Annotated in this window: 122 protein-coding genes and 4 riboswitches (2 of these 126 only partly in view); of the genes, 87 read left to right on the top strand and 35 right to left on the bottom strand. The window is 45.5% G+C overall.

Annotation, left to right across the window (positions count from 1 at the left end; translation table 11 throughout):
* Positions 1 to 105, top strand: partial view of a hypothetical protein gene (locus CYJ37_RS03745; protein ID WP_101547918.1) — the 3' portion only. Its footprint begins 75 nt before the window's first position; 105 of the gene's 180 nt are visible here — the last part of the coding sequence; the start codon falls outside the window, past its left edge; the stop codon is at positions 103 to 105.
* A gap of 141 nt (positions 106 to 246) precedes the next feature.
* Here the strand turns inward: CYJ37_RS03745 and CYJ37_RS03740 are convergent, their stop codons facing one another.
* On the bottom strand, positions 247 to 1,026 hold the full coding sequence (locus CYJ37_RS03740; RefSeq protein WP_101547916.1) for a Cof-type HAD-IIB family hydrolase: 780 nt from the start codon (positions 1,024 to 1,026) through the stop codon (positions 247 to 249).
* A 225-nt stretch (positions 1,027 to 1,251) separates the two neighbouring features.
* Between CYJ37_RS03740 and CYJ37_RS03735 the strand changes: the two genes are divergently transcribed.
* On the top strand, positions 1,252 to 1,542 hold the full coding sequence (locus CYJ37_RS03735) for a DUF5316 family protein (RefSeq protein ID WP_101547914.1): 291 nt from the start codon (positions 1,252 to 1,254) through the stop codon (positions 1,540 to 1,542).
* 68 nt (positions 1,543 to 1,610) lie between these two features.
* Here CYJ37_RS03735 and CYJ37_RS03730 read toward each other — a convergent pair whose 3' ends face one another.
* Positions 1,611 to 2,993, bottom strand: a complete 1,383-nt coding sequence (locus tag CYJ37_RS03730) for a S41 family peptidase (RefSeq protein WP_101547912.1) — start codon at positions 2,991 to 2,993, stop codon at positions 1,611 to 1,613.
* Positions 2,994 to 3,107: 114 nt separating this feature from the next.
* Between CYJ37_RS03730 and CYJ37_RS03725 the strand changes: the two genes are divergently transcribed.
* The 5 genes from CYJ37_RS03725 (at position 3,108) to CYJ37_RS03705 (ending at position 9,085) form a co-directional block, all read left to right on the top strand.
* Complete coding sequence (locus tag CYJ37_RS03725; RefSeq protein WP_101547910.1) at positions 3,108 to 3,641, top strand: GNAT family N-acetyltransferase; 534 nt, start codon at positions 3,108 to 3,110, stop codon at positions 3,639 to 3,641.
* A gap of 194 nt (positions 3,642 to 3,835) precedes the next feature.
* A complete protein-coding gene (locus tag CYJ37_RS03720) occupies positions 3,836 to 4,273 on the top strand; it encodes a GNAT family N-acetyltransferase (protein WP_101547908.1) in 438 nt (145 codons plus the stop codon).
* 586 nt (positions 4,274 to 4,859) lie between these two features.
* Positions 4,860 to 6,260 carry a hypothetical protein gene (locus CYJ37_RS03715; RefSeq protein WP_101547906.1) on the top strand — a complete coding sequence of 467 codons (1,401 nt, stop codon included), beginning with the start codon at positions 4,860 to 4,862 and terminating at the stop codon, positions 6,258 to 6,260.
* A 24-nt stretch (positions 6,261 to 6,284) separates the two neighbouring features.
* Entirely contained in the window at positions 6,285 to 8,432 is a 2,148-nt protein-coding gene (locus CYJ37_RS03710) for a hypothetical protein (protein WP_101547904.1), read from the top strand.
* 53 nt (positions 8,433 to 8,485) lie between these two features.
* Positions 8,486 to 9,085 carry a class D sortase gene (locus CYJ37_RS03705; RefSeq protein ID WP_101547902.1) on the top strand — a complete coding sequence of 200 codons (600 nt, stop codon included), beginning with the start codon at positions 8,486 to 8,488 and terminating at the stop codon, positions 9,083 to 9,085.
* Positions 9,086 to 9,336: 251 nt separating this feature from the next.
* Here CYJ37_RS03705 and CYJ37_RS03700 read toward each other — a convergent pair whose 3' ends face one another.
* Together CYJ37_RS03700 and CYJ37_RS03695 are read right to left on the bottom strand one after the other, a co-directional pair.
* Positions 9,337 to 9,486 (bottom strand): anti-repressor SinI family protein, encoded by a 150-nt coding sequence (locus tag CYJ37_RS03700; protein ID WP_101547900.1) that lies wholly within the window; start codon positions 9,484 to 9,486, stop codon positions 9,337 to 9,339.
* Between the two features lie 19 nt (positions 9,487 to 9,505).
* On the bottom strand, positions 9,506 to 10,105 hold the full coding sequence (locus CYJ37_RS03695; RefSeq protein ID WP_101547899.1) for a TetR/AcrR family transcriptional regulator: 600 nt from the start codon (positions 10,103 to 10,105) through the stop codon (positions 9,506 to 9,508).
* Positions 10,106 to 10,247: 142 nt separating this feature from the next.
* Here CYJ37_RS03695 and CYJ37_RS27595 point away from each other — a divergent pair, with 142 nt between their 5' ends.
* Positions 10,248 to 10,376 carry a hypothetical protein gene (locus CYJ37_RS27595; protein WP_257964161.1) on the top strand — a complete coding sequence of 43 codons (129 nt, stop codon included), beginning with the start codon at positions 10,248 to 10,250 and terminating at the stop codon, positions 10,374 to 10,376.
* 611 nt (positions 10,377 to 10,987) lie between these two features.
* A complete protein-coding gene (locus CYJ37_RS03690) occupies positions 10,988 to 11,875 on the top strand; it encodes an SDR family oxidoreductase (RefSeq protein ID WP_101547898.1) in 888 nt (295 codons plus the stop codon).
* Positions 11,876 to 11,928: 53 nt separating this feature from the next.
* Here the strand turns inward: CYJ37_RS03690 and CYJ37_RS03685 are convergent, their stop codons facing one another.
* Positions 11,929 to 12,525 carry a VanZ family protein gene (locus tag CYJ37_RS03685; protein ID WP_180827235.1) on the bottom strand — a complete coding sequence of 199 codons (597 nt, stop codon included), beginning with the start codon at positions 12,523 to 12,525 and terminating at the stop codon, positions 11,929 to 11,931.
* A gap of 129 nt (positions 12,526 to 12,654) precedes the next feature.
* The gene (locus tag CYJ37_RS03680) at positions 12,655 to 14,118 is read right to left on the bottom strand and encodes a M20 family peptidase (protein ID WP_101547896.1); all 1,464 of its coding nucleotides are present in this window, start codon (positions 14,116 to 14,118) and stop codon (positions 12,655 to 12,657) included.
* Positions 14,119 to 14,351: 233 nt separating this feature from the next.
* On the opposite strand from CYJ37_RS03680, the gene CYJ37_RS03675 reads away from it, so the two are divergent.
* The 12 genes from CYJ37_RS03675 (at position 14,352) to CYJ37_RS03615 (ending at position 22,242) form a co-directional block, all read left to right on the top strand.
* Entirely contained in the window at positions 14,352 to 15,197 is an 846-nt protein-coding gene (locus CYJ37_RS03675) for a YwqG family protein (protein WP_101547895.1), read from the top strand.
* 18 nt (positions 15,198 to 15,215) lie between these two features.
* Positions 15,216 to 15,521, top strand: a complete 306-nt coding sequence (locus CYJ37_RS03670; RefSeq protein WP_101547894.1) for a hypothetical protein — start codon at positions 15,216 to 15,218, stop codon at positions 15,519 to 15,521.
* A gap of 115 nt (positions 15,522 to 15,636) precedes the next feature.
* Entirely contained in the window at positions 15,637 to 15,834 is a 198-nt protein-coding gene (locus CYJ37_RS03665) for a hypothetical protein (protein WP_101547893.1), read from the top strand.
* A gap of 1,198 nt (positions 15,835 to 17,032) precedes the next feature.
* Positions 17,033 to 17,377 (top strand): hypothetical protein, encoded by a 345-nt coding sequence (locus tag CYJ37_RS03655; RefSeq protein WP_101547891.1) that lies wholly within the window; start codon positions 17,033 to 17,035, stop codon positions 17,375 to 17,377.
* An 85-nt stretch (positions 17,378 to 17,462) separates the two neighbouring features.
* On the top strand, positions 17,463 to 18,332 hold the full coding sequence (locus CYJ37_RS03650) for a pirin family protein (RefSeq protein ID WP_101547890.1): 870 nt from the start codon (positions 17,463 to 17,465) through the stop codon (positions 18,330 to 18,332).
* Positions 18,333 to 18,344: 12 nt separating this feature from the next.
* Positions 18,345 to 19,283 (top strand): UDP-N-acetylmuramate dehydrogenase, encoded by a 939-nt coding sequence (gene murB / locus CYJ37_RS03645; protein WP_101547889.1) that lies wholly within the window; start codon positions 18,345 to 18,347, stop codon positions 19,281 to 19,283.
* A gap of 21 nt (positions 19,284 to 19,304) precedes the next feature.
* Entirely contained in the window at positions 19,305 to 19,553 is a 249-nt protein-coding gene (locus tag CYJ37_RS03640; protein ID WP_101547888.1) for a DUF1450 domain-containing protein, read from the top strand.
* Positions 19,554 to 19,582: 29 nt separating this feature from the next.
* Positions 19,583 to 20,119: an NADPH-dependent FMN reductase gene (locus CYJ37_RS03635; RefSeq protein ID WP_101547887.1), complete on the top strand. Its 537-nt coding sequence runs from the start codon at positions 19,583 to 19,585 to the stop codon at positions 20,117 to 20,119.
* A gap of 122 nt (positions 20,120 to 20,241) precedes the next feature.
* Positions 20,242 to 20,616: a fluoride efflux transporter CrcB gene (crcB, locus tag CYJ37_RS03630; RefSeq protein WP_101547886.1), complete on the top strand. Its 375-nt coding sequence runs from the start codon at positions 20,242 to 20,244 to the stop codon at positions 20,614 to 20,616.
* A complete protein-coding gene (locus CYJ37_RS03625; protein WP_101547885.1) occupies positions 20,613 to 20,975 on the top strand; it encodes a fluoride efflux transporter FluC in 363 nt (120 codons plus the stop codon). Before crcB ends, CYJ37_RS03625 begins: the two co-directional genes overlap by 4 nt.
* A gap of 136 nt (positions 20,976 to 21,111) precedes the next feature.
* A complete protein-coding gene (locus CYJ37_RS03620; RefSeq protein WP_101547884.1) occupies positions 21,112 to 21,870 on the top strand; it encodes a DUF2087 domain-containing protein in 759 nt (252 codons plus the stop codon).
* Positions 21,871 to 21,888: 18 nt separating this feature from the next.
* Positions 21,889 to 22,242 carry a GIY-YIG nuclease family protein gene (locus tag CYJ37_RS03615; protein WP_101547883.1) on the top strand — a complete coding sequence of 118 codons (354 nt, stop codon included), beginning with the start codon at positions 21,889 to 21,891 and terminating at the stop codon, positions 22,240 to 22,242.
* A 28-nt stretch (positions 22,243 to 22,270) separates the two neighbouring features.
* On the opposite strand, the gene CYJ37_RS03610 is transcribed toward CYJ37_RS03615, so the two are convergent.
* Complete coding sequence (locus CYJ37_RS03610) at positions 22,271 to 23,233, bottom strand: cation diffusion facilitator family transporter (protein ID WP_101547882.1); 963 nt, start codon at positions 23,231 to 23,233, stop codon at positions 22,271 to 22,273.
* A gap of 487 nt (positions 23,234 to 23,720) precedes the next feature.
* Here CYJ37_RS03610 and CYJ37_RS03605 point away from each other — a divergent pair, with 487 nt between their 5' ends.
* Complete coding sequence (locus CYJ37_RS03605) at positions 23,721 to 25,013, top strand: hemolysin family protein (RefSeq protein WP_101547881.1); 1,293 nt, start codon at positions 23,721 to 23,723, stop codon at positions 25,011 to 25,013.
* Between the two features lie 57 nt (positions 25,014 to 25,070).
* Here CYJ37_RS03605 and CYJ37_RS03600 read toward each other — a convergent pair whose 3' ends face one another.
* Positions 25,071 to 26,102, bottom strand: coding sequence for an AI-2E family transporter (locus CYJ37_RS03600; protein WP_101547880.1), 1,032 nt, complete (start codon positions 26,100 to 26,102; stop codon positions 25,071 to 25,073).
* A 360-nt stretch (positions 26,103 to 26,462) separates the two neighbouring features.
* Between CYJ37_RS03600 and CYJ37_RS03595 the strand changes: the two genes are divergently transcribed.
* The 5 genes from CYJ37_RS03595 (at position 26,463) to CYJ37_RS03575 (ending at position 28,903) form a co-directional block, all read left to right on the top strand.
* Positions 26,463 to 26,762 (top strand): hypothetical protein, encoded by a 300-nt coding sequence (locus tag CYJ37_RS03595; protein ID WP_101547879.1) that lies wholly within the window; start codon positions 26,463 to 26,465, stop codon positions 26,760 to 26,762.
* 186 nt (positions 26,763 to 26,948) lie between these two features.
* Positions 26,949 to 27,344 carry a VOC family protein gene (locus CYJ37_RS03590; protein WP_101547878.1) on the top strand — a complete coding sequence of 132 codons (396 nt, stop codon included), beginning with the start codon at positions 26,949 to 26,951 and terminating at the stop codon, positions 27,342 to 27,344.
* A gap of 122 nt (positions 27,345 to 27,466) precedes the next feature.
* Positions 27,467 to 27,874, top strand: a complete 408-nt coding sequence (locus CYJ37_RS03585; protein ID WP_101547877.1) for an NUDIX domain-containing protein — start codon at positions 27,467 to 27,469, stop codon at positions 27,872 to 27,874.
* Between the two features lie 15 nt (positions 27,875 to 27,889).
* Positions 27,890 to 28,405 carry a DNA topology modulation protein FlaR gene (locus CYJ37_RS03580; RefSeq protein ID WP_101547876.1) on the top strand — a complete coding sequence of 172 codons (516 nt, stop codon included), beginning with the start codon at positions 27,890 to 27,892 and terminating at the stop codon, positions 28,403 to 28,405.
* Positions 28,406 to 28,480: 75 nt separating this feature from the next.
* On the top strand, positions 28,481 to 28,903 hold the full coding sequence (locus CYJ37_RS03575; protein ID WP_101547875.1) for a hypothetical protein: 423 nt from the start codon (positions 28,481 to 28,483) through the stop codon (positions 28,901 to 28,903).
* A gap of 29 nt (positions 28,904 to 28,932) precedes the next feature.
* Here CYJ37_RS03575 and CYJ37_RS03570 read toward each other — a convergent pair whose 3' ends face one another.
* Positions 28,933 to 29,958, bottom strand: coding sequence for a DUF1646 family protein (locus CYJ37_RS03570; RefSeq protein ID WP_101548421.1), 1,026 nt, complete (start codon positions 29,956 to 29,958; stop codon positions 28,933 to 28,935).
* 125 nt (positions 29,959 to 30,083) lie between these two features.
* Complete coding sequence (locus CYJ37_RS03565) at positions 30,084 to 30,674, bottom strand: TetR/AcrR family transcriptional regulator (RefSeq protein WP_180827234.1); 591 nt, start codon at positions 30,672 to 30,674, stop codon at positions 30,084 to 30,086.
* A gap of 164 nt (positions 30,675 to 30,838) precedes the next feature.
* Here CYJ37_RS03565 and CYJ37_RS03560 point away from each other — a divergent pair, with 164 nt between their 5' ends.
* Both CYJ37_RS03560 and CYJ37_RS03555 read left to right on the top strand, forming a co-directional pair.
* Positions 30,839 to 31,738: an ABC transporter ATP-binding protein gene (locus CYJ37_RS03560; RefSeq protein WP_101547873.1), complete on the top strand. Its 900-nt coding sequence runs from the start codon at positions 30,839 to 30,841 to the stop codon at positions 31,736 to 31,738.
* On the top strand, positions 31,739 to 33,340 hold the full coding sequence (locus tag CYJ37_RS03555; protein WP_101547872.1) for an ABC transporter permease: 1,602 nt from the start codon (positions 31,739 to 31,741) through the stop codon (positions 33,338 to 33,340).
* Positions 33,341 to 33,565: 225 nt separating this feature from the next.
* Here the strand turns inward: CYJ37_RS03555 and CYJ37_RS03550 are convergent, their stop codons facing one another.
* The 6 genes from CYJ37_RS03550 to CYJ37_RS03525 form a co-directional block, all read right to left on the bottom strand.
* Positions 33,566 to 33,748 (bottom strand): hypothetical protein, encoded by a 183-nt coding sequence (locus CYJ37_RS03550; RefSeq protein WP_101547871.1) that lies wholly within the window; start codon positions 33,746 to 33,748, stop codon positions 33,566 to 33,568.
* A 92-nt stretch (positions 33,749 to 33,840) separates the two neighbouring features.
* Complete coding sequence (locus CYJ37_RS03545; protein WP_257964160.1) at positions 33,841 to 34,353, bottom strand: CBO0543 family protein; 513 nt, start codon at positions 34,351 to 34,353, stop codon at positions 33,841 to 33,843.
* Positions 34,354 to 34,565: 212 nt separating this feature from the next.
* On the bottom strand, positions 34,566 to 34,889 hold the full coding sequence (locus CYJ37_RS03540) for a hypothetical protein (protein WP_180827233.1): 324 nt from the start codon (positions 34,887 to 34,889) through the stop codon (positions 34,566 to 34,568).
* Positions 34,890 to 34,949: 60 nt separating this feature from the next.
* Positions 34,950 to 36,227, bottom strand: coding sequence for an ATP-binding protein (locus CYJ37_RS03535; protein WP_101547869.1), 1,278 nt, complete (start codon positions 36,225 to 36,227; stop codon positions 34,950 to 34,952).
* 587 nt (positions 36,228 to 36,814) lie between these two features.
* Entirely contained in the window at positions 36,815 to 36,940 is a 126-nt protein-coding gene (locus tag CYJ37_RS27510) for a DUF6254 family protein (protein ID WP_009793569.1), read from the bottom strand.
* Between the two features lie 201 nt (positions 36,941 to 37,141).
* Positions 37,142 to 38,155: a DUF3231 family protein gene (locus tag CYJ37_RS03525; protein WP_101547867.1), complete on the bottom strand. Its 1,014-nt coding sequence runs from the start codon at positions 38,153 to 38,155 to the stop codon at positions 37,142 to 37,144.
* Positions 38,156 to 38,346: 191 nt separating this feature from the next.
* A riboswitch (SAM riboswitch) is annotated at positions 38,347 to 38,450 on the top strand.
* 77 nt (positions 38,451 to 38,527) lie between these two features.
* A riboswitch (SAM riboswitch) is annotated at positions 38,528 to 38,626 on the top strand.
* 171 nt (positions 38,627 to 38,797) lie between these two features.
* Between CYJ37_RS03525 and CYJ37_RS03520 the strand changes: the two genes are divergently transcribed.
* On the top strand, positions 38,798 to 40,420 hold the full coding sequence (locus CYJ37_RS03520) for a peptide ABC transporter substrate-binding protein (protein WP_101547866.1): 1,623 nt from the start codon (positions 38,798 to 38,800) through the stop codon (positions 40,418 to 40,420).
* Between the two features lie 62 nt (positions 40,421 to 40,482).
* Here the strand turns inward: CYJ37_RS03520 and CYJ37_RS27020 are convergent, their stop codons facing one another.
* A complete protein-coding gene (locus CYJ37_RS27020) occupies positions 40,483 to 40,638 on the bottom strand; it encodes a hypothetical protein (protein ID WP_009793575.1) in 156 nt (51 codons plus the stop codon).
* A 168-nt stretch (positions 40,639 to 40,806) separates the two neighbouring features.
* On the bottom strand, positions 40,807 to 40,983 hold the full coding sequence (locus CYJ37_RS03510; protein ID WP_101547864.1) for a DUF2187 family protein: 177 nt from the start codon (positions 40,981 to 40,983) through the stop codon (positions 40,807 to 40,809).
* A gap of 201 nt (positions 40,984 to 41,184) precedes the next feature.
* On the opposite strand from CYJ37_RS03510, the gene CYJ37_RS03505 reads away from it, so the two are divergent.
* Positions 41,185 to 41,799: a TetR/AcrR family transcriptional regulator gene (locus tag CYJ37_RS03505; protein ID WP_101547863.1), complete on the top strand. Its 615-nt coding sequence runs from the start codon at positions 41,185 to 41,187 to the stop codon at positions 41,797 to 41,799.
* Between the two features lie 190 nt (positions 41,800 to 41,989).
* On the opposite strand, the gene CYJ37_RS03500 is transcribed toward CYJ37_RS03505, so the two are convergent.
* The gene (locus CYJ37_RS03500) at positions 41,990 to 42,190 is read right to left on the bottom strand and encodes a hypothetical protein (protein WP_180827232.1); all 201 of its coding nucleotides are present in this window, start codon (positions 42,188 to 42,190) and stop codon (positions 41,990 to 41,992) included.
* Between the two features lie 187 nt (positions 42,191 to 42,377).
* On the opposite strand from CYJ37_RS03500, the gene CYJ37_RS03495 reads away from it, so the two are divergent.
* The 14 genes from CYJ37_RS03495 to CYJ37_RS03430 all read left to right on the top strand — a co-directional run bounded on the left by CYJ37_RS03495 (position 42,378) and on the right by CYJ37_RS03430 (position 57,294).
* Positions 42,378 to 43,232, top strand: a complete 855-nt coding sequence (locus CYJ37_RS03495) for a GRP family sugar transporter (RefSeq protein WP_101547861.1) — start codon at positions 42,378 to 42,380, stop codon at positions 43,230 to 43,232.
* A 16-nt stretch (positions 43,233 to 43,248) separates the two neighbouring features.
* Positions 43,249 to 44,034, top strand: coding sequence for a glucose-1-dehydrogenase (locus tag CYJ37_RS03490; RefSeq protein WP_101547860.1), 786 nt, complete (start codon positions 43,249 to 43,251; stop codon positions 44,032 to 44,034).
* A 369-nt stretch (positions 44,035 to 44,403) separates the two neighbouring features.
* Positions 44,404 to 45,438: a fatty acid desaturase gene (locus CYJ37_RS03485; protein ID WP_101547859.1), complete on the top strand. Its 1,035-nt coding sequence runs from the start codon at positions 44,404 to 44,406 to the stop codon at positions 45,436 to 45,438.
* Positions 45,439 to 45,731: 293 nt separating this feature from the next.
* On the top strand, positions 45,732 to 46,868 hold the full coding sequence (locus tag CYJ37_RS03480) for a sensor histidine kinase (RefSeq protein ID WP_101547858.1): 1,137 nt from the start codon (positions 45,732 to 45,734) through the stop codon (positions 46,866 to 46,868).
* Entirely contained in the window at positions 46,865 to 47,461 is a 597-nt protein-coding gene (locus CYJ37_RS03475) for a response regulator transcription factor (RefSeq protein WP_101547857.1), read from the top strand. Before CYJ37_RS03480 ends, CYJ37_RS03475 begins: the two co-directional genes overlap by 4 nt.
* 357 nt (positions 47,462 to 47,818) lie before the next feature.
* Positions 47,819 to 48,373, top strand: coding sequence for a sigma-70 family RNA polymerase sigma factor (locus CYJ37_RS03470; RefSeq protein WP_101547856.1), 555 nt, complete (start codon positions 47,819 to 47,821; stop codon positions 48,371 to 48,373).
* Positions 48,357 to 49,460 (top strand): hypothetical protein, encoded by a 1,104-nt coding sequence (locus CYJ37_RS03465; protein WP_101547855.1) that lies wholly within the window; start codon positions 48,357 to 48,359, stop codon positions 49,458 to 49,460. Before CYJ37_RS03470 ends, CYJ37_RS03465 begins: the two co-directional genes overlap by 17 nt.
* 15 nt (positions 49,461 to 49,475) lie before the next feature.
* Positions 49,476 to 51,563 carry a peptidoglycan D,D-transpeptidase FtsI family protein gene (locus CYJ37_RS03460; protein WP_101547854.1) on the top strand — a complete coding sequence of 696 codons (2,088 nt, stop codon included), beginning with the start codon at positions 49,476 to 49,478 and terminating at the stop codon, positions 51,561 to 51,563.
* A 99-nt stretch (positions 51,564 to 51,662) separates the two neighbouring features.
* Positions 51,663 to 52,163, top strand: coding sequence for a GNAT family N-acetyltransferase (locus tag CYJ37_RS03455; protein WP_101547853.1), 501 nt, complete (start codon positions 51,663 to 51,665; stop codon positions 52,161 to 52,163).
* 165 nt (positions 52,164 to 52,328) lie between these two features.
* The gene (locus CYJ37_RS03450; protein WP_101547852.1) at positions 52,329 to 53,255 is read left to right on the top strand and encodes a hypothetical protein; all 927 of its coding nucleotides are present in this window, start codon (positions 52,329 to 52,331) and stop codon (positions 53,253 to 53,255) included.
* 36 nt (positions 53,256 to 53,291) lie between these two features.
* Positions 53,292 to 53,951 carry a DUF4129 domain-containing protein gene (locus CYJ37_RS03445; protein ID WP_101547851.1) on the top strand — a complete coding sequence of 220 codons (660 nt, stop codon included), beginning with the start codon at positions 53,292 to 53,294 and terminating at the stop codon, positions 53,949 to 53,951.
* Positions 53,932 to 55,059 (top strand): DUF4350 domain-containing protein, encoded by a 1,128-nt coding sequence (locus CYJ37_RS03440; RefSeq protein WP_101547850.1) that lies wholly within the window; start codon positions 53,932 to 53,934, stop codon positions 55,057 to 55,059. Before CYJ37_RS03445 ends, CYJ37_RS03440 begins: the two co-directional genes overlap by 20 nt.
* On the top strand, positions 55,056 to 55,985 hold the full coding sequence (locus CYJ37_RS03435) for an AAA family ATPase (protein WP_101547849.1): 930 nt from the start codon (positions 55,056 to 55,058) through the stop codon (positions 55,983 to 55,985). The genes CYJ37_RS03440 and CYJ37_RS03435 overlap by 4 nt, the downstream gene beginning before the upstream one ends.
* A 34-nt stretch (positions 55,986 to 56,019) precedes the next feature.
* Positions 56,020 to 57,294: a DUF58 domain-containing protein gene (locus CYJ37_RS03430; RefSeq protein WP_101548417.1), complete on the top strand. Its 1,275-nt coding sequence runs from the start codon at positions 56,020 to 56,022 to the stop codon at positions 57,292 to 57,294.
* 108 nt (positions 57,295 to 57,402) lie between these two features.
* Here CYJ37_RS03430 and CYJ37_RS03425 read toward each other — a convergent pair whose 3' ends face one another.
* Entirely contained in the window at positions 57,403 to 58,383 is a 981-nt protein-coding gene (locus tag CYJ37_RS03425) for a stage II sporulation protein M (protein WP_101547848.1), read from the bottom strand.
* Between the two features lie 96 nt (positions 58,384 to 58,479).
* On the opposite strand from CYJ37_RS03425, the gene CYJ37_RS03420 reads away from it, so the two are divergent.
* The 11 genes from CYJ37_RS03420 (at position 58,480) to CYJ37_RS03370 (ending at position 67,456) form a co-directional block, all read left to right on the top strand.
* On the top strand, positions 58,480 to 59,292 hold the full coding sequence (locus CYJ37_RS03420; RefSeq protein WP_257964159.1) for an RDD family protein: 813 nt from the start codon (positions 58,480 to 58,482) through the stop codon (positions 59,290 to 59,292).
* 120 nt (positions 59,293 to 59,412) lie between these two features.
* Positions 59,413 to 59,516, top strand: a riboswitch (SAM riboswitch).
* A 119-nt stretch (positions 59,517 to 59,635) separates the two neighbouring features.
* Positions 59,636 to 59,767: a YezD family protein gene (locus tag CYJ37_RS03415; RefSeq protein WP_009793599.1), complete on the top strand. Its 132-nt coding sequence runs from the start codon at positions 59,636 to 59,638 to the stop codon at positions 59,765 to 59,767.
* Between the two features lie 107 nt (positions 59,768 to 59,874).
* Positions 59,875 to 60,585, top strand: a complete 711-nt coding sequence (locus CYJ37_RS03410; RefSeq protein ID WP_101547846.1) for a phosphoadenylyl-sulfate reductase — start codon at positions 59,875 to 59,877, stop codon at positions 60,583 to 60,585.
* A 15-nt stretch (positions 60,586 to 60,600) separates the two neighbouring features.
* On the top strand, positions 60,601 to 61,680 hold the full coding sequence (locus tag CYJ37_RS03405) for an inorganic phosphate transporter (protein WP_101547845.1): 1,080 nt from the start codon (positions 60,601 to 60,603) through the stop codon (positions 61,678 to 61,680).
* A 5-nt stretch (positions 61,681 to 61,685) separates the two neighbouring features.
* Positions 61,686 to 62,831 carry a sulfate adenylyltransferase gene (gene sat / locus CYJ37_RS03400; RefSeq protein ID WP_101548415.1) on the top strand — a complete coding sequence of 382 codons (1,146 nt, stop codon included), beginning with the start codon at positions 61,686 to 61,688 and terminating at the stop codon, positions 62,829 to 62,831.
* Between the two features lie 13 nt (positions 62,832 to 62,844).
* Positions 62,845 to 63,447 (top strand): adenylyl-sulfate kinase, encoded by a 603-nt coding sequence (cysC, locus tag CYJ37_RS03395; protein ID WP_101547844.1) that lies wholly within the window; start codon positions 62,845 to 62,847, stop codon positions 63,445 to 63,447.
* Positions 63,448 to 63,459: 12 nt separating this feature from the next.
* Positions 63,460 to 65,091: a nitrite/sulfite reductase gene (locus tag CYJ37_RS03390; protein ID WP_101547843.1), complete on the top strand. Its 1,632-nt coding sequence runs from the start codon at positions 63,460 to 63,462 to the stop codon at positions 65,089 to 65,091.
* A complete protein-coding gene (locus tag CYJ37_RS03385; RefSeq protein ID WP_101547842.1) occupies positions 65,075 to 65,293 on the top strand; it encodes a DUF3906 family protein in 219 nt (72 codons plus the stop codon). The genes CYJ37_RS03390 and CYJ37_RS03385 overlap by 17 nt, the downstream gene beginning before the upstream one ends.
* Before the next feature lie 2 nt (positions 65,294 to 65,295).
* Complete coding sequence (gene cobA, locus CYJ37_RS03380; RefSeq protein WP_101547841.1) at positions 65,296 to 66,075, top strand: uroporphyrinogen-III C-methyltransferase; 780 nt, start codon at positions 65,296 to 65,298, stop codon at positions 66,073 to 66,075.
* Between the two features lie 12 nt (positions 66,076 to 66,087).
* On the top strand, positions 66,088 to 66,837 hold the full coding sequence (locus CYJ37_RS03375) for a sirohydrochlorin chelatase (RefSeq protein ID WP_101547840.1): 750 nt from the start codon (positions 66,088 to 66,090) through the stop codon (positions 66,835 to 66,837).
* Positions 66,818 to 67,456: a precorrin-2 dehydrogenase/sirohydrochlorin ferrochelatase family protein gene (locus tag CYJ37_RS03370; protein WP_101547839.1), complete on the top strand. Its 639-nt coding sequence runs from the start codon at positions 66,818 to 66,820 to the stop codon at positions 67,454 to 67,456. Before CYJ37_RS03375 ends, CYJ37_RS03370 begins: the two co-directional genes overlap by 20 nt.
* Positions 67,457 to 67,909: 453 nt before the next feature.
* Here the strand turns inward: CYJ37_RS03370 and hmpA are convergent, their stop codons facing one another.
* Positions 67,910 to 69,124, bottom strand: coding sequence for an NO-inducible flavohemoprotein (gene hmpA / locus CYJ37_RS03360; RefSeq protein WP_101547837.1), 1,215 nt, complete (start codon positions 69,122 to 69,124; stop codon positions 67,910 to 67,912).
* Positions 69,125 to 69,295: 171 nt separating this feature from the next.
* Between hmpA and CYJ37_RS03355 the strand changes: the two genes are divergently transcribed.
* Positions 69,296 to 69,772: an RrF2 family transcriptional regulator gene (locus tag CYJ37_RS03355; protein WP_101547836.1), complete on the top strand. Its 477-nt coding sequence runs from the start codon at positions 69,296 to 69,298 to the stop codon at positions 69,770 to 69,772.
* Between the two features lie 13 nt (positions 69,773 to 69,785).
* Here the strand turns inward: CYJ37_RS03355 and CYJ37_RS03350 are convergent, their stop codons facing one another.
* Genes CYJ37_RS03350 through CYJ37_RS03340 form a run of 3 tightly spaced genes read right to left on the bottom strand, consistent with a single transcriptional unit; the run spans position 69,786 to position 72,397 of the window.
* Positions 69,786 to 70,355 (bottom strand): hypothetical protein, encoded by a 570-nt coding sequence (locus CYJ37_RS03350; protein WP_101547835.1) that lies wholly within the window; start codon positions 70,353 to 70,355, stop codon positions 69,786 to 69,788.
* Between the two features lie 39 nt (positions 70,356 to 70,394).
* Positions 70,395 to 70,946 carry a hypothetical protein gene (locus CYJ37_RS03345; protein ID WP_257964158.1) on the bottom strand — a complete coding sequence of 184 codons (552 nt, stop codon included), beginning with the start codon at positions 70,944 to 70,946 and terminating at the stop codon, positions 70,395 to 70,397.
* A gap of 14 nt (positions 70,947 to 70,960) precedes the next feature.
* Positions 70,961 to 72,397, bottom strand: coding sequence for a PQQ-dependent sugar dehydrogenase (locus CYJ37_RS03340; protein WP_101547834.1), 1,437 nt, complete (start codon positions 72,395 to 72,397; stop codon positions 70,961 to 70,963).
* A gap of 157 nt (positions 72,398 to 72,554) precedes the next feature.
* Between CYJ37_RS03340 and CYJ37_RS03335 the strand changes: the two genes are divergently transcribed.
* The gene (locus tag CYJ37_RS03335) at positions 72,555 to 73,337 is read left to right on the top strand and encodes a YqcI/YcgG family protein (protein WP_101547833.1); all 783 of its coding nucleotides are present in this window, start codon (positions 72,555 to 72,557) and stop codon (positions 73,335 to 73,337) included.
* A 21-nt stretch (positions 73,338 to 73,358) separates the two neighbouring features.
* Here the strand turns inward: CYJ37_RS03335 and CYJ37_RS03330 are convergent, their stop codons facing one another.
* A complete protein-coding gene (locus tag CYJ37_RS03330; protein WP_101547832.1) occupies positions 73,359 to 74,330 on the bottom strand; it encodes a DMT family transporter in 972 nt (323 codons plus the stop codon).
* 196 nt (positions 74,331 to 74,526) lie between these two features.
* Between CYJ37_RS03330 and CYJ37_RS03325 the strand changes: the two genes are divergently transcribed.
* Entirely contained in the window at positions 74,527 to 75,168 is a 642-nt protein-coding gene (locus tag CYJ37_RS03325; protein ID WP_257964157.1) for a DUF6944 family repetitive protein, read from the top strand.
* Between the two features lie 51 nt (positions 75,169 to 75,219).
* Here the strand turns inward: CYJ37_RS03325 and trhA are convergent, their stop codons facing one another.
* A complete protein-coding gene (gene trhA, locus CYJ37_RS03320) occupies positions 75,220 to 75,867 on the bottom strand; it encodes a PAQR family membrane homeostasis protein TrhA (protein ID WP_101547831.1) in 648 nt (215 codons plus the stop codon).
* Positions 75,868 to 76,011: 144 nt separating this feature from the next.
* Here trhA and CYJ37_RS03315 point away from each other — a divergent pair, with 144 nt between their 5' ends.
* Genes CYJ37_RS03315 through CYJ37_RS03300 form a run of 4 tightly spaced genes read left to right on the top strand, consistent with a single transcriptional unit; the run spans position 76,012 to position 78,593 of the window.
* The gene (locus tag CYJ37_RS03315) at positions 76,012 to 76,602 is read left to right on the top strand and encodes a DUF1836 domain-containing protein (RefSeq protein WP_180827231.1); all 591 of its coding nucleotides are present in this window, start codon (positions 76,012 to 76,014) and stop codon (positions 76,600 to 76,602) included.
* Between the two features lie 46 nt (positions 76,603 to 76,648).
* Positions 76,649 to 77,617 (top strand): bile acid:sodium symporter family protein, encoded by a 969-nt coding sequence (locus CYJ37_RS03310; RefSeq protein ID WP_101547830.1) that lies wholly within the window; start codon positions 76,649 to 76,651, stop codon positions 77,615 to 77,617.
* A gap of 20 nt (positions 77,618 to 77,637) precedes the next feature.
* On the top strand, positions 77,638 to 77,832 hold the full coding sequence (locus tag CYJ37_RS03305) for a hypothetical protein (RefSeq protein WP_101547829.1): 195 nt from the start codon (positions 77,638 to 77,640) through the stop codon (positions 77,830 to 77,832).
* A gap of 17 nt (positions 77,833 to 77,849) precedes the next feature.
* On the top strand, positions 77,850 to 78,593 hold the full coding sequence (locus CYJ37_RS03300) for a DUF2161 domain-containing phosphodiesterase (RefSeq protein ID WP_101547828.1): 744 nt from the start codon (positions 77,850 to 77,852) through the stop codon (positions 78,591 to 78,593).
* An 836-nt stretch (positions 78,594 to 79,429) separates the two neighbouring features.
* Here CYJ37_RS03300 and CYJ37_RS27015 read toward each other — a convergent pair.
* A complete protein-coding gene (locus CYJ37_RS27015) occupies positions 79,430 to 79,579 on the bottom strand; it encodes a hypothetical protein (protein WP_022543907.1) in 150 nt (49 codons plus the stop codon).
* Positions 79,580 to 79,706: 127 nt separating this feature from the next.
* Here CYJ37_RS27015 and CYJ37_RS03290 point away from each other — a divergent pair, with 127 nt between their 5' ends.
* The 11 genes from CYJ37_RS03290 (at position 79,707) to CYJ37_RS03245 (ending at position 87,816) form a co-directional block, all read left to right on the top strand.
* A complete protein-coding gene (locus tag CYJ37_RS03290; RefSeq protein ID WP_009793625.1) occupies positions 79,707 to 81,086 on the top strand; it encodes an amino acid permease in 1,380 nt (459 codons plus the stop codon).
* A gap of 74 nt (positions 81,087 to 81,160) precedes the next feature.
* Entirely contained in the window at positions 81,161 to 81,598 is a 438-nt protein-coding gene (locus tag CYJ37_RS03285) for a GNAT family N-acetyltransferase (RefSeq protein WP_009793626.1), read from the top strand.
* 352 nt (positions 81,599 to 81,950) lie between these two features.
* Positions 81,951 to 82,766 carry a lipid II flippase Amj family protein gene (locus CYJ37_RS03280; RefSeq protein WP_009793629.1) on the top strand — a complete coding sequence of 272 codons (816 nt, stop codon included), beginning with the start codon at positions 81,951 to 81,953 and terminating at the stop codon, positions 82,764 to 82,766.
* A gap of 42 nt (positions 82,767 to 82,808) precedes the next feature.
* Complete coding sequence (locus CYJ37_RS03275; protein ID WP_101547826.1) at positions 82,809 to 83,282, top strand: NUDIX hydrolase; 474 nt, start codon at positions 82,809 to 82,811, stop codon at positions 83,280 to 83,282.
* 99 nt (positions 83,283 to 83,381) lie between these two features.
* On the top strand, positions 83,382 to 84,956 hold the full coding sequence (locus CYJ37_RS03270) for a DEAD/DEAH box helicase (protein WP_257964183.1): 1,575 nt from the start codon (positions 83,382 to 83,384) through the stop codon (positions 84,954 to 84,956).
* Positions 84,957 to 85,244: 288 nt separating this feature from the next.
* Positions 85,245 to 85,769, top strand: a complete 525-nt coding sequence (locus tag CYJ37_RS03265; protein WP_022543903.1) for a sigma-70 family RNA polymerase sigma factor — start codon at positions 85,245 to 85,247, stop codon at positions 85,767 to 85,769.
* Entirely contained in the window at positions 85,762 to 86,082 is a 321-nt protein-coding gene (locus tag CYJ37_RS03260; RefSeq protein WP_101547824.1) for a hypothetical protein, read from the top strand. Before CYJ37_RS03265 ends, CYJ37_RS03260 begins: the two co-directional genes overlap by 8 nt.
* 36 nt (positions 86,083 to 86,118) lie before the next feature.
* Positions 86,119 to 86,379: a hypothetical protein gene (locus tag CYJ37_RS03255; RefSeq protein ID WP_009793634.1), complete on the top strand. Its 261-nt coding sequence runs from the start codon at positions 86,119 to 86,121 to the stop codon at positions 86,377 to 86,379.
* Between the two features lie 39 nt (positions 86,380 to 86,418).
* Positions 86,419 to 86,586 carry a hypothetical protein gene (locus CYJ37_RS27010; protein ID WP_009793635.1) on the top strand — a complete coding sequence of 56 codons (168 nt, stop codon included), beginning with the start codon at positions 86,419 to 86,421 and terminating at the stop codon, positions 86,584 to 86,586.
* Between the two features lie 66 nt (positions 86,587 to 86,652).
* The gene (locus CYJ37_RS03250) at positions 86,653 to 87,213 is read left to right on the top strand and encodes a nucleotidyltransferase domain-containing protein (protein ID WP_101547823.1); all 561 of its coding nucleotides are present in this window, start codon (positions 86,653 to 86,655) and stop codon (positions 87,211 to 87,213) included.
* Positions 87,214 to 87,273: 60 nt separating this feature from the next.
* Positions 87,274 to 87,816 (top strand): isochorismatase family protein, encoded by a 543-nt coding sequence (locus CYJ37_RS03245; protein WP_094769522.1) that lies wholly within the window; start codon positions 87,274 to 87,276, stop codon positions 87,814 to 87,816.
* Positions 87,817 to 87,855: 39 nt separating this feature from the next.
* On the opposite strand, the gene CYJ37_RS03240 is transcribed toward CYJ37_RS03245, so the two are convergent.
* Together CYJ37_RS03240 and CYJ37_RS03235 are read right to left on the bottom strand one after the other, a co-directional pair.
* The gene (locus tag CYJ37_RS03240; protein WP_009793638.1) at positions 87,856 to 89,064 is read right to left on the bottom strand and encodes a cytochrome P450 family protein; all 1,209 of its coding nucleotides are present in this window, start codon (positions 89,062 to 89,064) and stop codon (positions 87,856 to 87,858) included.
* Between the two features lie 132 nt (positions 89,065 to 89,196).
* The gene (locus CYJ37_RS03235) at positions 89,197 to 90,120 is read right to left on the bottom strand and encodes a MerR family transcriptional regulator (protein WP_022543902.1); all 924 of its coding nucleotides are present in this window, start codon (positions 90,118 to 90,120) and stop codon (positions 89,197 to 89,199) included.
* A 361-nt stretch (positions 90,121 to 90,481) separates the two neighbouring features.
* Between CYJ37_RS03235 and CYJ37_RS03230 the strand changes: the two genes are divergently transcribed.
* Entirely contained in the window at positions 90,482 to 91,228 is a 747-nt protein-coding gene (locus CYJ37_RS03230) for a C39 family peptidase (RefSeq protein ID WP_022543901.1), read from the top strand.
* 714 nt (positions 91,229 to 91,942) lie between these two features.
* Here the strand turns inward: CYJ37_RS03230 and CYJ37_RS03225 are convergent.
* Positions 91,943 to 93,031: an AbrB family transcriptional regulator gene (locus CYJ37_RS03225; protein WP_009793641.1), complete on the bottom strand. Its 1,089-nt coding sequence runs from the start codon at positions 93,029 to 93,031 to the stop codon at positions 91,943 to 91,945.
* 470 nt (positions 93,032 to 93,501) lie between these two features.
* Here CYJ37_RS03225 and CYJ37_RS03220 point away from each other — a divergent pair, with 470 nt between their 5' ends.
* A complete protein-coding gene (locus CYJ37_RS03220; RefSeq protein ID WP_009793643.1) occupies positions 93,502 to 94,206 on the top strand; it encodes a response regulator transcription factor in 705 nt (234 codons plus the stop codon).
* Here CYJ37_RS03220 and CYJ37_RS03215 read toward each other — a convergent pair.
* Positions 94,193 to 94,336: an anti-repressor SinI family protein gene (locus CYJ37_RS03215; protein WP_094769519.1), complete on the bottom strand. Its 144-nt coding sequence runs from the start codon at positions 94,334 to 94,336 to the stop codon at positions 94,193 to 94,195. The genes CYJ37_RS03220 and CYJ37_RS03215 overlap by 14 nt on opposite strands.
* Positions 94,337 to 94,441: 105 nt before the next feature.
* On the opposite strand from CYJ37_RS03215, the gene CYJ37_RS03210 reads away from it, so the two are divergent.
* The 4 genes from CYJ37_RS03210 to thiE all read left to right on the top strand — a co-directional run bounded on the left by CYJ37_RS03210 (position 94,442) and on the right by thiE (position 102,152).
* Entirely contained in the window at positions 94,442 to 99,610 is a 5,169-nt protein-coding gene (locus tag CYJ37_RS03210) for an ATP-binding sensor histidine kinase (protein WP_101547822.1), read from the top strand.
* 61 nt (positions 99,611 to 99,671) lie between these two features.
* Positions 99,672 to 99,785, top strand: a riboswitch (TPP riboswitch).
* Between the two features lie 77 nt (positions 99,786 to 99,862).
* Positions 99,863 to 100,678: a hydroxyethylthiazole kinase gene (thiM, locus tag CYJ37_RS03205; protein WP_050767298.1), complete on the top strand. Its 816-nt coding sequence runs from the start codon at positions 99,863 to 99,865 to the stop codon at positions 100,676 to 100,678.
* Positions 100,679 to 101,512, top strand: coding sequence for a bifunctional hydroxymethylpyrimidine kinase/phosphomethylpyrimidine kinase (gene thiD / locus CYJ37_RS03200; protein WP_101547821.1), 834 nt, complete (start codon positions 100,679 to 100,681; stop codon positions 101,510 to 101,512).
* Entirely contained in the window at positions 101,499 to 102,152 is a 654-nt protein-coding gene (thiE, locus tag CYJ37_RS03195; protein ID WP_094769516.1) for a thiamine phosphate synthase, read from the top strand. The genes thiD and thiE overlap by 14 nt, the downstream gene beginning before the upstream one ends.
* 39 nt (positions 102,153 to 102,191) lie before the next feature.
* Here the strand turns inward: thiE and CYJ37_RS03190 are convergent, their stop codons facing one another.
* Complete coding sequence (locus tag CYJ37_RS03190; RefSeq protein WP_101547820.1) at positions 102,192 to 103,169, bottom strand: quinone oxidoreductase family protein; 978 nt, start codon at positions 103,167 to 103,169, stop codon at positions 102,192 to 102,194.
* Positions 103,170 to 103,701: 532 nt separating this feature from the next.
* Here CYJ37_RS03190 and CYJ37_RS03185 point away from each other — a divergent pair.
* The 5 genes from CYJ37_RS03185 (at position 103,702) to CYJ37_RS03165 (ending at position 106,998) form a co-directional block, all read left to right on the top strand.
* Positions 103,702 to 104,385 (top strand): M50 family metallopeptidase, encoded by a 684-nt coding sequence (locus tag CYJ37_RS03185; RefSeq protein ID WP_101547819.1) that lies wholly within the window; start codon positions 103,702 to 103,704, stop codon positions 104,383 to 104,385.
* Between the two features lie 110 nt (positions 104,386 to 104,495).
* Positions 104,496 to 104,771 carry a hypothetical protein gene (locus tag CYJ37_RS03180; RefSeq protein ID WP_009793652.1) on the top strand — a complete coding sequence of 92 codons (276 nt, stop codon included), beginning with the start codon at positions 104,496 to 104,498 and terminating at the stop codon, positions 104,769 to 104,771.
* A 25-nt stretch (positions 104,772 to 104,796) separates the two neighbouring features.
* Positions 104,797 to 105,129 carry an aminoacyl-tRNA hydrolase gene (locus tag CYJ37_RS03175; RefSeq protein ID WP_022543897.1) on the top strand — a complete coding sequence of 111 codons (333 nt, stop codon included), beginning with the start codon at positions 104,797 to 104,799 and terminating at the stop codon, positions 105,127 to 105,129.
* A gap of 22 nt (positions 105,130 to 105,151) precedes the next feature.
* A complete protein-coding gene (locus tag CYJ37_RS03170; protein ID WP_009793654.1) occupies positions 105,152 to 105,742 on the top strand; it encodes a hypothetical protein in 591 nt (196 codons plus the stop codon).
* A 248-nt stretch (positions 105,743 to 105,990) separates the two neighbouring features.
* The gene (locus tag CYJ37_RS03165) at positions 105,991 to 106,998 is read left to right on the top strand and encodes a DUF3231 family protein (protein WP_009793655.1); all 1,008 of its coding nucleotides are present in this window, start codon (positions 105,991 to 105,993) and stop codon (positions 106,996 to 106,998) included.
* Positions 106,999 to 107,817: 819 nt separating this feature from the next.
* On the opposite strand, the gene katA is transcribed toward CYJ37_RS03165, so the two are convergent.
* A complete protein-coding gene (gene katA / locus CYJ37_RS03160; protein WP_101547818.1) occupies positions 107,818 to 109,269 on the bottom strand; it encodes a catalase KatA in 1,452 nt (483 codons plus the stop codon).
* Positions 109,270 to 109,663: 394 nt separating this feature from the next.
* On the opposite strand from katA, the gene CYJ37_RS03155 reads away from it, so the two are divergent.
* A complete protein-coding gene (locus tag CYJ37_RS03155; protein ID WP_035402531.1) occupies positions 109,664 to 110,482 on the top strand; it encodes a squalene/phytoene synthase family protein in 819 nt (272 codons plus the stop codon).
* A gap of 83 nt (positions 110,483 to 110,565) precedes the next feature.
* Complete coding sequence (locus CYJ37_RS03150; RefSeq protein WP_101547817.1) at positions 110,566 to 111,417, top strand: SDR family oxidoreductase; 852 nt, start codon at positions 110,566 to 110,568, stop codon at positions 111,415 to 111,417.
* A gap of 50 nt (positions 111,418 to 111,467) precedes the next feature.
* Here the strand turns inward: CYJ37_RS03150 and CYJ37_RS03145 are convergent, their stop codons facing one another.
* Complete coding sequence (locus CYJ37_RS03145) at positions 111,468 to 111,884, bottom strand: VOC family protein (RefSeq protein ID WP_009793660.1); 417 nt, start codon at positions 111,882 to 111,884, stop codon at positions 111,468 to 111,470.
* Positions 111,885 to 111,968: 84 nt separating this feature from the next.
* Positions 111,969 to 112,686: the 3' portion of a VOC family protein gene (locus CYJ37_RS03140; RefSeq protein WP_101547816.1), read on the bottom strand. 134 nt of this gene lie beyond the right edge of the window; only the last 718 of its 852 coding nucleotides appear in the window; the start codon falls outside the window, past its right edge; its stop codon occupies positions 111,969 to 111,971.

Raw genomic sequence — 112,686 nt, 5'->3', positions numbered from 1 at the left:
ATCAATAATAATCCCCCGAATATCACACATCCTCATGCCAAGCCTGGCGATGATTCAAATTATATGATGGGAGATAACAGGGATCATGGCGGCTCTAACACTTAATATGCTGCATTGGAAAGGCTGTGCAATACAGGACAGCGGCGGCATTGAGGACAATGGCTATTATCCTATGATATAGGCCGCTGCCGCTGTTAAAAAAGGGCGCAGCTTTCAGTACCTGCTCAGCTTGGAATTGAACACATTCTAATTCTGGATTATTCCAAATTTCTTTAAGGCAAATTCTATGCCATCCTCACTGGATTTACGGGTGACAAAATCGGCTATTGCTTTCAGCTCATCAGTTCCATTCCCCATCGCAATCCCTAGTCCGGCCAGTTCAAGCATATCAATATCATTATTTCCATCCCCGAAAGCAATCATCTCTGATGGCTCAATTTCAAAGAATTCCAGCACTTTCATAATGGCCAAAGACTTGGATACTTCCTCTTGGAGCACATTTGCTATAAACGGATGCCATCTTTGAAAAGAAAGATGGGGAAAAGCATGGATATATTTTTCCATCATTTCCTCGTTTGCGTACAGGCACATCAAAAAAACTTCCTGTTCATGGATATCAGCATAAAATGGCGGGTAATCGGTGAAAGCCAGTGTTTCCTTCAATATCTGCAGAATTTCTTCACTCTGAACGCCATTAGTGCTGAATTCTTCAGTGAAAAAGGATAAACCGTGATTTTCAGCTTTAGAAAAAGCAGCAACATCACGGATAACCTGCGGATCAAGCGTGACCTTATGGATGACTTGATCACAATGCTTAGCATAACCGCCGTTTGCAGTCACAAAAGTATCAATGCCAAGCTCCTCAAGCTCCCTGCACAAGGACAAGGGCCTGCCGGTGGCAGCTGCAACCTTGATCCCTTGCTCTTTCAGCTTAATGATCATCTCCTTCGTCTGGTCTGAAATGCTGCCATCTTCATGATGGGTGATCGTCCCATCCACATCAAAAAATACAATTTTATAGCTCATAAGGCCTCCGGCGACAATTGTTTTCAGCTTATTAATTTTATATAGGAATGACCCGAGATATTATCGCGATCACTATTAAGATGTTTTTATAAAATATTATAACATCTTCAACAACTCTGCTCTCAAGGTAATCTGAAAAAAGGTTGATTTTTCAGAAATTTTTCTGAGCTTGAAACCAAATGGATACCTGCTTCGTAAAATAGATATGGGAAAGGGGGAAACTACGTGAAATATATTCTGATAGGAATTGCAATATCCATCCTTGGTATAGTAGCTTCTCTATTAACAGGGGTTCTAGAATATGCACATTTGGTTACCGGAGCCATTGGCCTCCTGTTCTGGGGAGTCTCCGTCCTTATTTCAGGCGTCATCATGGGACCCCATCGGTTTAAAGCTGATTTGCATGTGGAAGAACCGCCCGAGCAGAGAAAAAAGCGCAGAAGGACAGTTGTTGCCGCTATATTAATAGGACTCCCCAATATTGCGGCAGCCCTGCTTCTTTATATGGCCAGATGAAAAGGACCTTTGGTGAAGGTCCTTTTTACTTTCCTGGTAGTTTCATTTGTATTTACATGCAGTTCCTCTTATTGTTTCTGCCCATTTTTCTCAACATAATCCAAAATTCGTTCAAGCTGTCCATCCTGTCCAGAGATGATATCTTTCCTGGTTTTTTCTATCTTTACATCTGGTTCGACGTACGGGAGTTGCCTATTTTCAGGACTGGGCCTGAAATACTCCCTGTGAGAAATTCCTAAATCAAATTTGCTGTATGGAAGGCTCAATATAATAATATCGCCAAAGCCTTCGGGGTTTCCGCCTGAAGGCTCACCGATGACTTCAGCTAATTGATTATCCTGAAACATAGCTGCAAATTGAGCAGCTGAGCTGAATGTTCCGCTATCTGAGGCAATATAAACCTTTCCTGGGAAAATGGGAGCCTCCTGAAAGTTCTCAACTTTGCTTGTTGGTATGTTATGCATACCCTTTGTCCGTCTATAGCCATATCTATTTGCCGCATCGGTTGAGTACTTCGTTAGATAGCCTACACTTTGAATGGTTGATGCGGGAAGATGTTTGAGAAAACTATTTGTCACTGCAGTCTCTCCACCGTCATTACCCCTAAGGTCAATAACGATGTTATCAATACCTTTTTCAACTGTTTCCAGAAAAAAAGCATCTACTGCAGACTGATAGCTTATTGAATCTAAACATAAGTCTAGATTAAAATACGCTATATTTCTATCTTGCAGGATCTCCCAATTGAACCATTCTTTTGAGTGGCCAGATGTGCCCGGATTGTTATCTAATAATTTTACGGCTGCCTTAAGCTGTTTTCCATCTCGTTCAATAGTTGTTTTGATTGTATCGTCCTTTTCTGTGATTGATAATCCTTTAAGAAAAATATCATAATGAAACAATACTAAGCTGGTTTTTTTCTCCCAATATTCATGTTCCGCAGAAATCAGCTTGCTCAACTTTTCATTTAATTCTTCCGGAGAATGTCCGCCCATTTTTAGGATAAGATCCCCGGCCTTCAGGGATGAATCAAAACTTTTGGTGACAACCAGACCTTCTTGCACCCATTCCAAGGCTGCCGGGAAGGTTTTTGACTTCCCCAGCATTTCAGCAGAAGGAAACACGGTAGTGTGCGCGTCCTTCAGTTTGCTTGTAAACCTCATGAGTACATGGGCAAATTCTCCGGCAGTCAAAGGCCTCCCAAGCTGTTTCTCTATTTCCCTTACACCCTTGTCCCAGTTATCGATATTCCGTTTAGGATCGGGATGGATCTCAAGTATTTTTGTTTTGATGAACTCAAAATCCTTTTTCATTACGGCAGGAGAAAGCAGGTCTCCTTGATCCAGCATATGTATTTTCATGATCTCATCCTCTGTTAATACGGCTTGAGGCAGCAATTCACAACCCGTTAAAAGTACTAAGCAAATCAAAAACAACACAAGATTTTTCATCGTACACCTGCCTGCCTATTAGTCTGCTCTTTCATACTAACTTAAATAGTAAGTATTTAACAATTGGGAAAAAATCTGTAAAATTAGTATCGTACGTTCAGAAGGGGAGATTAGATGTTTAAGGAACTCGAGACAGAGAGGTTAACGCTCAGGGAGATTGTGGCGGAGGATGCTGCAAGTCTGTTTGCTATTTTTTCGAGAAGTGATGTTGTGCGCCATTACGGACAGGATGCATTCCAGCGGGTGGAACAGGCGGAAGAAATGATCCGTTTTTTCCAAAAGATCTTCAACGAAAAAAGAGGAGTCCGCTGGGGCATCGAATTAAAAGGAACGAATCAGCTGATTGGCACCATAGGATATAACGCGTGGATCCCAAAGCACCATCGAGCTGAAATAGGCTATGAGCTTCACCCTGGCTATTGGGGGAAAGGGTATGCTTCAGAGGCGGCCGAAAAGGTAATTGCTTATGGTTTTGAAAAAATGGATCTGTACAGGATTGGTGCGGTCGTTTTTTTGGAAAACGATGCTTCAAATAAGCTCCTTTCGAGGCTGGGCTTTGAAAAGGAAGGTATGCTGAGGGGGTATATGTATCAGGAAGGAAAGCCAAATGATACATATCTTTATTCTCTCTTACAAGAAAAGCGGTAATTCAATAAGAGAAATATATACGATGATAGAAAATTCTGCTATTATAATGATTCCAGTAAATATTTGGGTCATTTTGTTAAAGGAGGCGTTCATTATGCAAAAGAAGGCAATAAGACAGCATAACAGCACAGAGGGGATTGCGGCTTTTTAACAAATAGTCCAGCATATCCCCTTATGATGAAAGGGGATAATAAATGATTATATTAGAAGAAATCAATGAGAAAAATTGGTATGAATGCTGCCAGCTGAAACTAGCCAGTGATCAGGAAGCTTATATGGAGCCTAATGCCATATCGATCCTGCAGTCTCATTATGAACAGACCTTAAGAGCTTATGCAATCTTATATGAGGGAAAAATGGCAGGCTTATTGGTGTACAATACTGTTCCGGAAGAATTGGATTCTTTCTGGATTTACAGGATCATGATTGATTCCAGTATGCAAGGGCAAGGAATCGGGAAAGCAGCCACGCTCCTGATGATTGAGAAAATAGCGCAGCTGCCAGGTGCCAAAAAGGTAGCTGTGGGCTATCATCCTGACAATCTGGCTGCACATAACTTGTATGCAAGCCTTGGATTTATTGATAAGGGAGATAGATTCGGCAGGGAGATGGCTGTTGTAAAGGAACTTTAAGATTGGAGGCCTAAATAGGCTTCCTTTTTTTATAGGAAGGAAAGAAGAAGTGTGATTATTCATTTATTGCTTAATGAATTCCGGATACTTTTAATTATGCAAGAACTATTACGGTAGAAGAGGTGCTTGAATTTGGCCGCTTATCGGGTGATCGAGGGAGGCATCATATGATACCTGATAACAAGGGACCTGATGGTCAAAGGACTTTTGACAGCAATCCAAAAAAGAGTCAGGCTGATGATTGTGAGAGGAAGCAAATGTTTTTTGTATAAATTGCAGCATAGTTTTACGCTGGCATCTATTCATTGATGACCTGGTTATTTGTGGTTATTCTTTTCGCATGGCGTTTTCTCCAGCTTTTCATATACGGTTATATTGGTTGAAACATATTTCAAAAAGTGATTAGGAGCCTTTGCCAGCGCGAAGGCTTTTAATTTTTATTTAAATCAAAAGTACTAAACCGGGCAGTTTATTGGGCAACTTATTCCCTAATTATGCTGAATAATGTTTAAATTTGTAAATCTTTTGGTAAAAACCTAAAGTGTTATTGTAATATTTGTAATAGTTTTGAAAGGGGGTGAAAAGAGTGAGTTCAACTAAGGTATGGTCAGCTTTTCTTTTCTTGGCCATCTTTTTCGTCCCTGACATAGCTTTAGCAGAAGAAGATTCTCCAGCTGAAGAAATAGATAAAGTAACAGACGAGGATACTTCTATTATAAAAGTTGAGGTTCTCGGTATTTCGATTTCTGCTTCAGCAGATGGAGAACGGGAAACTGCCAAAGCTGAAAGAAAAGGTCTCCTGGAAAATATTGAAGTAAAGACGCCGATTTCAAGGGCTAAGGTTTCAGCAGCAGAAGGAATCGAAGCAGAAACGCCTGTTGTTAAAGCATCAATTTCTGAAAATAAGGGACTCAAGGTAAAAGCATCAGTGGCAGAAGTGGAGATTTCTGAAAATTCCGGCATGCAGGCAGACGTGCCTGCATCCGACACTTCAGTATCTTTGAAAAATGGATTGAACGTGAAAACTCCTGGTTTAAAAGCGGAAATATCGAAGGAAGCGGGGATTAAAGCAGAAAGCTCTGTATTACAAAGTTCTTTAACGGTCAAAGACAGTTTAAAGGCAGAAACACCTGTCGCTAATGCTGAGGTCTCCCTGGAAGATGGAGTAAAACTGGAGTCTGCAATAATCAGTACGTCCATTTCAAGTGAAGGCATCAATTTGAAGACACCTGCAGTTGGTGCTGAAATTTCGGTAGAAGACGAAGCAGAAGCACAGGTTCCTTCTCCTGTTCCATCTGATGTGGAAACAAAAACGGATTCTAAACAAGGGGAAGAAGAATGGATTCCTCAACCTAACCGGACAACTGCTCCAGCCAAATCCGAAGACAATAAAGGTTCTGAAACAGAAGGCTTTCCAGAGCAGGATAACGGGATCGCCGAAAATGATGAGAAGAATAGCTACGATCCTGTTACTCATGAAGCTTTAGAAGAAACCGGCAATGAAATTATAATACCCCGCGCGGGACAAGGCGAAACAGAAGCTAGAGAGTTTGCTGTTTTAGAAGAAAGTCAGCCAGCAAGAGCTAATTTTCTCAGAGATATGAAAGATTTACTCCCTGTAGAATCCGGTTTTAAAGCTGAACAGACAGTTATAAATCAGAAACAGCAAGATGACAATGTCTCAAGTTCCTTGGATAATGGCCATCAGAATAATCGAGAGGCAAGTTCAGCAAGCGCACTGCTGATTTTTGAATCTAAAGCTGCCCTTGCAGGAAACGGTTCAGGCACAGGGCAGGCATCTTCAAATTCATCAGGACACAGCCAGCCATTTCCGGCAGCTGTAATGCTAATGGCGGAAGCCACTGCACCAATTTTGTCTGATAAGGCTAGAAAACAGCCAGACTGGCTAAAAAGCCAATGGACCAATGCCCCTCCAACTCCGCCGCCGAATCAACCCTTCTTCTCTAAAAACAGAATGACAAAATAAAAAGAGAAGAAGGAGAGATACAAAATGAATAAAAAACACTTGATGAAAGCCCTGGCTTTGTCCGGGATATTTACCGCAGGTATACTATCTGAAACCCTTTTTGCTCATGCAGAAGAGGGGGAAGTGAAAATTACAGCTGATGTCTCAGTTGCTACTGAAGCTGGGGAAGAAGGTAATAGAGCAGAAAGCATCCCTGACAAAGAAAATAAACCGGCTGCTGAAAGTGTTGATGTGGAAATGAGTGGAGAATCAGAAGCAAGCAAGACAGATAGCGTTAAGGATCCTGCCAGCATTACTTCTGACAGTCCATCAAACAAGGTATCAGAGGAAGCGAATGAGGAAGAACAAATTTCAAACAGGGAAAAGTCGGCTGTTATAGACACTGACTTAAAAGATCTTCCCATCCTCGGAGATGTTGAAATAACTGTATTGGAAGGGAAAGAGCTGGAAGAGGGAGAGCAAAAGGCAGAGCACCAGGCACTCCTTAATGCAAACCTTAAGGATCTGCCGATTGCTGACGATGCAAGTGTTGACGTACTGGAAAAAACAGAAGCATCGACAAGTGAAGGAAGGTATGAACATACAGCGGTCCTAGATGCAGAAGTGGAAGATCTGCCAATTTTGAAAGAAGCGGATGTCGACGTACTGGAAAAAACGGAAGCTTCGGCGAGTGAAGGAAGGTATGAACATACAGCGGTCCTGGATGCAGAAGTGGAAGACCTGCCGATTTTGGAAGAAGCGGATGTTGACGTAGTGGAAAAAACGGAAGCATCGGCAAGTGAAGGAAGGTATGAACACACAGCGGTCCTGGATGCAGAAGTGGAAGACCTGCCGATTATAGAAGAAGCGGATGTCGAGGTACTTGAAAAAACAGGAGCATCGGCAAGTGAAGGAAGGTATGAACACACAGCGGTACTGGATGCGGAAGTGGAAGACCTGCCGATTTTGGAAGAAGCGGATGTCGAGGTACTTGAAAAAACAGAAGCATCGGCAAGTGAAGGAAGGTATGAACACACAGCGGTCCTGGATGCAGAAGTGGAAGACCTGCCGATTGCTGGAGAAGCAGATGTGGGTGTTTTGGAACAAACCAAATTCTCCAGCAGAAAATTTGAAGAAGAGCATGAAGCCACAGTTGATTTGGACTTAGATGCACATCCTCTTCTAGGAAATATCGAACTTGGTGTGTTAGAAGGATTAGAGATGAACAATGGAGAAAGCGAACTAGAACAATCTGCAGCAATTCATGCTGATTTTGGTGACCTGCCCATCCTGGGAGATATCAATCTTGGCGTTCTTGAAAAAGTGGAAGCATACAGAGGAGAAAGTCAGCTAGATGAATCTGCGTTAATTGATGCCGATTTTGCTGATCTTCCAATACTGGGAGATATCGATCTTAGTGTTCTTGAAGAAGTGGAATCATCCAATGGAGGGAAAGGGCTTGATCGATCCTCAGTACTTGATTTGATTTTAACTAATTTGCCTATCGTGGACGAGATCACTATTGAAATATTAGAGCGTGAAGAATTTTCGGAGGACTCTGAGAGTAATGATCATCCAAGCCAGCAGCCGGATGATCAAAAAAACGGATCCAGTGATGAAGAAGGCTCTCAGCAGCCGGGTCCAAATGAAGATAATCCAAGAGAACCCAATGATAATCAGCAAGATCAATCTAATAATGATAATAAGGATGGACAAGACGGGCAAACACCTGGCAATGGCAGCAATTCGCCGGAGGATGAAGGCAATAGTAATCAGGACAACACAGGAGATACTGATTACGGACAAAACGAGGAATCCGCTCCAAAAGATGAGGATATAGAGAATGTCAGCAATAACAGCCAGGGACAAACTGGCAATCAAGCCGACAGCCAGAGCGAGGAGAAGAATGCCAAAGAAAACAGTTCAGATTCTGGCAGCCTAACCCAGAGTGGTCAGGAAAGTTTTTGGGAAGAATTGCATTACGGTGAGAAATATTCTCCTGTATCCAAAGCTGGATTGGTAATGTTCAATAATGCCGGCAGCAGTTCATTAAGCGGCCAGGATGATATCCAGTTAACGGATGGAAAGCTCCCAAAGACAGGAGGGTGGCTTGATCAAAATATCCTGGTGGTTTTAGCTTTGCTGCTCATTGCGGGGGGTACTGCTATGAGTTTTTATAGAAAACCAAACTGACAAACCTTGGGGAAGATTTCTCTTCCCCTTTTTCCATTAAAGGGGTGAAAACTATGAAAAGAATAGGTGCACTTTTTATATTTTTGGGGTGCGTATTGCTAATATACCTGGGATACGGAAAAGTTGAACAGCAGTCACAAACGCAGGAGCTGATTAAAGAAATTGAACAGCTGGCTATAGATGATCCAGTAACGGATAAAGCAAAAGCTGCTAAAGCTTCCTCAAATAAAAACAATCGCTGGATATTAACCATATCTGATATCAACTTGGAATTGCCCGTTCTTGAAGGAACCACACCCGAAATCCTCAATAAGGCCGCTGGACGTCTCAAAAGCAGCGGAGAATTGGCCCGGTCAGGACATAATTTTGTCATTGCCGCCCACCGGTCCCATAAGTTTGGACGATTTTTTAACAGACTGAATGAGCTTGAGGCAGGCGATGAAATTAATATTTCAGATGGTGAAAAGAATTACAGCTATATAGTCAATGGAAAAAAAGTGATCTTACCTGATCAGGCCGAGTATTTAAAGCCGCAAAAAAATAAATCAATGCTTACTTTAGTCACATGCCATCCGCGCTACTCAGACAAAAAAAGGCTTCTGGTTTTCTCAGAGCTTGCAGAAGAAGTGGATAAGGGTGCAAGAAAGCCATAAAGTCCAAGATACACATACTATAAATCTTTATATTGCCTTATTAGTTTAATTTAAACGGTATGCCACCTGCCGGAATTTTTCAGTTTCAATAAAATACTTTTCTTTTTCTGCGAAGCAATCCTTGATTGCCCTTCATTATATCTTCTGGTGATAGAACAGGCCACCTAGTGGAGATAAAATTAAACTCCGGGTGGGATCATAATATAAAGTTCAAGAAGGATGAATTTCTTGATGATTGGCTCCTTCTTGCTTCACTTTTTTGCTTGCTGTATGTTCAAGGGGGCCGATGAACTGACCGAATCGTTAATAAAGCGGCGCACATCGTCCTTTGTCAGCCCTAAGTGTCTGGCTTTTAGAATCAACATTCTCCATTCAGGATCAATTTTTACTTTTTCCTCCATTCTATAGCCCCCTATAAATTTACTTCTTATTGTTGATTAGTCCGTAAAGGAAGATTTCCACTGTTTCCTCTGCCAGTATATCGGGTGTTTTCTTTCCCGTAAAAATCTGCGTGACTGCCAGCCTTTCAATGGCACCCACAAGGCTTGCCGCTGCCAGTTCCATGTTAGCCTCTTCCCGGAAGTAGCCTGCTCTTTGCTCGGAAAGAAGGTTATGGTGGATTTGGGCGGCCATTTGTGATTTTATGCCTTCTGCATCGGGATTAATATAAAAACCGATCTTGGCAAGCATCTGATTTTCATGGAAAAAACTAAAAATGGCATATAGTCCTGATTTAATCCTTATTGGAAGCTGTGGCAATTCTACACCTGGCTCTATTCGGCTCGCATCTGTTAAATATGAGAGCCTGTGCTGAAATGCCATGATCAACTCATGAAAGATCGCTTCTTTGCTTGGAAAATACAGATAAAATGAAGGCTGGGTCAATCCTGCCTTTTTTACAATGCTGCTGATCTTGGCATCGTGAAACCCCATCTCAGCAAACTCCTCAGCTGCAATATTCAAAAGCAGATTCCTGCTGTTTTCTCCGATGGAACCTTTCTTGCGTCCTCGATTTGGCATAGTTCTGTCTCCTGCAGATTATATTACTTTTAAGTATTATTTATAATATACCATAAATAGTCAATATTTTATGAAAATTTAACCATTTGTTAAAGAATAATTTAACTTTGCAGTGAAACAATAAGCAAAAGGGGTGACGACTATGAAATCAAAGGACAATTTTCTTGAAGGAGCCAAAGTCACAAATGACGGCCAGACATTTGGTTCGAAAAATAATAAAGGCATTCATGCAACAGGAGATTCACCGAATGACAATGTAAAGAAAAAGTAAACAGAAAAGCCGGGAACAGGAATCCCGGCTTTTTTTACAAGCTATTGAAGCATTTACCCAACAATGAGCTAGCCGCTGCAGTAAATATTACTATTGTGATTAAGCGGGAGTGCCTGCATAGATTACGCACAGGCTGGTGTATAACAATTTTTTAGGAGATGCCTGCTGATGCCAAAACAAGGCAAACCTTCTTGAAAAGCCTTTTAAATAAATGATTTTAGACTGTTTTTCTGTAATCTGCTCTATATAAAGAAGTGTAGCAAACCTTATATAGTAGATTGGCAGCTTTCAGCCTAAGTTTCTGTTTTCCGCCATTATAAAGGCGAGATTTTTTCGTAAAGATTAATAATTCTACATAAAATCATCAAAATTCTCCCTAAAAATTTATGTATTCTACTCAAAAAAACTAGAATTCTACATAAAAAACGAATGATTCTACATAAACTACATATATTTACAAAAATCACACTCATTCAATGTTCCCGCTGTTAGTTTATCGCTACCAGAAAAGGGAATGTATTAGTACGGATACATAGTGAAGAGCTGCACAATCTAAACGGCAGGCTTTATATGTATTGAGACTATTTTTTTTCAAAAAGGAGTGCTGAACAATGTCAAACCCTGAAAATCCGCTCAAACAATTCTTTAATGGAGACTTCCCTAAGCAGTATCAGGAGCCGCCTGGAGTCCAGAACGAGATGAAGGATCCTCAGCCTGACTGCGGTGAGAAGAGCTATAAAGGCACTGGGCGCCTGAAAGGAAGGAAAGCGCTGGTGACCGGCGGTGATTCCGGGATTGGACGTGCTGCAGCCATTGCATACGCCCGAGAAGGTGCCGATGTGGCAATCAATTATCTGCCAGAGGAGCAGAAAGATGCTGAAGAGGTAAAAGAGCTGATTGAAGCTGAAGGCCGCAAAGCTGTTCTTATCCCTGGTGATTTGAGCAATGAGTCATTTTGCAGGGACATGGTCGGACAGGCCCAATCAGAATTGGGAGGCCTTGATGTTCTTGCACTAGTTGCCGGCAAGCAGCAGGCAGTAGAAAATATTGAAGACCTTTCGAGCGAACAGCTCCGCAAAACGTTTGAGATTAATGTATTCTCCCTTTACTGGACCGTTCAGGCAGCACTTCCGCATCTGCCTGAAGGAGCTTCTATCATCACAACTTCTTCTGTGCAGGGATATAATCCGAGTCCGAATCTGCTGGATTATGCCGCAACAAAGTTTGCCATTAACGGTTTTACGCGCGGACTGGCTAAACAGGTAGCTTCAAAAGGAATCCGTGTTAATTCTGTAGCACCAGGGCCAATCTGGACGCCGCTGCAGATTTCCGGAGGACAGCCACAGGAAGTCATCCCGACTTTTGGCCAGGACACACCGCTTAAGCGTGCTGGACAGCCGGTCGAACTATCAAGCGTATACGTGTTCCTTGCTTCTGAAGAATCCAGCTATGTGACCGCCCAGGTATATGGTGTCACTGGAGGCATTGAGCTAGCTTAATTTAAAAACCCAACCAGCCACTCAGTCTGGTTGGGTTTTTGATTGCAAAATTTTCAAAGAGACTCCTTAATGACATAAACTCTCTGCAGCAGAGGCGAGAATGCGTATCCTAAAAATACTCCTAGCAGGTTAAGGATTAGATCATCAATATCAAGACTGCCGCGCCTGCTCAGGAATTGGGTTATTTCAATTGCTGATATAGACACAATCGGAATAACCAATAGAGTAAAAATAGACTTCTTTTTCATAAGGAGAATCAAGAATAGCCCATATGGAATGAACAATATAATATTCGCAGCTAAATTATAGAATGCAACCAGAAAGTCCACCCGTCCAGCTAAATAAAATTCAATCGTTCTGAAGGGGATTAAGTTATAGTTTGCATAAGCATTATCGCCCGGCCTGAAAAAAAGCAGGACGAGGAGGGAAGCGCTATATAAAGCAAAACCGAGCTGGACAAGATATTTTTTCAATGGCAGCTTTTCACCGCGGAACAGCAGACCTGCTGTAATTGTGAAACTGGTAATACAGGCCCATACGACAATTAAAGCGAGCGGATGCAGATATTTGATAAGATTGCCTATGAAGGGCAGAGACAGGAGAAAGAAAAGCTGTGCAGCGGCGGCACTGCGGACAATTGTAAAGAACATAAACAGATTCACCTTTTTTAATATTTTTTCAGATAAGAGAATCATACACTCTTAAAAAGAACAGAACAAATTAAAAATGCCCATGAACTGTGCCAGGCACGGGGAATGGGCATTAAAGGATATATACAACTATTCTGCTGCATCCGCCTCTCTCATGATTTCTGCATAAAAGGCGATCGCATTCAGATAGTTTTCAATTGAAATGTGCTCATCTGTTCCGTGCATCCGGTTCAGGTCTTCTGAGGTGATGTGGACAGGCAGGAACCGGTATGTGTTTTTGGAGACAGAGTCATAATGCTTTGCGTCAGAGCCGGCTAACATCAGATATGGAGCAATAATGGCATCTTTGTAGACATTCCTTGCCGCCTGCTGCACTGTCCTGAACTGCCAGCTGTCAATGCTGGAAACCTTTGAAGCTTCGCTGCCAGTGACGGTGACCTTAATAGCTTCATCCTCGATTGTGTCTTCTATGAAAGACTGGATGTAATCAAGTGTGTCTCCAGGCATGACCCTCAGGTTGATGATAGCTTCTGCCTTCTCAGGCAGGGCATTATATTGTTCCCCTGCCTGAAAAATGGTCGGCGCTATCGTGGTGCGGATAAGGGCGGCTGATGCAGGCTGCTGCAGGAGAATCCTCTCAATGACAGGTTCAAAGATCATTTTGTTGGCAAAAACGTATTTCATCGGAAAACTCATTTCCGGTGCGGTGAAATCAAATAGATCCTCTCCAGGGCCTCTCAGATCGCCCTTGAATTGTTTATCCTCAAGCTTTGCTATCGCGCTCGATATGCGCCCGATATTAGTATGATCCTTCGGCTGCGAGGAATGTCCTCCGCTGCCTTCAATCGATAGGACGGCTGTGGCCGAGCCTTTCTCGGAAATTCCTACGACTCCGACAGGCTGGCTGATGCCTGGTACCATCCCATCCACGATGGCACCGCCTTCGTCAAGGACAAATTCAAACTCAATACCCCGGTCTTTCATAGTTTCAGCAATGGCTAAGGCCCCTTCGTCTCCGCCGATTTCTTCATCGAATCCGAACATTAAATAGATATCCCTTTCAGGCTGATAGTCTTCAGACAGGAGGTGCTCGACCGCTTCAAGAATGCTGATGACCCCGATTTTATCATCCAGGGTTCCGCGCCCCCATATTTTCTTTCCTTCCACCTTCCCGCTGAAAGGCCCTTGTTCCCAATTATTTTCCGTTCCTGAAAGGACTGGAACCACATCATAATGGCTAGTCAGGCCAATTGGATTTTTCCCGGTATTTCCTTTCCATCTGTAAACGAGCGCATAAGAATTTATTTTTTCAAGCTCCAGCTTCTCATGGACGAGCGGATAGCTTTGTTCCAGAAAAGAAATGAATCTGTCAAACTCCTTCCAGTCAAATTTGCTTCTGTCCTGGTAAGAAACCGTTTTGTATGTAACTGCTTCTGATAAATGCCCGACAGCCTGATCCTCATTGATTTCCAGGGATGCTTCCTTAGGTTCGGGCTGCCGGGATTGGACCATCAGCGTATTGAAACCGGTTACAGCCAAAAACAGCAGAAGCAAACCTCCGAAGATCAAAAGAATGATTCTCCATTTACTCAATATAATTCCCCCTTAGTTTTTCGTCTGCTTTTATTATAAAATAATTAGTTGAATTTTCGGAATAATATTTGTGCGATTACGTTCCGTTAAAGTACTCTATATACGGGGGGTGAGCTGTTTACTTTCTATGAAAAAAGGAAAAAAGCACTAGGAACTAAATACATACAGCATCGTATTATACGTCGCCGGGAAATATATGAGACTGTGTTTTTGAAAATCAGGAGGAATGCTTGATGAAGCAGGAAAAATTAATACGCCGTAATGACCGGGAAGCATTTGAAAAAACGAGGAAAGAGTTTGTGCAGCTTGAACTTGTGAAGCCTGACGGTGAGCTTCGGCTTTGGGACAGCAAGGCTGGGGGACACCCCTACCTGCCAAAAGGCATCGATTATCCGCTTAATCAAGCAGGGCAGCCCCTTCATTTGCTTGCCCAGCTTAATTTGGGTAAACTCCCTAAACTGCCGGATTTTCCGGATAAAGGCATTCTATCTTTTTACATCGATTTAAATGATGATGTTTTTGGGATGAATTTTGATCAGCAGGATGACCAGTCAGGCTTCCGGGTCCTATTTTTTGCGGATGTGGAGGAAAATGAAGAATATCTGGTGACAGATTTTTCCGCTATAGATAAACACCGTTCCAATTGTGAATATGATGTCCTCGAGGGCGGGGAGTATTTGATTAAAGGAAAAGCATCAAGTATGTATATAGCGACAGGTGATTACCGGTTTGATGAAGTGATCGGGGAATCAAGCCTTGATTATTTCGAAAGGCTGGCAGAGGAAGAAATGCCTGAAGGATATGAAGAGGTTGACGACCTTTACAATGACTACAGCAATCCTGAGGGAGCAGTACACCATCAGATGGGCGGCTATCCTTATTTCACACAAATGGATCCACGCGAGGGCGGGAGCAGATATGATACACTCCTGTTCCAGCTGGACAGCGATTATGACAAGGCAAGTGAAAAATACGCGGTCATTTGGGGCGATGTTGGCATCTGTAATTTTTTTATCAGCGAAAGCGACCTGAAGGCACGCCGGTTTGACCGGGTGCTGTTTAACTGGGACTGCTGCTGATCTGGCGGGGAGGATTATATGAGTCTTTTTGGATGGATTTTCTTATGGGGGCTGCCTGCTTTACTCCTCTGGAGTACGGTGCTTGCAGCGATTCAGGCAAAAAGGGCAGGAAACGAAGGTCAGTTCCTCGGGAAGACCCTGACCTTTATAAGTGCAATTTATGATTATACGATTAATTCCTTTCTTACATGGCTGTCGTTCATTTTTCTGGTGTTTGGTTTTTTTGCCATAGCGGAAGGCAGTATATTGGGATTCCTTTTCATGACCGGTACTGGGGGATTGATGCTCTATCTTTGTTTTCCAAGGCTGAAAATGCCTGAGTGAGGGAGATCTGCTATCACACAAAGAAGGCAGCTGGGTTATGATCTTTTAATAAATGAAAGAAATTATCTTCCGCTTGTATTATAATAAAAGAAATACGATCTGAAGGAGAAACAATATGTCCAATCAGGAAAATACTCAAAACGGCGAAAAGAAAAAAGTAAGTCTTCAGGAATTGATGAAGCAGCAGCTCGAGAAAAAGAAGCAAGCTCAGGGAAATGGAAAACAAGGCACAAAGTCAGCTGCTAAAAATCAGGTGATGAAAAGCCAGATGACTAAAAAGGCGAGCAATACCCGCAGGAAAATGGGCGTATGACCAGAGGAACCCTTCTTTCAAGGAAGGGTTTTTTTATGCTTAAAAAAGAATCTGATGAATGCTTGAAACGTGCAGAAAAAGAGAGGGCATGCATAGGAACAGTCAAAACTGTGCATGATCCACACTTGAAAAGGGACCTCATGCATAGGAAACAGTCTAATCGATGCATGACCTTCATTTGAAAAGGGGCTTCATGCATAGGAACAGTCTAATCGATGCATGACCTTCATTTGAAAAGGGCTTCATGCATAGGAAATAGTCTAATCAATACATGACCCACACTAGAAAAGGGGCTTCATGCATAGAAAACAGTCTAATCGATGCATGACCCACACTAGAAGAAAAGGGCTTCATGCATAGGAAGCGTCTAATCGATACATGACCTTCATTTGAAAAGGGCTTCATGCATAGGAAATAGTCTAATCAATACATGACCCACACTAGAAAAGGGGCTTCATGCATAGAAAACAGTCTAATCGATGCATGACCCACACTAGAAAAGGGGCTTCATGCATAGAAAACAGTCTAATCGATGCATGACCCACACTTGAAAAGGGGCTTCATGCATAGAAAACAGTCTAATCGATGCATGACCCACACTAGAAAAGGGGCTTCATGCATAGAAAACAGTCTAATCGATGCATGACCTTCATTTAAAAAGGAAACTCATGCATAGAAAACAATCTAATCAATACATGACCCTCACTTGAAAAGGAAACTCATGCTAGGAAACAGTCTAATCAATACATGCCCCACACTTGAAAAGGGACCCCATGCATAGAAAACAGTCTAATCAATACATGACCCACACTTGAAAAGGGGCTTCATGCATAGGAAACAGTCTAATCGATGCATGACCCTCACTTGAAAAGGGACCCCATGCATAGATAAAAGTCTAATCAATGCATGACCCTCACTTGAAAAGGAAACTCATGCATAGAAAACAATCTAATCAATGCATGACCCTCACTTGAAAAGGAACCTCATGCACTGAAAACAGTCTAATCAATACATGCCCCACACTTGAAAAGGGATCCTCATGCATAGCAAGTTAGCTCCACCCACAGGAGACCTCCCTACAACTTTAGTCTTAGTCAACTCAGCCAAAAGCAGCATAGTCTTTTCGCCAGTATGACGGAAGGAAAGTCTTCTGTCTCCTGCTATATTATAAAAGAAGAGCAAAGAGGGGGCTGTGGTGATGAAGGCAGTAATTGTTTCGGGGAATAAACGAGTCAGGAAGAGCTTAATGATGCTGCTGTCTGCATATCCAGAACTGGAGGTTTTCTTCCTGGAAGATTATGAGCCCTTCAGCATACCTGATGATACGGATGTTGTTATCATGGATATAGATTCATTGCTGGACGTTCAGCAGCTTCCCTATTTAATAAGCAGTCATTCTCTCATTTTTTACACCCGCTCCAAGGAGTTTTCCGAGCTGGTGGATTGGCTGCATGTGTATAATGCAGATTTTATTAATGTATATACACCTCCTGACTGTGTCCTCCATCTGATAAAAAAAGCGTGCTCACGAAGAAAGCTTTAATAGTTGATGCAACAACTAATATATGTTCTAATGAAGGCAAATAGGGATAAAGGCAAAGATTTGAACAAAGAAGGAGATGGATAGAATGGAAGAAAAGAGCCTTTTTAAAAGAAGTGTCAAAGACCATTGGTATGTAGAGTATGAGGAAGCGAGCTTCCCGTTCATCCAGAAGGGCTGGGTACTGCCGGCTGACCGGTTCACGGATTTTGATCCGTTCATCCTGATGGCGGAGGACTGGTTTAAGAAGGGTGCTTTCTCAGACCATCCGCACAGGGGGTTCCAGACAGTCACATATGTTGTGGATGGCAGGCTGGAGCATATCGACAATGCAGGCGGCCGGGACATTCTTGAGCCAGGCGATGTGCAGTATATGAATGCCGGCTGGGCAGCGCGCCATGCCGAGGAGGGCGTGGAAAATGACATTGCCCACACGCTGCAGCTTTGGCTGAACCTGCCGAAGGAATTGAAAAAGTCTGAAACAAGCTATCAGAATGTTTACGGTGAGGATGCACCGGCCGTCCATTTTCAAGGAGGCTCAATCAAAGTATTTTCCGGAGATATAGCAGGTGTCAAGGGACCGCTCAGTTCTGCTGTCCCAATTACTCTTTCTGAGATCAGCTTAACTAAGGGGTCAGAATATACACTGACCATCCCTGAAAATCATAATGCATTTTTGTATGTCCTCTCAGGGGATATGGATTTTGGAGAAAATGAAGTGAATCTCAAAAAGCATGGAGTCGCGACCCTTTCATACAAGGACGGTGGAGATATCAATAAAGGCAGCGAACTTGCCATAAAGGCGAATAGCAGAAAATCGAAGGTGCTTATATACTCCGGTGCACCGATTAAGGAAGAAATTGTTCCCTATGGTCCATTTGTGATGAACACAATGGAAGAAATCAGGGAGGCATACCGGGATTTCCATAATGGCAAATTCGGCCCGCCTGCTGTTTAAGGAGCTGGTTTCATGGATCTTATGCAAAAAAAACTGTATGAATTGCTTTCCTCAGAATTGCCGGACTCTTCTTTTAGACTTAATGAACCCTTAAAGGAGCATGCATATACAAAGCTTGGCGGACCGGCAGATATTTACGCTGAAGCGGTATGCCCGGAGGATGCAGCATATATCCTAAAGCAGGCAAAGCGGCATGGGGTGCCTGTGACTCTGATAGGCAATGGTTCCAATATTATCATCAGGGATGGAGGAATCAGGGGGCTTGTCCTGTCATTGTCAAAAATGAATAAGATTTCGGTCACTGGAGATACAGTAATTGCCGAGGCTGGCAGCCGGATCATCGATGTTTCCCGCAAAGCATTGGAGCACTGCCTTTCAGGGCTGGAATTTGCGTGCGGGATCCCAGGGACGACTGGAGGGGCTCTTTACATGAATGCAGGTGCCTATGGCGGACAAATCTCTGATGTCCTTCAAAAAACACTAGTTCTCACAGAGGAAGGAAGCATCCTGGAACTGGGGCAAGAGGAGCTTCTGCTGAGCTATCGGAAAAGCATCATTGCTGAAAAAAAATTCATTGTCCTGAAGGCAGAGTTTAATCTGTCCATCGATTGCCAAGAGGATATTTCAGCCAGGATGAAAGAAAACACGGTATCGAGGGAAAGCAAGCAGCCGCTTGAATTCCCGTCCTGCGGGAGTGTGTTCAAGCGTCCGCCAGGCCATTATGCAGGAAAGCTGATCCAGGACAGCGGCCTTCGAGGAAAAAATATCGGCGGGGCAGAAGTCTCCCGCAAGCATGCCGGCTTCATCATTAATAAAGATAATTGTACGGCAAATGATTATCTGGCACTTATAGAATATGTCAGGAAAACTGTGAAGGAAAAGCAAGGCGTCGAGCTTGAAACCGAAGTTATTACCCTTGGTGAGGAATTTTACAAAGGGCATCATGCTTAAAAAGCAGGGAGGTGAGCCGCTATGGGGATAGTGGTAGTGGAGATTTGCGACGGCAGCCTGATTGCAGAACTGGACCTTGAAGGGATCCTTGAAGCGCAATATCCTGAAGTAGCCGTTATTGAGAGCAGCTGCCTATCCTTTTGCGGCATGTGCGCCAGGCGGCCTTATGCTATAGTGAATGGGAAGCGCATTTTTGCAAGGACGGCAGAAGAGTGCCTTCAATTGATAAAAGAGCATATTGATAATGAATTGAAGGAATTTGCTGTTTAAAAAAGAACTGACATTGGGAGGAATCGGTTGTGAAACTTGTCGGCATTTCAGGATCCCTGACCGGATCGAAAACATCAAAGGCTGTACATGAAGTACTCGCTGCGGCAAAGCGCTTGTCTCCATCTATCCAGACAGAGCTGCTTGACTTAAAGGACTATGACGTTGAGTTTGTTACAGGCAAGCCGCTGACCTATTATAACAGCGACACATGGAAGGTTGTGCAGACTATAACTGAAGCAGACTTCCTCGTTATAGGCACGCCGATCTACCAGGCATCCATTACTGGAGCGCTGAAAAATCTATTTGATCATCTTGCTGTAGATGTTTTTAAATCAAAAGCAGTCGGTGTTTTGACAACAGGGGGATCCGACAAGCACTTTCTTGTTGCGGAATATCAGCTTAAGCCGATCATTTCCTACTTAAAGGGAACTACCCCAGCCAGCTCAGTTTTTGTTCACAGCAATGACTTTAATGAGGACAATGAAATTGCAGCACCCATTGTCCTTGAGAGAATTGAAAAGCTGGCAAGGGAACTGATCACTCTACAGGAATCCTTGGACAAATAAGAACTCAGAAGAACTCCTCCCATAAATGGCAGGAGTTTTTTTCTTGATTTTAAAGGGCAACAAGAAAGGTGCTATACTAAAAGGTGCGATTAAAGATTATTAGTAATAAAGGAGCAATCATCATGATTTATATGTATGTCGGACTCGCCGGAATGTTAGGCAGCATGCTGAGATACTGGATAGGGATCAGCCTGTTTGTGGAGAATGTTTTTCCGTACGGCACATTGGCCTGCAATCTGGCCGGCAGCTTTATGCTTGCCTGGCTGACAACCAGTGTATTCAATAAAATGAAAGTCACTCCTGAGCTTATGGCCGCTATTGGCACGGGTTTTGTCGGATCATTCACGACTTTCTCAACTTTAAGTGTGGAAACTGTCGATTTATTTAACAAGGGACATGCAAACCTCGGAATCCTTTATATCATCTTCAGCATGATCGGCGGACTGTTTTTTAGCCGGCTTGGATTCAGGATAGCTAAGGAGGAGGGAGCCATATGAGTATTTTCCATTTTGCACTGGTAGGCATTGGCGGATTTTTCGGGAGCATGGCCCGGTTTGCCATAAGCCGGAAATATAACAGCATAGAGAAAACCCTTCCTATTGGAACGATCATCGTCAATTTGTCTGGTGCCTTCTTGCTTGGCCTGCTGACAGGAGCTCATCTGGATCAGAATTATCTTTTATTCGCCGGCACCGGGTTTATGGGTGCCTTTACCACCTTTTCAACGTTAAAGCTTGAAACCATGCAGCTGCATATCGGACAAAAGAAAAAAGCACTTATCCTGTACATTGGCATTACATATGTTTTCGGAATTTTCCTCGCCTTTCTAGGCTATCTGACAGGGAATAATATTTAATGATCTTCGGCTATCCAAAGAGGATAGCCGTTTTTTTATTGACTAATTACAAACAAAATTATATATTGTTTGTATAATAATCAACTAAGTTTATGATTGTTTATTAATCAACATACGGGTCATTGGAGGTATTTGAATGCGGGATACATCTGCAAGCCTTTGGGAGGCAAGTCTTGAGGAAATAAAAAAAGGATACAAAGAAGAGGAAGAGAGCTTTCTTTGCTTGTTATGCGGTGAGAAATTTGAAAAGGGTGTTGTTTATCCATATGAAGACCGCTTGTATGAAGCAGAGAGATATACGCGGCTTCATATCGAGAGATCACATTCCTCGGTGTTTGACTATTTGCTGGGTCTTGACAAGAAATGGACCGGGCTGACAGAGCATCAGAGCCAGCTTTTGAAATTGTTCTATAAGGGAATGGCGGATAAAGAGGTGCAGGCCGAAATGGGCATCGGAAGCGCTTCTACCATCAGGCATCATCGTTTTGCTCTAAAGGAAAAAGAGAGGCAGGCGAAAACATTCCTTGCAATCATGGAGCTCTTGCGAGAAAAGGACCAGTATGCGCCGGCTTTTGTACCACCTCATAAACATGCATCAATGGTTGATGACAGATATGCCATTACAGAGGAAGAACAGCAGAAAATCGTCGATAAATTCTTTCCCGGAGGCATTGCAGGCGGCCTTGAAAAATTTCCGCCAAAAGAAAAACAGCGGCTGGCAGTGATAAGAGAGATCAGCAAGTTTCTGGAGGCTGGCAAAGTGTACAGGGAAAAAGAGTTAAACAGCATTATAGAGGCCATTTATAAAGACTATGCTCTGATCAGAAGATATTTGATTGAATATGGCCTGCTGGACAGAAAGGCCGATGGAAGCGCCTATTGGCTGAAAAAATAAAAGATGGGGGAAAGAATCATGGACCGGAAAAAGGAACTGAAAAATCAATTCATGGAAGTGCCAGTGGAAGCAGGTGTCTTTCAAATAAAAAATAAACACAGCCAAAAAATGTTTATTGGAAGCACTAGAAATATTAAGACATTGAACGGTCTGAAATTCAGTCTGGAAACAGGGTCCTATGTTAATAAGCCTCTTCAGGAAGATTGGAGGAGATTTGGGAAGGATGCTTTCGAAATCTCGGTGCTTGAGGTTCTAAAGCCGATTGACGACCCGTATTACAGTGAAAAGGAAGCACTCGCAGAGCTTGAGAAGAAATGGCATGAGCATTTCCAGCCTTATGGCGAAAAAGGGTATCATACCCGGCCCAAATAAATAAAGAAGAGGTCTCCCTCTCCATTATTTATTCGTCTTCATCTTTCCAGGTCTGGACATTGTCTGTTTCCAGTATACCAAGTGTGGCATCGCCGATATCGGTATCTGTCAGCAGCAGGTCGCGGACCCTGAATTTGATATCATCAGCATCTGCCAGTGAGAGGCCAGCCCTAAGCTCAATGTAGCTTTCTACATGGAAGCGCCTGCCTTCCTGCAGGATGCGCATATCCATGATATCCACCACATCAGGATCGGAAAGGATCATATCTGCTACACGGTCCTCAACGACTTTCGGGGCGGCTACCCCGATCAGTCCGATGGTATTTTCATAGCCGATTTTAACAGCAATCCCTGTGAGCAGTAATCCGATCAGTATCGTTCCGACCCCATCCAGAAAATAAAAACCGGTAAAATGAGCAAGCAGGATGGAGACAAGGGCAAGCAGTGCGCCAAATGTGGCAATCAGGTCTTCATAAAACACAAGTCTGGTCGGCGGTGATGCCAGTCCATTATTCTTGAAAGCAGTCGTAACAATGGCAAAGCCTTTGGCCTCACTGCGGGTTTCATGATTGATTTCCTTCATCGCCTTTAATAGAATGAAGCCGTCAACCCCTATTGCGAGAAGCATGATGGCAATATTAAGCAGGATATTGGTGGACTCTTTTGGGTGCTGGATCAGCTCCCAGCCTTTGTGGATTGTTTCATAGGCCATGATTGCGATGACGATCACCGCAACGAGCACAAACAGGTTGACAACACGCCCAAAGCCGGTCGGGAATCTTTTCGTCGGCTCCTTTTCAGCAAGGGCACTGCCAATGAATACAAAGCCCTGATTGAGGGCATCTGCTGCAGAGTGCAGCGTGGTTGCAAGCATTGTACCGCTGCCGCTTATGGCAGCAGCTATCCCTTTGGCAATCGTAAGCACAGTATTGCCGATTGCAGCGATGCCGGATGATTTGTTTCCTTTTTTCAATAATTGGATAAAAGACATCTTTTCACCTCTCCATTTTTTCCAAATGGTTTGTCCACTATTTAGCTTAACCATCTGGCTTTGATTTATCATTTTTGAACATTTAATGGACAGAAGGGCTAATAGATTGCCACCGGCCAAAAATGACAGTAAAATAAGAACTAACTATAACGTGCCGGTAAGGGGGTGATTCATTTGGGAACGAGCAATTAAAGCAGCTTGGCTTTTCAACAGCAACCTATGATGCAAGGGGTTCTGTAAACTATTACACCAAATTTAGTTTGCTGAAACCTGTACGTTCTAAATTGAATTGCCGCTGCAGCCTGGCCGGGATTCGGCTTAAGTAATGGATTAAAGGCTGCTGCCGACACCAGCGCCTTACTAGTCTTAAAAAAACATGTGTGAAAAAATATTTCTCCTGACTTGCCTGATCAACTGCCAGGGGATAAGCAGCGGTCATGACCCTAATTTTCCAGGAGGTGTACGCCTTACTTTGTAAGGCTATTCATTGACCACTATTAACTTGATCATTTTTGCTATTTTAATTGCATTGACCGCCTTTTTCGTAGCGACGGAATTTGCAATCGTTAAAGTAAGATCTTCTAAGATTGACCAGCTTATTGCAGAAGGGAAAAACGGGTCACTGGCTGCAAAAAAAGTCGTGACACATCTTGATGAGTATCTCTCTGCCTGCCAGCTCGGCATTACCGTGACAGCACTGGGCATCGGGTGGGTAGGGGAATCGACATTTGAAGTTATCCTGCACCCTGTTCTTGAATATTTCCAAGTAAGCGAATCGCTTTCCCATATTCTGACTCTGGCATTTGCGTTTGCTATTGCCACTTTCCTGCATGTTGTCGTAGGGGAGCTTGCACCAAAGACTCTTGCCATTCAAAAGGCTGAAAAAATCACATTGCTCTTTGCGAGGCCCATCATCTGGTTTTACCGCCTGATGTATCCTTTCATCTGGTTCCTGAACGGGTCTGCCCGTTTGCTAGTCGGTCTTTTTGGCCTGAAACCGGCATCCGAGCATGAGCTTGCCCATTCAGAGGAAGAACTTCGCCTGCTTTTGTCAGAAAGCTATAAGAGCGGGGAAATCAACCAGAACGAACTGAAATACGTTAACAATATCTTCGAATTCGATGAAAGAGTTGCAAAAGAGATCATGGTGCCGCGCACCGAAATGATTACGATCAGTATTGAAGATAACTTTGAAGAAATCATGCTAACGGTGGAAGAGGAGAATTATACCCGCTATCCTGTTGTCAATGGAGATAAAGATCATATCATCGGCTATGTAAATGTGAAGGAATTTCTCACTGCAAAAATCCTTGATGACGGTATGATCCACGAACTGTCCGAGTTCGTCAAGCCTGTCATGCATGTGATTGAAAATATACCGATTCATGATCTGCTCGTTAAGATGCAGAAAGAACGGACCCATATTGCGATCATTATGGATGAGTATGGAGGAACATCAGGACTCGTTACGGTAGAAGATATTCTTGAGGAAATCGTTGGAGAAATCAGGGATGAATTTGATGACGATGAAGTTCCTGAAATCCGGAAGGTGAAGGAAGATGAATACATCCTTGATGCCAAAATGCTGCTTGAGGACGTGAACGACCTTCTTGGAATTGAACTGTTAAGTGATGATATCGATACGATTGGCGGCTGGGTCCTTTCGCAGGATTTCGATGCTGAAGTAGGAACAGAAGTGGAAGCAGAAGGGTTTATTTTCAAAATTACAGAAAAAGACGGGCACCAGGTCCTATATATTGAAGTAAAGAGAGTTTCATAGCATGATAAAAAGGATGCAGCCTTAAGGTGCATCCTTTATGCTTAGAGAAAAAGCAGGTCAGCTGACGCGGGCCTGCTTTGTTTGTTTTGGGGCAATTTCTTTGACGCCCAGTATATCCAGCAGAAACATAAATACAGGAATTCCGATGATCAGACCCCAAATTCCGAAGAAATGCTCTGAGAAGATAAGTACAATGAAGGTATAAAAAACCGGAAGTTCTGTTTTGGAAGACATCAGCTTCGGGTTAAGGATATAAGCTTCAATAGCATGAATGACCATAACGACCAGGATGATATAGCCGACGAGCATGAATCCGCCTATGGAATAGGCTATAATGGTCAGCGGAATCATAGAGATAATGACACCTGCCACAGGGATGAGCCCCAGGACTAATACCATCAAAGAAAGGGCTACCAGCTGCGGGAAGTCCATGATCCATAGAGCCAATGTCGTCAGGAGGCAGTTAACGATGGCGATTACAAACTGAGCTTCAATGACTTTTCCGAATGTCATGGAGAATTTCCTCGAGAAATATTCGATTTCATCATAAAAAGCAGCGACTTTGCTCGTCTTGAATTTTAAGGTGAAATCTATCAGTTTCTTCTTTTCAAGAAGGAAAAACAGGCTTAGCAGCAGGGATATCAGTACTTGCATGCCGATTTTACTTATATCGGTAAAATATTTCAGCAAAAACGTAAATCCTTGCTCAAGATATTTGTTGATATCATTTTGTTCAATGAACAATACAATATAATTGATGAATCCATTTTCATGGGGGTGCAGATAAAACGCCTGCAGCTGGGCAATCAATTGTGTTACTTCCCGTGATATGACAGGCAAATAATTTATTGCCGCGAGTGTCAGTCCTCCAATTAAAACGAGGTATAAAAACATTACCACCAGGGGCCGGTTAAGGTTCCACTTGTCTGTAAGCAGGGTGGTCAGCCGGTCCATTAAAAAGGAAAAAATAAAGGTCAGCAGGATGATATTGATCATGCTGTGCAGTGATATGAGGAGCAAGAGGATGATTGCAAAAATGATAATCCGCTTTGCACCAGTCTTAACCCAAATATTTCTCCAGTTTTCCATTCATGTGCTCCCTCTGATTCTTATTAAACAGCAGCTGTTATATAAGAAATATAAAATGATATTACTATTCAATTATAGCATCTAAACTCTCCAATACTAGCTTTCCAGACTCTGCAGAAAACTATTTTTTAAAGTTGAAGGAATATCTCTCTAATAAAAGATACGCACTGGAACATTCGTTCATTCACTATCTGTAAAATTATAAAAAGCTGTTATTTATATGGATAAGATAACCCGGCTCATACAATAGAACTAGGAAAATTTGTAACATAAATGTAAAAAATCCTTCGTTAAGCATACAGAAATCTTCTTCAAAAGCATATAAGCTATTCGTATATAAAAGAGAAGGGGGATCGGCTCTTGGAAGAAATTTCGCAGAAAATAGTCTGTCCTTGCTGTTCCCGCGGGACTGTACAAAAAAGAAGGCTATTAAGTAAGATACTATCCTTGCCAGTCCAGGGTAAATCGGCAGGATGGCTGACCGAAAGCATCGAGGACTTTCTGCTTTCTGAAAGTATACCGCTTGATAAACTCATGGAGATTCGTAAAGAACTGACTGCATCAATTGCAAAACAAAGGAACCTTCACGGAACTGTCAAAATACTTGACCGGTATTTTACAAGTGCCAATCGCTGTTTTTATTGCTGCCATTCTTTTTAGCAAATGGTCTGCTTTGATTCATAGAGCAAGAGGAGTAAAAATTATACAATATTGCATATTCAGCCGTTAAACCAGTGATTAATGAAGCAATCTGTTCTTAATTTGATTGAAAAAAACAGCAATCGGGAAGAACTCCTCCCAGATGTTATTTGATACACTGAATAAAACGCAAGGAGGAGGTTCAATATGTACATTGAAATGACCACTCAGCTGCGAGTGGCAGATATAAAAAGAGGCCGGGCCTGGTATACCATACTTCTCAACAGAGCGCCTGACTTTATTCCGCATGAAGGGTTTGCCGAGTGGGAGCTTGTGCCTGGCAGCTGGCTGCAGCTGGCCTCAGGGAATACTGCAGAAGGAAGCGGGCCTATCCGCCTCGGAGTCAAGAATATTGAAGCAGAAAGACAGCGGCTGATGGATGAATTAAATATAGAGCCCTTTTTAATACAGTCGCGGAGCAGGGTACCTGTAAAATGGGGCACTTTTACGGATCCCTGGGGAAATATGCTGGGCCTTTTTGAATATCGGGATAAATCAGAAGAAAAGAAACGCCTGCAAGAAATATGGGGACTTACGGTATAAAGCAGAGTGAATATCCTCTGTTTTTTTCTTTGCTCTTTTTTTCGTCGAAAAAGAAGGACTTATACATTTATTATCGAAATGCATATTGATATAGCAGTATTTGGGAGGTACAAGGAAGGAAAATGAAGAAGTGGATTGGTTCAGCTGGTGTTTGTATTGAAAATGGTAAACTGCTGATGGTCCTGCAGGGAACCCCTGATGAAGAAAAACGCTGGTCAGTTCCCTCCGGCGGGCAGGAGCAGGGAGAGCGCAGTGAGGAATGCTGTATCAGGGAAGTGCTGGAGGAGACAGGATATTTGGCAAAAATCATCCGTCCTTTGTTCGTGAAAGAGACTGAACTTTCGGAAGTGAGTTATTTTGAAATTAAAATAGCCGGCGGCAGCCCTGTTATCCAGGACCCTGATGGACTTATTTATGATATATCCTGGATTGGCGCAGAAGAGCTTGAGAGGATCCCGCTTTCTTTTCCTGAGGACAGGGAGTTTCTGCTTAAGCTGTTTGGGAAGCAAGAACTCCTGGAAAAGGTATAGAAAGAGAGAGGCCCAATGAAAGTGAATAGAAAAATCCATATTATCGGCTCTGTTGGAAGCGGCAAAACAACTTTGGCCAGAAAGTTATCTGCCCAGGTCGGAATTCCCCATTATGAACTGGACAATGTGGTATGGGAAAGAGGGCCACAAGGTGACAGGCGAAGGACTGAAAAGGAAAGGGATGCTCTTTTTCAGGAAATTATTGCCTCTGACTGCTGGATTATTGAAGGGGTGCACCACACCTGGATCATGGAAAGCCTTAGGCTGGCAGATCAGATCATTCTGCTGGATCCCCCATATAGCCAAAGAACCTATAGGATCATTAAACGGTTCATTAAGCAAAAGCTTCATCTGGAAAAAGCAAACTACAAGCCGACATTTAATATGTTCAGAAAAATGTTCAGATGGAACCGGTATTTCGAAACAGTAAGTAAGCCGGAAATAGTGGAACTGCTTAAACCATATGAGGAAAAGCTGCATGTTTTGGAGGAGGATAAGAAAATGCCTGAAATAATGGAGGTGCTGGTATGAATCTGATGCTGATCCTGCTGACAATGCTGTCTTCCGCAGGCTTTCTGTATTATTGGGGCCAGATTGAAGGCACAGATGATCACTAAAGAGATGGTGAAGAAGAGAAATGCTTTCAGGAATGTCATCTGGGTCTTTGCTCTCTCGCTGCTGACAGGCTGTCATGATCAGAAATATGGTGAGCTGACAAGGATCGATATTTTTGAGAAGGGAAAGGAACAGGAACACACCTTGGTGGATGAAGAATTGATAAACAGCATAGAGGAGAAAATGTCCCAGATAGAATGGGTGCCGAACATGAAGCCTGAAATGGAAAGAGAACCGGATGCCGAGGCAGATTTCTTTTTTACAGAGGACAATGATGAACCTGAAACTATAACCACATACCACATATGGTTCAATGGCAAGAATGCAGAAATACTCAGCAATGACAAGCGGGAGGGCTTTGGCAGGTTAGAAAATGGCAGCGAAGATTTAACAGAGCTATTAATAGGAGGATAAAAAAGAAGAATCCCAGCATAAAGGGATTCTTAACTATGTTCCAGCCACATAATGGCCAGATAGTAGGCAAACATGGTAAGCAGTCCGACCGGGACCCCGAACCGTGCCCATTCCTTGCTGGTGATTTTCAGCTTCCCGGCAGAGATGATGTTAGGTATATTCCCGGGAATCAGCATGCCGCCGGAAATCAGAAGCCCGAGAAGGATGGACTGAATCGTAAAATGGTCCATGGAAGGGCTGATTTCTGCTGCTGCAAGTGTGGCGTTGTCAAGGATGGCAGATATCATGTTGACCCAATAAAGAAGAAATGGGCTCTGGCCGATCAGATAATGCTTGATCAGCGGCTCAAAGCCTGCGCCAAGGAAGGTCAGCCCCATGACAAACAGGTAGACTTTCATGCTTCTTGCCAATATTTCTTCATATGTTTCACTTCCGGATTCTTTGCGGAAGCTTCCGGGCCGTTTTTCAGGAGGCTGAATAAGGAGCATGGCCATAATCGCTAATGCAAGGAGGGCTGCGATTACTTCCGGCCCAATCAGCTCTACAAGGAAAAAAAAGTCCTCATTCAGCTTTGAAATGGCTATGGTCGACAAAGGTTCTCCAATCGGCGTAAGGGCAGCCCCCAGGCCGATAGAAAAGCAGGACAGCACCGTGAAGCGAACCTCTGCCTGCCGTTCAAGCCGGATGGCGCCGACAATCAGCACGAGTACCAGAGCGGCAATTATCGCAGTGATAATGCTGGAAACAAGTCCAAGCACGACAACCGTCAAAGCGGAAAACAGCCTGAATGGCATTTTTCTGCTTATCCCCATGATGATTCTTTCAAGCGGCCTCTTGAGCCATTTGAACAGCAGACCTGCAGCCAGAACAGCCGCAGTAATTTTAATTGGATCCCAGGCAGCCTTAAGGAATAACTCCCCATTGAATATCCCGCTTATAAAAGCCGCAAGAATTCCCATCGCAAAGAGGAAAATCTCCAGATTGTGCTCCACAGCTTTCAGCGTAAATGGCAGCAGCAGAACAAGAAGAAAGATTAAAATTAAACCGGTCATAATCATCTGCCCATTCTTGTTTAGATTGTTCCTTAAAAGAAGGAACAGCCTATATATATGCAGCCGGAAGGACAAACTTTCATGATAAAGGCAAATCAGCCGGAACCAATTGAAAAAGGAAGACAGCTTTAGCGGCCTTCCTTTTTCCCTATGATCCCATAGAAAAAAATATTTGTAATATCCTCAGTCAGCGGCAAAGCCTTGCTGTATACATCCTCACGCTGAAAATAGTCCTTCATCATCTGTACATAGAACAGCATGCTTTCAAACGAAAGATCAGGATTGATATATCCTTGTTCACGCCCTTGCTTGAACAGCTCATTGAAAAGGGGGATGGCTTTTTCCTCGTAGATTTTTTCTATATAATTGCCTTCCTCGGAATACTCCTTCATTAAGTAATGATAAAACTCTTCATGGATACCATTGGCATTTTCCTTTTTATTGAAAATGATTTTTTTCACTTTCTCAGGGAATGCTGCTGCACTGCTGATTAGCTGCTCAAATTCACTGGTAGCTTTGTCAACATAATAGAGGAATACCTCATGGATAAGCTGATGCTTGCTTTCAAAATAATTATAAATGGTCACTTGTGATACATGCGCTTCCTTCGCAATTTCTGATATGGAGACCTTATGAATTCCTGAGGCCATAAACAGTTTAAGGGCTGCCTCAAGTATGTGGCGCTGTTTTTGTTCTTTTCTGCGCTGAAAACCGTCCAATTTCTTCACCTCATTATTATTGTAATGAAATTTATGTAATATAACAAATAAAATAGTTCATAAACTCTTGTAAGAAGTAAAAATTATATGTATTATGAACTCAATCGATAAAAATAATTCATATCTTCATGTGGCAATAAGAACAGAAGCAGGGGGGAATGGAAATGGCAATTATAGAAACAAACAGCCTTGTAAAAAGGTTTGGGAAGTTTACAGCCTTGAATGAGATCAATATTGATGTGAATGAGGGGGAAGTTTACGGCTTCATTGGACCGAACGGAGCCGGGAAGTCCACCACGATTAAAATATTGCTTGGTATCCTGAAGGCAACCTCTGGGGAAGCAAGACTGTTTGGAAGGGATGCCTGGAAAGATGCTGTCGATATTCATAAAAAGATTGCCTATGTACCTGGAGATGTCAATTTATGGCCAAATCTTACAGGGGGAGAGGTAATAGACTTATTTGCCAGGCTAAGGGGAGCTCGCGATAAAAAACGGACAAAGGAATTGCTGGAAAAATTCAACCTGGATCCTTCCAAAAAAAGCAGGACCTATTCAAAAGGCAATCGCCAAAAAGTCGCTCTTGTGTCAGCCTTTTCTTCAGACGCAGAGCTGTTTATCCTGGATGAACCGACTTCAGGACTTGACCCATTGATGGAAATCGTCTTTCAGGAATGCGTTATTGAAGCAAAAAATCAGGGGAAAAGCATTCTTTTATCAAGCCATATTCTTTCTGAGGTGGAAAAGCTGTGCGACCGGGTCGGCATCATAAGACAGGGAGAAATCATTGAAACGGGTTCACTTGCCAAGCTCCGCCACCTGACCCGCACACATTTGATTTTTCACACCAGCAATGTCGTACCCGGTCTTGACAGCCTGAAAGGGGTTCATGAACTTAAGGCCGATGGAGGAAGTATTTCACTGAAGGCAGATGCTGAAGAACTCGGTGCAATTCTTCAATATATCAGCCAGTTTGGCATTTCTAAGCTTGAAAGCATGCCGCCGACGTTAGAGGAATTGTTCATGCGCCATTATAAAGCTGCACCGAAGCAGGAGGGGAACTGAATGGTAAAGGGACTATTCAGCAGGACCGGGCTTTTAATCAAATTCCTGCTCAGGAGGGACAGGGTTAGGGCAGCCGTCTGGGTTTTAGCGCTTGCAGGGCTGACCGTAGCGACTGCTTCAGCTTTTACTGATTTATACAAGACAGATGCAGAACGCAAGGCCATTGCAGAAACGATGAAGAATCCGGCTATGACTGCGATGGTAGGACCGGGCTTTGGGCTGGAGAACTATACTGCCGGCCCGATGATGGCCCATCAGATGCTCCTGTTCACAAGCATCGCTGCAGCCATTATGAGCATCCTCCTGATGGCGAGGCATACACGCAATGATGAAGAAGAGGGAAGGATTGAGCTGATCCGTTCATTGCCTGTCGGCAGAATGGCCAATCTTACAGCAGCAGTCCTTGTTTTATTTGCTGTGAATATTGTTTTGGCCATTGTCACCGGTTTAGGACTTTACAGCCTGCAAATCGAGGGGATGGGGCTTGAAGGTTCAATGCTATATGGAGCTGCAATCGGTGCAGCAGGCATCTTTTTTGCAGGAGTCACTGCTTTGTTCGCCCAGCTTTCAGATAATACAAGGGGAACAGCCGGCTTGTCCCTTGCTGTTCTGGGCTTCGCCTACTTGATCCGCGCTATAGGGGATATAAGCGGAGGCAGCCTTTCCTGGTTTTCGCCGCTCGGCTGGGTAGTGTTCACTGAAGTATACGTAAATGACTTTTGGTTCCCTGTCATCCTTACAGTCATAGCGGGCGTCCTGATAACAGCAGCTGCATTTTATTTCAATCTGAAACGCGATATTGATTCCGGGCTTCTGCCATCAAGACCGGGGAAGAAAAATGCCTCTCCGCTGCTATCCAGCCCATTTGCAATGGCTTTCCGGCTGCAGCGGACTGCCATTATTTCATGGGCAGCAGGTATGTTTATTCTTGGGGTTTCCTATGGATCTGTATTTGGAGATCTGGAGTCTTTTTTTACCCAAAATGAATTGCTCAAGAATATGATTGACCCTTCCAGCGGTATATCACTGACAGAGCAATTTATGTCCATGCTGATGTCCGTCATTTCAATGATCACTTGTATCCCGCCGCTGATCTTCTTTTTAAGGCTTAAGAGCGAGGAGAAAAACGGCAGAATCGATATTCTGCTGTCAAAACCAATTTCACACCTGAGGCTGGCGGGAAGCTATTTCTGCCTATCCCTGATTTCTAGCGTAATGATGCAGATTCTTGCTATTTTTGGGCTTTGGCTGGCGGCTGTGTCCGTTATGGAGGATCCGATTCCATATGGAAGGATGCTGGGTGCCGGAGTTGTATATTTGCCTGCTGTCTGGCTGATGGCAGGCGCCGCGGTCTTTCTGCTGGGATACCTCCCAAAGCTGACAGGGCTTATATGGATCATACTTGGCTATTCTTTTGTTATTGTATATTTAGGAAGCTTGCTTCAATTTCCCGAGTGGCTTGAGAAGCTGTCGCCATTTGGATATGTTCCGTCCCTGCCTGCAGAAGAATTTAATTTGGGACCTTTGCTTTTGCTGATAGGTGCAGCTGCTGTTTCGGCGCTTGCGGGTTTTACCGGCTATCGAAACAGGGATCTTGGCTGAAATAGAGTGGAGAAACGGATGGCTAAATAGCGGCCATCCATTTTATTTGTAAAATTATGCCACTGGCAATGTAAATGCTGCGGAGAATGGAAAGGGCTTAAACAGGGAAGAGAGGGATAGGCAGCAGCTATTTGTTTACATAATGATTTTATTATCTATTATTTTTTGGTCAAAAAGCACAAAAAAAAGCCTTCTAATTGAAGGCTGGGGGGAGCAAATAATGTATTAGCGGTAATCATTCAATCCTGTCCCGAAAATATCAAATTCGGGCGCTGTTCCTTTTGTAGAAGGAGGGACGACAGAACTGCTTCCTGTTAGGCTGATAACCATTTTTTTGGGCTCAACTTCACCTGACCGAATGGCGGCTGCATCAGTTTCTGCCTTGAATGGGTTTTCGATCATTGACATCGCTGATTCAACTCCTCCTAAGATTTTCAATACACTTAAATATTACCCGTCTGGACAAGTATGAAACCCTTCTAAGGAAAAAGTTTGGAAAATCATTGCCTGATTTTATTCGTAAACTCTTTCTGCTGATTATGGTCGATCTTTCGAATAATTTCTATGATATACCTGTTCAGGAGCGACTTGATCGTAAGTGAGCCAAATGAATGATATCCCGTCCATCCTTTCTGCCATTTGACAAGTCTTGTTCTGCGCTCAGCCCAAGATTCTATCCGGAACATGATAAAAGTAATGACCATCATTTTAATGAAAAGAAGCGCCCCTTTGTCCCTGCTTGTCATCTGGTTGGCAAGAAGGGAGGCGGTCGGATAAAAAAGGTAGTCGAATAGTATATTGATATCACTCAGCTTTGGCAAAAATCGGACAGGATAGGAAACAAACTTCTTGCTGACAACATATTTATCAATGATTCCATTTGTGTACGCATTGAATAGGAATGCCAGAAGCCAATCTTTGATGGGCGGTTTCCTGAGGGTGACAAAGAGGGTGATGATTGAAATAAGAGAAATGAACCATAATATTTTTCTGTCTGAGGCACTTCGTCTCATCGCTCTTCAATCCCTTCTTTTAATAAAGGCTCTGTTAATGTTTCCTAAGGATGCAGGGCTAAATGGGCCCAAATCAACGGCAATGTTTAACACAGTCAAAATAAATAATAAAAATGGCCTGTTTATAGCATGTTCAGAAGCAGCTTTTTAATGAAGCCGGGTTGGAGAAAAAGTGCGAAAATGCAAAAAAACAGCCTCTGATAAGGCTGTTTCTATTTATTAAGGATTGTTCTGATATCCACTCCTGTCAATTCGCGGGCATCCGCAAAGGAGCGGACACGCTTTGTCGCCCAGTAATCATACAGCCGCGCCAGGCTGTTCCGGTCGTATACCTGATGGGCATATGAGTCATAAAAATAAACAAGCAGGACATTGACGACTTCCTTTGGCAGCTGTCTCCGGCTGTTCAGGGACCTGAGTGCCAGGTTTTCCAGTCCGCGCACTTTTCCTCCTGTAAGCCTTGTGACCATTTCAAGAGGGGTGGCTGTTTGACAAAAAGAGATGAAATTCGGTTCGTATAAATTATTAAGCATCATAAATCTCCCAATTCTGGCTTCTCTTTACTATACACGTTATTATTCAGCAGCATATGTAGCTTATTGGACACACTGTGCAGCTTGTTCTGGAATCAATTGCAGCGGCAGTGTGATAGTGACAGTAGTACCCTTGTCCACTTCGCTTTCATATTCTATCCTTCCATCCATTTCCCTGATGATCTTATTCGTCACCATACTCCCAAGCCCTGTTCCTTTAGACTTTGTTGTGTAAAAAGGAAGGCCTATCTTTCTAAGCTGTTCGTCTGTCATCCCGATTCCATTGTCAGAAACCTTAAGGGACACTATATTTGCGAGCTGATTAGGCTGGATGGTGATTTTAATAAGACCGTCCTTCTCTGTCGATTCAATGGCATTTTTTATTACATTCATGATTGCCTGCTTCAGATGGTGCTCATCACCGCGGACAAAATGATGTCCATCTTCCTCAAATAGTATCGCTGTATTTATATAATTCGCCAGCGGACGGAGCAGGTCTACACTATCCCTGATCACTTTTTCCAAATTCATGACAGTCAGATTGAATTGTTCAGGTTTGGCGATTTTTAAATAATCGGTAATGATTTTGTTGGTTCTGTCCAATTCCTCTAATATGAGAGGGGAAAAGGATTTAACCTGATCATCTGTAGTTTTTTCGCTTAAATACTGGATGAATCCCCTGACGGTGGTAAGCGGATTCCGTATTTCATGGGCAATGGCAGCGGCCATCTGTCCAACCATCGTCAGCTTGTCCAGATATACAACCTCTTCTATCTGCTTATTTGTCTTAATGAGTCTTTCGATAATCAGTATCATACTGCCAAAAGTAATATAAAAGGCTGAAAAATACATAAGATAAAACGATGCATCCAAAAACCTGATATTAAAATAAATGACCAGGATGTATAGGAACGCATAAACAGCAAAAGCTGCAGAACTTACAAGCAATTTATACGAAGTTTCGATGTATTTCTTCCGAAAGGCGAGTCCGATCAGCATGGCTAGGAGAGAAACCACAATGCCGGTCAGCACAAATGGTCCGCCAATCGCCATCCTGATCAGCGAGACGACAAGGACAACGATCAGGCCGGGAATAGGCCCGGCATAGAGCGAAATAATCAGTATAGCGATCATCCGGAAATCAAAGTGTGTTTCACCAAGCGTCTCAATAGGATACAGCATGCAAAAGACTGCTCCCAGAGAGCCGATCAGCCCGTAGGTAAGCTTATGCTTAAAGGAAAGAAGCTCCTTCAGCTGGAATGGAAAAAATAAATTTGCATTAAAGGTAAATGAGAACAGTATCGTCATATTTATTAAAAGCGTTTTTAGCAAAGTAATCAAATGTGATCCCCCAAAAATGACCTATATAAGACAGCGTTGCAAACTGCCATCCTTATTATACTCGCATATCCTTGCCTGCGGGGGAATTGTACAAAATTCCTGTTTTTTTGCAGGAAAAGCATGAGCTTTTTTTGTATATATTTGAGAAAACGCTTAGGGAAGTGGAATCAATGAACAGAATTTCTGCTGTTGAAAGCCAGTACAGGTTAAAAATAGCCAAGGTAGAGGGGCTGACTGACCGGGTTGCACTGCATCCAGCTGATCTTTATGGCTTATTTTTCAAGAGATAAGGAATTGTTCAGCTTGAATGCTGAAATGCTTGTCTGGATTTATGAAAGGCGGGGGGAATGGCAGCAGGTATAGATCAGGTTTCCTGCCGATAGCCAGTTTCAGCACAGGCTATCAAGAGAAAGGGCGTTATTAGCAAGTTTTGGGATTTATTAGCAACTTTTTCAGTTTATTAGCAACTTGAACCAGCAACTTTTCGATTTTACTAGCATCTTTCCCAGTTTATTAGCAACTTTACCGCCAGCAAGGAAATGTAGTGTCTAAATAAAGGCCCGGGACTATGTCCCGGACCCTTTCTCTCAGGAGCGTCCGCCTTTGCCGGGTTCATCAGCCAGCTGATCAAATGATTTAACCTTACCATGCGGATGCTGAGTTTCTTTTCTTTGCCGCCACTGTCTTTCTTCCTGCTTTTTAGACTGTGTCATGAGAGGCCCTCCTCTTAGTGGTATCCTTTTTAGATTTGCCTGATGTCCCTTTTTCAGTCTTAAAACTTTCTCCCAGCTGGAGTCTTGGGTATATTTTGTCCAGGTTCCTTAATTGTTTATCTGCTGTTTTTATCTGTTTGTATTCAGTCATGGAAGGAAACGAAAATAGAACAGCACAAACCCCAGCTTTTAAAGATGGGGTCAGGGGGTTCCTTTTTTGGCTAATGCATCACGGTCTGTCGTTCCGGGAGGCTGCTCCAGCCAGCCGTGCTTGATCATAATGTCTGCTCCGCTTTTAGCATATAGTGCAATCTCAACGGCAAGCCGCTGGTAGCTGGCAGCTACATCAGTACGCTGGCTTGCAACACCTGCTGTAGCATAATTTCCGGACCCGGTTGCACTTAACAGAGACATATGAAACATCATCAGCTTATCGGAAAATATCTGCATCGTTGTATCGTACACGGCTATATTAGGTGAGCCCACGGCCTGTATATTGCTTTCCAGGAGGATCTTCGTAAAAATGCCGACATGCTTTTGGGAAATTTCTTTTCCTCTAAGCATAAATTCCTGAACTTCTTTCAGCCGCGCTGTTTGTGCAAAAGCTGCAGCAATCTGCAGTCCGATGGAATTTGTCTGTATATTCACAGTCAAATGAGAAATTTCCACCGCGTTTAAAGGCCTTTTAGTCGCAAAGGGATTGATGCCGCTTAAATATTTCTTTGTATCCACATAATCCGTTTCATGCGGATAAGAGATATAAGGAGCTCTTATGTAAATCCCTTTTTCAAGCATCAGGTTTGTTGTCTTATTGTAGAGCGAGGCTGTTTCTGCCAATCCTTCGGTATAGAATTTCCTTATATCATTTCTGGCACACATAGCTAGCATGCCGCTGTAAGCAAGCATTCCTGCTTTTGCCATATGATTGATATATGCCAGGCAGAAGGTGTCAGAAAACAGCCTGGGAGCATCCAGATTGACATCGCCGCCGCTGAAGCCATTGGGGACAGCCATTTTTTCCTCCTTGAAAAGAGGTTCCAGGTATTGCAGATGGCTGGTCGAAAGATCAATGGCAAATTGGAGGGCTGTGCTAATTTCAGCTTCTGAGGCATGAGTAATCATATAGCCAAGAACACATTTTGACATGCTGTCATTCATATAAGTGGTCCAGAGCATTGCGATTTCTGCCGATGTAAGGGGTGTTTTCATTTTCATGGTATACTCCTTCAATCAGTATGCAGATAGTGTTTGCATTTGAGTAAGGAATTATAAGGCAGTAAACTGAAAACCCCATAGTATTTAAGTTGCCTAAGAAGATAGAAAAGTTAGACTTTTATCTTTTTTGTTGACGAAATTTTCTAAATTGGTTATTCTTAGTGCACCGAAAAAAATTATATATCTATAATTTCTTATCCAGAGAGACGGAGGGGTATGGCCCGAAGAAGTCTCGGCAGCAGGTTCATTTGAACACTGTGCCAATTCCATCAGGCAGAAGCCTGGCAGATAAGAAGGGATCTTGTTCATACATACTGTCCTCTTCTATCTGCAGAAGGGGATTTTTTATTTCAGCCAGCTAAAATCTTATATCACTTATCCAGAGAGGCGGAGGGACTGGCCCAATGAAGCTTCGGCAGCAGGTCTGTGGACACTGTGCCAATTCCACCGGGTATACCGGAAAGATAAGCGGAGAACAAAGTCCTCTCAGCCTGTCTTTGCTGGGAGGACTTTTAGTAGGTTAAAGAAGTAAAGAACATTTTCGGAATAAGCAAGAGAGGGCGGGGAGATTGCAGTTATAATTCTTAGTATTTTAATGAGTTAAATCGCTTTAAAGCATTGAATTAAAGGAGGAATCATGACATGAAAAAATTATCGCTTGTAACGCTTGCCATCCTGCTGTTTGCCCTTGCTGCACTGACAGGATGCAGCAATGATGAAGCTGCTTCACCAACCGGAGAAAATGATGTTGAACAAGTATTAAATGCCAATCTTGGAGGGGAGCCCTATACTCTTGATCCTGCTTTTGCATCTGATACAACTTCCTTCTGGGTGATCGATAATCTTTATGAAGGCTTGTACCGCTATGATAAAGACGGAAATGCTGTAGAAGGGGCAGCAAGCAAGATTGATGTTTCAGAAGACGGTAAAGTATACACCTTTACAATCAGGGACGGGCAGAAATGGTCCAATGGAGATCCGCTGACAGCAAAGGATTTCGAGTTTGCATGGAAAAGGGTTCTGAATCCCGAAACAGGCGCCTATGATCCATCCAGCTTTTTTTACATAAAAGGGGCTGAAAAATATAACAGGAAAAATGGCGCTGTGGAAGATGTAGGAATTACCGCAGTGGACGACAGTACCCTGAAGGTCGAGCTGAACACACCGATCAAGTTTTTCCCGAAAGTTCTGATGGGCCAGGGCTTCATGCCGGTGAATCAGAAAACAGTCGAAGCAAACGAAAACTGGGCGGCAGGGCCGGAAACAATCGTTACCAATGGCGCTTATACACTCGGGGAATGGGAACACAATAATCTTCTTACCCTGAAAAAGAACAGCAATTACTGGAACAGCGAAGACATTACGATGGACGCCGTAAATTTTAAAATGGTGGCTGATGCCAACACAGAGTATCAGATGTATAAATCCGGCGATATTGATTTGATTAAGAATCTTGCAGCCGATGCGATAGATATGGAAAAGGGAGGCAAGGAGTTTATCAACTCGCCGCAATTCAGTGTCTATACCTATACATTCAATGTAAATGAAGAGCCTTTCAATAACAGTAAAATCCGGAAAGCCTTCAGCATGGCAATCGACCGTGAGGCCATCACAAAAAACATTTCGAAAGGCGGAGAAGAGCCTGCATACGGCTATGTGGGATTTGGTGTAGAAGGGCCGTCTGGAAAGGACTTCCGGGATGAAAAGGATCCTTACTACTCTTTTGATGCTGACGGAGCAAAAAAAATGCTGGCAGAGGGAATGAAGGAAGAAGGCTGGAAGGAGCTTCCTGCTGTCACCCTGAAGTATAATTCAGAAGGCAATCATAAAAAGATTGCTGAAGCTCTGCAGGAGATGTTCAAGGTTAACCTTGGTGTGGAAGTGAAGCTTGAGAACCAGGAATGGAAAACATTCATAGATACTTTCAAGCAGAAAAACTTCCAGGCTGCGCGTATGGGCTGGGTAGGGGACTTCCTGGATCCGTACCCTGTTCTGGATCTATACAGCTCAGGCAGTTCCAGCAACTTTACAAACTGGTCCAATCCTGAATTTGATGAGCTGCTCGACCAGTCGCTGATTGAGCAGGATGAAGCAAAGAGATTTGATCTGCTGCATCAGGCTGAAGCTGTCCTGATGGATGAAATGCCGATCATCCCAATCTACTTTTCTTCTCAAAATGCTGTCGTGAAAGAGTATATGAAAGGAATCCGATTCAGCCCTCTCAACAATCCGGATTTCCGCTATGCTGAAAAAATTTCTGAATAAGTGAATCCGAAAGGAGCCGGCATGCCGGCTCCTTTTACAAACAGCCTTCTTCAGGCTGCAGGTTAAGAGGAAGCGGCGGGCATATTGGAAGCCGGCAGAGCAATGATTTTGCCGCCGATCTGGATATGGACTGTATCTTTGTATATTGCCTTAACAATGCCTTTTAGCAAAACAGGTGAATCTACCGCTAATTTCTTTGAGTCTTTGCTGATTTCCATGCCAGAATCCTCCCAGGTATAAATTTTGATAAATCGGCAGAATGGATAAACATATAATTCAATTCTACCTTTATCGCTGAAATCCTGCGTATTTTTCACACAAAAGCAATTATCCTCAGCAGCTTTCTTCTATTAATATCTTAAGCCGCCATTATACATATCGTGTATTCAGACAATCTTGTAATTTTTATGCGATACGACCGTGATTGGAGTATCAATTTTTAACAGCATTGCATCTTCATCGCTGATCTGGACAAGAACGCTTTCTTCTTTGACCTTCACGACTGTTCCGGTTATGGAAAGATCATGTCTTTTAAATCTGATTGTATCTCCCTCTTTTGCCATCTTCGCGACCCCTTATCGTTAAATTTTTCAACCAGTAAAAACTATGACGTAAGGACTATCCTACTGAAATTAAATTCATTATTGCACCATAAGAAACCACTGTCAATCAATAAGGTGAACTTCAGTTCAGGTTTTTCCATCTCCCGATTTTAGCTCTCTATGATGTTCTTTATATGATATGATGAGTTAGGAGGTGAGCGTATGGCGGATAAAAATGCCGGCCCGTTTCCGGGTGAATTCCCATCCCTGCCTAAACAGGAAAGAGCGCTGCAGAAGCGGAAGGCGCTGCTGGAAAGCGGGCGGCGGCTATTCATAGAAAAAGGCTACGAATTAACAACAGCAAAAGACATAGCAGCCGCAGCCGACGTGGCCACAGGCACCTTTTACCGCTATTTCTCTGATAAACGCCAGCTGCTTATGGCACTGCTGCAGGATAAAATTGATTTTCTAATGGTTCCGGAGCCCGACTGGCTCAGTGAAGACCCGGTTCTACTGCTTGCCCGTCTGCTGGATGAGCACTATAAAAGGCTTGAGGCTGTCGGCATCCATCGTGTTCTGCCTGAACTGCTGCCCAAGGATTCTGAATTGGCCGGTATTTTACAGGAGGCTCGGAGAAATATACATATGCAGATCGTGCAGGGTTTAGAACTGGCGAGGCAAAAAGGATTGACCTGGAAGGACATAGATCTTGACACTGCCGCATGGTCTGCCCTTATCTTGGCAGAAAATGGGCCCGATAAAGAGGAGCACAGCTCTTCGCCGCTCAATACACTGGAAGCAGCCCGCATTATCTGCAGGATGATTTTCCCCCCCTGAGGCAATCAGCCGCAATGTGAAGAATGATGCCGGAAATATGGAATAGAAGGCCCTGGCATTGTGCCGGGCCTTATTTTATTGATGCTGATGTGATGGCAAGCTGTATCATCTCATAATAATATTTTAAACTATAGAGTCTTTCTGACCTGCAAATTATTAACCTTTCCATGCACGCTTCAACTGTATTTTTTTATTTCCTCTCAAGCTGCTTCAGCCCTTTTTTCAGAGCCTCCACAGCCACAATACTGGTACAAACTGATGCAATCTCATTGGCGAAAATGACCTTTGCCCCATAATAGAAGGCCGTACCAAAACCCATTTCCAAAGCAAGGAATTTTCTGATGGAAGACGCTTCTATTACAAAGAAGATAAACCGGCTATCTGCTCTCATTTCGCTCACCTTCCCAGACTGATCTTTTATCATATGCCTGCAAAGATTAGTCCAATTCCCGAATCTTCCTGATGCAAAAATCTTCCTGTTCATGTGCTTTTTAACTCAAGGTTTCAATTCCTGCTCAATCAGGGAAAAGCTAATATCAGCATCTTGATTTTTTTCAGCGAGAAAGGGGACCGCATACATGTCAGGAATTCTACTGGCTGTCATAACAGCAGCGTGCTGGGGCAGCATTATCTTGGTCAGCAATAAACTTGGAGGGGATGACAATAGCCAGACCCTTGGGACGACCATCGGCGCACTTATTTTCGCAGGAGCGGTATTTCTCATTGTCAGACCAGAACTTTCGCCGCTGGTATGGGGAGCCGGGCTTGCTTCGGGGGCACTTTGGTCCCTGGGACAAAAAAATCAGTTTGGGGCCGTGAAATATCTTGGAGTCGCAAAGACTACTCCGCTATCGACCGGCCTTCAGCTTATCGGGACAAGCTTTTTCGGGATTGTTGTTTTCAATGAATGGTCAACAGGGCTTCAGATCACACTCGGGATCATCGCCCTTGTCCTGATCATCGGCGGAGCAGTCATGACTTCCTGGGGACAGAAGGAAGGGAATGACGAATCAAAGAGTTTAAAAAAAGGATTTGTCACCCTGCTCATATCGACTGTCGGTTTTGTCGGATATGTTGTCATCATCAACTGGCTAGAAATCGACGGATGGTCTGCCCTCCTTCCGCAGGCGCTCGGTATGGTCATTGGCGGAACGGCCTTGACAATTAAAAATAAGCCGTTCAATAAATATGCCCTTCGTAATCTAGTGACGGGGCTGATCTGGGCAACCGGAAATCTGACGCTGCTGCTGTCGCTTCCGAAAATCGGGGTGGCGACAAGCTTCTCGCTTTCCCAGACCGGAATTGTCATCTCTACCCTCGGAGGAATTTTCCTTCTCGGCGAGAAAACGTCCAAAAAGCAAACCATCCTTATCATCACAGGATGCCTGCTCATCATTGCAGGCGGCGTGCTGATTGGGTTTACAAAAGGATAAGCAAAGGAGAATGGATATGTATAAAGACCTTGAAGGAAAAACAGTTGTGATAACAGGAGGAAACTCAGGACTTGGCCGGGCAATGGCCGAAAGATTCGGAGCAGAAAAATCGAATGTCGTCATTAATTACCACAGCAGTGATGATAATATTGATGAAATCATTAAGAAGATTGAAAACGCGGGAGGAAAGGCTACCAGCATCCAGGGTGATGTCGGCAGTGAGGAAGATATTAAGCGAATTATTGAACATGCAGTGCATACCTTTGGTTCTCTTGATGTTATGGTCAATAATGCAGGGATTGAAAATGAAGTCCCATCACAGGAACTTTCATTAAACGATTGGAATAAAGTCATCAACACAAACCTGACGGGTCAGTTCCTTGGCTCCAGAGAGGCAATTAATTATATGCTGGAGAACGAAATAAAAGGTTCTATTATCAATATGTCATCCGTGCACCAGCGTATTCCCTGGCCACATTTCGTCCACTATGCTGCCAGCAAGGGCGGCGTAAAGCTGATGACCGAGACACTCGCGCTTGAATTCGCCCCTAAAGGAATACGGGTCAACTGCATTGCACCCGGGGCCATCGACACACCGATCAATGCAGAAAAATTCTCGGATCCTGAACTGGAAAAAGGCGTTCTGGAGCTCATTCCTATGGGGTATATCGGAAAGCCTGAAGAAATCGCAGCCTGTGCCGTCTGGCTGGCATCAAAAGAAGCAAGCTATGTCACCGGGCTCACACTCTTCGCTGACGGAGGAATGACGCAATATCCGGGGTTCCAGGCAGGGAAGGGCTGAAATTAAAATCTTATTACATGTAAAAAGAGGGTACGGAGAGAATTTTCCGTGCTCTTTTTTTAATGGTTTATCTAAGAATTTACTTAAAGATTTTGTAAAAGTTAAATAAACCCTGATGACCTTCGTTTCAAGTACGCTCACTGCGGGAAATTGCTGATGCCCCCGTAAAGCGAAATGCCTGGAATGCAAATCAACAGCCCGGTTATAACTGCATAACCAGGTCGAAAAACTTTTTTGTATTTTGGAGACTAATTAAGGTTCTAAACCCAACCATGACGTTTATCATGTCCATGATATGACATGTATGTCTTACATCACCTCTCTCTATATTACATAATGGAATTAGCAAGTACGAGGAGGATTAACTGTATGGATAAAAAAACGTCAAAACCTGGCAAATTATCGAGGAAAAATATCTCTCCTTACGAAAAAGCAGATACAAAGAGCAGTATCATCCAACTAATAAACACGCTGGTGCCATTCTTTCTCATTTGGTATCTGGCCTATGAAACCATGCAAATATCCTATCTGATCACCTTGATTCTGACTGTTGTGAATGCAGGATTCCTGGTGCGGATCTTCATCATTTTCCATGACTGCTGCCATAACTCTTTTTTCAAAAGCAAGAAGGCGAATGAAGTGCTTGGCCTGATCACTGGAGTGATGACACTCTTTCCTTTCCATCAGTGGAGGCACAGCCATTCTGTCCACCATGCAACCAGCGGCAACCTTAATAAAAGGGGAACCGGTGACATATGGGTCATGACGGTTGATGAATACATGGACGCCAGCTTCTGGCAGCGCATGCAGTATCGGGCTTACCGCAATCCGCTTGTGATGTTCGGCCTCGGACCGATTTATGAGTTCCTCATTGCCCAGCGCTTCAACCGAAAGGAAGCACGGCCTAAGGAAAAAATGAACACTTATGTCACAAACATTCTGATTGTCCTGGTAATTGCGCTTATGTGCTGGCTGGTAGGCTGGAAGGCCTTCCTTCTGATCCAGGGACCGATTTTCTATATTTCCGGTGCGCTTGGCATCTGGCTGTTTTATGTGCAGCACCAATTCGAGGATACTTATTTCGAATACGATAAAGAATGGGAATTTGTCAGGGCAGCTGTTGATGGAAGCTCCTTTTATAAGCTTCCGAAACTCCTGCAGTGGCTGACCGGCAATATCGGCTTCCACCATGTCCATCATCTCAGCCCAAGGGTTCCGAACTATTATCTGGAGGATGCCCATAATAAGGAGCCGTTGCTCAAGAATGTCCAGACGATCACACTATCAACCAGTTTGAAGTCGCTGAAATACCGATTATGGGATGAACAGAGCCGCAGCTTTGTTACTTTCAGGGATATCCATCACCTGCTGAAAGCACAGAAGAAGAAAAGTGTTTCAGTTTAAAAAGCCTATTCAAAGGACGGAGCCCGGAAATCATGGCTCTGTCCTTTTTTGAAAGACTGTTTTCGTATAGATTGTTGCTTTTTGAAAAAATCCAAGAGCCGGATTTTTTCCCTTCATACAAAAACTTTCTCTTTGAAAAAAGAGAGCAGCTCTTTTCCTATCATGATATTTCATGGTAAGCAGGGTGATATCTGTAAATTTTTTTTATTAGAAAACAACAAAGTTTAAGAAAAGACCCTTTTGAAAAGACATTTTTATGTAAAATAGGGATACAAAGATATTGGAGTTGTATAATGAAGAAAAAATTGCTTGTCTTTAACAGCAGCACCGGGATATCCCCATATATTTGGGCGATTTTGACGATACTGCCTTTCTATTTCATTTTCCAGTCTTCATCAACAGCGGAAATCGTTGCCGGCATCATTTTAACTGTCATCTTTTATTTATGTTTCCGGCTGGCATTCCTTTCGAGGGGATGGACAGTCTATATCTGGGCAGTCGTGCTGATCGGGATTTCATCTGCAATGACTACACTATTCGGCTATGTGTATTTTTCGTTTTTCATTGCTTATTTTATCGGCAATATTACTGGAAAGGCCGCTTTTGCCGTTCTTTATATCCTTCACCTGGTCGGCGCTTCTGCAGCGATTAACTATCAATTTGTATTGCAGGATCCTTTATTTCTGAAGCAGATTCCATTCATTATTATCAGCTGGCTCAGTGTCATCCTCCTGCCATTCAGCATCAAGAACCGCAACATGCGGGGCAGGCTGGAGTCGCAGCTGGAAGATGCCAATAAACGGATCTCAGAGCTCGTAAAAATGGAAGAGAGGCAGCGGATAGCCAGGGATCTGCATGATACGCTCGGCCAGAAGCTTTCACTGATCGGCCTTAAGAGTGATCTGGCGGATAAACTCGTCTATAAAGATCCTGAGCAGGCCCGTTCTGAGCTGAAGGATGTACAGCAGACAGCCAGGACCGCCCTGAATGAGGTCAGGAAGATGGTCTCCCAGATGAGGGGGATCCGGCTGAAGGAAGAGGTAGTCCTGATAGAACAAATACTAGACGCGGCAGGAATTTCATTTGTGCTTAAACAGGAGCGGCAGCTTGTCAATGTCTCACTATTTGTGGAAAACATCCTCAGCATGTGCCTGAAGGAGGCAGTGAATAATGTGGTGAAGCACTCCAATGCCAGTGAAGTCATCGTGGAAATCACGCAGGCCGATGACGAAACCGCAGTCACAGTGAGGGACAATGGCGTAGGAATGGACCCTGACCGGGACATTGGCAAAGGAAGCGGCCTGCTCGGAATAAGGGAGCGTGCTGAATTTGTCAATGGCACCATGGAGGTGTACCAGGACGAGGGAACTACACTGATTGTCCGGGTGCCGAATGTTGTGAAAATTAAACAAAAGGAGGAGCTGCAATGATACGGATCGTCATAGCAGAAGATCAGCGTATGATGCTCGGTGCACTTGGTTCGCTGCTGAGCCTTGAAGATGATATGGAGGTTGTCGGCAAGGCGGGAAACGGCGCCGAAGCTGTATCCCTTGTTCATAAACATAAGCCGGATGTCTGCATCATGGATATTGAGATGCCGCTGAAGACCGGCCTTGAGGCAGCAGAAGAGCTGAAGGGCATATGCAAGGTCATTATTCTGACGACCTTCGCCAGAACAGGCTATTTCCAGTCAGCCATCAAAGCCGGCGTGAGCGGCTACCTGCTGAAAGACAGCCCGAGCGAAGAGCTGGCAGGCAGCATCCGCAGTGTCATGGCAGGCCGCCGCATTTACGCTCCTGAGCTGATGGACGATATGTATGCCGAAGAAAATCCGCTGACCGAAAGGGAAAAAGCAGTGCTTGAACTGGTCGCAGACGGCAAGAACACAAACGAAATTGCAGCAGAGCTGTCCATTAAAACCGGGACAGTGCGGAATTATGTGTCCGCAATCATGGAGAAACTTGAAGTACAGAATCGAATTGAAGCCATCACACGTTCCCGTGAAAAGGGCTGGTTTAAATAATGAGAAGAGCTGGATGGATTCCGGCTCTTTTTTTTGTGTATTGGTAATATTTGCTAAATGGAAAAATTATCTCTGATTCTGGGTTGAATAAAAGGAATTCTAGGTAGAATCCTTCACATTCCAGGTATAAAAACTAAAAATTCAGGCATAAAAACTAAATTTCTATGTAGAATCCCTCCTTCACCACAATAAGGATATGTCTCATCACATCCAAATTAAGGCAGTAATCCCCAATTCGGCAGAGTTCAGCCAGAAATTATATGATCTTCAGAAAAATTTCCCTGTTTTTTGACCCTTTTTACATCTGTGTTGCGTCTATATAACAAACGGCTTTTTGAGCAGCTAGGAGGGGAGCGATTGAACCCTGACAGAGACAAAGATTGGCAGAAGCTTGCAAAGGAAGAAGCCATAGAATATGCCATGGATTTGTATGGCGAGAAATTGAAGCGGTTTATTTATACATATACGAAAAGCTGGTCACAGACCGAAGATGTGCTACAGGAAGTGTTCCTGAGTGTTTATATGAATCTGGAAAACTTTAAAGGTGAATCGTCTTTTAAGACATGGATTTACAGGATTGCCGCAAATAAATGCAAAGATCATCTAAGAAGCTGGCATTACCTCCATCTCCAGCTTACTGACAAACTATTCTGGTTTGACAGAAGGGAGAAATCGGCTGAGGATGAGCTGGTTGAAAAAGATGGACAGGAACGCCTGATGGAAAATATTTTGGGGCTGCCGGTCAAATACAGGGAGAGCATCCTTCTGTACTATGTGAAGGAATTTTCAATGCCTGAGATTGCCGAGATTCTGGATCTTCATATTGAAACGGTTAAAACGAGGATCAGAAGGGGCCGGGATAAGTTGAAAGTCTTTTATTCTGAAGAAGAAGGGAATGAATTCAGTGGATGACAGGCTGGAAGATTTGAAGCGGCAATTTGATTCCTATATTTCTAATGACCCGGTTTTTACAGAGAAAGATAAAAGGCTGATCAGGCAAAAGATTGCGGCAGCGAAGGAAAAGAAAGCGGCACGTTACTCAACCTTTATCCCCAGGGCTGCCGCATGGCTCACAGCAGGTGTATTTTTTCTGTCTGCGGGCGGCTTTGCCGGATATCAGCTGGGCCTCCTTCAGACAGAAGGACAGAGTTTAAAACAGCAGGAAACAGTTAAAGAAATCGTCCCAATCGACGATGGACGAAACATTTTTGACCCTGAGGAAGCTGTGGCGGGCGATATGGTTGCGGGAATGGGTTTATCGCAGCTTGAGAGTGAAGGCAGGCATGGAGCTTTCCAGACAGTGTATGCAGAATTCACGGGAGAAAAGCTTATAAGCGGTACGGTCCAAGGGTTCGGCAGCTCTGGCGGTTTCCTTGAAGGACAATTCTACTTTAAGCCTGATGCAGGTTCTGCCGCTTTACTGCCGCGTTTTAAGGGAGACACAAGGGAAAGCTGGATCACTTTTGAAAATCAGGAAGAATTCTTGAATAATATAAAAACGGCTGCAGAAGAAGGCGGAAAGATGCAAGTCGTCATAGACACCTATACCATCCGCTTTGCCCCATCGGATTCAAACAATACTGCGAGGATAAAATCAATTGTAAAGAATTCACCGGTAATTTCCATAAAACAGGAAGGGGACACGGCTGTTCCTATGGAAAAAGGTAAAGGGAAGGCTTCCATTTCAATGGACAGTACACAGAGATTCACCGGCGGAATTTCGCTTGAAAATCTCAATCCCGGCCGCCGGTATACGATTACACTGAAGTCTTCCGCAAGTGCTGGCGTTGTGTTCGGACCGGCTGAAAATATTGAAATAGCGGAAGGGTCGATTGAGGACGAAATTTATTTCATCCCTTCTGCTGACGGGAGGCTTGAAGTGTCGATGGCTAACCCAGTCCGCATCCTTGAAGGCGGGAGTGAGTTCTTTTTGATTGTACAGGCAGAGGGCGATATGGCTGACATGTCTGTATCCAGGCCTTTTCAATTCAAAAAATAAAAGGGGGTCTTAAAAGTGGAAGTGGAAAAAGAGAAAAAAAAGTTAAAAAATAAGCTGCCATTCCGGCTCAACCTGCTTTTTTTCTTTGTTTTCGTATGCTTCAGCCTGCTGATTGTGCGGCTGGGCGTGGTCCAGATTGTCAAAGGTGAGGATTTCGTGAACGAGCTGAACCGGACCGAAAACCTCGTCATAAAAGAATCTGTTCCAAGGGGGAAAATTTTTGACAGGGATGGCCGGCTTATTGTCGACAATGTCGGGCAGAATGCCATTTCCTATATTAAGGACCAGAACACGAAGCAAGAGGATATCAAGGATGTTGCAGCAGAGCTTGCCAAATATATTGAAATAAGCACAGATAAGCTGACAGAAAGAGATCTGAAGGATTTCTGGATCCTGACACATGAAGAAGAGGCAAAGGCACTGCTGACAGAGGAAGAGCTGGAAAATGAAAAGCTGACATTTAAAGACCTTTATAAGCTTCAGCTCAAGAGAATTACTCCGGAAAAGCATCTTGCGGAAATGACGCCTCAGGATAAAAAGGTGGCCGCTATCTTCAGGGAAATGGCAAAAGGCTATGCGCTCACACCGCAGATCGTCAAAAATGAAAATGTAACCAGTAAAGAAGCCGCTCTTGTGAGTGAGCATCTTCAGGACATGCCGGGTGTCGATGTTTTCACGGACTGGAAGCGTGAATATCCGAACGGCGATACATTCCGCTCGATCCTTGGGAATATCAGTTCAAGCGATGAAGGCCTTCCTCAGGATCGGCTGGAATATTTCACTTCGCGCGGCTACAGTCTGAATGACCGGGTCGGGAAAAGCCAGATCGAATATCAGTATGAAGATGTGCTAGCTGGTGAAAAAACGAAAACAGAATACAAAGTGGACAAAAGCGGCAAAGTGAAAGAAGCAGAGGTGATTTCTCCCGGAAAAAGCGGCAAGGATCTGATTCTGACCATTGATCTTGAGCTGCAGGAGAAGGTGGAGGAAGTCATCGAACGTGAGCTGAAAGCTGCTAAAGCAAGCGGCGGCGGCAGATTTCTCGACAGTGCCTTCGTTGTCATGACCAATCCAAGGACAGGTGAAGTCCTGGCCATATCAGGAAAGAAACTTAAATACGAAAATGGCGGCTATAAGGTGGATGACTATGCACTTGGGGCTTTCACTTCATCGTATGAAGTCGGGTCCGCCGTCAAGGGGGCAACTGTCCTTGCCGGCTATGAAATGGGCGTCCTGCAGCTCGGAACCAGATTTAAGGATGAGCCTCTTAATCTGTATGAAACTCCAGTGAAAAAATCATACAGCCTATCGCTCGGTTCGCCGAATGATATTGAGGCACTGAAGAAATCATCGAACGTTTATATGTTTAAAACGGCGATCCGGGCGCTAGGCAAGGAATATACCCCCGGGATGAAGCTGCCGTATGATCCGGGAGCATTTGAAAAGTTCCGCTATTATTTCAATCAGTTCGGCCTTGGTGTCAAGACGGGGATCGACCTTCCGAACGAATCCAGCGGCCTGCCGGGCACCGATTACAGGCCCGGGCTTCTGCTCGACTTGTCAATCGGACAGTATGATACGTATACAGCCCTTCAGCTCGCACAATATATATCGACGATTGCCAATGACGGCAACCGCATGAAGCTCCAGCTTGTCAGGGAAATCAGGGAACCATCACCGGCAAAAGAGCTGGGCCCTGTCTATAAGGGCTTCGAGCCGATTACACTGAACCGCATCGATATGAGTGAGCGGGAAATCCAGCAGGTTCAGGCCGGCTTCAAGAAGGTATTCCAGGAACAGGGCGGGACTGCAGCAAGCTATTTCAGCGGGAGCCCTTACCGGGAGTATGACCTGGCAGGAAAGACCGGCACAGCACAGTCGTTTTATTATAGTATGGAAGAGAAAAAGCTATACAAAGACACACCAACCTATAATCTCACACTGGCGGGATATTCGCCTTCAAGTGATCCTGAGGTTGCCTTCTCGATCGTTGTGCCTTATGTGTCTTCTGATAAAAACAGCATCAATAAAAAAATCGGCCAGGGCATTATGAAGGCTTATTATGACTTGAAAAAAGGAAAAATAGCTGAGGACACCGAATAAAATGGAAAAGGCGAAAGTAAGGGGCCATGAATGGGCCCCTTTTTCCATGGCTGAAATGATCACGTGCGATCTGAAAATTAACTTAGAGGGGGATTTTAAATGAAAATCAGTGAGTTTAAGAGCTTAGGGGAAAAAGAACTGAAACAGCTGTCCGTGCTGCTGGCTGATGCAGTCAACAGCGGAGCGTCGATTGGATTTTTGCCGCCGATGGATGAAGCAGCCGCATATTCCTACTGGAAGGAACTGCAGCTGAATGATACTGCCCTACTGATAGCAGAAGAGAAAGGAACGATAGCTGGGGCTGTCCAGCTTCAATTTTGCACAAAAGAAAACGGCAGCCACCGTGCTGAAATAGGCAAGCTGATGACACATACAAACTTCCGCCGCAAAGGGATAGGCCGCCGGCTGATGGTGTCTGCAGAGAAAAGGGCAGAGGAAGGCGGGATTTCCCTAATAGTGCTCGATACAAGGGAGGGAGATCCTTCCAACCTGCTTTATCGTTCCCTGGGTTATACAGTATCAGGAATGATTCCCTGCTATGCCCGCTCGGAAGACGGCACCCTCCACACAACCGTCTTCTATCACAAACTCCTATCATAATATCCTGCTATATTGGGAAACTGCCAGGTTTTACGCTTTTACTCCCCGCTGCTGGAAGAAAAATGTTAAAATACAATAGATTGACAAATTTTTCATCCGGGAGACGCATCACTGAAATTCGGATATTTATCCGTGGCGCTCTCCATTCATTTAGGAGGCTGAAATATGAATTCACAATTAAACAAGCCAAAAGGCATCGGCCAGATCCTTGACCTTACCTTCAGCCTGGCCAGGAACAGATTTGGTTCCTTTACGGCCATCTTTCTCATTCTGGTAGGGCCGGTTTATCTTCTCCAGGCACTGTTCAGCCTGGCCGCGGGACAGAGCTTTTTCAGGGACATTAATTCCGGGGGAACGTGGTTTGAACAAATTGCTTCAAGCTTTGAAACAGGAACCGCTGGAGCAGATGTTTACGCACCGGGTTCGCTTTTTGCCGATCTTGGACTGGTTTTTGCCGGCCTGCTGTCAGCTTTGATGATCCCTGTGGCCGGGGCGGCTGTCCTTATAGCGGTAGACCAGGTGAGAAAAGGTAAGGAGTTTACCACGGGAATGGTGATCAAGAAGGCTTTCAGGCGTTTTTGGCCAATTCTGGGAACAAGCATCCTTTTTAGCATAATCACCTTCGCCATCATTATCCTGCCGATTATATTCGTATCAATCACTGGTATATTCGGGTCCATGGTCCATCCTGTAATCGGCATCATTTTTGCCGGGCTGTTTTTACTCGCTTTTGCCGTTGGAGTAGGCTACCTCCTGACAAGGTGGAGCTTTTACTTTGGATATACCGTTCTGGAAAAGAAAGCGCCGGGTTTCTCAGAAAGCTGGACATTGACCCAGGGGCGCTCCTGGCATATGCTCCTTATTTATGCCCTGCTGTTTTTGATCATCGGGATAGTATCTTTTGCGATCGAGATGACGGCCGGCCTGCTCCTTGGAGGCAGCGTCCTGTTCGATATCATCCTGAACCTGGCAACCCTTGTCACAACATGTTTGTATTATGTCGGGTTTTCTGTCATGTATTTTGACCTGAAAGGAAGGCAGGGCGGCGATGACCTTAACAGCATGATAGAGGACTACAGCCGGGTGCAGTAGCATGAGTGTTGAGACTATCGGCAAGAGGTGCAGACGATGAAGGATGCAAAGCAAGCAAGAAAAGAACTATCTGAGATATTGGAAGACAGGGAATATACCGTCTACCAGAATCAGGAGGAAAGCTTTCTTGAGAAGCTGAGGGAAAAATTCTTCACGTGGCTTGAAGGGCTGTTCCCGCAAATAGAATTTTCGAGCGGCTCTTCAGGCGCCTTTCCTTTCATCATGATTCTCGCGGGAGTCCTATTCATTGGTATAGTCGTGTTTGCGGCTGCAAGGGCTGCCAAAAGGCAAAAGTTCCTGCAGGAGCATCAGCCTCTCGACACGGCCTCTGAAATCAGCTGGTCCTATAAGAAGCATCTTGAGGAAGCCGGAAAACATGAGGAAGCCGGGGATCTGACAAAGGGAGCACGGCACATATTCCTTGCCCTTTTGCTATGGTTCAATGAACATGGGTGGCTGAAGGCAAAAATATGGAAAACGAATTGGGATTATTATGAGGAACTCAAAAAAACAGACAGCAAAACGGCTGAGATTTTCTTTTCCCTGTCAGCGCTTTTCGACAGGGCTGCCTACGGGGGGCAAAGCATAAAGCCGAGTGAGTTCCAGCAATACAAGAAAGAAGCATTGAGGCTTATGGACAATAGTGCGAACCTGCAGGAAGGGAGGGAATCGGAAATTGCGGAATCAGCTGATTAAGAAGGCTTTTTACTGGTTATTTCCGCTGCTGCTGTTTATTATGGCCAGCTACTTCCTGGCGGGAGACGCGCCTGCCGGCTATCCTCCCTATCTTGCCAAATCCCCTTCGCCGACAGGCATTAAGGGACTGTATACATATTTGGAGCAAAACAGCTCCAGCATCAGAAAATGGAGCAGGGATCCTGATCTGCTTCCACACCCTGAAGAGCCCATCCTTCTGGTCATGGCAGAGCCGCGTTCTGTCCCTGACCGGGAGGAGATGGCCGCTTATAAGAGATTCCTGGAGAATGGCCATACCATTCTATTATTCAAGGAAAATCCTGCGCCGATGTTTGGGATAAAAACAGAGCAATTTGCCGCTGAGGCGGAGAGCGCCGTAAAGGTTGCAGATAAGGATGGCGGGATGCACAGTGCTGCCATATACTCTCCGTTCAGGATCACAGAAGAGCCTGAAGATGAAATTTTGCTTTCCGATGAACTGGGAACGCTGGCAGTCAAAAGGGCAATTGGCAAAGGAAGCCTGATTGCCGTCAATTCCCCTACCTGGCTCACAAATGGAATGATTCTGGAAGAAAACCATTTAGAGCTCATCCTGGCGTTAATGGACGAAGCAGGTGCACAGGATATATTCATAGATGAATTTTTGCATGGGCAGGAATCCGCTTCCGGGGCTGGGGCTTATCCGCAATGGTTCCTCGTTATTCTTGTACAGGGCGCCCTGCTCGCATTTTTATGGATTTTTTATAAAGGCAAAAGGTTTGGCCCTGTCGACTGGCCGAGAGAGGAAACTGTCCGTTTTACCGATGAAAAGATTGCTGCTTTGTCTGCCTGGCACATAAGGGGGCGGCGCTACCAGGACTCGCTCAGGATCCAGGCGGAGTATACGAAAGAACTGCTGCAGGAAAAATGGGGCATCCCTTCAAGCCGCAGCTGGGAGGAAGCCGGGGAATCCATCCTGGCCAAAGCGTCTACCTTGACTGAAGTAGAGGTAAAGTCACTCACTGAAGGTATATCTTCTGTATTAAAAGAAGAGAAATTGCATAAAAAAGATTATTTGCGCTGGTCTGTACAACTGGATGATTTAAGGAAAGAGGTGGAGAAAAGATGAAACAAGATACATCATCACTGCTGCAGCAGTATGAGGAACGGATAAAAGGACAGGGACTGAATCTGAGGCTGCTGTTTGCCGCTATCCTCTCCGGGGGACATGTATTGATCGAAGGGGTGCCGGGCACCGGGAAGACCCAGATGGTCAAGACGCTGGCCGGGCTTCTCGGCGGTGAGTTCAGCCGGATACAGTTCACACCGGACCTGCTCCCGAGCGATATAACCGGAAGCATGATTTATAACATGAAGGAAAGCTCCTTCCAAACGCTGAAAGGGCCGATTTTTACGAATGTCCTGCTCGCAGATGAAATCAACAGGACACCTGCGAAGACACAGGCTGCGCTTTTAGAAGCGATGGAAGAAAAGCAAGTTACTATCCAGGGGGAAACCTATCAGCTCCCAGAAGCATTTTTTGTTGCGGCAACCCAGAATCCGATAGAATTCGAAGGGACATATCCCTTGCCTGAGGCACAGCAGGACCGTTTCCTTTTCAAACTGATCATAGGCTTTCCTGAATTTGATGAGGAAAAGCTTGTGCTTCAGTCTGTGCTGGAAGGACGGATGGAAGCCGGATCAATCATGCAGGCACTTTCACCCGATGACTTTATGTCCATACGGAAAAAAATTGAGAGCGTGGCTTTAAGCAATGATATCCTCGATTATATCATGAGGATTGTCAGGAAGACGCGGGAGGCAGAGTCCATCAGATTCGGCGCCAGTACAAGGGCGGCCATCTCCATCGGAAAAGCCGGCAGAGCATGGGCCTATCTGGCTGGCCGCGATTATGTAACCCCTGATGACATCAAGATGGTTTCCAAGCCGGCATTAAGGCATAGGATCCAATTATCCCCAAATGCAGAACTGGAGGGAAGGACTGTTGACCAGACAATCGATGAGCTTGTGGGATCGGTTCCTGTTCCGAGATAGAGGCATACTGCCTGGAAAACGGCTCCTCAACGGCATGCTAATTCTCTCTCTGTCCCTGTTGGCGGCAGCATTCTGGGGAGTGCCGTGGAAGCTGGCAGCAGGACTCAATATCGGTTTTCTGCTGCTTTCCTTTGCTGATCTGGCTCTATTGCCTAAGAGTTCACAGATCATGCTGAAACGGAGTGTCCCGGAAGAAATGGAAAGAGGGGTTCCTGCTGAAATTGGCATTGAAATAGAAAATCACTCCCAGCAGCCTTTAACGTTTCAGATCATTGATGATCTTTCTGACTCCTTTGCCAGGCCTTTTCCGCTTAAACGCAAGCTTGCAGGAAACACGAGGGGCACTGTGCAATACGTAACCAAGGCTGGTACAAGGGGGCATTATAAGCTGAACAGGATCTATATCCGCTGCAGCAGCTTCCTCGGCCTATGGGAGAAGCAGATGGTGAAAGAGGCGGAAAGCCAAGTCAAAGTGATTCCTGATTTGACCGAAACCCGTCGCTATCTTGAAAATGCGCAATCCTATTTGCTGTATGAAGGAGAAAAGATCAGGAGACAGCAGAGTGGAGCCGGGGAATTTTCAAAGATCCGGGCATACACAGCAGGCGATGATCCCCGGAAAATCAATTGGAGGCAGACAGCCAAGCTCCAGGAGGTCATGGCCAATGTCCATGAGCCTGAGCACGGAAAATATATCACCATTATGATTGACTGCGGCAGGATCATGGCTGCAGAGCTGGAAACTGGCAACAGGCTTGAAAAGGCGCTGGAAGCTGCGATGACTACGGCAGCGGCTGCGCTTAAAAACGGTGATTATGTTTCCATCCTCGCTTTTTCCAAAGACATTAAATCTTATGTCCCGCCTGCAAAAGGGATGCAGCACTTAAACTTCATCCTGAAAGCTTTGTATTCGATACAGGCGGATGCTGCTGAATCCAACTATAGCGGAGCCTTTCAATATTTGCAGACTGTCCAGAATAAAAAGAGCTTATTGCTTCTCTTTACTGACGTAAAGACTTTCATTCTGGAGGAAAGTGCACTTGTTTATCTAAAAAGGATCAGGCATCGGCACCTGTTCTTTATGCTGGGAATAGAAGACAATATCCTGGCCGCACGTGCTAAAGCGCGGCCGGAGGATATAAAAAGCGCCATGCTGAAAAGCATGGCGCAGCAGCAGTTCCTTACGGCTAAGCGGGAAAAGCTGAGATGGGAAAAGCAGGGTCTGCAAATGGCGGAAGCACCGGAAGGAAGGCTTGCAGCAGCAGCAGTATCCCATTATATCAGTGTGATGAACCGGGGGCTTCTTTAGTGTTCAGCCTTTTACATAAGAAGTCTTCAGTCCATCCCGCAGGCAATCAGCCAGCTGTCGGACCACGAAGCCGTTAGGGAGAAAGCCGAAGCATCCTCCTGCAAGGTTTCATTGAGCTTGCAGGGGATGTCCAATGCGTTTTCGTTTTTGATCCAGGAGCCAGCCGGACCATGCATAAAACAGCAGTCCGAGGACCGTCAGGAAGGCAGCAGCATACTTCATTTCGAGCGGAAGAGGAGAAGGGGTGATAAACCCTTCGATCAATCCGGCGATGATGAAGAGCGGAATAGTTCCCAACAGCAGCTGCACCGACCTTCTCGCCTGGGTTTTCAGCTGGTAACCGCGGGAGTATCTGCCGGGGACAAGAAGCTTGTAGCCCATCAGCAGGCCGGCGCCACCCGCTATGAATATTGCGGTAAGCTCTATCATTCCATGAGGGACAATATAGGCCCAGAATTCATAAGATTTGCCGTGCGACCAGAACAGGCCGGCAATGGCGCCTACAATGATGCCATTATAAATCATAAGATAGACGGTCAAAATGCCGAAGGTGATGCCGCCGGCGAATGCCAGGATCGCGACACGGATATTATTGGTCATGATGCTTGCTGACATGACGGCAGAATCGACCGCCCCTTCATTCTCGCCGAGCCTCTGGGGATCTATCGCCCCTGACATCTCAGCCGGGAGAATGGAATGGATCGAAAGCGGATCATGGATGACAGCAAAGAAGCTGCCCAGGCCGCCCAATGCGAAAAGAAGCATGCTGGCTGCGACAAATTTCCATTGCTCGAACAGCAGCCGCACAAACTTGACCTGTAAAAAATCTTTCAGCTGAGCCATGCTGGAGGATTGGCTTTTATATAAAAGATTATGCGCCTTTGCGACAAGATCATTTAAATAAAAAGTCACTTCTTCGTCTGGAAAGAAAGTCCGGGAGAATGAAAGATTTTGTGCCGCTTTCTGATACAGCCTGTCAAACCGGGCCAGATCAGTTCCTGCCGCTTTCCTTCTTTGCATCCTGGCGAGCAGCTCCTCCAGCTCCTGCCAGTTTTCCCGATGCTGCTTGATGAACTGTTTACTATTCAAACTAATCACCTGCCTGTAACCATAAAAGTTGTATCTCCATTATAAGTCATAGGGAGAGAGAGATACAGGCAAAACTTCCAGGAAATGGGGTGCGTCATGCAAACAGAAACAATCCTTGTCAAAACACCTGAATATGTATCGCTTCAGTTCCAGCCTGCCGGACTTGGCAGCAGGGCTGGAGCCATCATCATCGATCAGCTGATTCTCATGGTCTTCAATCTGGCCAGCATTCTGTTATTTATTTTTTATGCTTCCAGTGCTGCTGCGTTCTTTCTAGATGATACTTTCCTTTCATGGCCATTCGCCATTATGCTTATCTGCCTTTTTCTGGTCAACTGGAGCTATTTTTTTGTATTTGAATTTTTTTGGGCGGGAAGGACACCGGGGAAAAAGATCATGGGCATCCGGGTCATCCAGGATAACGGGCAGAGCATCACTTTGCTTTCAAGCTTTATCCGCAATCTCCTGCGAATCATCGACTCCCTGCCGGTGTACTATCTGCTTGGCATCCTGCTGGTGTTTTTTCATTCCAGGCATAAACGGGTCGGCGATCTGGCTGCAGGTACTGTGGTCGTGCATGAACGGAAAAAGAAGAAGCCGGGTAAAATGACTGAGATTGAAAAAGAAATCCGGGAAAGAGGCCTGAAAAAGGAAGATTTATATATGGACGAGTGGACTGTCAGGAAAATTGGCGCCGAGGAATGGAAGCTTTTAAAAACCTATAGTGAAAGACTGCTCCAGCTCCCTATAGGCAAAAGAGAAGAGCTCACAAAGAAACTTTCTTATACGCTTCTGCCAAAGCTCGATATCGATCCAGCAAGGAAATCATTCAGGCAGCTGGAAGACATCCTGCTGGTTCTTTATTTAATCGGCAAAGAAGAGTGGGAGTTTGAGAATCAGATAAAATGAGCAGATTTTCCTAATTGAAAAAATAATTAGAAAACTTTCCGCTAACTCGTTGACAAATCATATGGGTATGGTAGGATTAATTTCAACAAAATAAATCAGAGCAAACGCTCCTGATTATATCACTTATCTAGAGTGGCTGAGGGACTGGCCCATCGAAGCCCGGCAACCTGCTAAAAGCAAGGTGCCAATTCCAGCAAAATGTCCAGCATTTTGGGAGATAAGGTGCAAGTATGTGAAATGCGCCTTTTCCTGTTGGAAAAGGCGTTTTCTTTTTCCTCCTTGTGCCCATCCCAGCCATTCAAAAAGGAGGCGAGCCGATCTGAAGCATGCTGATTGGGAGGAAGTGGCAGCACATCTGCAAAGGATGCTGCAGTCTGTTAAGTTTGGAAGCATCACACTTGTGGTGCAGGATGGCAAGGTCATTCAAATCGAGAAGAATGAAAAGGTTCGCCTTCAATCTAATAAAGCGCGCTGACTAGACAAACTAGAGGCGGTCTTTCTCCCGAAGCGGGAGGAAGGCTGCCTTTTTTTCTTGTTAAAAAGCAGGCCAAAAGCAGAAGGCATCATGAAAGGAGCACTGAAATGAGCACCACCGTAACGTACACACACTGGGAACCGCCGTCATTCCCTGAAGATGATGGATTCAAAGGGGCAAAAAATGTGCTGGAATGGGCGTTCAGCCATTACAGCCCGCAGGAAATCAGTTATGCATCAAGCTTCGGGGCAGAGGCGATTGTGCTGATTGATCTGATCCAGGCAATAAAGCCTGATGCCCATATAATTTTCCTGGATACCGGGCTTCATTTTCAAGAAACTTATGCAGTCATCGAAAGGGTGCAGGAGCGTTTTCCTGAGCTGAATATTGAAAGGAAGCTGCCGGCCCTTACTTTGGATGATCAGCGGGTAGCCTATGGACCGGCACTGTGGAAAAAAGAGCCGGACCGCTGCTGCAGCATCCGGAAGATCATCCCGCTCCAGGAAGCCATGAAAGGCAAAATGGCCTGGATTTCCGGGCTGAGGAGGGAACAGTCTGCCTCCAGGGCAGGGGCGGAATTTTTAAACAAGGACAGCAAATTCCATAATGTGAAAATCTGTCCGCTAATCCACTGGACTTGGGAGGATGTGTGGGAGCATATCCGAAAAAAAGATCTCCCCTATAATAGCCTCCATGACAATGGGTATCCAAGCATTGGCTGCTTTCCCTGTACAAGGGCTGCAGGAGATGGCGGGGACAGCAGGGCAGGCAGGTGGGCCGGGACCGGCAAGACGGAATGCGGCCTGCATTCCGGGTGAAAGGGGGGCACGACCATGCTTGCAGCAATAGCAATGACTGTTGGACTATTCTTTGCCATGAATATAGGAGCAAGCGGGGCAGCAGCCTCGATGGGGATCGCCTACGGATCCGGGTCGATTAAAAACAGAAAAACTGCCCTGCTGCTTTGCGGGGCAGCCGTATTCCTTGGCGCCTGGCTCGGAGGGGGCGAGGTTGTCAAAACGATGGGAAGCGGGATTGTGCCGAAAAGCACTTTCACGGTGAGCATTGCCCTGATAGTCCTTGCTTCGGCAGCACTGTCGCTATTCCTGGCCAATATTTTCGGCATCCCGCTTTCGACGAGTGAGGTGACGGTCGGATCGGTTGTCGGAGCAGGGATTGCTTATCAATCCTTATTTGCTTCCAAGCTCTTGTGGATCATTTCCTTTTGGCTTCTAACGCCGCTGGCAGCCTTTATCATTGCTGTCATTGCCGCGAAGCTGCTCAGGATGTTCCGCTTGTCCAAACAAGCCAAAAAGCCGGGCACCATCCGCTTCCTTGGCATTCTGGTCGCTCTCATGGGATTGTTTGAAGCCTTTTCGGCCGGCATGAACAATGTTGCCAATGCGGTCGGCCCCCTTGTTGGCGCTGACATTCTCTCTTCAGGGCAAGGAATTTTATGGGGCGGCATATTCGTTGCTGCCGGGGCAATTTTTCTCGGGAGCAAAGTGCTGGAGACAAACGGAAAGAAAATAACTGATATCCAACTTGAGGAAGGATGCATTATCTCTGGTACGGGGGCAGGCATTGTCACTGCAGCATCCTTGTTCGGGATTCCCGTCCCTTTGACCCAGATCACGACAAGCTCCATCATCGGAATCGGCTTTGCCGGCCAGGGGCGCTCTGTTTTCCAGAAAGAAATCGTCGTCAGGCTGCTCGGTGTATGGCTTGTGTCGCCAGTCCTATCGATGGTCCTGAGCTATACCTTGATCCAGATCATGATCAAGCACGACTTTTATCCGATTGTTGCCATGGCTGGGGTCCTCATTTCTGTATTCGGTGTCCGTTTCCTGATGGGAAGGCAGACCGCGGCCCTGCCGGAAAATGAAACTTACAAATTAGCAAGGAAAGGCTGATGAAAATGTCACTACCTATGCCTCATGGAGGCAAACTCATTGAAGCATTTAATCCAAATTATCCCGTCCAGTACACGAATAAGGAGATAGAAATAGACTCAGTTGCATTAAGCGACCTGGAGCTGATTGCCTGCGGCCTTTTCAGCCCGCTGGCAGGTTTTCTGGGAAAAGAAGACTATGAATCTGTTGTTGGAAGGATGCGCCTTGCAGACGGGACAGTATGGCCGATACCGGTCACACTGCCAGTCACTCCAGATAAAGCAGAAGAGCTTCAAAGAGGCGATACCTGCAGGCTGAATCATAAAGGAGAAACCTATGGGATTCTTGAACTTTCAGAGCTTTATCAGCCTGATCTTGAAAAAGAGGCACTATCTGTCTACCGGACAACTGACCGGGCGCACCCTGGGGTTAAAAAGCTTTTTGAACGAGGCGGCACCTATGCTGCAGGAAAAATTACATTGATTAAAAATCCTGATAAAGGAGAGTTCGCAGATGTCTGGCTGACACCAAAAGAAACACGGTCATTATTTGCCGAAAAAGGCTGGAAAACGGTTGTGGGCTTCCAGACGCGCAACCCGGTGCACCGGGCCCATGAATATATCCAGAAAGCTGCCCTGGAAACAGTCGACGGCCTTTTCCTCAACCCTCTCGTCGGATATACGAAGGAGGATGATATACCGGCAGATGTCCGTCTGAAAAGCTATCGGGTGCTGCTGGAGCATTATTATCCTGAATCCCGTGTCCAGCTGGCAGTCTATCCAGCAGCCATGAGGTATGCGGGGCCGAGGGAGGCTATATTTCACAGCATCGCCAGAAAGAACTTCGGCTGCACCCATTTTATTGTCGGGCGCGATCATGCCGGAGTGGGAAATTATTACGGAACCTATGATGCCCAGCATATATTCAGCGAATTTACCGAAGAGGAGCTGGGAATCAAGCCGTTATTTTTTGAACATAGCTTCTATTGCAATGTGTGCGAAGGCATGGCTTCCGACAAGACCTGCCCGCATACAGCAGATGACAGGGTGGTTCTTTCAGGCACAAAGGTCAGGGAAATGCTCCGTGCAGGAGAGATCCCGCCTTCCTCTTTCAGTAGGAAAGAAGTGATAGAGGTACTGATTGAAGGCCTTCGGGAAAAAGAAACGGTTTAAGGGGGACGCTAACATGGCACAATCACTGAATCTGACCTGGCATGAAGCTGCAGTCACAAAGGAAGAACGGAGAGCGCAGAACGGCCATGCCAGCTGTGTACTCTGGTTTACCGGCCTGTCCGGATCAGGAAAATCAACGATCGCAAATATCGTCAGCCACCGGCTTTTCAAGGAAGGCATCGCTGAATATGTCCTGGATGGCGATAATATCCGCCATGGACTCAATCGCGACCTCGGATTCTCAGAGCAGGATAGAAATGAAAATATCCGCCGCATCGGTGAGGTGGCAAAGCTGTTTACAGACAGCGGCCAGATTGTCTGTACAGCATTCATTTCACCTTATCGGAAGGACAGGGAGCTGGTGCGGAGCCTTTTTCCTGAAAAAGGGGAATTCATTGAAGTCTTCATTGACTGCCCTTTGGAAGAATGTGAAAAGCGGGATCCCAAGCGGCTGTACCAAAAAGCACGGCGCGGAGAAATCAAGGGATTTACAGGAATCGACGCTCCTTACGAAGAACCGGAAGAACCGGAGATTATCATTCGGACTGACCAGCTTTCTCCAGAAGAGGCGGCTGAAAAGATATTAATCTATTTAAAAGAGCAGGGTATCATTTAAGGAGGGGCTAGAATGGCATATGTAAAGCATTGGGCTGATAATGAAAAGCTGAACAAAACGGAAAAAGCAAAGCTGGAAAAAGACGGACTCGAAATTCTTAATGATATTCCCTATTATGCAGAAAACGGCTTTGAATCCATTCCAAAGGATCAATGGGACCTGTTCAAATGGGCAGGTCTGTATCTGCAGCGCCCGAAGGAGGATGGCTATTTCATGATGAGGGTGAACGTCCCCTCCGGCATCCTGACGAAGCCGCAGGTTGATGCACTGGCAGGAATTGCCCGGGACTACGGGCGCGGCGTCTTTGATATTACAACAAGGCAGGCAATCCAATTCCACTGGCTTGAAATCGGGCAGATCCCTGATATTTTCAACAGGCTGGAGGCTGTCGGCCTTTCGAGTGCAGGGGCATGCGGTGACATCACAAGAACAATTGTCGGCAACCCTATTGCCGGGCTTGATCCGCATGAACTGTTTGATACCACTGAAATTGTCAAAGCTGTATATACCTATTTTCAGAAGAATGAAGATTTCTCCAATCTGCCGAGAAAATATAAAATGTCAATTTCAGCTAATCTGCATAATGCTTCTAATGCGGAAATCAACTGTGTATCCTTTACCCCGGCGGTCAAGGTGATTGATGGCGAGCAGAGAAAAGGGTTCCACCTCAAGGTTGGCGGCGGACTTTCTTCACGACCGTATCTGGCAGAAACACTGGATGTATTTATCGAGCCTGAGCGCACACTGGAAACAGCAATTGCCGTAACAACGATTTTCAGGGACTACGGCTACCGGGAAAAAAGGCATCTTGCCAGACTAAAATTCCTTATGGCAGACTGGGGTCCAGAGAAATTCAAGGAAAAGCTGCTGGAGTTCACAGGCCCTCTTCCTGAAAAAGGAACAGAGCCTGCAGCAGGCTGGAATGCCGGCTATTTTTACGGTGTCCATGACCAGAAACAGCCCGGCCTGAAGTTCCTTGGATTCAATGTGCCGGTGGGGCGCCTGTCGTCTGATGAAGTGTTCGAGCTTTCACGCATTTCTGCCCAATATGGGAACGGAGAAATAAGGACGTGCAATTCGCAGAATCTGATCATTCCCAATATAGCTGAGGAAAACGTTGAAGCACTGCTACAAGAGCCGATTTTCAGCCGCATCACCATCAATCCCAATTCTTTTATCGGGCACGCGGTTTCCTGCACCGGGATTGAATATTGCAATCTGGCACTTGTTGAAACAAAAGAAAGGATGCGCGTGATAGCTGAAGAGCTGGATAACCGGATCGCCCTCGATGTGCCGGTCAGGATCCATATGGTAGGCTGTCCGAACTCCTGCGGTCAAAGGCAGATTGCCGATATTGGCCTGCAGGGGATGAAGGTGCGGAATGAAAAAAAAGAAATGGTGGAAGCTTACGAGATTTATGTAGGAGGAACCCTGAATGCCGGCGGCAAATTCAATGAAAAGCTGAAGGGAAAAGTAGAAGCGGAAAAGCTGGCAGATGTACTCGAGGAATTGCTGCAATTTTTCAAAAAAGAGAAGGCAGCCGGGGAATCCTTCTTCGATTTCGTCGGCAGGGCCGGTCTGGAGCTTTTCCAGCAGCAGCTGGACATCATATTGGGAAAAGAAGCCCATGGCCTATCTTTATAGATTCAGTGTGCAGCTGGAGGAGAAGGAGATTGCCGCTGTCATCCTCGCTGAAAATGACGAGGCGGCTTTCCGTCAATTGGATGTTGAGCTTGAGAAATTTTATCTGAAAGAACCCGGTGTACAGGAAGTGGCCTTAAGAGAGAAGAAACGCGCTGCAAAAAATGCAGGATATATATTTGATGAAGATGAGAAAGGGTGGTAGTGATGCCAGGAAAAGTATATTTGGTCGGGGCAGGTCCGGGGGAAGCCGAGCTGATTACCGTTAAGGGTCTTCGCTGCATCCAGGGAGCGGATGTCATCCTTTATGACCGGCTGGTGAATCCGAAGCTGCTTGAGCACGCGAAAGAAGGCGCCCAGCTGATTTACTGCGGCAAGCTCCCCCATTATCATACAATGAAACAGGAAACAATCAGCCGGTTCCTTGTGAAATTTGCCAAAAAGGGACTGAATGTTGTCAGATTGAAAGGCGGAGATCCCTTCGTGTTCGGCCGTGGAGGGGAAGAGGCGGAGGAATGTGCCAATAATGACATCCCCTTTGAAATAGTTCCCGGGATAACGGCTGGCATCGGGGCCGCCGCCTACGCAGGGATCCCTGTCACGCACCGCACCCTCAGCAAAAGCTTCGCCTTTGTGACAGGCCATCAGGCTGGAGACATGGAAGCAGAGCATCAATGGGCCCATCTCGCCAGGGCAGTAGACACCATCTGTGTGTACATGGGAGTATCACATCTTTCTAATATCGTTGCCAAGCTCCTCGAAAACGGCAAGGAAAAGGATACGCCCATTGCCCTCGTGCACTGGGGCACCCTTTCTGGCCAGCAGACTGTAGCTGGGACACTTGAGACAATTGTGCCGCTTGTTGAACGGTCCGGCATCAGCAACCCAAGCATGATTGTTATCGGGGAAGTCGTCAAGCTGCACAAAAAGCTTCATTGGTTTGAAGAAGAAATTGTACACCAGCTCCCGGTCATACAGGGAATATAAAGGAGGAGGAACATGGAAGCGATTCTTTATATAGGGCATGGCACCCGCTCGAAAAAGGGGGCACAGGAGGCAAGGGACTTTTTGAATAGGATTATCAGCAAATCTTCTTCACGGATCCAGGAAATCAGCTTTTTGGAGCTTGCAGAACCGTCGATTGGCGAAGCTTACGAAAAATGTATTCGCCGGGGGGCCTCCTCCATCAGGGTGGTTCCGATCTTTCTTTTATCAGCGGGGCATATAAAAGAAGATATCCCGGATATTCTGAAAGAGTTAAAAAATAATTTTCCTGACATACCTGTTGAAGTGGCCGATCCCTTTGGTGTCCAGCAGACGATTATTGATGCAGTATGTGATTTGATATTTCAGGAAGCAATGGTGCTTTCCAAAGAGGATTCTGTTTTGCTTGTTGGGAGGGGGAGCAGTGATCCTTCTATCATTGAAGCGTTTGAAGAGATTAGAAGTGGCGTCGCTGATAAAACTGGTGCCATGGTGAAGGTTTGTTTTCTGGCTGCGGCTTCTCCAACTTTAGATGAAGGGCTTGAGGGTGTTTGTGCCGATAGCCGGGGAAGAATCATAGCAGTTCCTTATTTATTATTCGGCGGGCTCCTTCTTAGTGAAATTGAGAACGCGGTAAGGAAAAGGAAAAAGCAGGGTATGCAGATCATACATACCGGCTCATTGAGCAGGCATTCTGCAATAGAAAAAATCGTCATTGCTCGTGCAGCAGGGAAGGAGGAACGAGATGCAGCCCCTGTTCATTGATCTAAGAGGGAAAAAAGTAGTTATCGCGGGCGGAGGGAGGATTGCGGCCAGGAAGGCGCGTGTACTTGAAGAGGAGGGGGCTGACATCACTTTCATTGCCCCCTCATTTTCGGAGGAAGCATTATTGATGGCTGATAGGAAAGGATATGCTCTCATTGAACGTAAGGCTAAGGCTGAAGATTTCGCTGATGCCTTCCTTGCAATACTGGCCGCAAATGACCGGTGTGCCAATGATGAGCTGTATAAGGGTCTCCCGGTCAATCAGCTGGTTTGCGTGGTTGACGAATTTGAAACCGGCAATGCTGTTTTCCCTGCAAGAGTACGCCGGGGCGGGCTCCAGATTGCTGTAACCTCTGGCGGCACCAGCCCCAAGCTGACCCGGAAGCTGAAAAAAGATTTAGAGGGATTTTTTGACGAGTCTTGGGCAGCTTATACAGATTTCCTTGGAAGATGCCGGGTGGAAATCAAGAGGCTTGGTCTCGCCGCCGATGAAAAAGACAGGCTGCTCTGGAGCCTGCTGGAGGATGAATACCGATTGAGCAGGAGTGCTCAGGAGGAAAAGATGGCGGAAATCAGGATGATGGCGGAGAGAGTGGGGGAAGATGGCAAGGCGGTTTGATGATATTGTACCTGGCAAGGTCCGCTTAGAATCGTTTGAGGCATACGGGTTAGTCCGAGGGACTTATCGGAACCGCCGCATGAGCTCTGGTATTGTTGAAATGGTAGATTAATGGGCCAATTGATTAAATTATCGGGCGAATTGATTAAAATAATCCCGCAAATGAATGAAATAATCCGAACTTTGATAAAGAAAACAGAAATTGACCGCTGCTCATAAGGTCCAGCCATACCAGACAGCCAGCAATCACGGCTGTAAACTCAATAAAATTCCTATAATGTTTTAACTGCTGATAATAACAGCCGGAATTCCCCTGAAAATCACCAAAACAGCCGCACATTCTCATTTTCACCCGGAGATCACCCAAGCCACACCACACCTGTTTTCAAACACTACAAAAAAGAAGCTGACGAACCCGTAAAGGACCGCCAGCTTCTTTTTGTTCATAAATTCCTATTCTTCCAGATTCAAAGCCGGTCCGAAGAATTCAAAGTGAATCTGGGATTCTTCTACATTAAGTTCTTTTAATCCTTTGACAATGGCACGAAGGAACGGAACCGGCCCGCATACATAATAGTGTGCACCATCAATCAGGATTTCGCGGAGGAAGTCCGCATCTATATAGCCTTCTTTAGCAAAGCGGGCATCCTGGCGGTCAGTGTCCTGAGCTTTTTCGTATACATACAGAAGCGTGCTGTTTTCAAGTTTAGCTTCAACTGAGGACAGTTCCTCTTTGAACGGCTGGTGGCTGCTGCTTCTGGAGGCATGGATAAAATCTACCTTGCGTCGCGGGTTTCGCTCAGCAATAGAATTGATCATGCTCATGAAAGGAGTGATTCCGACACCGCCGCTAAGGAACACAACCGGTTCATCAGCATCAGCTGCAAGTACAAAGTCACCGGCTGGGGCCGTCACTTCTATAATGCTGCCTGTTTCAACAGCATCATGAAGATAATTGGAGACCTTGCCTTCAGGTGTATTTCTTTCTGCTTCCCGTTTGACAGAAATCCGGAAATAATCTTTGCCAGGTGCTGCTGAAAGACTGTACTGCCTGTTCATCAGATATTCTTCACCAGGAATGCCAATGCGTAAGGTGATATACTGTCCAGGCAAGAAGGCCGGTACAGTTGAACCGTCTGACGGCTTTAAGTAGAAGCTGGTAATAACATCGCTTTCTTTCACTTTATCAATGACTGTAAACTCCCTGAAATCAATCCACCCTGCAGGCTGGCTGGCTGCTTCTTCATACATTTCCTTCTCGATTCCGATAAAGGCGTCGGCAATTACGCCATAGGCATCTGCCCATGCTCCGATGATCTCATCAGTTGCCGCATCGCCTAGCACTTCTTTGATTGCTCCCAAAAGATGTTCTCCTACAATAGGATAATGTTCAGGCTTGACCCCAAGGCTTCTGTGCTTGTGGGCTATTTGCTTCACTGCAGGGATAATGACTTCAAGCTTATCGATATAAACCGCTGCTGCAAGAATGGTATTGGCAAGTGCAGTCTGCTGTCTGCCCCTTTGCTGATTGGCATGATTAAAGATATTCAATAATTCCGGATGACTTGAGAATAAGTTTCGGTAGAAGACGGTTGTTATTTCCGTTCCTTTTACTTCCAATACAGGAACGGTTGATACGATAGTGTCAATGGTCTTTTGAGATAGCATTGCTGAATCCCTTCTTTGCTTAAGTAGTATTTTAAATACATCTTTATTTTAGTAGCCAGATAACCAAAAAGCAATATTTCAAATACATCTTTTAAAGAGCAGAACAGCAAAGTTTAAGATTTGTTCACAATTGTGATAAGATGGGGAAAGAACAGAATGTGAGGGAAAATCATGAGGCTGACAACCTATTCGGATTATTCAATAAGAGTATTAATATATCTCGCTTCACATCAAAATGACAAGCTCGTCAACATAAAGGAAATCGCTGAAGCTTACGATATTTCAAAAAACCATTTAATGAAAATCATTTATAATCTTGGGAAAATGGGCTATATCCAAACTGTCCGGGGTCGCAACGGGGGTTTCAAGCTCGCAAAAAGCCCGGCCGATATAAATATCGGGGAAATAGTCCGGAAGACAGAGGAAGATTTTTATCTTGTTGAATGCTTTGACCATAACAATAATTGTGTGATTACACCTGTCTGTTCCTTGAAGCATATTTTAAATCACGCGCTTGAAAGTTTTTTAAAGGTGCTGGATCAGTATACACTTGAAGATATTGTTGAAAACAAAGCCATGCTGAAAGAATATTTTGCCCGCAAAACTGAAGAAGGACAAGATGAAGTCCATGTTCAAAGGCTGCCTTAAACGGCAGCCTTTTTCATGTCATCTCCGGTGATTTCTTCCGAACTGTCCGGTTGAGCGCCTTCATTGTGGCGAGGGATAGCCAGAGCCATATGCTGCTGTAGGCAAGGCCAAACAGGAATATAGTTCCGCCCGTCAGCAATGCGGAGTATCCTGAAAGGGAAGGGCCAAGTATCGGAAAACCAATCACATACAAAAGGAATAAGATGCCGGCTGTCAGGGATGCACCTCCAAATAAGATGGCAGCCAGAGGCCGTTTCAGCCTATTAAGGGCAATGCCGATGCTGATGCCAAGCAAGCCGGTGGTAAATGGGAATACGAAAAGTTCAGAAGGCTGGAGGACAGCAAGCATCATAATTGTGAGCAAATACGTAAGCAGGCCGATCCGCACTGATAGAAAGCAGGCTATAATGATGGGCCATGTGGTCAGGATGCTGAGCGCATAGCCTGCACCGCCAAAAAGCCCGGCTGATTGAAATATTGCCGCCAAGCCTCCCAGGATCGCACCCATCACCATTTTGACCGTATTAGAATGACGGGACATCTCCTCTGCCGCTGATAATCCCAAAAACCATTTTCTGATCATTTTTCCACCCCCTTATAGGCAATGCGCTCCTGTGCGGGTTTATACCTGTTCTTTATATAAAATTGAGATGGGAGCCATTTCCAGCATATATTCCTGCAGCAGCAGCTGGTGCATCGTTTTATCATGGACAATCAGGAAACAGGCGTCAGCAACTTCCCTGCTCCCGACTGAAAGGCCGAGCTGTTCGCCAACGGCAAAAGCGCCCATTGCCTGCTGGTTTAACAGGAGGAGGTGATGCAAGGATTGCCATGATCCTTTTGCACCAGCGAGGAAGTCCTGAAAAGACAGTAAAGCTTCCTCCACTTTGCCGATCACCGTGCCGAGAATCCGGTCTTTACGGTCATCGGCTGTGCGGCCTATAATGCTAAAAAGGTTTTCCGCACTTTCCCCATGATGCTGCTGCGACTTCTGTATTTTTTCAATAGCTTCCCTGATGTGGGGCTCCCGGATAGAGGGCACTGCTTTTGCCAGCATAACCTCAAGAGCGGTTTGGGCTGTGAGGATATGTTCAAACCATTTTTCCATTTCATTCTTCTGCATTTCAATATAATCTTCACCCAGCTCAATAAGAATGGCTTTATGTTCCCGCATATCGTTCCCTCCGTTCATTCCTTTGTAATTTTCCATAAAACTCCCGTATGGCCATATGCCTGGATGTATCCTTTTGTCACAGGGGAGTAGCCGAAATCAAGTACATACAAGCTTTTTCCGTCCGGGTGAAATTTGCAGTCAACCGGCCTTTCAATTCCGCCTGTGCCTGAATAGGAAGCAGCTCCCGGGGCCCGGTTGCGGAGGAATACCTCAGAAGTTCCTGTTTTAACATCAACCATCGCCACCCTGAATCCGTTATTCAGGTCTTTCTCGTGCGGGGTGTTGAGGGGAGCGTAGGTACCCCATTCTGTTACAAACAGCTTCCCGCGGTGACCGAAGAAATCGGAAGTGCAAAACTCCATTTTTGTCATAGCCGAATGAGGCTTCTCCAGGTAAACCGGAGGGCCGGCCCATTCAGGTGGATTCTCAATCAGCTGCTCAGCTGCTTTCCCATTTGCCGGCTTGCAGCGTTCATCCCATACAGGTACGCCATCTGCCCGGTAGTCTGGAAAACCGTACCAGTCCGGCGTTTTTACTGATCCATGCTTTGTTTTGGCATTGCGGATGTGCCAGATTCTATCAGGGTCTCCGGCGATCGACCGTTCGCCTTTTTCCTCCAGGCAGTTATCTGAGGCATATAATTCGCCATCTTCACTGAAAGCCAGTCCATATGGGTTTCTGAGTCCCCAGGCCAGCAATTCTGGTTCACTTCCATCCGGTTTGGATCTCCAGAGGCCCGTTGAGCACCATAATTCCCCTTTGACTTTTTCTCCTTTCTGCGCTGGTGTCCCGAATGGCTTAAAAGCGCCTGTCTCTGTTAAGTAAGGGAAGGGCATGAGAGGGTTTCGGGATGTGACATTATGGCCTGTCAAAGTAATATCCGCTCCAGGGACATCATGGGCTTCAGGATGTTTAGCAAGATCGACCGTAAAGCCTGCAGGGAGGCAGACGCCGTTTTGGGAAACGGATCCATTGGCAAAATACAATAATCCGTCATGCGGCCCAAAAACGGGTCCTCCAGGTTCATGCCAGCCGCCGCTCGGTATTTTTTCATGAAGGACGGTGCGCTCCTTCGTTTTTCTGTCATATGCCACAATGCGGGCGAGATAGCCGCCTTTGCAGGATATATACAGTTTGTCTTCCCTGCAGACGACTCCGCGTGGTCCGCCCAATGTCTCAATCGCAAAAATTTCGAGCTTTCCATCAGGATCCAGGCTTAAAATCCTTGGCGGGAGGGCAGGCCTTGTCGGCCAGGTGCTTCCGCCTTCTAATATGTAAAGGGTGCCATCCTCCGCAAATCCCATCCCGGTCGGAAAGGACAGGCCGGCAGCGGCCACTTCCACTTTGTATCCTTCAGGGACCCAGACATCATCGGGATTCACCAGTGGCCGTGCAGTTAAAGGGAGCTTCAAAACTTTTTCAGTAGAGTGGGTATAAGCGATATGTTCCATTATGATCTCCTTGATTTTAGTTAGTAAAAAACCTTATCAGTATAGTCCTACAGGGAAACGGGTATTCAATTTGCCGGCGTATGAGCCCGGTTTTTTGTTGTACAAACCCATTTACAGACCATCCTGAATATGATGAAAGAGCAAACAGGAGGCAGGGATGATCATGCTTTTAATCAGCGACATATCCGGCTTGAAAAAAACTGACTGCTGGGAAGAAGATGCACTAAGGGCATTCCAGTCAAAGCTGGGCAATAAAAAAGATCGATTCCCATGTATCCCGGCGACCCAGGGATATGCCCTTCAGCAGCTTCGCTATGGATTTGCCGGAGATCCGCGGAGTATTTCTTCAGCAGGCGAATTGGCAGAAATGATGAGGGAGTATACAGCAGTTTCAAGGAGCTTTGGCAGCTATACTTCGCTCATTGTCTTTTTTGAAACAAATGAACAGCTGGCGGAGCATGGAACGGTGGAGGAGTTTGAAGAACTTTTCTGGCAGCAGTTGAATCTTTTAGCCGAGAGGGACAGGGAAAAATGGCCTGCGCATATACCTGAGGACCCGCACGATCCGCTTTGGGAGTTCTGCAGCCATGGTGAACAGTATTTCATGTATTGCGCCACACCTGCGCACGTAAACAGGCAAAGCAGATACTTTCCTTATTTCATGCTGGCAATCACACCGCGCTGGGTGCTGGAAGAGTTCAATTCGGCCCCCGAGCGTGCTGCAAAGGTAAAAAGCAAAATACGCGACCGGCTGGCAGCTTACGACAGTATCGGGGCCCATCCCCATTTAAACAGTTATGGAAGCGAGAATAATTATGAGTGGCAGCAATATTTCCTGAGGGATGATGACAGTGCACTTAGCAAATGTCCTTTCCACCAAGTGCTTGCAGAGAATAAAAGCAAAGATTTTTTTGGCATGGAAAAAGGACGAGACAATTGAAATGTCTCGTCCTTTGTAATTTCAAGCCTGTTTATTAACAGGTGCAGCCGGAATTGCCATTGAGGGCTTAGCTTTGGATTGCGAGAACCGGCTGTGCAGCACCATTCCGATTACAATGACCAGCAGTCCTGCAGAAGAAAGGGTGTCAGGTGCCTGTGCCGAAAATACGAGAACTTCACCTGCCATCACAAACAGCACCTGTGTCGACTGTGTCGCTTCCACTGCGGCGAGCCTTGACTGGTCATGGCGCGCGCGGTCAGTTGCAATGAAAAACAAGGTTGTCGCTATGACACCGGATGAAATGGCGACAATGAAGGTCTGCAAGAGCTGGCTCGAGGAAGGAAGGCCGGCATTTGCGTAGCCTGCAGCTGCGATAATGAGCCAGAAAGGGAGGCTGGCGATTGTCATCCCCAGCACTCTTTGGAAGGTATCAAGCCTGCCTCCGCAAAGCTCCATCATTTTCCGGTTTCCGAGCGGATAAGCAAAGGCAGCCACCACTACAGGCAGGATTCCTGCAGCCATTTCAGCGGGAGACAAAGTGTCTGCTTTTTGGAGCTGGATAAGGATGACTCCTGCCAGAATGATAAGCGAAAAGCAAAGGGCCCTAAAGGGAATTTTATTTCTTTTTCCTTCAATGCCTCCAGAAGTAAACAAAGGGGCAAGAAGGGTGCCTGCCACTATCGTCAGCTGCCAGGAGCCGGCAACAAGCCAGCCGGGTCCATAGCTTGCCGCATATGTGATTGGGGCATAAAAAAGGACAAATCCAAAAAAGCTCCATAACAGCCACCAGAAAGGATGTTTTTTCATTTCTGCCAATAGCTGCTTCCCATTTCCACGCAAAGCTACAATGATAACAAGAAAAGGAACCATGAATATAAATCTTAAGGAAGAGCTCCAAAGCCAGCTTCCGCCTGCAAGCTCCATTGTTCTGTTGAGAATGAATGTGACCGCAAAAAACACGGAGGCAAGAATGCCGATCATTATTTCTTTCATAGCCAGCTCCTCTCCAGCCTAATTATTGCAATATACTGAATTTTAATCCTATTATACTCTCCTCCCCAAGATAAGGCTATAAGTAATAATAGCTGAACAGAAAGATGACCAGCTGAGCAGCTCATGAATATACTGAGGCAAGGGCGGACATCGGCCACTCCTGTTAAGACAGCAGCAGAACAGGCGGGAATCTTTCATGAAAAATCAGAAAAAGGAGATTGCCGGCGCCTGGACCCAGGCTGCCGGGACAATTATAGCCGCTATTGGGACATCAGAGTGGCTATTTTTGGATGATAGCGCAGCAGAGGCACTGATCATTGTCGGCAATGAATTGCAGGCAGCAGGAAGCGCTTTGGAGGCGGACGGACAAGACCAGCCTTCCTTGGAGAAAATAGGAAATGAACTGCAGGCGGCCGGCAATTTATCCGTAATTGCCGGACTAGTCTTAAATCCTGGAGAAGAAAACGAATTAAAGCTTATCATTACAGGAAATCTGATACAGGCACTGGGATCTATCACTGTGCTTGGTGATGAGCTGATTGATCCTACTGCAGAAGGCCGAACCTTTCAGATCATTGGCAGTTTCCTGCAGGCCACCGGCAATTCCCTTCAGGCATTCGGCACATTTCTTATCCTCGATGCCTTTCAAACATATCCGGATGCAGAAGAGAGCTATAAAGGCAAATCGCTCGATATTTCAGGGAGCTGGATTCAGGCTGCCGGTTCTGTTCTTTCAGCCCTGGGACAGACACAGGAGGAGCTGTCTGAAGTTTCATCAAAAGGCGAAAAGGGATTAAAAGGTTTCGCCTTACTAAATAAACATCATAAGTATGACTGAAAGCCTGCTGGTAATAAAAAAAAAGCTGACGGGTAATCCGTTCAGCCTCTTTTACAGCACATAAAGATAAACACTGAGGAAGTGGGCCATGCTGCCCATCATGATGAATACATGGAAGATTTCGTGGAAGCCCATATGTTTGAACTCCAGGAATTTGGGCTTGACTGCATAGATGATGCCGCCGACCGTGTAGAAGATTCCACCAAGCAATAGAAGGAACACGCCGTGGAAGGACATTGCATCTGAAAGCGGTGAGAAAGCCAATACAATGATCCAGCCCATCGCAATATACAGGACAGTTGAAAGCCATCTTGGGCAATTGAACCACACCATTTTGAAAATGACTCCGCAGACGGCTACAAGGGTGACAATGGAAAAAATGACCCAGCCTGTAGTGCCATTCAGGCTCACAAGGCAGAAGGGAGTATAAGATCCGGCAATCAGAACGAAAATCATTGAGTGGTCAAGCCTGCGCAGGAATGCGATTACCTTATCCTTTGCAATCACCATATGATACGTGGCTGAAGCAGAATACAGAAGGATCATGCTGACGCCAAAAGCAATTGATGATGCGATTGCGACGGCAGATGAAGTTACCATCGAGGCTTTGATGACCATTGCCAGCAGGCCGATGAACGACAGGATGGCGCCAGCAAGATGTGTGAGCCCGTTGATTGGCTCGCGGATATAAGAATTCAAGACAATTCCCCCTTACATAACGATACGTAGTATTGATAACTACTTATCATGATATAACGATTATCCCTTCCCGTCAACAAATAGTTCTCACTTATGGTAAAATAAAGGAAGCGCACTACAAAGAAAGCTAGAGGGTTAAACACTATGGATAAAAACAATATGACAGAACTGATCGAATCCCTTGGCTTTGAAAGGCAGCTTTTGCCTGAAGAGCTTCCAAGCATCGATTTGTATATGGATCAGGTGATCCAGCTTTTTGAGAACACATTTGGTTCAGCCACCCGCAATGAAGGGGAAAAGGTCCTCACCAAAACGATGATCAACAATTATGCCAAAGGAAAGCTGTTCACCCCGGTCAAAAATAAAAAATACTCCCGTGAACAGCTCATGATGATCAGCCTCATCTATCAGCTTAAAGGGTCCCTGTCCATCCAGGATATCAAACAGACCCTGGATGGGGCGAATAATAAGGCATTGAAAGGCAATCTCCGGATCGAGGAGTTTTACAGCAGCTATCTCCAGCTCGCAGAACAGAATCTTGCTGGCTTTAAAGAAGATGTCCCGCTCCGCGGCCGCCTGGCACGCGAACAGGCAGAAGAGCTGGAAGCAGGCAGCAGCGAGCTTGAACAGATCCTCCTGATCCTCTCGCTCGTCCATATGGGCAATATGTATAGAAGGACAGCTGAAAGGCTGATCGATGAACTAGGCGGAAATCCTCCAGCCCCAAAAGGGTAATACCCGTTCACCTTCTTTTTAAACCACAAAGGCCGGAGGAGAAATTATGCTGGATAAGCTAAACCGATTTTTACAGAAATTTATGCCGTTCATGACGCCGCTGGCCGTTCTTCTCGGCATCACATTTGCAGATCAGCTTCATAATCTCGTCTTTATCGTGCCATGGCTATTTGCTTTCATGACTTTTTCCGGAAGCCTCGGCTCAAGCTTCAGCGATCTGAAAAAGGTCATTTTGCATCCGCTTCCGATCATTATCTGCCTGGTGCTCCTTCATCTGGTGATGCCCGCTGCGGCATATGGCACTGGCAGGCTTTTTTTTCCGGAAGATGCTTATACGAGGACAGGGCTGATCCTTTCCTTTGTTATTCCAACCGGCATCACCAGCCTCGTCTGGGTGACGCTTTATAAAGGCAAGACCTTCTTGACTTTATGCATCATTCTTGTCGACACTATGATCGCCCCGTTTGCAGTGCCATTCATTCTGCATCTCTTTGCAGGGGCATCGGTAGAGATGAATGCAGCCGATATGATGGGAGGGCTGCTTTGGATGATTGTGCTGCCGTCCATTGCGGGAATGGCAGCCAATCAGCTGTCGAAAGGCGCAGCACCTAAAAAATTGAATCCGTACTTATCACCTTTTTCGAAAATTGGCATCGGTGTGGTGGTCGCCATCAATAGTTCAGCCATTGCCCCATATCTTAAGACACTTTCCAGCAAGCTATGGGGAATAGCAGCTGCTGTACTTATCCTGTCTATCACTGCTTACCTTCTAGGTTTTCTCGCAGGGAGGGTCATGAAAGAAGAAACAGCTGGCATCATTTCGCTCACCTACAACAGCGGGATGAGAAATATCAGTGCAGGTGCCGTGCTTGCCATCGCCTATTTTCCGGCCCCGGTCGCAGTCCCGGTCATCATGGGCATGCTGTTTCAGCAAATTCTGGCTGCTTCGGCCGGCACCCTCCTTAACCGCATGAATCACCAGCAGAGGGAGATGCCGGTTACCAAAGCCGTTTAGTATAAAGGAGGCAAATATTAATGATCAACCGCCTTTCGAAAACAGGCAAGACACTATATTTCCTGGGTATGGCCCTTTTTGCAGCTGGTTTTGCCGTCAATCCGCTTCTTGATATCGGGGATGTGCCAGCCGCTGTAAGCAATTTGTCCATACCTGTTATTATAGGAGGAATCCTCCTTATAGCGGCCTCGAACTTCTTTAAAAGAAACAATTAGACAGAAAGGCAGCAGCAATGAAAAACACAAATGTAAAAAGATATGAAGCAGATTTATACAGGCCAATACAAAAGCATTTTTCCGCGCTCGGCTATGAGGTTTATGGAGAGGTTCATGATTGTGATGTTGTGGCTGTGAAAGAAGAAGAGCTCATCATTGTTGAGCTGAAGCTTAATCTGACAGTCGAGCTGCTGGTACAGGCGGCCAAAAGGCAAAAGCTCTCCGACCAGGTCTATATTGCTATCCCAAAGCCAAAATACAGGCTTCGGTCGAAAAAGTGGAATGATATCAGCCATCTCATCCGGCGGCTTGAGCTTGGCCTTATCATAGTTTCTTTCCAGGCGGGTTCCGCCAGAATGGAAACCCTGATTGAACCTGGAGCATTCGACCGCAAAAAAAGCATCCGCCTCAACAAGAAAAGGAAAGATAGAATGCTGTCCGAAATCAGCGGGCGGAACGGAGACTATAATGTGGGCGGAGTCACCCAGACAAAGATCATGACCGCCTACAAAGAAAATTGCATCCACATCGCCTGCTGCCTGAAGCGCTTTGGCCCCTTGTCGCCAAAGAAGCTCCGCGATATGGGCACCGGTGATAAAACCCAATCAATCCTCCATAAAAACTACTACAGCTGGTTTGAAAGAATCAGCCGCGGAACCTATTCCCTGACAGAAAAAGGGAGGAAGGAGCTTGAAAGTCATCCTGATGTAGCAGGGTATTATTCCGGGGGACTGAGTTTTGTAAGTGAAGATAGCGATTAGTCATGGCCTTGATGGCTGTGGCTTTTTTGTTTGAACTGATAGTATTATTGGCTATGGCGGTTCTATGAGAAGGGAGGGGAAGTCAGGGCTGGTACATGACTCCCCATTCTAACGGGTTGTACTGTATTACATTGGGCTTCTGAGGTACATGAGCCGGCAGTGCAAGGGGAGTCCTGTATTCCGTCAGGCTCCTGGGATACATGACCCGGCCGTGCAAAGGGAAGTCATGTACTTCAACAGGCTCCTGGGATACATGACCCGGCCGTGCAAAGGGAAGTCCTGTACTTCAACAGGCTCCTGGGATACATGACCCGGCCTTGCAAAGGGGAGTCATGTACTTCAACAGGCTCCTGGGATACATGACCCGGCCGTGCAAAGGGAAGTCCTGTACTTCAACAGGCTCCTGGGATACATGGCCCGGCCGTGCAAAGGGAAGTCATGTACTTCAACAGGCTCCTGGGATACATGACCCGGCCGTGCAAAGGGAAGTCATGTACTTCAACAGGCTCCTGGGATACATGACCCGGCCGTGCAAAGGGAAGTCATGTACTTCAACAGGCTCCTGGGATACATGACCCGGCCGTGCAAAGGGAAGTCATGTACTTCAACAGGCTCCTGGGATACATGACCCGGCCGTGCAAAGGGGAGTCATGTACTTCAACAGGCTCCTGGGATACATGACCCGGCCGTGCAAAGGGAAGTCATGTACCCCAACAGGCTCCTGAGATGCACGATCCGACTGCCAAAAGGGGAGTCATGACTCTATTCAGCCTGATTCCAGACTTACCTCAAAATGTCACTCCTCCTCCAGCCACGTAAAAAAGAAAAACAAGCCTTTAATTCACCTTTTGTCCGTTCTGAACCCTCATAATTAATTCCTCAATCCTCAGATGATGATAAATCGTCATTCCAATAATGATCAGGCTGAAAAAGCTTGAGAGAATAGCGCCTGCACCAATCATTTTCCTATTTTTATTCTCGAACACAAACAACACCTCCCTGATTCCATTTATTTCACCGGATTTTCTGGCCGAAGATTAGAAACGATAATCTTGTATAGTGTTTGTCGGATAAATGACAATAATTCATTTTTCTCTAAGAGGGAGGCAGAAAATGAGCAGTGCTAGTTGTGATCCAAGCAGTTCAGGAAAAGGAAGCAAGGGAGGGAAGGAAGGAAATCTGAAATGGTGGCAGCTGTCCTTGACAGGGGTTGGCTGTACAATCGGGACAGGCTATTTCCTGGCCTCAGCCATCGGCATTAAGATTACTGGCCCTTCCATCGTCTTTTCGTTCATACTGGCTGCACTTGGAACTTATATTGTTTTTAACCTGCTTGCAAAGATGACTGCAAAAGACCCGCAGGAAGGTTCATTCTGCTATTACGCAAAAAAGGCTTATGGAAAATGGGCCGGCTTCAGCTGCGGATGGAATTATTGGACATCCAATATCCTGATCATGGGCAGCCAGCTGACAGCCTTGTCCATATTGTCGCGTTTCTGGTTCCCGCATGTGCCTTTATGGGTATTTGCAGCCGGCTATGCCATTTTGTCCATCCTTGTTGTACTGACTGGTACAAAAGGCTTTGATAAGATAGAGGATATCCTGGCAGTCGTAAAAACGGCAGCCATCATCATGTTCATCATTCTGGCGGCAGCCGCCATGTTCGGCTGGCTGCACAGCGATGCGGACCGCCCTGGGATCCCGGACTCTGCAGGTGCTTTTTTTGAAGACGGCTTTAAAGGCTTCTGGTCTTCCCTTATTTATGCTTTCTATGCCTATGGGGGGATTGAAGTCATCGGGCTGATGGCCATGCAGCTGAAAAAGAAGGAAGATGCACCAAAGGCGGGGAGTGTGATGCTGATCCTCCTGGCATCTATTTATGTGATCTCTCTGGGGCTTGCTGTCGCGATGGTGCCGATTGATGCTTTCCATGAGAAAGAAAGCCCGTTCATTACGGCTTTGTCGAAAAATCATCTGCCATTCTTTCCGCATGTTTTTAACGGGGCAATCATCATTGCCGGGTTTTCAACCATGACTGCTTCACTCTTCGGAGTGACCAATCTTCTTGTGACACTGGCTAAGGATGGGGATGCACCGGCTTTCTTCGGAAAAAAAATCAAGAAAATGAAGGATCTGCCCCTGCCATCCCTGGGGCTGGCTTCTGTCGGGCTGCTGTTATCCATTATCACCGCCCTGCTTTTGCCGGGTAAGATTTATGAGTATATTACAACAGCGGCAGGGATACTGCTTCTATATAACTGGTTTTTTATCGTCATTTCTTCATTTAAGCTTCTCAAAGCGAAGATTTGGAGTAAATTGATGGGTTCGGCGGCACTGCTGCTGATCCTGGCAGCCGTCAGCGGCACTCTGCTTGAAAAGAATATCCGTCCCGGATTTTTCGTTAGCCTGGGCATCATTGCTTTAATCGCCATTGCGGTGATAATAATGAAGAAAAAGGTCTGGGATTCAAATCCAACTGAAAATACCGGCTGAAACAGGATTGTCGGCACCATGGGCATTTGTCCGGCATATATTATGCTGAAAGCAAATGAACGGGGTGCTGCCTTTTGTTTATACGAAAAGCAAATCGGGCTGAAACAGAACAGCTGCTATATACAACCGTGCATGTGATGGAGGAAAGCTCAATGGGGCATCTTCAGAATGATCCCCAAAAGGGATTGGGTGCATTTATTCCGGCGCTGCAGAGTGGGGCATTCTTTTATGTGGCAATCCATGATTACAATATCCTTGGCTGGCTGATGGCAGGAAGGGATACGAATCCTGTAAATGGAAACAATGCGGCATTTTTGTATTCTCTTTATGTGTTCCCGCCCTACAGAAAGCTTGGGGTTGGAAGGATGCTGATGTCCCACGCGGTAGAAGTGTTCAGGCGGGAGGGATATGAAAAGGTACAGCTGAATGTTTTTCAGGGAAATCCCGCCAAGAGGATGTACGAGAAAATTGGCTTTCATGATATATCAACAGTGATGGAAATGAAGTTTTAGGCTATGTTAAAGTCTATTGTTGATAAGATGATTCAATGGATCCTTGAGCAGCAAGCTTTAAAAATAAGCGGGAGTTTCTCCGCTTATTTTTGTGCCTGTCACCGATCCCCTCATTCAGGTCCGGGAAGGTCCGGTCCTTTTATGGGGTGGCGCGGATTTTTTTTTACATAGATTTTTCGATCGGGTCCGTCAGTTTAGCAAGCAATTCCTGCAAAATGGAACTTCCGCTAATCATGAAGTCCTATTTTTTATCAGTATTATAAACATGGAACTTTATAAAGCTAACTTTTAAAGATAATATTTCCCATCATCTTCCTTTTGGTTTAAAATAAAATAAAAAGGAGGGTGGAGCATGGCGGCTTTCATTACAGGAAAACTCCTTATCATAGCCCTGCTTCTGCTGGTCATCACGGCTGTAGAAACACTGGCTTATTCGGCAAGGCTGTCAGGGGCAAGGGTCGGCCTTATTGCCACTGCTTTGTCCCTTTTCAGCTCGATTGTCCTTATATCCAGGTTTTCCACTCTTTTTCAGCAGCCGATGACAGCAAAATTGGCCGATTTAGCTCCTGAAGGGGACAAGCTTGGCTTTCTGGAGGACCAATACCGATTCCTTTTATTCGTCTCATCTGCCGGGGTCGTGCTCGGCATAATGCTGTTCCCAACCTTCATCGGCATTTTTTCGAGGACCATTGTCCAGCTGTCGGAAGAAAAAGGATCATATATCAAAGTGCTGAAAAAAGGGTTTACAATAGCAAGCCTCAAAAAAACAGCTGCCTGCTTCCGTTTTCCGAGGCTCTCTTATCTGGACGGCATCACTTATCAGACGGTGCCTAAACGCTTGTTTGCCGTTAATGTCCTGATTTCCGGGATTTATACAGTGGGCATCCTTGCGGCACTGTATGCTTCGGCGCTGGCTCCTGAATACCAGGGGGCAGCCATGATGTCATCAGGCATCATCAATGGCTTCGCCACCATTATGCTGACCCTTTTTGTTGATCCGAAAGCGTCTATACTCGCCGATAGGGTCGCCAATAAAAAGGCCGGCTATGTCTATTTGAAGAGCTATTCACTGACCATGGTGACAAGTAAATTCGCCGGGACGCTGTTTGCACAGGCATTATTCTTGCCCGCTGCTTATTATGTTGCCTGGTTTTCTAAATGGATTTAGCAGGATGTTCATAGCTTGCCAAACTAATATAGGGGGAAAATCATGGGGTATATAATGGATTTAAGAAAGATGGTAGGGACACGGCCGCTTATTGCTGCGGGAAGCAGTGTCCTGCTATTGGATGGAATGGACAGGCTGCTGCTGCAGCTGCGAAAGGATAACGGCTGCTGGGGCCTTCCAGGCGGATCGCTTGAGCCGGGAGAATCACTAGAAAGCACAGCACTCAGGGAGCTGAAGGAAGAGACAGGCTTTCATGCAGAAGATCTTTCATTTTTCAAAGTATATTCCGGCGAGGAATTATATTATAAGTATCCTCATGGCGACGAAGTTTATAATGTCATTGCTGCTTATATTTGCACGAAATACCACGGAACGGCTGAACCAGATCCTGAGGAAGCAGTGAAGGTCGAGTTTTTCCCGTTGGAGCAGCTGCCTGAAAATATCAGTCCTCCGGATAAGATTGTCATCAATGACCTATTGAAAACTAAGCGTGCTATGCATTCTTCTGTCCTATAGAGGCCTCCCGGGTCTCTTTTTTCTTTTACGGTCCGATAAAGGTTGCTATTTGATGAAGCTATCGCAGATAATAGGAGTATTGTCCAAAAGAAAGCAGGGATTAGATTGAATTTTAAACATCTTGGGATTTCAGATCCTCTTATACATAAACTGGCCGCCCAGGGAATCAATGAACCGACAGCTGTCCAGGAAAAAGCGATTCCAATCGTATTGGAAGGCAGGGATATCATCGCCCAGGCACAGACAGGCACAGGAAAAACGCTGGCGTTCATTCTTCCCATCCTGGAAAAAATTGATCCTTCAAATGGAAGCACGCAGGCATTGATTGTCACGCCGACAAGAGAGCTCGCCCTGCAAATCACATCCGAAGTGAAAAAGCTGATCGAAGACATGCCTGACTTGAATGTGCTGGCCGTGTACGGGGGCCAGGATGTCGAGAAACAGCTGCACAAGCTGCAAAGACAGACACAGATTGTAGTGGCCACGCCTGGCCGCCTTCTTGATCATCTCAGGAGGGGGACTGTCCAGCTTGATGAGGTCTCGTTCCTTGTTCTTGATGAAGCAGACCAGATGCTGCATATCGGTTTTCTGAATGAGATGGAACTGATTATCAGCCAGACACCTGCTTCAAGGCAGACGATGCTGTTTTCAGCCACCATGCCTGACGATATCAGGAAATTGTCCAAAAAGCATCTGAAGGAGCCGGAGAGCATACGCATTGAAAAAACATTTGTTCCCGAAAAAGCTATCGAGCAGCTGGCTATTTTTACGACAGACCGAGCCAAGCAGAATGCCCTTATCAGCAGAATCAGGGAAGACAGGCCATTCATGGCGATTATATTCTGCCGGACGATCCGCAGGGCCACAAAATTATACGATGCCTTGAAGTCCCAGCGGTTCTCATGCGAAGAACTTCATGGGGATCTTACCCAGGCGAAACGTGAAAAAGTCATGAAGAAGTTTCGTAATGCTGAAATCCAGTTTCTGATTGCAACCGATGTAGCGGCCAGGGGCCTTGATGTGGAGGGCGTGACACATGTATACAATTATGACATCCCCCAGGACAGCGAAAGCTATGTCCACCGCATCGGCCGCACCGGGCGGGCAGGCAAAGACGGGCTTGCTGTCACTTTCTACGCAGAAAAAGATGAGGCTGCTTTAAAAGCGATCGAGCAGGAACTAAAAATAAGACTGCCTAAAGAAGAAAGCACTGCGACTGCCAATGCAACAGCTGATGGGGAGAAAAGCAGCAGTGGAGATAAACCTAAAAAACGTTCTGACAGGGACCGCAGGGCTGGCGGCGCTGAATCACGGAGAAGGACTGGGGGCCGGACGGAAGGGCGGGGTAGCCGGGAAGTCCGCAGCACCCGTTCAGGGGAGAGGCGCACCCGTTCGAGTGAAGGACGCAGAGCCGATGGCGAAATCCGCAGCTATACACATGACGAGCGGAGAGAGAATGGCCGCCGATCAGGGGACAGGCGCTCTCTTAGTGATGGCCGGAGATCGTCAGGTGGGCGATCTGCTGAAAGAAACCCAAGGCCTGATGGCATACGCTCAAGCGGGGAGCGGAGCCGTGACAGCCAGCGCTCCAGAAGTTCAGATGGAACAGGCGGTCGCAGAGACCGGGGTCCAGCTTCAAATGGAAGCCGGGGACCTGGCCGCGGCAGGAGGTAATGAGAGAAGGCCGAAATTTGGCCTTCTTTTTTTTTTGAACATTTTTTTGCACCATTCTCACCTTTCATTTAATATATTGCTCAAAATACTTCCAAAGGATATCTTTTCTCCTAAACGGCTGAAGCTCAGGCATGCCTAGGCCTGGGACTGATTAGAAATCGGGAATACCATTTGCCCAAAAAGCTCCTTTTTTCTCCAATTTCCATAAGTAATTAAGCCCAATTTAGATAAAAAATGGAACCTTTGCATTCGAAAAAATGTCTAATGTGCAAAGGGAGGAAGATAAATGTGTTTTCAGAAAAAGACATTATTCTTGCCAAAAAAGGAAATGAGGAATCTTTCGTCAGACTGATCGAATCTTGCGAACTATCGCTTTACCGGGTGGCGCGAGGCCTGCTGTCCAATGATAATGATTGTGCAGATGCCATTCAGGAAACGATCCTGAAGAGCTTCCGCAGCATCCGCAAACTGAAGCAGCCCAAATATTTTAAAACCTGGATCACGCGCATCCTCATCAATGAGTGCCATAACATCCTGAGAAAAAAACAAACAGTCGTGCCTGTGGAGGATATTGAATATTATCTATCAGACCGGTTTCTCGGCGATCCGGCCCAAAGCATTAGCGAAGCAATCGGTGAGCTGGATGAAAAACACCGTGCACCAGTCATCCTTTACTATTATGAGGATTTCTCCGTCAAGGAAATTGCAGAGCTGCTGGAAATCAGCACAGGAACAGTAAAATCAAGGCTGAACCGGGCAAGGGCCAAATTGTCTGTCTATCTTTCTGAGGAGAGGGGGATCGGCAATGCATGAGAAATGCAAGGATGAACAGCTGAAAAGAATTCTGCAAAATGAGCCGTCATATCTGCCGCACTCTATCAAGCAACAAATACACTTCACTTTATACCGCCTTCCCAAACAAAACAGGACCCTATCCATTGTGATGCATTATCTAATGTACGGAGCAATTTTTGTCCTGGCCGCACTTATATTTCTATTCTTTTTCCTTTGGAACGCTGAAAAAACTAAACAAACAGCCTATGAAGAGAGCTATAACAGAATTTTGGATGCAGAAACCTATTTCTTTTGCCAAAAAGGAGGGAATGACATGCACCAGCCCGAATAAAGAGTCAAAAGTGCCTTAAAAAAGGGAGTGCTGTAAATGAAAGCTGTCCTGCTAATCTTCTTGACTATTTTAGGCTTAGCATTGTCCTGTAAAGGCATAGAGCTTATGCACCTAGGGACAGATGTTGATGGTGACGGGATCGGCATACAATTCCTGGGCTTTGAAATGGCTGACAGCCTTTCCGAACAAAACATTCCAAAAGCTGCCGCAGCCTTTCTTGCAGCTGGAGTCCTGCTGGTGCTGTATGGCATTATTTCAGCATTATGTTTAAAAAGACCGTCTGAGCGGAAAAAATGACAACAAAGAGTTACTGAACAACGAAAGGCAGGTAATTCTATGACAAAGGAAGGTCTGATGGATCTCAGCCTGATCATTTTTTTCAGTGCCCTGGCTATATGTTTGATTTTTCAAGGTTCCTGGCTTGCCGGCACTGCGTTTTTCTTCATGCTGGTTTCCAGCATAACCACTTTGGGAAGCTTCTTTCTCAAAGAAAAAAGCCGCTAGTCCAGAAATCTGCCGGATGCCATCCATCCGGTTTTTTTCTTTGAAAGAAAGAGGAGGAATGGGCCAATGTTCCCGGAGTGTAAAAAAGCAGCTGGATGGATGGACGGATTTGAGAGGCCTTGGTTTGTTGCGGGCGGCTGGGCGATTGATCTTTTTATAGGGAAACAGACCAGGCCGCATGCAGATCTGGAAATCGGCATATTCCGGGAAGACCAGAAAGCTTTGAGGGACCAACTCGCAGATTGGGAGTTTCGCAAGGCTGTCAATGGGTCTCTCATCATCTGGAATGGAGAATACCTCAATCTTCCGGTACATGAAATTCACGCAGTAGATAGAGTACATAATCAACAGACGGAAATTCTCCTGAGCGAGCGTGAAGAAGGAAGGTGGATCTTCCGCCGCAACTTTGGGATTTCCTGCCCGGCTGCCGAAGCCATACTGTTCACAGAAGATGATATCCCCTATCTAAACCCGCAAGTTGTCCTTCTCTTCAAGCTGAAAGCCCGTCCCAAAGATCAAGCAGATTTTCATAGTGCGAGGGATTTTCTCAGCAAAGAACAAAGGTATTGGCTGAAGCAAGGCATCCGGCAAATGGACATTCATCACCCCTGGATTTCTTATTTATAGAAGGAGATTACGAATCTAATGAAGAATTGGTAGAGGATTGCCAATTAGGGGGGAGAAAAAATGGAAGCATTGCTGGTGATAGATGTGCAGAATGGTATTGTTACGACAGGGGATTTTTCAGATGAACTGCAAAAAATGGAAAAAGTTATAATGGATTTTAAAGACAGGGGCAGACCGGTCATATTTCTTAAACATCTGGATGGAGTTGAAGAAAGCCCGCTGTATGAAAAAGGTGAAGGAGCTGAAATCATCGGGGAATTTGCCGATTATCCAGATTATGTGATTGACAAAAGGACCCCGAGTGCCTTTTTTGAGACGAATCTGGCAGAGCTGCTGCAGAAAATGGATGTCGAAAAGCTGGTGATCACCGGATTCAATACAGAATTCTGCTGTCTCTTTACAAGCATCAGCGCTTATGACAGGGGATATAAAGTAACTTTCATTGAAGATGCCACAGGCACTGTAAATAAAGATGAGACATATGAAATGCCCGGCCTTGATATCAAGGATTTTATCGGGACGGTCCTTCATTGGTCTGACGTTATCGAGGTGCTGGATTTTGAGGAATATGAAGAGATTTATTTGAAAGTGACAGAATCTTAAAGTGAAACAGCACCCTGACAGGGGTGCTGCTTTTAATTTTTATCTGACCCTCAAAGGAAGCTCTTTAACGCCTCTGACAATCATGCCAGGGCGCCACTCTAGCTCATCCGGTGAAGCATTCAGACCGATTTCCGGGAACCTTTCCAGCAGGGCTAGGATGGCTATCTCGCCTTCTAAACGAGCCAGTGGTGCACCGAGGCACAGGTGGATGCCCTTGCCAAAAGCAAGATGGGGGCTCTTCTCCCGCGTAATATCCAGTACGTCCGGATCCGCAAATTTCTCATCATCGCGATTGGCAGAATTCAGTGCAGCAATGACCAGCTCGCCTTTTCTGATCGTCTGCCCCTGGAATTCGACATCCTCTATTGCCCAGCGGGACGTGCTGTATTCTACAGGCCCATTGTAGCGCAGAAGTTCTTCTACGGCATTATGGATGAGTTCCGGTTTCTCCCTCAGAAGCTTTAGCTGATCTGGATTTTCAAGCAGGGACAGGATCCCGTTTCCGATCAGGTTGACGGTGGTTTCATGGCCCGCAATAATCAGCAGGGAGACGACGCCATACAATTCTTTTTCTGTCAGCTTATCCCCGCCTTCTTCAGCATTGATAAGCTGGCTGATCAAGTCATCACGCGGATTATCGCGCAAAAATGCAAACCATTCGCCCAGGTACTTGACAAATTCATTCATATGCTGCTGGATTTCATTCCAATTCTCGCCATTTGACCCTTCAATCAAAGAGTTGGACCAGATCCTGAACTTGTCCTGGTCTTCTGTTGGGACACCAAGGATTTCCGAAATGACGATGATCGGAAGGGGGAAAGCATAATCATCGATCAGGGTGATTTCTTCCTTGTTTTCCATCCTGTCCAGAAGCTGGTCTGCTATTTCCTTGATCCTGCCGCGCATGTTTTCAATCATCCTCGGAGTGAATGCTTTCTGGACCAGACCGCGAAGCCGTTTGTGGTCAGGAGGATCAGAGAAGAGCATATTCTCTGTAAAGATGCTCTCATGATCCATCTGGCCGCCGTAAAGTTTGGAAAAGTCCTTAATGAAGCGCTTGTCCTTCAATGCTGCAACTGCGTCTTCATATTTCGTAATGACCCAGCCTGTCTGTCCATCAGGCATGACGGTTTTATAGACTGGCTGTTCTTCTCTGAGCTTACGGTAGCCGGGATAAGGGTTTTGGATAAACTCTTTTGAAAAAATCCTGTATGCTTCCGGGTTGTCTTGATGGTTTCCATTAAACACGCTAATCGCTCCTTTGCTAGTACTAATGCATAAAATAAGCGTAGCATAAAGAGGATGTTAAAATATAACAATAACTGTCAGGCTGCAGAAATTTCGTGCCAATGTCTCAGATGATCAATCAGGAATATAGGCTTATTTCCAGAATTTCCAGCCTTTTTTTGCCTTTTCCTCTGCAGCAGCTGCCTGGCGGAAGCCGACGACAAAATCCTGGAAGATATCTTCTCGCTGTTTGATATCCACCCGATATTGCTCTCTCTCTTCATTCATGGCATGAAGATAGGCATCACGGTCCTTATTCAGTGTATCAATGAGGCTGGTAATCTCGTGATTCGTTATTTCCGCAGATTTTGAAATATAGTGGATCATCGTTTTGAATTCTTCAGAAGCCGCTTCCGAGGAATCCGACACACGTGCCGTCAATTGGCGGATCTGCTCAGAAGTGCCTTCCGAAGCCCTCGCAACCTCTTCTGAAAAAGCTCCGAATGTTTCGGAGGTATCTTCTGAAACCTGTTCGATTTTGTGAGACAGGCTTTTAAGCTGGGATTTCGTGCCTTCAGCTGTTTTATAAATAGAATCGGATATTGTTTTGACTGTGTGCACCGATCCCCTGGAAATCTCTTTTTTTACTTCTTCAAGCACTTCCTTTCGGATGCCATTCCTGATTTCAGCACGGATATCAGCAAGAAAGCTTTCTTTGTAGCTATCAAGGGCTTCCATAAAGAGTTCCATATCATTTACAGGATTCGCCTCAAGGCTTCTTGTAACGGCTGGAGGAGATGCCGGCAATGGGGCGGCATCTTCTTCGCCGCGCCCGTCCAGGTGGATCTGCATAAGATGGCGGATCATTTCCTTGCTGAGATTTTTCTCGCGCATCTCTTTAATTTTTCCCAATAGCTCAATTTCTGTATCAGTAAAAAAGCGCACCCCCTGCTTGGACCGGGGAATTACAAGAAGGCCATTCAAATCTTTTTCCCATTGCCGGAGTGTACCGGAAGGAACTCCTATTTTCTTTGATACCTCTTTAATCGTGTAAGCTTTCATAAATTGAGTTTCCATAAAAAACATCCTTTCAATTATATTGAATATAAAACATGATTTTACCTAACGTATTAGAGCCGCTTTTTATCATTGCCTGTTATATTCCGCAGTGCTGTCTTTTTTCCTGCCGTCTGACAAAAGCTCACAAAACTAGACGGAATCTATCATAGAAAGAGAAATTGCACGAAACTGGCAGAAAAAAGGGGAGGATGGCAGTATCAGCTGAGGCGCCCATATCTATACTTAACTGGAAAAGAAGGGAGGGATTGTGTCGAAAGGGTTAAGTTAACTTTAAAATTGAGGCAAATTTCTTGAAAGTCCCCTCTCCAGACTTAATAATAAAACTACTAGAATGTATGCAGCTAAGGAGAATTTGCAGATGAACAAAGCTTGGGGAATCGCTATTGCCGCCACAGTGGGTCTTTCTATTACTCTGGGAGGCTACCATTGGATGGATGCAGAAAACGAGCAGCCGGGAAAGGCCCTGGCAGCAGAATTACATAGTAAAGCAAAGAATGCGCCGATAACGAAGAATGAAATTATAAAGGAGGAAGTGATGCTGGATGTCCCATTGTTCAACCAAATGGCCGCCCCCCGGCTTTATAACGGCTGTGAGGTGACAAGCCTAGCCATGCTTATGAATTATAAAGGATATAAGGTTACGAAAAATGAATTGGCGGACAATATAGATACCGTCCCGCTCCGCTATAGTAACGGCAGCTATGGCAGCCCAAACACAGGGTTTGTGGGTGACATGGCCAACGGGCCTGGACTTGGCGTCTACAGCGGACCCATTCTCAAGCTGGCTCAGTCTTATGCCGGCGATAAGGCGGAAAACCTGACAGGCCGGGACTTTGAAGAAATCCTTAAAAAGGTAAGTGAGGGCTCGCCCGTATGGATTATAACAACGGCCAGTTTAACGCCGGCTGCTTCCTTTGAAAAATGGGACACGCCCGAGGGAGCGGTAGAGGTGACATTCAACATGCACAGTGTCGTGATCACTGGCTATGATGAGGATCATATCTATGTTAATGATCCTTATGGAACGAAAGACAGAAAGGCTGAAAAAGAAGCTTTCGCCGAAGCATGGAAGATGATGGGCAGCCACGCTGTAACTATAAATTAAAGCAACATAATACTAAAGAGTGCCTGATCAGAGCGTTCTTGTAGAAATACTGTAAATGGCATATGTGTCAGCATACATTTCAGTGCATAAAACATATGGTTGTTTGATAAGACAGCACAACTAAAATGGCAAAGAAACAAGCACCCCAAATAGCACATTGGCAATGAAGATTGTATCGTGCCATTTAGGGTGTTATTTAACTTTCTTGAGAGTTTGATCTGCTCATACAATTACGATCGATCATAACAGATACAACAGCTGGGAAACTACAAAGTGAGTAACAAGTGACAGGCAATAAGGGGAGATTTTACTGTTAATTGCAGGTCAGAAGTCGTTTTTGGGTAAAATAAGAGGGTTTTTTCCCTCTATGCAAATAAAAGCAATCTGTTTTTCGCGTTTTCGATTACATAAAAGGAATTTCTCCCTCTATATCAGGTGTTTTCAGTACAATTAGCGAAATAAGAGGAGTTTTTCCCTCTATAACACTCTATTGCAGAAAACCTGACTTCATTGTTTAAAAATCAAAAAGTTTAACGCAAATCACAGTTCTACCATTCAGCGATTGAGAGCGTTTACTGAATAAAGTCAAAAAAATAAAAAGCCTGGGGACATTCCAGGCTTTTTTGGTGTGTTAATTACCCTGCTATTTACATTACGAAAACGCATGTTTATTGGGCTGTGATTTTTACATTATCTGAACTGCTATGGTCATAGTCAGGCCCTCTTTGCCGTTCTCTTGCGTGTCCGAAGGCGGAAATACCAGCGCAGTGCAGGGGGGACGGCGAAAAAGATAAAAAAGATCCGGAAAAGCTGATAGCCGGTGACTGTGGCCAGATCTGCATGAACCTCGTGTGCCAGGATTCCCATTTGGTCCATTCCTCCTGGAGCAAGGCTGAGAAAGCTGGTGGCAGATGAAAGATCGTACTCGAATGCCAGCAGGATACTTAATAAAAGGGATAAACCGATAAGCAGAGCGCCGCTTAAAAGGGCAAGTGAGATGGTTTTAGTTTTGTGATGGAGCTTTTCCGGCCTCATAAGGAGGCCGATATGGCCGCCGATGAAAAACTGGGACAGATCCAGCAGGGAAGGAGGAAGCGCAGGTCCTCTCGTAAAATATATCCCCATCAAAGCGGTTGCGACAATGGGGCCGAGCAGATAAGGTGTCGGCAGCCTTAACTTTTTCCCCAGATAAGCACCTGCCAGTGAAGCGAAGATAAAGGGTATGACAGCCGGAAACAAGGCACTCCATTGCGGTATTTCTTCCTGAAGGATAGCAGCAGGCCCCGCTTCTCCTGATAAAAGCGGACCTAATACTAAAAAAGGGACAAAGAAGACGATCATCAGCAGCCTTGCAACCTGCAGAAACGTAACTGTCGTCAAGTCAATCCCTTCTGATTCTTCTGCAAAAACAAGCATTTGCGAAAGCCCGCCAGGAATGCTTCCTGTAAGGACCGTCGGAAAATCAATTCCGGATATGCGGGAAACGATGACGGCAAGGAGGACCGAGAATGCAATGGTAAGCAGGGTCATGGCAAGCATGCTAGGCAGTTTTCCTGACATCTGGCTGACTGCATCCTTTGTGAATGTCAGACCGATGCTGTATCCGACCATGAGGATTCCTGCGTCCCTCAGCTTTCTTGGCCATTCCAGCTTGAAGGGGATGAACCGGCTGGCAGCAAGAATGGCCGTCAGACTGCCCAGCAGCCAGGGAATCGGCAGGTGAAGGAGAGTAAAAATTATACCGCCGGCAAGAGCGATGAAAAAAGCAGCCAGGAACCCCTTATTATTTGAAATGATTTGCATGTTGCAACCTTCTTTGTTTGTTTAGTTTTCCTAAATATATCTTACCATTTTTTTGCTGATACCCCAAGAAGTGCGGTTTCCTGCTGCAATCTTCAATAGAAAAAGCGCAAGCCATATGGCCTGCGCTTTCTGCTGCATAAGCAGCTAAGTTTCCCCTAGAGGGGCACGGAAGGTTCAGCTTTGGGGCCGAATCGGTTCTAAGTCCACCGATTAAGCACCAGGGTTCCTTGTGAACGGAAAACAAAAGAACCTTCCATTAAGATGCCAAAACCAGAAGTCGCTGCTAATCGATTCATCGTTTATCAGTCCCTTCGATAGATTGGCTTTCCTTCCTTTTTTACCCCGGGACCAGCTCATCAAACATATAAATCCTGCTGTCAGAAGATTTATACAATAAAACCTCTAATGAGTGCTATAATATATCAGTAGTGTTAATTTTTTCCTTGTGCTTAAAAAGGGGGAAGCGTGCTATGACTGGTGAATTAATTCTGCTGGTTGATGATGATCCTGACATTCAGAATATTCAAAAGGCTTATTTATCTAAGGAAGGCTTTAGGCTTGCCTTTGCAGCAACAGGTGCAGAGGCGGTGCAACTGGCAGGAAGCCTGGAGCCGGACTTGATCATCCTGGATGTGGCGCTGCCGGACATGGATGGATTTGAGGTTTGCCGCATCATCAGAACAAAGACAAAGGTTCCGATCCTTTTCCTTAGTGGAAGGGAAGATGATATAGATCAGATAATAGGTCACAGGATAGGCGGCGATGACTATATAACGAAACCGTTCAGCCCGCCAGTGCTCGTTGCAAAGGTAAAGAGCCATATTAGAAGATATAAAGAGCTGTCAGGAAGCCCAAAGGCTGCTAGTAATGGACGGGCATTAATATTTGGAGAGCTGGCTATTGACAGGGACTGCTGTGAAGTGACGAGGGAGGGAAAGCCCATCTCTCTGGCTGCAAAGGAATTTCAGCTGCTCTGCTGCCTCGCTGAAAATGCCGGCCGTGTCTTCAGTGCAGAGCATTTATTCGATTCCATTTGGGGAAAAGACAGCTTTGGGGATATCAGGACTGTTATGGTCCATATCAGCAATCTCCGCAAGAAAATCGAACAGGACCCGGCCCGGCCGGAATATATTATCACAGTCAGGGGCATGGGCTATAAATTCAATGGAGGTTGAGGTTTTTGGCGGATTTGAAGAATTCCCTGACTTCCTCAGCCGTCATGCCAAGCTTTCTTGCTTTTGCCATCAAACATATCCATTCATACAAATCCTGTTCATAAGAGAGCGTTTTCTCTTCCTTCTTCATACTTTACCTCCAGACCATTCTTCTCGTTGGCTATATTATAAAATGGAAAGTTAAAGTTTTATTAAAGCCGTATTAAAGTTTCGCTTAAATAAGAGGGTGACCATTATGATTGAGAACATTAATATACCTGGATACCAGCTGATTGCCGCAGAAACTGCAAATGAAGAATTTATCTTCCTGAAAGGCTACTCGGTCAAAGGCAGGGAGCAGGTGCTGATAAAGACATATAAAAACGATGTGCTGTCAGATATGGAGATTGCTGCTCTTGTTCACGAATACCAGCTTACAAAGGAAATGGAAGAAGACAGCATCCTAAAAGCAGAAGAGTTAATCATACACTTAAAAAAGCCATATCTGGTCTGCAAATACTTTCCTTGTATAACACTAAGTGAACTCAGCATCAAGAATGCCGATCTTACAGAGATGCTGGACATTTCAGCAAAACTGGCCGGGGCAATCCTGCAGGTACACCAGCAGCATATTATCCATAAATCGGTCAATCCGGGAAATATCCTTTTCAACCCCGTTGATGGCAGGATTAAAATTACTGGTTTCGGCCAGTCGACGCTATTAAAAGAAGAACATCCTTCCTTGAACGCTGCCAGCCTGGCCAATTTGGCTCATTTGCCTTACATATCCCCTGAACAGACTGGAAGATTGAACAGGCTAGTTGATTATCGTTCAGATTTCTACTCAGCAGGAATAGTACTTTACGAATTATTTACCGGTGAATTGCCTTTCAAGGCGAAGGAACCGCTTGAGCTTGTGTACGAGCATCTGGCAAAAAGTATGAAGAATCCCTGTGATTCAAATCCTGATCTTCCACCTGTAATTGCGTCAATCATCATGAAACTGCTTGAAAAAATGCCTGAAAATCGATACGGCAGCGCTTTCGGGATACGCGCCGATCTTCTCCGTGCCCTCGAAAATCTAAAGTCCGGGAAGCGGCAAGAAGTGTATCCACTTGGGAAAGACGATGATAGTATGCTGTTTGAACCCGGAAGGAAGCTGTATGGACGTGACAATGAAAAAGCACAAATCCTTCATGTTTTTGAGGAGGTCAGCCGGGGGGGTACAGGCGCCGTGTTCCTGCCAGGTTCACCGGGGATGGGAAAGACGGCTCTTGTACACGAGATCCAAAAGCCGCTCATCCGGGAAAAAGGCTATTTTGTTTCCGGAAAATATGACATGCTGCAAAGGCAGATGCCTTATGCCCCGATCATTGCAGCATTCCGTTCTCTTGTTCTCCAGGTAATGCTTGAGAGCGAAAGCCGCAGAGCGATGTGGGCATCTAAATTGAAGGACGGCTTTACCGGAAATTATGCGGTCCTTTTCTCAGTCCTTCCAGAGCTGGGCTTGCTTATGGGAGAGCAGGTTGAAGAAGGGCCAAATGGAGCCGACGCCCATCAGCAATTTTTGTTTCATATCCACCAGTTTATATGCCTGTTTGCAGATGAACAGCATCCGCTTGTTCTCTTTCTTGATGATCTTCAGTGGGCGGATATTGCTTCGCTTGAGCTGATCGAATATCTCCTGCTGAAGGGCATGATTCCCCACTTTATGCTTATTTGTGCATACAGGGACAACGAAACAGGGTCCAGGCATCCAGTAAGGAGGACACTTGCCAGGCTGGAAGAAGGAGCAGCAGAGATTCATCATATCCCGGTTCGCACGCTCAGTCAAAAGGAGATTTATGCATGGGTAGGAAATGCCCTGAGAGATGATGGGGAAACGGTTTTGGAACTCGGAGGGCTCTTACACAGGATAACCGGGGGCAACCCGCTGTTCATCAGCCAGCTTTTATTTTCATATTTTGAGGATGGCTTCATTACCAGGGATCCAGCAGAAAGAAAATGGAAAGCCGATATCGGAAAAATAATGGAAAGGCCAGTGGATGACGGAATATCCGGTTTTATGCTGGAGCGTTTCCAGAAGCTGCCTGAAAAAGCAAAAGAGGTTTTAAAGGCTGCCTCCTGCTTTGGCAACAGATTTGATTTCAAAACGCTTTCCCTCCTGTTCAAAGACCGTCCAGGGTGGCTCGCTGAATCTCTTTGGCTGGCCCTTGAATCTGGCTTTATTCTCCCTAGAGATCCTTTATATAAATATATTCATTCCAGCAGCTATGTGAATGCTATGCCAACAGAGTACAGCTTCCTCCACGATACCGTCCAGCAGGCAGTCTATCAGTCTATGAACCTGGAAGAACAGAATGCCTCCCATTTGAAAATCGGCAGGCTGCTTGTCGGCATGAAGGAGAATACACCGTCACGCCTTTTCCAGATTGTCCACCATTTGAATATCTGCAGCGAACAGCTTGAAATGAAAGAAAGAGCTCCGCTGGCAGAATGGAATGCCGCTGCAGGAGAACTTGCCAAGGATGCTGCTGCCTTTCGGGAAGCACTCTCTTATTTCCAGGCTGCACTTAAGCTCGCCGGGGAAGATTGGAACGGTAAATATGAACTGACTTTCCGCATATTCAAAGGTCTTGGTGAATGCTTTTATTTGACAGGAAAATTGGTTGAAGCTGAAAGAACCTTCGCTATAGTGCTTGAAAATGCAAAAACTGATTATGAGAAGTTATCAATTTATAATCTGCAAATCACTTTATTCACTCATATGCACAGGGTGAAAGAGGCGGTCAGCTCAGGAATAGAAGGCCTTAAGCTTTACGGAATCACTTTTGCACCAAGCATCGGCAAACATGCTATTGTGATGGAGTTTCTCCGTGCAAAATTTGCTTTAAGCAATAAATCACAAGAAGACATAATGTCCCTTCCTGAAATGGTGGACAGGGACAAAAGGCAAATCCTGCAGACGCTCATCAACCTGAACGCTCCATCCTACCATGCAGACCAGAATCTTGCCACCATGCTGATGCTGAAGGCACTGAACTACACGCTCAACAACGGATTAACCGACTTAAGTGCCCTTGTATTCAATAATTACAGCCTGATATTAAGCTCGGGATTCAGCGATTTCAAGGGCAGCTACGACTATGGCAGGCTGGCGATCAAACTGTCTCAGCATTTTGGTGTCACAGGCATTAAAGGCCGTGTGCAGTTTGTCTTTGGAAGCTTTGTCAGCCACTGGAGACACCCGATTTCAGAAAATCTCCACCACCTCACGGATTCACAGAGATACTGCCTGGATGCAGGAAATATCCATCTTGCCGGTGCTAATAGTTCATTCATCGTCATCACATTATTTATGAAAGGATCGCCGCTTGAAGAGGCGCTGGATGGGATCCGGAATCAGATCATGTTCGTCAATAGGATTCAATATCCTATTTCAATCGGTTTTTTGACGGAGATGGAGGAATGGGTCCTCTATTTGAAGAAGGAAAAAGAGAGTCATGACTGGACCTTTACTCCTGTGCTCGATGATGACTCTGCAAAAATCATCCATTATACGATCCGGCTGCAGATGAGCTATCTTTTTCAGAAAACTGAATATGCCGATGAACTGATTCAGAAACTGGCACCGCTTATCAGCAAAAGGCTGACGCTTGTCATTGTCCCTGAATACCATTTCTATCATGGTTTATGGCTTGTCCGTTTTTATGAACATGAAAAGCAGAAAAAGAAAAAAGCTCTTCATTTGGCTAAACTGAAGGACTCTATATCAAAAATGAAACGCTGGGCAGCTCTTTCCCCGTCGAATTTCCGTCATAAATACTTGCTTTTAAAAGCAGAATACCGAAGGATTGCCAAGAGGGATTCCAATCTTTTTAATATTTATGATGAAAGCATTCAGGAAGCCGAAAAGAACGGCTTCCTGCAGGATGCTGCCCTTGCAAATGAATGTGCAGGCCGATACTTTTCTGCGCAGGGATATAGCAGGATGGCAAGTTCCTTTTTCTCAGAAGCTTTTAAATGCTATCGCCTTTGGGGTGCAGAAGCCAAGGCTGATGATCTTCGGAAGAAGGTTAAAATTTCCTTACCGAAGGAACCGGAAACCAGTCATTCCATTCAGTTTGATGAGTATGCCCTTGTTTCCGCCGCCCAGAGCATATCCAGGGAAGTAGTGCTTGAAAATCTGCTGGCCCGGCTAATGGAGGTTACCATGCATTACAGCGGAGCAGACAGGGGGATTCTGCTCTTTAAACGGGATGGAATTTGGACGATCGGGGAGTATGCCGGTGGGGGTGAACGGCCAAAACGCTTCGAGCCGGTCCAAGGAAGAGAAATGCTGTCCGAACAGGCAATAGAACTTGCAGAGCTGAGCAGAGAAGGAATCATTCTTGATTATGCCTGTGAAAACAGTCTGATTTCAGGGGATCCTTATGTCAAAAGGATCCTGCTGAAGTCGCTCATTTGCCTGCCGATCCTGAATAAGGGTGAAGTAAAGGGTATGATGTACCTGGAAAACAACCAGATTTCGCATGCATTCACAAAAGAAAATCTCCGGGTTCTTGAATTGATTGCCTCTCAGGCAGCCATATCTTTGGAAAATGCAGATCTGTATGAGAGGATGGAAGCAAGGGTTGCCCGGCGGACCGAAGAGCTGAATGAAGCAAATATCCGCCTGGAGAGGGCCAATAAAGAACTCGACCGCTCAAGGCAGGCAAAGAACACTATATTATCAGACATCTCTCATGATTTAAGGTCTCCGCTTGCTGCCGTTAAGGGCTATATAGAAGCTGTGCAGGAGGGTATTGCCGAATCAGAAGAGCAAAAAAGAGAATTTCTTCAGCGAAGTGTCAGCCGCCTGAATGAACTGAATGTCCTGATCCGCGACTTGTTTGATCTTTCCCGTATGGAGGCTGGCCAAATACGGTTTGAGATGGATTATTTGCCCCTTGGCCAGATGCTGGTCAATATTAGGAAGCAATTTAAATTTGAAGCCGAAAAGAAAGGACTTTATTTTGTCCTGGATCTGGAAAACACGAATGTTGAGAATGTTCCGTTGGTGGAGGCAGATCCCGCCCGTCTGCTGCAGGCCTTCTCCAATCTGGTCTCAAACAGCATCAGGCATACAGAGACTGGCGGTTTGATCCTTAGCGCCAGGCTTGCATCCCAGGGCGGAAGTGTCAGGATATGCCTGTCAGATACCGGCAGCGGCATCCCGGCTGCAAGGCTTCCATTTATTTTTGACAGAAACTATACCAAGGCAAGCAGTAACAGCAGGACGGCCGGAAATGGCATCGGACTTTCGATTACAAGGGAAATCATCGCAAGGCATAATGGTAAAATTTGGGCTGAGAGCAATGAAGGAGAAGGGACTTCCGTTTTCATTGAACTGCCAATCTACCATTTTGCCGCAGAAATGGTTTAGTAAATGATTATCGCTTTACGCCGGGGACAAAAAAAGATACTATGTAATTGTCAATCTAATAAGCAACTACTGGGGGTGCCTGCGGAAAGCAGGCTGAGAGAAAAACTGGCCCGTTTTTTAACCCTTTGGACCTGATCTGGATGATGCCAGCGTAGGAAAGTAGCGAAGTGGAACTATTTGCTATATTTTTATGCACAATTGCCAGGTCCTTTTCAGGGCCTGGCTTTTTTGCTGCTGAAAGGAGAAAAGGGAATGAATACAATAGAGATAGCAGTGATGCTGGAAAAGCTTAGGGCTGAAAAGCCGCTTGTACATAATATCACCAATATGGTTGTCACCAATTTTACCGCTAACGGCCTGCTGGCGCTGGGGGCATCGCCTGTCATGGCTCATGCTGCAGAAGAAGCTGCCGATATGGCCGGCATTGCAGGGGCGCTGGTCCTGAACATCGGCACTCTTACTTCCCCTGTGGTAAAATCTATGAAACTTGCCGGAGAATCAGCGGGCAGAAACTCAGTGCCGATCATCCTTGATCCGGTCGGGGCAGGTGCAACAGCTTACAGGACCGAAACAGGCAGAAACCTTCTCGAAGAGCTGCCGATCTCCATTTTGCGCGGCAATGCTGCCGAAATATCTCACCTTGCCGGAAAAGGAGGAGAAATTAAAGGTGTTGACGGCGGGGAAGCCGGCAACCCGGAAGAGACAGCCCTTCTTGCTGCAAAACTGTTCAACACCGTAACTGTTATTACAGGGAAGGAGGACATCATTTCTGATGGAATAACAGTTGTCCGGATCAGTGGCGGAAGCAGCCTCCTTACGAAAGTTACAGGAACGGGCTGCCTGCTGTCATCGGTGATAGGCGCTTTCCATGCAATTGAATCAGACTCACTGAAAGCCGCGGCGGCTGCGCTGGCTGTATACTCTGCAGCGGCAGAAATGGCTGCAGAAGCAGCGGGAAACAAAGGACCTGGAACCTTTCAAATAGAGCTGCTTAACAGCCTTGCCCTGCTTAAGGGTGAGGATCTTGAAAACAGGACGGACATTACTGTCCTCAAAGGAGAAATATAAATGAATATTAACAAAGCATTGACAATAGCGGGTTCGGACAGTGGAGGCGGAGCCGGAATCCAGGCTGACCTTAAGACCTTCCAGGAACTTGGTGTCTATGGCATGACAGCACTGACAGCAATCACCGCTCAGAATACCACTGGCGTGCAGGCGGTCTTCCCGATGACGGCCGAAGCTGTAGGTAAACAGATAGAGAGCATTGGAAGCGACATGGGGACGGATGCTTTAAAAACGGGCATGCTTTTTGATGCAGACATCATTAAAGCTGTTTCTGCTGTTATCAGCCATTATCAATGGACAAAGGTGGTCGTCGATCCTGTGATGATTGCCAAGGGAGGGGCTAGCCTCCTGCAGGAAAGCGCCATGGCAGCCCTGAAGGAACATTTACTCCCGCTCGCACTAATCATCACCCCTAATATTCCTGAAGCAGAAGCAATAACCGGCATGAAAATCTCTTCTTTAGCCGAACGGAAAGAAGCAGCCAGGAGATTATGTGCGCTCGGCGCTCACAATGTAGTCATTAAAGGGGGGCATGAAACAGGAAATCAAGAAGCTGCTGCTGATTTGCTTTTTGATGGAAGCAGCTTTGATGTGTTTGAAGGCAGGAGGGTGGATACAGTCAATACCCATGGGACCGGCTGCACCTTTTCAGCAGCAATCACGGCAGGACTGGCGAAGGGGCTTTCTGTAAAGGAGAGTGTCCGGCTTGGAAAAGACTTCATCCAGGCAGCCATCGAAGATGATCTTCTCCTTGGGAGCGGCCACGGCCCGACAAACCACTGGGCATATAACAATAGACAGAAAGCAGAGGGCTTGGCATATGGCGCGAATTGACAGTCAAAGAATGAAAGAGCTGTTAAAGGTCTATTTTATCATGGGAAGCACGAACTGCACTAAGAATCCGGATATGGTTATGAAAGAGGCGATTAAAGGCGGGATCTCCCTTTTTCAGTACAGGGAGAAAGGGGCAGGATGTCTTGGCAGGCAAGAAAAATACGTGCTTGCAGAGCAGCTTCAGCGGATGTGCAGGACAGGGGGCATTCCTTTTATCATCAACGATGACATAGAACTGGCATGTGAAATCGGCGCAGACGGCGTCCATATTGGGCAGGAGGACGAGCCGGCCGAAGCAGTACGGGAGAAAATCGGGGATAAGATTTTGGGGGTATCTGCCCATACACTTGTGGAAGCGAACGAAGCTGTCAGGGCTGGCGCAGATTATCTGGGTCTTGGCCCCATCTATCCGACGTCAACAAAAGCAGATGCCAAGGCGGTTCAGGGAATGGCTCTCATACAGGAATTGAGAGAGTCTGCTATCACAATACCAGTTGTAGGAATAGGCGGAATCACACCGCACAATGCACGTGCTGTTATTCTGGCCGGGGCAGACGGCGTTTCTGTCATAACAAGCATCAGCCAGGCTGCAGATATAAAGGAAGCTGCTGCAAGCCTTAAAAGAAGTGTGACGATATAGAAGATTCATAGCCTGCAAATAGGTGCAGGCTATGAATCTTTAGTCTATTATCAGGACAGTTTTCCCCAGGCTCTGCCTGCTCTCTATCCTGGTATGGGCCTCCGCTGCCTCAGACAAGCTGAAAGTTTCTCCAATTTTCATGCTGAGCCGGCCGGTTTCCAGCAAACCGATAATTTTTCCAGCTGAAGCCCTTACAAGATGCGGCCTCTTTTTGCGCACCGTCCCAAAGCTGAAGCCAAGGAGGGAGCGGCAGCTGCTGTGAAGATCATTTGTCTCTACAGTTCCGGCATTTCCCGAAGCATTGCCGAAATTGACAAGCCTTCCAAAAGGTGCAAGGCAATCCAGACTTTTTTCTGTCACTGTACCGGCAACAGAATCAAGGATCACATCAGCCCCTTTACCTTCTGTCCATTCCATTACTTTTGCAGGAAAATCTTCGATTGTATAACACACTCCGTAATCGGATCCTGCTTCCAAGGCATATGCTGTTTTTTCAGGGGAACCAGCCGTTGTGATTACTTTTCCAGCGCCAAGTATCCTGGCAAGCTGAATGGCTGTAGTCCCGACTCCGCCAGCGCCGGCATGCACTAGTACGGTTTCTCCTTGCTGGATTCGTGCTATATCTTCAAGCAGCTTAAGTGACGTTATTCCGGCAATCGGGCATGCTGCAGCCTGTATATCTGAAATGCTTTTCGGGATGGGGAAGGTCAGCATGGCTGGGGCAAGGGCATATTCGGCATAAGATCCTTTAGAAGGAAACGCAATTACCCGCTGACCTGGAATAAGACCTTCCACACCGTTCCCTAAAGCTTCTATCGTGCCGGTACAGTCTATACCCGGGATATAAGGGAGTGGACCGCCTCCTTTTTTTCCGTATCTCGTCTTGATATCGGCAAAATTCACACTGGCCGCCTTCACTTTTATCAGAACTTCCCCTGCAGCAGGCACCGGCCTTTCAGCTTCTGCCAGAATCATATTCTCTGGGCCGCCATACGCTGTAACATGTATCGCCTTCATAATAAACCTCCTTATGTATCTGCTATTATCTATTTTAACTTTTGAAAAGAAAGTGAGGAATGATCAGAATATTATAGTTAATCATAAGAAAAACTTATGTAACTAGATGACAAAATGAAGGGATTTCGGGGGAAAGTTATTTATTTTCTTATAGAAGTAAGTGAAATATTTTTAGTACAGCCAATCCAGCCGTGGAGGAACTACCCAGTTTATCACTGAAAACTAGCCAACAAAATTATTAAACCCTGTTGATTGCAGTGGAGGCACGCAGACTCCTGCGGGAGATAGCGGCAAGGCTGAGACCCCGCAAGAGCTTGCTCTGAGGAGGCTCAGCGTCGCCCCGCGGAAAGCGAAGTGCCTGGTACGGAAATCAGCAGCCTGCATGGAAAATCAGACTTAAAATAAGGCTGCAGGCAAAGTGGTTTATATAGTTAGCATTTTTTAGAGACTTAAAAAGTAATAGCCACAAAAGCTTTTTAAGGTTATATCCGGTATAATTTTCTCTAAGAATACCAGGAAAAGAGGACTAAGGATGAATTTTATTCGCAGCAAATTCAGCTGGCGGTTTTTTATATTTTTAATACTGGCCTCCCTTATTACAAGAATGCCGGTCATCGGCGACTATTCCGGCATCATCAATACGCTCATCCACGAATCCGGCCATGCGCTTGTAGCCCTGTTCGGGGGAGAAGTCCATCATATCTCCCTTTTTGCCAATACAGAAGGTGTCACATACACAAGACATTCTAATTGGTTCGGGGGAGTGTTTACTGGAGCTGCCGGATATGTTTTTTCATCTTTTATGGCTTTTATCGCCTTTTGGCTGCTGGGGAAGAAAAAGGACAAAGTGCTGATTCTGATTCTGCTCGGCTTTATCATTCTTAACCTGGTTTTCTGGGTGCGGAATGCTTACGGGATCTTCTGGCTGATTTCTTTTGGTGCCGGCTTTGCTTTTCTTTTAAAGAAAGGAAGCCCTTCGCTCATACAAAATGTCCTGCTCCTGATCGCATCGATCATGCTCGTTGAATCCGTCACAAGTGCCTTTGAGATCATGCTGCTGAGCTTGATGTCTCCTCAGGCAGCAGGGGATGCAACCAATCTTTCTGCTTCTCTTTTGCTTCCTGCACAAGTATTTGGGACCTTGTTCTTCCTGCAGGCGATTTGGTTCTGTTATTTGTCCATAAAAAAAGGCATATTTAAATTAAGCCGCTATTAAAAAAAGAATTTCTTATCTGGACAGAATTTCACATATGCATTACTATGAGAAAACAAGGAAACTTACAAAATCAACCAGTTAAAAACCATCTGAAAAAAAGTGGAGGACCTATGAAACTGACGACTGTTATTAATCCCGCTATCCTTGTCTCGTCAGGGCTGGCTGCTGCTTTTGCTTATGAAAATATCCAGCCGCATTCCTTGAAGACCTTATCCATCTTCGTCACCATCGGGTTCATCCTGCTATTAACCGACTTTGCTCTGAAAAAGCTGTCTTTGGATAAAAAGGAAATACGCATGGAAACTGGCGTCTGGCTGATCATTGCCATTTTCGTTGGCCCGCTGGCAGTCTCTTTAATCATGGATGTATTTGGAGCTGGAATATAACTAAACGAAATAAATGAGGGTCAATATGAAACAAATTGTGCAATATTATGTGATTAACTCTGACTTAAAAATGTCTGCCGGGAAAGCTGCTGCCCAGGCTGCCCATGCAGCAGCCATAAGTGTGCTCACTTATATGGAAGAACCACTTTTCAAAGAATGGCTGATGAGCGGACAAACAAAAATTATGCTCTCCGGCCGTGAAGCAGAGCTCAAGAAACTTGAAGAGAAAGGCTATGTAACAATCAAAGATGCCGGAAGGACAGAGGTTGCTCCCGGAAGCCTCACTGCATCAGCCCTGCCGCCTATGGATAAAGAAGAAGCCAAAATGATCGTCGGGCATCTTCGGCTGTATAAATAAGCTTATATATAGGGAGGTTCTTATGAAAACCATCGTCAGGGCCTTAACTGTTCTTCTTGCTCTATTCATTTTAAACGAAGGAGAAGAGGCTCTCGCTGCACCCGATCCAGCTGAAGTGGAAGAAATGAAGCTTCAGGCTCCATTGCATATCGTTGGCAAGGTGGAAAAAGATGCGTTCTTTCAGGATTTGCCAAACGAAAAATTTCTCCAGATCAGGAAAATGACCCTTTTACCCTCAGAAGTAATAAAAGCGCCCGGAAGCTTTGACCAGGACGTAGCCTTAGAGGTTTATTATCATTATATTCCTTCCTGGATGGCTGACCAATTCACCGGTCCTGCACCGATGGATATCGCAAAGGGGGATATAATAGAAATTTGGCTCGAAGAAGGCAAGAATGGATGGGAGCCTGTCATGTCCGGCTCGACTGTCAAACATGTTCAATATAGGGATGAACGTGAGGAAGCAGTAAAAGAGCCTCTCATTCACAAAATAAAAAGGCTTGCTGAAAATGTTTTCAGAGAAAGCAGTTTTTTAACGGCACTGTTGTTTATTATTCTGCTGCTCGCCATCACTTTTTTATCCAGAAAGGTTCCAGCAGGTAAATTTAAATAATACAGTGGAACAAGCTGGTCAGAATTTAAATTTCAGAGAAAACATCTGATTAAATCATTAAATATAATCCCAAAGGCAGCGCCCGGAATCTTCCCGGGCGTTTTTTATATGCAAACTTGAGCAAAATTCAATGGTAAAAGATTTCTGCTGACTCAATTTAAATATAATGATTCCCAATTTAATTCCATATTACTGTAATTTCTTTCAACCATTCGCACATACTACCATTATCAAAGGAGGATCGGAAGATGGAATTACATCATGACCCAAGGCTGACCAGTGCTGAAATAGCTTACTTGTGGAACACTTATATGGACGACAGCGCAACCATCTGTTTGATATATCATTTTTTCCAGCGAGTGGACGACCAGGATATCAAGGCTTGCCTGGAGCATACCATCCAATTGGCGGAAAGCCATATGGAAAGAGTGGCACAGCTGTTTGCCAAGGAAAATATTCCGGTGCCCCGTGCCTTTCCGGCTGACCAGCATGTTAACCTGAATGCTGCCCGCCTATATACCGATATGTTTTATTGTGATGTCATGCTTAATGCAGCAAGGTTTGCAGTCCTTTCCCATACCATGGGCCTGAACATTTCTTCCAGAGAAGATGTTTTCATACTCTATTCTGAATTCTATGAGGAAGCTAACCATGTGCTGAAAGAGATTCTTGATACCATGAAAGGGAAGGGGATATTTGTGCGGCCTCCTTATATCCCATATCCAGACAAGCTTGATATCGTAGAAAAACATAGCTTTGTCAAGGGGTGGATGGGAAAAAGAAGGCCGCTTCTTGCCATCGAAGCCGCCCAGCTGTTTGATAACGGCATCACCAACCAGATGGGCAAGGAGCTGCTTACAGGGTTCATCCAAACCGTAAGAGACCCGCAAATAAAAGAATATTTCATAAGGGGCAGGGAACTTGCTTCAGAATTTGTTTCTAAAGTACAGAGCCTGCTTGAAGAGGACCTGGTGCCAAATGGGATGACCTGGGACTCGAAAGTAACAAAATCTACTGATGCTCCGTATTCAGATCAATTGATGCTTTTCCTGGTTTCTACTCTCAATGCCTTGGGGGTGGCACGCTACGGGCAGGCACTGTCCATGACACTGAGGAGGGATGTTGCGTCTTATTATATGAGATGCTTTGCAGATACAACAGCCTATTCAGAGGACGGACTTGACCTGCTTATCCAAAACAAATGGTTCGAACAGCCGCCGCCATGTCCAGAAAGAGATGAACTTGCCGGGAAATGATCTGCTGGTCTTGATTACATCTTTTAAAGTTTCGGCGGTGCCCTGCATAAAATTAGCCAGCCAATAAAAGAGCACTATTTATCGTGCTTCTATTGGCTGGCCCGGCATTCAGGAAATTCTATGATCATCATATTAAAACACCATTCTTCGTATTAATTCTTCGCCCTCAGCCGGCTGCCGCACTTGCAGATTATGCTGTGCTTCAATTGTTTTTCAGCTGTCTGGCATTTAGGGCATATCTTCTTAATCATTAATTTCACCTTCTCATTCAGCATTGATTATTCTGAGACAAGTGCATCTTCACATTCCTTGCATGTTCCGAAGAAGGGGCGGTTCCATAAGGAAGTTCGTCCAAATCTGCAGTTCCACATACAATTCAAGATCATGATAGATTGTCGCCAGAGGCTCATTTCGTGGATTTACTCTCCTGTGGATGGTTATATTGCTTCAGCAGCTTGTACGAATGACCATTCTTTAAGAAGCAATTCACAATCCGGTCTTTTGACCAGCAAGCCTTAAAATAAGCGTAGATTCTCCGGTTAGGCTGCTGACTATAACTCTGGCGGGTGTAAAAAGCGGAGGATTTCCGATAAAGCAGAGCGAAGTTGCCCATTTTCAAGTTTTTCAGCTGATAGCCGGAATGACTCCACTTATTTTCAACCTGTGGATTTCCTTATTCAGTTATGAATGGCAAAATAACAGCCATTCATGCGATGAGCCTTTTCATAAAATAATTACAGGCACCGGCCGAAGCAGGTGCCTGTAATTGAGAATATTGTCGATTATTGAGAATAGAGAAGGGCAGATTCAGACAAGGATTTATGCTTTTACAGGCACCTGCAGGCCCAGTCCTTCTGCTACTTTAGTTCCATATTCAGGATCTGCTTTAAAGAAATGCTCAATTTGGTGAAGTTTGATTTCATCGCTCTCAACAGGCTTCATGGCACCGACGATATTTTCCACAAGACGGGAACGCTCTTCTTCACTCATAAGCCGGTAAAGATCTCCAGCTTGTGTGTAATGATCATTATGGTCGTAAGAAACGCTGTCCGCAGCACCTGTTACGGCAAAAGGAGCGGGCTTATTTTCCGGTGTTTCTTTAGGGCCTCCGAAGCTGTTTGGCTCATAGTAGACTGATCCGCCGCCATTTGAGTCAAAACGCATCTGGCCGTCGCGCTGATAATTATTCACTTCATTCCGGGCACGGTTGATCGGCAGTGCCTGATGATTCGCACCTACACGGTAGCGGTGTGCATCATGGTAAGCGAACAGGCGCCCCTGCAGCATTTTATCAGGAGAAACATCAACACCCGGGACAAGAGTGCCAGGAGAGAAGGTTGCCTGCTCGACTTCCGCAAAATAGTTTTCAGGATTTTTGTTCAATACCATCCGGCCTACCTCGATAAGAGGATAATCCTTCTGGGACCACACTTTCGTTACGTCAAACGGATCAAAACGGTATGTTTCAGCATCTTTTTCCGGCATGATCTGCACGCAAAGCTTCCATGAAGGATAATCACCATTTTCAATCGCATTGAAGAGATCCTCAGTATGGTAGTCGGGATTTTCCCCGGCTATTTTCGCAGCAGCTTCAGGCGCCAGGTTTTTAACACCCTGCTCAGTCTTGAAGTGGTATTTGATCCAGACACCTTCGCCTTTCTGGTTGACCCATTTGAAGGTATGGCTTCCGAAACCGTGCATATGCCTTAATGTAGCAGGGATGCCGCGGTCAGACATCAGGATGGTTACCTGATGAAGGCTTTCAGGTGAAAGGGACCAGAAATCCCAGACAGCATTCGGATTCTTCAGATGTGTCTGCGGATGACGCTTTTGCGTATGGATGAAATCAGGAAATTTAATCGCATCCCGGATAAAGAAAACAGGTGTGTTATTGCCGACGATGTCATAATTGCCTTCCTCTGTATAAAATTTCACAGCGAAACCGCGCGGGTCACGGACTGTATCTGCTGAACCGAGCTCCCCCGCTACAGTGGAGAAACGGATAAACAGCGGAGTGCGCTTGCCGACTTCAGAAAGGAATGAAGCCTTTGTATATGTAGTCAGGTCATTTGTGACTTCAAAATAGCCATGCGCACCTGCTCCTTTGGCGTGGACCACACGCTCAGGTACACGTTCACGGTTAAAATGGGCCAGTTTTTCAAGAAGATGTACATCCTGAATAAGGGTCGGCCCGCGGGATCCAGCCGTCATTGAATTTTGATTGTCGCCAACAGGGGCGCCCCAGCTTGTAGTCAGTTTATTATTTGTCATCAAAACATCACCTCTTAGTTTAATAGATTGCTTGTTCCATGTAATCAATGATATCACTTCTCAATAAAAAATCAATACTTTTTTATAATAATTATTAATAAGTAAGAGATTTAAAGAGATAGACATTTAAATGTTTTAACAAGATATCTATTTCGCTTAAAATATCTTTATGCCAAAATGGAAGAGCTCATTACTTTATGGGCTTTTTCCACCCGTTTCCTTCAATAGTACATGTGGGTTACTATCCTGCATAAAGGGGTATTAGCCAGGAATGTATGATAAAATTCCTGCCTTTCAGCCAATATTTTGATTGGGAAGTATTATTACATAACAAAAAGATGATTTTATGGTAGGATTTAAGATAGATATTTCTATTATGAAGGGAACATTGGATATGAATGACACTGCCAAGCTACATGAAGAAGCCTATGAAATGCTGAAAGAGACAAGCCGGACCTTTTTGATCCCGATCAGTTATCTGTCCCCGGGCCTGAAGGAAACCGTTTCATCCGCTTATTTATGCATGAGGGCTATAGATGAGATTGAAGACCATCCCGAACTTGAAGCGGAGTCAAAGGACCACCTTTTGCGTTCAATCAGTGAATTGCTGAAGAAGCCTGTAAATGCCGAGGATATGAAATCCCTTTTCAAGCCGTATAAATCCAAGCTGCCTGAAGTGACATTGCGCCTGTATGACTGGATCAGGCTTTGTCCAGCAAGCATCAAAGAAAAGGTTCTTGATTCTACCAGCACAATGGCAAAGGGCATGGCTGACTGGACGATGAAGGGCTGGAATATCAGGGACGAAAAAGATCTCGATGACTATACCTTTTATGTGGCGGGCCTTGTCGGCGTCATGCTTTCCGACATTTGGAAATGGCATGATAATACAGAAACGAAAAAGGACCTGGCGATTGCATTTGGCCGCGGTCTCCAATCTGTCAATATCCTCCGCAACAAAATCGAAGATAAAGAGCGGGGCGTTAGCTTTTATCCCGATGGCTGGGACAATGACCAGATGTTCAGTTACGCCCGCAGGAATCTTGCACTTGCAGATGCATATATAAAAGATATCAAGTCTGCCCCGATCCTGAATTTCTGCAGGATTCCGCTTGCACTTGCACATGGGACCCTTTCTGCCTTGTCAGAAGGCAAGGAAAAGATGAATCGCGAAAGTGTAAATGCAACGGTCAAACAAGTGGTCGCAGAATAGACAATAAAAAAATCCGGCCGGCCTGGCCGGATTTTTTTTGCTGTGCTCTAATCTAAGTGTACCGAAGGAAAGGATGAAAGAGAATGAACGGGAAAAAGAATGCCATTGTTACAGGGGCATCCAGGGGATTCGGGCTTCTAATTTCCATTGAGCTCGCAAAAATGGGCTATAGCGTGACAGCTGCAATGAGGGACAAGTCCAGCTCTGCAGAACTGCTGAAACAGGCTGAAAAGGCAGGGGCAGTGGATAATATAAACTTGCATGAGCTCGACGTAGCTTCAGATGAATCTATTCTCCGGTTCCGCACCTACCTGGAGGGTCTTGGCTCAGTTGATCTCCTGGTTAATAATGCTGGATTTGCCGGTGCAGGGTTTGCAGAGGAAGTTGAACTTGCTGAATATAGGAGCCAGTTTGAAACCAATGTATTTGGCGTTTTTGCTGTTACTCAGGCTGTCCTTCCTTATATGCGTGAACAAAAGAGGGGAAGGATCATCACCATCAGCAGCATCAGCGGAAAAATGGGTTTTCCGGGATTGTCTCCCTATGTCGCCTCCAAACATGCAGTCGAAGGGTGGGCTGAAAGCCTCCGACTTGAAATGAAGCCCTTTAATGTTGATGTTGTTCTCATTGAACCTGGTTCATACAATACAGGCATCTGGTCAACAGGTAAAAAGGTTTCTAGTCGGTCTCTTCAGCCAGATTCTCCTTATTATGCATACTATTCACAGCTTGAAAATTATTTAAATAAAAGCTCTGAAAAATACGGAGATCCCGCAGAAGTGGCCGAGCTGTGCGGGAAAATTGCCGGGAGAAAGAATACAAGGCTGAGGTACCCAGTAGGAAAGGGAACAGCTTACACGCTGAAGCTGAAAGACAGGATAGGATGGCGGAATTGGGAAAGGCTGTTCTGGCGAATTCTGGCAAACAATAAATAAGTTGACTAGAAATGTATTATGTAAACTGCATATCCAGCCCAGCTTCACATCTAAGCTGGACCTGCAGCATTCCAATCATCCTGTATAGAAAAAATCACTTGGCTTTTGAGTTTTTCATTTAAATATTCATATAACCCAATTTTGTTCATCCAGGGATCATTAATGGTGCACCAGCGGGTTTGCATGCTTTGCTCGGTTTTGATCTGAAGATCGTCAACCTCAATGCCGATTTCTTTCTTCAGGCGTTTTAGCTCGGTTTCAAGATTGTATACCCCTAAACGGAGCAGGCTGTTCTTTGAATCAGGCTGTCCCTGGACCAGCCTGAAACCGCAGCCGGGAGCAACAGACCATTCTGCAAAGCCGCCATCCCGCAGCAGATCCGGTTTTCTATTGAAAAAAGGACTGTACCAAACGATTCCTTCATTAAGTTCGGGAATTTTAATCTCTGCTATCATTTCATAAATCATTCCAGCTTCCTCCTAATCTCTGGGATAAGAGCTGAGTGAAAAAGAAACGCAGGCTAACAATAATATTTCATTTTTTTAACCCAATTAGAGTGATAATATAATCCTATTCCCTGAAGGATCTGCAGTTAAAACCAACTCTCCTTGAATTTCAGCATTTTGGCCCAGCTTCCTGATCCTTTCTGCTGCTGCTCTGATTGATTTTGTATCGGGATAGAGCAATTTAAAATCTTTCATACCTGGAGCATTTTCTCTGGCCGGCGGTGCACCAATCCCATTCCATGTGTTAATGCCAATATGATGATGATAGTTCCCTGTGGAAAGAAAGAGAGCCTGCCCGCCGTATTCAGCTGCAATATTGAAGCCCAGCCCCTTTACATAAAACTCTTCAGCTGCTTTCAGATCCGACACATGCAGATGAATATGGCCCATGATGGTATCTCCCGGAATTCCTTTCCAAGGCATCTTTTCTTCCATGGCGAGGAGCTCCCCGGCATGCAGTGCAGCAGTGTCCATCCTGACCATTCCGCCTTCCCAGGTCCAGGATTCTGTGGGCCGGTCCGCGTATATCTCAATCCCATTTCCGTCAGGGTCGGCCAGATAAATCGCTTCACTGACAAGATGGTCGGAAGCACCCTGCAAAGGCCAGCCGGTCTGGATCAGATGTGCCAGTGCTGACGCGAGAGATGGGCGGTCCGGGAGCAGGAGGGCGAAATGGTAGAGGCCTGCAGACCTGGCTGACTTTTGTTCTATAGCTGGCGGCTGCACCAGTACAATCAGAACTGTTTTACCGTCAGCAGTAAGT

The organism is Bacillus sp. UMB0728, assembly GCF_002858875.1.
GTDB classification, from domain to species: Bacteria; Bacillota; Bacilli; order Bacillales; family Cytobacillaceae; genus Bacillus_AB; species Bacillus_AB infantis.
The sequence above is the reverse complement of the archived record's forward strand: the minus strand, read 5'-3'. Positions and strand labels throughout refer to the sequence as shown.

Bases quoted from the DNA above. Each gene is read 5' to 3' on its own strand.
- CYJ37_RS03740 (WP_101547916.1), bottom strand. From the start codon at position 1,026: ATGAGCTATAAAATTGTATTTTTTGATGTGGATGGGACGATCACCCAT.
- CYJ37_RS03730 (WP_101547912.1), bottom strand. From the start codon at position 2,993: ATGAAAAATCTTGTGTTGTTTTTGATTTGCTTAGTACTTTTAACGGGT.
- CYJ37_RS03725 (WP_101547910.1), top strand. From the start codon at position 3,108: ATGTTTAAGGAACTCGAGACAGAGAGGTTAACGCTCAGGGAGATTGTG.
- CYJ37_RS03720 (WP_101547908.1), top strand. From the start codon at position 3,836: ATGATTATATTAGAAGAAATCAATGAGAAAAATTGGTATGAATGCTGC.
- CYJ37_RS03710 (WP_101547904.1), top strand. From the start codon at position 6,285: ATGAATAAAAAACACTTGATGAAAGCCCTGGCTTTGTCCGGGATATTT.
- CYJ37_RS03705 (WP_101547902.1), top strand. From the start codon at position 8,486: ATGAAAAGAATAGGTGCACTTTTTATATTTTTGGGGTGCGTATTGCTA.
- CYJ37_RS03700 (WP_101547900.1), bottom strand. From the start codon at position 9,486: ATGGAGGAAAAAGTAAAAATTGATCCTGAATGGAGAATGTTGATTCTA.
- CYJ37_RS03695 (WP_101547899.1), bottom strand. From the start codon at position 10,105: ATGCCAAATCGAGGACGCAAGAAAGGTTCCATCGGAGAAAACAGCAGG.
- CYJ37_RS27595 (WP_257964161.1), top strand. From the start codon at position 10,248: ATGAAATCAAAGGACAATTTTCTTGAAGGAGCCAAAGTCACAAATGAC.
- CYJ37_RS03690 (WP_101547898.1), top strand. From the start codon at position 10,988: ATGTCAAACCCTGAAAATCCGCTCAAACAATTCTTTAATGGAGACTTC.
- CYJ37_RS03685 (WP_180827235.1), bottom strand. From the start codon at position 12,525: ATGTTCTTTACAATTGTCCGCAGTGCCGCCGCTGCACAGCTTTTCTTT.
- CYJ37_RS03675 (WP_101547895.1), top strand. From the start codon at position 14,352: ATGAAGCAGGAAAAATTAATACGCCGTAATGACCGGGAAGCATTTGAA.
- CYJ37_RS03670 (WP_101547894.1), top strand. From the start codon at position 15,216: ATGAGTCTTTTTGGATGGATTTTCTTATGGGGGCTGCCTGCTTTACTC.
- CYJ37_RS03665 (WP_101547893.1), top strand. From the start codon at position 15,637: ATGTCCAATCAGGAAAATACTCAAAACGGCGAAAAGAAAAAAGTAAGT.
- CYJ37_RS03655 (WP_101547891.1), top strand. From the start codon at position 17,033: ATGAAGGCAGTAATTGTTTCGGGGAATAAACGAGTCAGGAAGAGCTTA.
- CYJ37_RS03650 (WP_101547890.1), top strand. From the start codon at position 17,463: ATGGAAGAAAAGAGCCTTTTTAAAAGAAGTGTCAAAGACCATTGGTAT.
- murB (WP_101547889.1), top strand. From the start codon at position 18,345: ATGGATCTTATGCAAAAAAAACTGTATGAATTGCTTTCCTCAGAATTG.
- CYJ37_RS03640 (WP_101547888.1), top strand. From the start codon at position 19,305: ATGGGGATAGTGGTAGTGGAGATTTGCGACGGCAGCCTGATTGCAGAA.
- crcB (WP_101547886.1), top strand. From the start codon at position 20,242: ATGATTTATATGTATGTCGGACTCGCCGGAATGTTAGGCAGCATGCTG.
- CYJ37_RS03625 (WP_101547885.1), top strand. From the start codon at position 20,613: ATGAGTATTTTCCATTTTGCACTGGTAGGCATTGGCGGATTTTTCGGG.
- CYJ37_RS03620 (WP_101547884.1), top strand. From the start codon at position 21,112: ATGCGGGATACATCTGCAAGCCTTTGGGAGGCAAGTCTTGAGGAAATA.
- CYJ37_RS03615 (WP_101547883.1), top strand. From the start codon at position 21,889: ATGGACCGGAAAAAGGAACTGAAAAATCAATTCATGGAAGTGCCAGTG.
- CYJ37_RS03610 (WP_101547882.1), bottom strand. From the start codon at position 23,233: ATGTCTTTTATCCAATTATTGAAAAAAGGAAACAAATCATCCGGCATC.
- CYJ37_RS03600 (WP_101547880.1), bottom strand. From the start codon at position 26,102: ATGGAAAACTGGAGAAATATTTGGGTTAAGACTGGTGCAAAGCGGATT.
- CYJ37_RS03590 (WP_101547878.1), top strand. From the start codon at position 26,949: ATGTACATTGAAATGACCACTCAGCTGCGAGTGGCAGATATAAAAAGA.
- CYJ37_RS03585 (WP_101547877.1), top strand. From the start codon at position 27,467: ATGAAGAAGTGGATTGGTTCAGCTGGTGTTTGTATTGAAAATGGTAAA.
- CYJ37_RS03580 (WP_101547876.1), top strand. From the start codon at position 27,890: ATGAAAGTGAATAGAAAAATCCATATTATCGGCTCTGTTGGAAGCGGC.
- CYJ37_RS03575 (WP_101547875.1), top strand. From the start codon at position 28,481: ATGATCACTAAAGAGATGGTGAAGAAGAGAAATGCTTTCAGGAATGTC.
- CYJ37_RS03560 (WP_101547873.1), top strand. From the start codon at position 30,839: ATGGCAATTATAGAAACAAACAGCCTTGTAAAAAGGTTTGGGAAGTTT.
- CYJ37_RS03555 (WP_101547872.1), top strand. From the start codon at position 31,739: ATGGTAAAGGGACTATTCAGCAGGACCGGGCTTTTAATCAAATTCCTG.
- CYJ37_RS03550 (WP_101547871.1), bottom strand. From the start codon at position 33,748: ATGTCAATGATCGAAAACCCATTCAAGGCAGAAACTGATGCAGCCGCC.
- CYJ37_RS03545 (WP_257964160.1), bottom strand. From the start codon at position 34,353: ATGAGACGAAGTGCCTCAGACAGAAAAATATTATGGTTCATTTCTCTT.
- CYJ37_RS03540 (WP_180827233.1), bottom strand. From the start codon at position 34,889: ATGATGCTTAATAATTTATACGAACCGAATTTCATCTCTTTTTGTCAA.
- CYJ37_RS27510 (WP_009793569.1), bottom strand. From the start codon at position 36,940: ATGACACAGTCTAAAAAGCAGGAAGAAAGACAGTGGCGGCAAAGAAAA.
- CYJ37_RS03525 (WP_101547867.1), bottom strand. From the start codon at position 38,155: ATGAAAATGAAAACACCCCTTACATCGGCAGAAATCGCAATGCTCTGG.
- CYJ37_RS03520 (WP_101547866.1), top strand. From the start codon at position 38,798: ATGAAAAAATTATCGCTTGTAACGCTTGCCATCCTGCTGTTTGCCCTT.
- CYJ37_RS27020 (WP_009793575.1), bottom strand. From the start codon at position 40,638: ATGGAAATCAGCAAAGACTCAAAGAAATTAGCGGTAGATTCACCTGTT.
- CYJ37_RS03510 (WP_101547864.1), bottom strand. From the start codon at position 40,983: ATGGCAAAAGAGGGAGATACAATCAGATTTAAAAGACATGATCTTTCC.
- CYJ37_RS03505 (WP_101547863.1), top strand. From the start codon at position 41,185: ATGGCGGATAAAAATGCCGGCCCGTTTCCGGGTGAATTCCCATCCCTG.
- CYJ37_RS03500 (WP_180827232.1), bottom strand. From the start codon at position 42,190: ATGAGAGCAGATAGCCGGTTTATCTTCTTTGTAATAGAAGCGTCTTCC.
- CYJ37_RS03495 (WP_101547861.1), top strand. From the start codon at position 42,378: ATGTCAGGAATTCTACTGGCTGTCATAACAGCAGCGTGCTGGGGCAGC.
- CYJ37_RS03490 (WP_101547860.1), top strand. From the start codon at position 43,249: ATGTATAAAGACCTTGAAGGAAAAACAGTTGTGATAACAGGAGGAAAC.
- CYJ37_RS03485 (WP_101547859.1), top strand. From the start codon at position 44,404: ATGGATAAAAAAACGTCAAAACCTGGCAAATTATCGAGGAAAAATATC.
- CYJ37_RS03480 (WP_101547858.1), top strand. From the start codon at position 45,732: ATGAAGAAAAAATTGCTTGTCTTTAACAGCAGCACCGGGATATCCCCA.
- CYJ37_RS03475 (WP_101547857.1), top strand. From the start codon at position 46,865: ATGATACGGATCGTCATAGCAGAAGATCAGCGTATGATGCTCGGTGCA.
- CYJ37_RS03465 (WP_101547855.1), top strand. From the start codon at position 48,357: ATGAATTCAGTGGATGACAGGCTGGAAGATTTGAAGCGGCAATTTGAT.
- CYJ37_RS03455 (WP_101547853.1), top strand. From the start codon at position 51,663: ATGAAAATCAGTGAGTTTAAGAGCTTAGGGGAAAAAGAACTGAAACAG.
- CYJ37_RS03450 (WP_101547852.1), top strand. From the start codon at position 52,329: ATGAATTCACAATTAAACAAGCCAAAAGGCATCGGCCAGATCCTTGAC.
- CYJ37_RS03445 (WP_101547851.1), top strand. From the start codon at position 53,292: ATGAAGGATGCAAAGCAAGCAAGAAAAGAACTATCTGAGATATTGGAA.
- CYJ37_RS03435 (WP_101547849.1), top strand. From the start codon at position 55,056: ATGAAACAAGATACATCATCACTGCTGCAGCAGTATGAGGAACGGATA.
- CYJ37_RS03430 (WP_101548417.1), top strand. From the start codon at position 56,020: ATGCTAATTCTCTCTCTGTCCCTGTTGGCGGCAGCATTCTGGGGAGTG.
- CYJ37_RS03420 (WP_257964159.1), top strand. From the start codon at position 58,480: ATGCAAACAGAAACAATCCTTGTCAAAACACCTGAATATGTATCGCTT.
- CYJ37_RS03410 (WP_101547846.1), top strand. From the start codon at position 59,875: ATGAGCACCACCGTAACGTACACACACTGGGAACCGCCGTCATTCCCT.
- CYJ37_RS03405 (WP_101547845.1), top strand. From the start codon at position 60,601: ATGCTTGCAGCAATAGCAATGACTGTTGGACTATTCTTTGCCATGAAT.
- sat (WP_101548415.1), top strand. From the start codon at position 61,686: ATGTCACTACCTATGCCTCATGGAGGCAAACTCATTGAAGCATTTAAT.
- cysC (WP_101547844.1), top strand. From the start codon at position 62,845: ATGGCACAATCACTGAATCTGACCTGGCATGAAGCTGCAGTCACAAAG.
- CYJ37_RS03390 (WP_101547843.1), top strand. From the start codon at position 63,460: ATGGCATATGTAAAGCATTGGGCTGATAATGAAAAGCTGAACAAAACG.
- CYJ37_RS03385 (WP_101547842.1), top strand. From the start codon at position 65,075: ATGGCCTATCTTTATAGATTCAGTGTGCAGCTGGAGGAGAAGGAGATT.
- cobA (WP_101547841.1), top strand. From the start codon at position 65,296: ATGCCAGGAAAAGTATATTTGGTCGGGGCAGGTCCGGGGGAAGCCGAG.
- CYJ37_RS03375 (WP_101547840.1), top strand. From the start codon at position 66,088: ATGGAAGCGATTCTTTATATAGGGCATGGCACCCGCTCGAAAAAGGGG.
- CYJ37_RS03370 (WP_101547839.1), top strand. From the start codon at position 66,818: ATGCAGCCCCTGTTCATTGATCTAAGAGGGAAAAAAGTAGTTATCGCG.
- hmpA (WP_101547837.1), bottom strand. From the start codon at position 69,124: ATGCTATCTCAAAAGACCATTGACACTATCGTATCAACCGTTCCTGTA.
- CYJ37_RS03355 (WP_101547836.1), top strand. From the start codon at position 69,296: ATGAGGCTGACAACCTATTCGGATTATTCAATAAGAGTATTAATATAT.
- CYJ37_RS03350 (WP_101547835.1), bottom strand. From the start codon at position 70,355: ATGATCAGAAAATGGTTTTTGGGATTATCAGCGGCAGAGGAGATGTCC.
- CYJ37_RS03345 (WP_257964158.1), bottom strand. From the start codon at position 70,946: ATGCGGGAACATAAAGCCATTCTTATTGAGCTGGGTGAAGATTATATT.
- CYJ37_RS03340 (WP_101547834.1), bottom strand. From the start codon at position 72,397: ATGGAACATATCGCTTATACCCACTCTACTGAAAAAGTTTTGAAGCTC.
- CYJ37_RS03335 (WP_101547833.1), top strand. From the start codon at position 72,555: ATGATCATGCTTTTAATCAGCGACATATCCGGCTTGAAAAAAACTGAC.
- CYJ37_RS03330 (WP_101547832.1), bottom strand. From the start codon at position 74,330: ATGAAAGAAATAATGATCGGCATTCTTGCCTCCGTGTTTTTTGCGGTC.
- CYJ37_RS03325 (WP_257964157.1), top strand. From the start codon at position 74,527: ATGAAAAATCAGAAAAAGGAGATTGCCGGCGCCTGGACCCAGGCTGCC.
- CYJ37_RS03315 (WP_180827231.1), top strand. From the start codon at position 76,012: ATGGATAAAAACAATATGACAGAACTGATCGAATCCCTTGGCTTTGAA.
- CYJ37_RS03310 (WP_101547830.1), top strand. From the start codon at position 76,649: ATGCTGGATAAGCTAAACCGATTTTTACAGAAATTTATGCCGTTCATG.
- CYJ37_RS03305 (WP_101547829.1), top strand. From the start codon at position 77,638: ATGATCAACCGCCTTTCGAAAACAGGCAAGACACTATATTTCCTGGGT.
- CYJ37_RS03300 (WP_101547828.1), top strand. From the start codon at position 77,850: ATGAAAAACACAAATGTAAAAAGATATGAAGCAGATTTATACAGGCCA.
- CYJ37_RS03290 (WP_009793625.1), top strand. From the start codon at position 79,707: ATGAGCAGTGCTAGTTGTGATCCAAGCAGTTCAGGAAAAGGAAGCAAG.
- CYJ37_RS03280 (WP_009793629.1), top strand. From the start codon at position 81,951: ATGGCGGCTTTCATTACAGGAAAACTCCTTATCATAGCCCTGCTTCTG.
- CYJ37_RS03275 (WP_101547826.1), top strand. From the start codon at position 82,809: ATGGGGTATATAATGGATTTAAGAAAGATGGTAGGGACACGGCCGCTT.
- CYJ37_RS03260 (WP_101547824.1), top strand. From the start codon at position 85,762: ATGCATGAGAAATGCAAGGATGAACAGCTGAAAAGAATTCTGCAAAAT.
- CYJ37_RS03255 (WP_009793634.1), top strand. From the start codon at position 86,119: ATGAAAGCTGTCCTGCTAATCTTCTTGACTATTTTAGGCTTAGCATTG.
- CYJ37_RS27010 (WP_009793635.1), top strand. From the start codon at position 86,419: ATGACAAAGGAAGGTCTGATGGATCTCAGCCTGATCATTTTTTTCAGT.
- CYJ37_RS03250 (WP_101547823.1), top strand. From the start codon at position 86,653: ATGTTCCCGGAGTGTAAAAAAGCAGCTGGATGGATGGACGGATTTGAG.
- CYJ37_RS03245 (WP_094769522.1), top strand. From the start codon at position 87,274: ATGGAAGCATTGCTGGTGATAGATGTGCAGAATGGTATTGTTACGACA.
- CYJ37_RS03235 (WP_022543902.1), bottom strand. From the start codon at position 90,120: ATGGAAACTCAATTTATGAAAGCTTACACGATTAAAGAGGTATCAAAG.
- CYJ37_RS03230 (WP_022543901.1), top strand. From the start codon at position 90,482: ATGAACAAAGCTTGGGGAATCGCTATTGCCGCCACAGTGGGTCTTTCT.
- CYJ37_RS03225 (WP_009793641.1), bottom strand. From the start codon at position 93,031: ATGCAAATCATTTCAAATAATAAGGGGTTCCTGGCTGCTTTTTTCATC.
- CYJ37_RS03220 (WP_009793643.1), top strand. From the start codon at position 93,502: ATGACTGGTGAATTAATTCTGCTGGTTGATGATGATCCTGACATTCAG.
- CYJ37_RS03215 (WP_094769519.1), bottom strand. From the start codon at position 94,336: ATGAAGAAGGAAGAGAAAACGCTCTCTTATGAACAGGATTTGTATGAA.
- CYJ37_RS03210 (WP_101547822.1), top strand. From the start codon at position 94,442: ATGATTGAGAACATTAATATACCTGGATACCAGCTGATTGCCGCAGAA.
- thiM (WP_050767298.1), top strand. From the start codon at position 99,863: ATGAATACAATAGAGATAGCAGTGATGCTGGAAAAGCTTAGGGCTGAA.
- thiD (WP_101547821.1), top strand. From the start codon at position 100,679: ATGAATATTAACAAAGCATTGACAATAGCGGGTTCGGACAGTGGAGGC.
- thiE (WP_094769516.1), top strand. From the start codon at position 101,499: ATGGCGCGAATTGACAGTCAAAGAATGAAAGAGCTGTTAAAGGTCTAT.
- CYJ37_RS03190 (WP_101547820.1), bottom strand. From the start codon at position 103,169: ATGAAGGCGATACATGTTACAGCGTATGGCGGCCCAGAGAATATGATT.
- CYJ37_RS03185 (WP_101547819.1), top strand. From the start codon at position 103,702: ATGAATTTTATTCGCAGCAAATTCAGCTGGCGGTTTTTTATATTTTTA.
- CYJ37_RS03180 (WP_009793652.1), top strand. From the start codon at position 104,496: ATGAAACTGACGACTGTTATTAATCCCGCTATCCTTGTCTCGTCAGGG.
- CYJ37_RS03175 (WP_022543897.1), top strand. From the start codon at position 104,797: ATGAAACAAATTGTGCAATATTATGTGATTAACTCTGACTTAAAAATG.
- CYJ37_RS03170 (WP_009793654.1), top strand. From the start codon at position 105,152: ATGAAAACCATCGTCAGGGCCTTAACTGTTCTTCTTGCTCTATTCATT.
- CYJ37_RS03165 (WP_009793655.1), top strand. From the start codon at position 105,991: ATGGAATTACATCATGACCCAAGGCTGACCAGTGCTGAAATAGCTTAC.
- katA (WP_101547818.1), bottom strand. From the start codon at position 109,269: ATGACAAATAATAAACTGACTACAAGCTGGGGCGCCCCTGTTGGCGAC.
- CYJ37_RS03155 (WP_035402531.1), top strand. From the start codon at position 109,664: ATGAATGACACTGCCAAGCTACATGAAGAAGCCTATGAAATGCTGAAA.
- CYJ37_RS03150 (WP_101547817.1), top strand. From the start codon at position 110,566: ATGAACGGGAAAAAGAATGCCATTGTTACAGGGGCATCCAGGGGATTC.
- CYJ37_RS03145 (WP_009793660.1), bottom strand. From the start codon at position 111,884: ATGATTTATGAAATGATAGCAGAGATTAAAATTCCCGAACTTAATGAA.